This window comes from Saprospira grandis str. Lewin, assembly GCF_000250635.1.
Lineage (GTDB): Bacteria > Bacteroidota > Bacteroidia > Chitinophagales > Saprospiraceae > Saprospira > Saprospira grandis.
In genome coordinates, this window is the sequence record NC_016940.1 from 865,070 (window position 1) to 980,412 (window position 115,343).

Sequence of the window (115,343 nt, forward strand, 5' to 3'; positions counted from 1 at the left end):
GCAGCATAGGGGCGGCCGCCCCAAATAGAAGGGCGGCCGCAGGCCCCAGAAAAATAGTTATTTAATGGATTTGGATCTTTTTAGTTTGGTAAAAGTCTTCTCCAATAATTTGGAGGAAATAAAGACCTTGAGGGAGGTTTGTCCAGTTAATTTTATAGCGACTGCCCTCTTTTTGGTATTGGATAAGTTGCTTACGGCCTTGGAGGTCCAGCAACTCTAGTTGAGTAATTTCGTCTACTTGTTCGCTAGCGAGATAGAGTTCATTTTTGGCGGGATTGGGCCAAAGTTGGATATGATTAGACAGTTGTTCGAGATAAACAGTTTGGATAATAGAGTACTGCTGCTCTTCATTTTGGCCAATTTGCAGCAGGCGATAATAAGACTGTCCTTTGAGGGCTTGAGCATCTAGGAAGCTATACTCAGTTTGATTAAATTGGGCTGGAATTTGGGCGATAGCTTCGAAGGCTAGTCCATCTGCGGCCCGTTGAAGTTCAAACAAAGTAGTTTGGTCATTTTGGCTAACTTCCCAGCTGAGCAGCACTTTTCCGTCTTGTTTTTGAGCTTTAAAGTAGCTCAGTTCTAGCGGGAGGAGCGCCTCATCAAAGATGCCGTTGTCATTGGTTCCGGAAGGGCTGCCCGCAAAGTTATTGCAGGGAGAGCTATTGTTATTGCAGCCAGCTTGTCCGTTAGCAGTTCGGCTAAGGACATTACTATTAGGTTCGGTATTAGAATAAAAAAGAACGCCTTGGCCGCCACCGCCGCCGCCGCCATGTGGGCTACTGCTGCTAGTACCTCCTGTTCCGCCGTTAGCCTCGACCAAAAGTGGGCAAGCTGCATTCATATTAAAGGTATTTACGTCTAGCAGAACACTTCCGCCAGCGCCACCGCCGCCAGCGCCATCATTGGTCCAAGAAGCGGCATCATTTCCGTTGGCAGAAATAGAGACACCACTACAGCTAGCGGGGCTAATAATTTCTTGGGCTTTGATATAAATCAGGCCGCCGCCATTGGCCCCAGAAGTTCCACGGCTATTATTTTGTTGGCCACCGCCGCCGCCACCGCCGAGAAAAACTCGGTTGGGGGCAATCTCGCTAGCTAGGGCGATACCTGCCTGGCCACCAACAGCCGTAGCTGCAGGGCAGACATTACTTCCGCCATTATAGCCACGGCCCCCTTCGCCTCCTTCGGTATAATTTCCGCCACCGCCACCGCCACCATTATGGTGAGCACCACCACCGCCGCCATTCAGCATTTTGGCTCGGGCATAGGTATGGTTAACATTTGTATTGGGGTAGATGCCTTCTCCTTTTGCGCCATATTCATCGGAGCTACTGATATAAACGCCATTAGAGCTACAACTGGCTCCTCCATGATCTCTAGAAACGGCTCCTCCTCGAAAGCCTAGGCCATCTACAGAAATATTGTGGGCTAGGGTAAGTTGATTTGGCACCTCAAAGGCCAAAACGCCTCCTGTTTGGCCATCCCAAGCCTTGGCCGTAATGTCTGAAGTTGTGGTATAATTGGGACTCCCCAATTGCGGAAAAGAAACAATTTGCAGGCGGCTATTCGGCCCTGTGCTATAGGGTCTGATCAATGGATTTTGAAGCGTAATACTAATAGGCGTGCCAGCAGACTCTGTATGAGATGAAATCTGAGCGATTTCAAAATTGCCTGCATTCAGAATTTGGTCCAGCTCTCCAAAACTGCTCGTATTAGCGGTATTGGCGCCGATGACATCATCTTGAACTTGAATAATTAGGACTTTTTCGCCATCTTCAAAACTATCAAAAGCTTCATCTACTTGGCTCAGTTGTAGGCTATTACCACTAATACTAGTCACTCGGGCATAAGCATTCACTTGAATTTGGGCCGATGCAAAATGGGCAAAACAAAATAGGGACAGAAAGAGATAAATGTTCTTCAAAATTTTACCTTTAAATGCTTTTCAAAAATTAAAAGTCGTTTAGGGATAGTGTTAGCTTTGCTTGTTGTCACAAATATACAATATTTGTAGTTTTTATTCTAAGGAAGACTAATTATAAAAAGTTAAATTTAAAGGACTTGGGGCCCGCGGCCGGCTAGGCTTCGCCTAGGTCGGCCGCCGCTATGCTGCGCGGCTCGCAGGTCTGCTCGGCCCTGCGTCGCTTCGCTCCTGGGTCTGACGCTGCGCGCCACCGCTGCGCAGCGCTGGGCCAAGAGTAGCCCTTGCAGGGAAATAAAAAAAGAGCGAACAGAAAATTCTGTTCGCTCTTTATGGGCTAAAGAGACCAAGGCTATTTTGTTTTTTTGGTCGTTGTCTTCTTTTTAGTAGTCGTTTTCTTTTTGGCCGTTGTTTTCTTGGCTTTAGGTTTTTTGACCTTACCGCCTTGTTCTTCCACCAATTCGATAGCACGTTCTAGGCTAACCTCCTTGGCTTCTTCTGGGGTTAATTTTTTGCCTTCGGCATTGAGTAGTTTGTAAGATTTTTTGCCTGAGCGGATAAAGGGTCCCCAGCGGCCATTTTCGATATTGAGGGCATAATCGGGCCATTTTTGGATATAGCGGTTGGCTTCTTTTTCCAGTTTGGCTTCAATCAGTTCAATAGCTTGGGCCTCCGTGATTGTCTCTAATTGAAAGCCAGAGCCTTTCGTGATAGAAACAAACATCTTATTCCATTTGACAAAAGGGCCAAAGCGGCCAGCGCCCTTAGTAATGGGTAAATCTTTGAAGTGGCCAATTGGCGCATCTTCTTTGATTCGGGCCTCTACTAATGGGATAGCCTCTTCATAAGTAAAGCTAATGGGGTCTGCGCCTTTTGGCAGAGAAATAAACTTGCCATCAAACTTGACATAGGGGCCATAGCGGCCAGAATTTACTTCTAGCTCTTGGCCTTTATAGCTTCCGATATTTCTGGGCAACTTAAAGAGCTCTAGGGCCTCTTCAAAAGTGATCGTTTCAATAGACTGTTCTCTTTTGAGGTTGGCATATTGAGGTTTTTCCTCTTCGCCAAGCTCATCGGGGGCACCAATTTGGGCCAAGGGGCCATAGCGGCCAATACGGACGAGGAGAGTATGTCCCGTTTTGGGATCTTTACCTAAAATTCGTTCTCCGGTGACGCGGTCGGCATCTTCGGCGGTTTGTTCTACTAATTTATGGAAGGGCTTATAGATGAGGTCCAGCATTTTTTGCCATTGTTCTTGGCCCTCGGCCACCTTATCGAGGCGGTCTTCTACATCGGCGGTAAAATTATAGTCCATGATATCGCCAAAATGCTCCATCAAGAAATCGGTCACCTGTTTACCCAAATCAGAAGCGAAGAGTTTATTTTTCTCGGTACCGTATTTTTCGGTCAGCTCCTCCGCTTTAATTTCTGCGGCTTCTTGGACCAAAGAGAGCTTACGATAATTACGTTCTTGGCCCTCTCTAGTTTCCTTAGTCACATAACCGCGGCTAGGGTCCATAATTTTGGTAATAGTTGGGGCATAAGTAGAGGGTCGGCCGATCCCTCTTTTCTCTAATTCCTTAACCAAAGAAGCTTCTGCATAGCGAGAAGGACCTCGGCTAAAGCGTTCGGTAGCATCGATATTTTCGTTTTTGAGTTTTTGGCCCAGCTTCATGGGAGGGAGCAGATCGCTATTGCTATCGTCCTCTTCTTCCTCCTCTTCTTTATGGACCAGATAGAGGGCCAAAAAGCCTTCAAACTTAATCACTTCTCCTTTGGCCAAGAAAATTTCATCTGGGCGGCTAGAGATATTGATAGTTACCGTAGTTTTCTCGAGCAGGGCATCGGCCATTTGGCTTGCCAAGGTTCTTTTGCGGATGAGGTCATAGAGGCGTTGTTCGTCTCGGTTATTGCTGACCACTTTTTTCTCTACATTGGTGGGGCGGATGGCTTCGTGAGCTTCTTGGGCGCCTTTTTTATTATTAAAGCTACGGGCTTGATAATACTTGGGGCCGAAAGAACTTTTAATCTCGGCTTCTAGCGCTTGCATAGCGGTTTGGCTAAGGTTGGTCGAGTCGGTACGCATATAAGTAATATGACCGGCCTCATATAGCCTTTGGGCCACCTGCATTGTTTTGGCCACACTAAAATACAGCTTATGCGAAGCATCTTGTTGGAGCGTAGAAGTAGTAAAGGGGGCAGGTGGGCGGCGTTTACTATCTTTAACCTCAATATCTTCAATGGTAAATTCGGCGCCAATGCAATCTTTCAAGAAAGCCTGGGCCTCTTCTACGGTATCAATATGTAGTTCTTTACTTTTGCTCTCTCGGCTATAGAGTTTGGCCTGTAGTTTAGAGGTCCCCCCTCTTTCGTTGGGGACCAAAAAGCTGGCCGTGCCAGCAAAGAAAGCTTTGGGCTTAAACTCCTCAATAGCGCGTTCTTTTTCTACCACTAGGCGGACGGCCACTGATTGGACACGGCCGGCGGAGAGTTTTCCACGGATTTTCTTCCAGAGTAACTCAGAGAGCTCAAAGCCGACCAATCTGTCGAGGACGCGGCGAGCTTGCTGGGCATTTACTAGGTCCAAATCAATCAGGCGGGGAGCTGTAATTGCTTTTTGGAGAGCGGGTTTAGTAATTTCGCGAAAGACGATGCGCTTTGTTTTATGCACATCTAGATTAAGTACCTTAGCGAGGTGCCAAGAGATGGCTTCCCCTTCGCGGTCTTCATCCGTTGCGAGCCAAACTTCATCAACTTTTTTGACCCAGCTTTTGAGTTCGCTGACCACCTTTCTTTTGGCGGGAGAGATTTCGTAGTGGACCTTATAATTATTGTCCACTTCGATAGCTTTTTTATCTTTAGAATTTTTGATGAGGTCTCGGATATGTCCGAAACTCGACTTCACGGTAAAGTCTTTACCGAGATATTTTTCAATAGTTTTGGCCTTAGCAGGCGACTCGACGATTAATAGATTTTTGGCCATAGTAAGTTTAAATAGGTGTGCCTTAAAGAGGGTGGCTTTAGGGCAAAAATTGGGTGGGGGGAGATAATCCTTGCCCTAATACTAAGTTTTTTCTGTATTTGTGAAAAGATGAACGCTTATTTTTTTGTAAAAATCAAGAAAAAGACAGCTTTTTGCCAGAAAAATTGTTTTATCGCCCTACTGTGCGGCTTAAAACTGGGCTATTTTTGGCCTAGCGATGTGTAGCAGTGGCGCAAAGCGCCAGACCGAAGCCCGCAGGGCTGAAGGGCCGAGCGACCCGACCAACGGGAGCCGACGCAGCGAAGCAAGTAACAGCGAGCTGCGGAACGACAACAAGCCCTTTAGGGCGCAGTTCGACGACCAAAGGGAGTAACCGCCGCAAGGCAAAGCCGCAGCGACAACAAGGACTTTAGTCCGCAGTTCGACGACTGAAAGGAGTAACGCCCCAAAAAATTAACTAAATATATAACAAATGAAATTAAATTTTAAGCAGTACGGAGCGGGCAAGCCCATAGTGATTATGCATGGGATGTTTGGGATGTTGGATAATTGGCAATATGTGGCCAAGGAATTGGCTGAAGAATATATGGTATTTTTGGTAGACTTGCGCAACCATGGCAAGTCGCCGCATTCCGAAGACTTTAGTTATGCCCTAATGGCCGATGATATTCGGCGGTTTATGGAAGACAATTGGCTATACGAGGCCAAAATTCTGGGGCATTCTATGGGGGGCAAAGTGGCCATGCAGCTGGCCTTGGAAGAGCCCGATATGGTAGAGCAACTGGTGGTTGTAGATATTGCGCCCAAAAGTTATTCGGGCAATCATGAAACGATTATTGCGGCCATGCAAGCCTTGCCCTTGCGGGAATTGGCGAGTCGGTCGGAGGCAGAAAGCCATTTGCGAAAAAGTATTCCGGAGGAGGGCGTTGTTCAGTTTTTGCTCAAAAATCTGAGTCGAGAGCGAGCTGGGGGCTATCGTTGGAAAATGAACCTGCCTGTCATTGCGGCGCACTATCAAGACATTTTGGCCAACAGTTTGCCTGAAGAGCAATATGAAGGCCCTACCTTATTTGTGCAGGGCGTTAACTCTAAGTACATCAATCCGGCCGAGCTGGCCGACTACCAACAGTATTTTCCTGCTGCCCAAATTGCCCCAATAGCAAATGCGGGACATTGGGTACATGCCGAGCAACCTCAAGAATTTTTGGCAACTTTGCGTAAGTTTTTTGCTCAGGATTAAGGTTTGGTAAGTCTTTTGATTTGCAAAAACTAACCATTAAGTTCACTTAAAAATAAATATAAATGAGGATGCATGTTCCCCTGAGATTACTCTCTATTTTTCTTTTTCTAGCTTGTTGGCTAAGCTCCCCCCTCTTGGCCCAAAAGGAGTATACCGACCACAAGCCCGTTTATCGGAAATGGCAGGACAACTACATTTTGGATAAAATTGAGTATACAAAGAACGAAACCATTTTTTATTTCCGTTTTGTTTGTCGCTCTGGTCAAGGTATTAGTGCCATTTTTTATCCTCCTGGCGGAGAAGCGCCTTGGTATTTGCGGGCCAAAGATGGGCGTTCTTTTAATCTCAAAGCCATTAAAAACATTCGGAGAAATAGCCAGATGATGGCTCGCCACCTCAGAAGCAAGGGCGAATATATGTCTTTGGATGGTTTTGGCTATACGGTTTTTAGCTGTGAGGTGCATTTTGAGCGCCTGCCCAATGATGTTAAAACCGCCGATTTCATTGAAGGCCGTGGCCATGAATTTGACCAAAATCACTTTAATTGCTTTGATGTTAAGCTAAAAACTTGGAATGATGAAAGCTTGGGTAAAATTGCGGACTCTGAAGAAAATGTCCGAAAATTTGAACGCAAATTTGGCGTAAACACCAACAAAAAACCCAAGCCCAAACCCAAGGTAGAGCCTAAGGTAGAACCCAAAGATCCTATTGCTAAGGTGGAGCCCAAGCCTAAACCCACACCTAAACCCACACCCAAGCCTAAACCCACACCTAAGCCTATTCCTAAACCCAAGCCTATCCCCAAAACGCCTAAAATTCCTGCTTCAGAAGAGCCAGGTGGCGTGGCTCGGGTTCGCTATGCAGAAGATGTCGTTTGTGGCCAACCGTTGGTCCTTGATGGCTTGCAGTTTCAGGATGGTACCACCGACTTTAAGGGGATGGTCAAATGTAAGCAGGTCTTGCATTATGTCTTTGACTTTATGGAAAAACACCCCAACTCTAAGCTGACCGTTATCGGACATACCGATATTTTTGGCGATAAGGAACGCATGAAGGAGCTCTCTAAAAAACGAGCCTATAAGGTGCAGCGCTGGCTCTCTATGATGGGCATCTCGCCCTGGCGCATCGAGATTAAATACTATGGTCTCGAAAAGCCGCTTTTGCCCGAGGGAGGCGCCCTCAACCGCCGCGTAGAGGTACAACTCAGCTGCGAATAGCTATTCAAAAAGCCTAATTATGGCCCATTCTTGTTTTGCAAGGATGGGCTTTTTTTTATTTTGGGGCCCGCGGCCGGCTAGGCTTCGCCTAGCTCGGCCGCCGCTATGCTGCGGGGCTTGGGTTGACCCACTTTTAAAAATAAGCTTAACTTAGCTCTAAATCAAGATTTATATGGACAGTACAAAGGTATCTTCATTTATGCTAAATAAGCAATCAGTGAGAGTATGTTATAGATTAGCAGAGAGTCTAAAAAATAATCCTAACCCACATTTAACAAATGTAGCAAAAACTGATGCAGACCGTAAGGCTTTCATGAGGTTGTTATCAAACAAAAATCTTACTGAGGAATACATTCAATTTGAGTTTATTGGCAAAAGTAGGGAGTCTATGAAGGTGGTTGAAGAAAAGCTTCTGGCCTTTCACGACACCTCTGAAGTTGTACTGAATAAGCAAAGAAATAGACTAACGGACAAAGAGGGTTTAGGCCCTGGAGGTCGGGAAACAAATTTGTCTGTATTTCTTCACATGGCTCTACTATATGGTCGAGAAAGCTTTCATTATCATGGCTTAGGAGGTATTCAGCTTTATAATCGATATAAAAATAGAGTAACTTGTAAGGAGGCTGAAAATAGAAATACGGGTCATTTTAGAGGTGAAATTACGAGGTGGAAAATAAATGTAGAAGAGACAGAATCTGCGTTAAAAATAATTAACGACCTAATTGATATTTTACATGTTTGTGATCGAGAAGGAGATGTTTATCCTATGATGGAAAGTTTTTTCAGACAGCATATTAAGTTCTTGATTCGGTCTCGAACAGATAGACGAGCAACGATTTGGGAGGATGGCAAAAAGATTCCATTATGTGATGTCTTTGAACATTATCCAGCAGACTTTGAGACGACAGAAACGGTCAAGAGTAGCCGTAAAAAACTTAACGGGAAGAAGCTAGTTATTCGATCTAAAAAAGTGACTTTTGCCGTTCCCAAATCTTGTAAGTATGTTCTTGGCGAACCAAGGCCTAAACCAATGACAATCAATGTTATTGAGGTCTTTGAAAAGGGCAAAGGTTTTTCAAAATCTGCCGCTAGAAAAAGAAGCCGAACAAAAAAAGATCATGATGATGAAACCATCAGTTGGCGCTTACTCACAAATGAAGAAATCAACAGCGAAGAAGAGCTCTTAGAGCTTGTTCTTTGCTACCGCAAGAGGTGGTTAATTGAAACATACTTTAAATATTTAAAATCAGATGGCTTTGATATTGAAAACATATGTTTAAAAACAGGTAAAGCTATCCGCAAAATGATACTTATGGCAATCAGTGCATCTGACAAGGTCCTTAAGCTTAAAGAAGCTGGACTTAACCAAGATAATGAGACTCCAGCAACCTCTATTTTCACAGAAGATGAAGTAGAAGTCTTAGATCTTATATTTAAACAATATCTAAAAGGCGAAAGCCAAAGCCCTTCTTTGCGTAACCCATTTACCTCTAAATCAATAGCTTGGGCCTATTGGATCATAGCAAGGTTGGGCGGATTTAATGGCGCAGTGAAGAAAACTAGGCATGCCGTATCCGTCAAGAAAATAGGACTAGGGTTAGAGAGATTCATATTTATGTATGATGGATATCGATCCCTAAATTGACACCGCTATAAAAAGTGGGTCAACCCAAGGCTGCGGGGCTCGCTGTTCGCTCGGCCCTTCGCTTTTTTCGCTTTGCTCAAAAAGCTCGGTCTGGCCTTCGGCCACCCGCTCCGCAGCGCTGGGCCTGCGGCGGCTTCGCCGCCTGCAAAACGCAAAAAGCCGCTCTCCCTTTTGGGAGAGCGGCTTTTCTTTATCTGGACCAAGAAAGCTTAGTTGCTTCCTCGGCGATTCATTTCATCTCGGATCTTTGCCGCCTGCTCATAGTTTTCGGCCTGCAAAACCTCATCGAGCTTGCGCTCTAGTTCTTCTAGGCTCAAGTCTTCTAATGAACGGCTTTTTTGTTGTTCCTGACGGCGGTTTTTGGCCTCTTCCATCTCTCTTTCGGTTTCTTCCTCTAGCACAATGCCCGCCTGCTCCAAAATAAACTCATAGGTATATACTGGGCAATCAAAGCGGACCGCCAGGGCCAAAGCATCCGAACTTCTAGAGTCGATTTCTATGGTTTTGCCATTCTGGATAAACACCAAATTGGCATAAAAAATACCATCTACCAAATTACTAATAATGACCTCCTGAAGTTCTACATTGAGGGTCTCAATGGTATTGCGGAACAGGTCATGGGTCATAGGACGGCTGGCTTGCATGCCCTCCATGGCCACAGCAATAGCCTGGGCCTCAAATCCTCCGATAACAATGGGCAAACGACGGCTGCCCCCCATTTCGCCTAAAACCACGGCATAATTCTGCGATTGGGCCAAACTATGCGAAAGGGCGACAATTTCTAACTCTACTTTTTTCATTTGGTGATGCGTTGTGTTTGAACAGCAAAGGCCACAAAGATAAAAAATTATAGGAAAGCAAAAAAGCCCTTTTGCTTTATCGGCAGGGCTTTTTTGCGGTGTACAGGCGGCGAAGCCGCCGCAGGCTGAGGGATGGATAGCAGGGCCGCCAAAGGCGGCAGACCCAAGGCCTTGGCCGCAGAGCGGCCAAGGCCTGCAGGGCCGAGCAGACCTGCGAGCTGCGACACAGCCCGACCCGCCCGAAGGGCGGGGCAGCCCCAAATCCTAAGACTTCTTCTTATCTAGAATAGTATGGCCCATTTTGTCTCTTTTGGTAAAGAGGTAAAACTCATTGTGCTCATTGGGCTCAATTTCTAGCTCTACATTTTCTACGATTTCTAGACCGTAACCAATTAGGCCAATGCGCTTGGTGGGGTTGTTAGTCATTAGGCGCATCTTGCTGATTTTTAGCTCTCTAAGAATTTGCGCCCCAATGCCATAATCTCTTTCGTCGGCCTTAAAACCGAGCATGAGGTTAGCTTCTACGGTATCATAGCCCTGCTCTTGTAGCTTATAGGCCTTGAGCTTATTGAGCAGGCCAATGCCGCGGCCTTCTTGCATAATATAGAGCAAAAGTCCCTTGCCTTCTGCCTCAATTTGCTTCATGGCCGCATGCAGTTGGGGGCCACAATCGCAGCGGAGAGAGCCTAGGATATCGCCAGTTTGGCAAGAAGAGTGCACCCGAACCAAAACGGGTTCATCGGCCTTCCAGTCGCCTTTTTTGAGGGCCAAATGCGTTTCATTTCTGGTCTTATCTTCAAAAGCGATCAACTGAAAATCGCCGTATTCGGTAGGCATTTGCACATCAATGAGGCGCTCTACCAACTTTTCGTTTTCTACTCGGTACTTGATCAAGTCGGCAATAGAAATAATTTTAAGGTCGAAGCGTTCGGCCACCTTGACCAAATCGGGTAGGCGGGCCATGGTCCCATCTTCATTGAGGATTTCGACCAAAACGCCAGCGGGAGCCAAGCCAGCCAAGCGAGCGAGATCTACGGCCGCCTCGGTATGGCCAGCACGGCGCAAAACGCCTCCATCTTTAGCGATAAGTGGGAAGATATGGCCTGGACGGGCATAATCGGTCCAGCTCGTGTTGGGGTCGGTAAGCAGGCGAATTCCGGTAGAGCGGTCGTAGGCTGAAATTCCTGTGCTGCAACCATGGCCAATCAGGTCGACAGAAATGGTAAAGGCCGTTTCATGATGCGAGGTATTGGTTTGGACCATAGGTTTGAGATTGAGTTCTCTACAGCGGTCCTCGGTGAGGGGCGTACAGATGAGGCCACGGCCATGAGTGGCCATAAAGTTGACCAGTTCTGGAGTAATTTTTTCTGCAGCGCAGATAAAATCCCCTTCATTTTCACGGTCCTCATCATCGACTACAATAATGATTTTTCCGTCGCGAATATCCTGAATGGCAGCTTCAATACTATCCAGTTTTCTATCCAAGCTTTCGTTTTGTTGGTTGCCAGACATTGGTTTTGACTCCTTTTATATAGTTGATAAATCCCTTAACTAGGGCAATATTCATGGCTAAAAAATATCGGATGTACCGCAGGTACTTCTGATGTATGCCCATTTGCTCTAATAGCCAATCGAGCAATGGAACGATAAAAAATAAGAGGTTTTGTGCTGTAAACAAGAGGGGCCAGATTAAGTTGTTGTCTAGGAGGTTGAGCAGGGCCAAACTGCTCCAACTTAACAGAATAAAAACAGGACCGAGCCATCTGAGGACCTTATGCGACCAAAATACAAAGGCCAGGCTCCCCCATTTGGGCAAAAGCAGATGCTTAAAGGTGGCCAAGTTTTTATAGTTGCCGCTGGCAATGCGCACCTTTCGGCGGAACTCTCCGGCTAGGTTGCCCGATACATCTTCTAGGCAAAGGGCTTTGAGTTCGCTAATGGCTCGGCCGCCCTGCTCAAAGGCTCGCATGGCCCAATAAAAATCATCGACCAGATAACCTTTGGGAATAGCTGAAAAATGGCTGGCCCGCAGGGCAAAAAAGCCGCCTAATGGGCCTAGGGTACGGCCCCAAATTAGGCCTTCTTGGTATTTGGCCTGTACTTCCTGAGAGATATAGCCCTGTTCGTTGCGGCCAATGCCTGCCGCCTCACTATCATAATGCTGAATATTGCTATCGACCAGGACAATATCCCTTTGCTTAAAGTGCTTGAGTAGCTCGTAAATACTGGCCGGTTTGGGCATTACATTAGCATCGGTGATCAGGAGGACCTCAGCCGATATGGCCTTGGCCGCCTCGGCCAATTGGTTAATGATAGCGGGTTTGCCTTGTCGTTCTTGGAAAGGGAAAAAGTGAATGCGGCTAGGATATTGGGCCGCATAAGCCTGCATAATGTCATTGGTAGCATCTGTAGAGCAATCGGAGCCCACATAAATATGCAGCTTTTGGGCAGGATATTCAGCCGCTAGTAGATGCTGCATCTTTTGCTCCAAGACCAGCTCTTCATTATGGGCGGCCATGAGCACGGCCAAAACGGGCAAATCGGGATCTTCTTGGGCATAAGTGCTGCCTTGCAGGGCTTTTCCTTGGCTCAGAAGGCGCAGCAAAAGGGGGTAGAGTACATAAGTGTACACCACGGCAAAAGAGGAAAGCAAAAAAATCGTAAGCCCTATTCCAAATATCATTTAGCTGCTTTTAGGCCGCAAAACTACGCATATTTTTCGCCTTAGTGGAAGAAGTGATTGAAAAACTGACTGCTGGGCCCTAGGCGGCATAAAAAAAGAGTCAAACCTGAAAAGGCTGACTCTTTTTTCTTGGCATTTTGGCCAATTAGGTCGAGATGAAGACAAAGTACATCAAGAACATCAGGGCAAAAAGACTGACGACCGCAATGATGGTAAGCATTCGCAACTGCTTGCGATCTTCCTCATCGGGAGCGGTGATCATCATGTTTTCCTCTTCCACCACTTCTGTAGTTTGCTCTAATGGCTGTAAGGGATTCTCTTTGCGCATTTTTTTCTTCTCACGGCGGGTCATTTTCTTTTCATGAGAGCCACCGGGGGGAGCATATTGTTTTCTAGACATATTCTAAAGGAATTATAGTAGGGCCCAAAGGCCTAGTGTGCTAATGAAATCTTAATAGATTAGCGGTAAAAATATAGTTTATCTCTTAAAAAACCAATTGGCCCCTTCCTTTTTTAGTCGACCAAAACAAAAGGCAGTTGCTTATTTTCTCCTTGCATTTGCAAATTGAGCCAGTAGTGTCCGGCTGGCAAATCTTGGGTACCGATGCGCAAAAGCTGTTCGCCAGCCGCTAAAGAAAGGCTTTGGCTAGAGACCCGCTGGCCCAAATTGTTATAAATATCAAGGCTGGCTTTTTGGCTTTGGGCGGTTTCTAAAGACAAAATCAGCTCTTGGCCTGCTGCCTGTGGATTGGGCCAAAGTTTGGCGCTGGCCAATTGTTCTGTAGCCGCTACTGCGGTGGTCCAGGCCTCTGTACGGAAGCAAGCCCAAGGGCTTGCATTATAGTTACAGGGATTTTCGGCTCCCATGGCCCGAACGCTCCAGCGGTAATACTGTCCAGGTTCTAGGTCCAACCAAAGGTAGGTTCCTTGCACCATAAACTCCTGAGTTTGTCCGGTGGGAATACAAGTATTTGGCGTCACTTTTTCTACCACAACCCAATAGGCATGAGCGGCATTAGCGGCCTGCCAGCGCAACTCTACCCCTTGGTCTACATTAGGGATAAGTCCCCCATCTTCTGGAAAGCTAAGGCTGGGCGTACCGTCGGCAGTGAGGACGGCCGGGGCAGCATTATAATGCTGTCCTCTAGAAATCATATCGAGCATAATGGCCTCTTTTTGCTGGTCCGTAAAGCTGGTCCGGCAAGAGAAGTAGCTCATATGGTTGTTAATTAGCGGCGTATTGCTGCTAGGCGTAATCAAGACGCTATCGGGATCTCTCCAAGTTTCGGTAAAGCTACATCCTCCGCCTCCAGAAGCATAATCTGGGGGAGTATCACAAAAGCCATCAGCGGCCCATTGGCAGTTTTCGCCAGTTTGGCCACGGATCACCTTCTCTACAGGGCGGCCATTGCTCCCCATTTCTGGGGCCTTATTTCCTACCGATGCACTGCTGTACTCCATGCCTTCCCAGCCATAAAATGTATGGGCCAAAGTAAAATAATGCCCTAATTCATGGGCCAGGGTAGTTCCCCCAGAAATTTGGTTGTTCCAGGCAAAAATCCAGTCAAAATTGGGTGCATAATAGGCCCCATAGCTCGTCCCTTGCTGATATGGCCCTCCTACATAAATATTGACGTAGCCATTGCGCTTGTGCAAAGAACGCACATAATCGGCCGTATTGTCTTGATTGACATATAGCTGTGTGCTGGCAATTTCGTTAATTTCATGAATGTAAAAGACCACATTCATATCGGCATAAAAGGCATTAATAGCACAGAGGTTATCATGCAATTGCTGATAAGTTGCGGCTCCTGTTCCATCGCCTCTAGATACTCGATGAAAGACAATCGGGACATAAACCGTACTGTCAAAACTATTGCGGCTTTGTAGCTGCTGCTGCCAATCGGCCAAGAGTTGGGGGGCCATACGGCGGTTTTCTGCTAGGCGCTCTAAACCAATGGCTTGGGCCTCATGGCTGGTCCCACAATTTAAATGACTGGCTTGCTGGGCCCAAAGCAATGCAGGCGCCAACAAAATGAAGGCAGTAAAAAACTGGTATAATCGAAACATAATATTGTAATTTAAGATGCGCCCTAATATACAATTTTGAGCAGACTTTAAATGTCTCTATTTATGTTTTTTTTTGGGGGCCTGCCGCCTTCGGCGGCCGGGCTGTTTCGCAGCTCGCTGTTCGCTCGGCCCTTCGGCGCTTTCAGCGCCTTGGTCTGGCCTAACGGCCACTGCTGTCCATCCCTAGGCCTGCGGCCCTTCGGGCCTGGCTAGCTGTGGCTGCAGGTTAAAACCAGCAGCCATTTTAGGTACAGCAGAGCCCGCTCCTCAGCAACAATTGGCCTGCAGCTTAAAAGCCGCAGGACCTGAAAACCAAATATTCCCTTTCCATAAACAAAGCAGGGGCTTTTAAGCTCCTGCGGCGAGAAAAACCAAAGCCCAACAAAAATGGCTGCGGCCTTTAGGCTGCAGATAGCGGCAAAGCCGCCATGGCCGAAGGCCAAACGGACACAACAAGCCCTTTAGGGCGCAGTTCGACGACCAAAGGGAGTAACCGATGTGCAGGGGTGGCCGTAGGCCAGACCCAGCGGGCACAGCCTGCGCAGGGCCGAGCGAGCAGCGAGCTGCGAAACGACAACAAGGATTTTAGTCCGCAGTTCGACGACCAACGGGAGTAACCGCCCGCCGAAGGCGGGAGGCCCTTAAGAAAATTGATGCGCTAGTAGCTCCTGAAAGTTTTTATTTTCTGCAAGTCCTGGATAAAGCAAAAGCAAGTCTTGTATGCTGTTTTCATAGAACTTTTTCAGCGCCTCTTTAAAAGCATAAAAGTCAGTTTTGACCTCTATTCCTTGATTATTTCGAATAAAGAAATCGCCCCCTAGCTTAAAACTATATTTCAACGCTCCAGTACTATAGTCTGAAGAATCCAAAAAGTTGTCAGCCTCCCCTGCTTCAACAGCATTTATAATAGATCTAAGCTGAAGCAGACAATCAATTAGGCCCAGCTTTTTAAGGACTAAATAGGTCCTTTTAGGTTCAAAAAATATATACAACTTTCCTTTTGCTATATGATGCAAGCTCAAAAAATCTATACATTCAAAATTAAGGTATTTGTCTCTCTCTATAGCCTTAAATGAAAATCGGAAATCGAAACTTACCGTATGAATTTTTCTCATTGACTTTGTTGCTTTTTGGCCCAGTTTAGAATGCAATCAGCTGCATGCTAAAGGCAGGAGCCCCTAAGAAAATTGATGCGCTAGTAGCTCCTGAAAGTTTTTATTTTCTGCAAGCTCTGGATAAATCAAAAGTAACTCCTGCATGCTGTCTTTATCAAATTTTTTTACTGCCTTTTTAAAGGCATAATAATTTGTTTTTATTTTCACGCCCCAATCATCTCGAATAAAAAAGTCTCCTCCTGCTTTAAGGCTATAGGTCAACGAGCCATTGTAATAATCCGAAGAAACTGAAAAAGTCTCATGGATACCAGAGTCTATACTACTGATAACAGAGCGAAATTGAATCAAATAATCTATTATTCCTATCTCATCAAGGATCAAATAGGTCCTTTTAGGCTCAAAAAATATAAATATTTTCCCTTCTGCAAGCTCCTTTAGCCCCCAAAGATCCAACTCTTTTAGCTTGAGCTTTTTGTCTTCTTCAAGAGCACTCAATGACAGACTAAAGTCAAAAATCACTTCCTGCATCACTCTTTGCGTTTATTCTTTAGGTATACCTTCTTATACTTTAACAACTCCTTTTCATTCTTTACCCTATCATCACAGTAGCACCAATTTTCGTCTAATACGATACATTTTTCTTTGTTGTAAGGGCCACCTTCTTTAAGTAGAAAGAACCGAATTGGATATTCTATATACAGCTTCATATTTCCATCTTTTTGGTCTCGCCAAAAGCTAGACAGCCCTACTAAAGCCGCATTTTGAATAATTGTTTCTCCTAATTCTTGAACAGCCTCGTATAAAGAGTCATTTAAAATCAAAGTACTTGCTGCTGGATACTCTTTAACTAAATACAACCGACTCTGCTCTTTTTCAAAATAGTATTGTCCAGAAAGACTGTCCCTAACATAATCTAGCTGTAACCCTCCTTCTATATTTTCATTTGCTAGTTTCGTTAGTTTATCGCTAAAAAATACGACTACAATAAGATTAGAGTCTCTTGGCATATACAACATACTCTCCTGAAGAGTACTCAACAAACTGTCTTCAAGCTGTAAATTCTGACAAAAAACCGACTGCGCTCTAAAGTCCTCCTTCAAAGGACTACAGCTGCATACAAGAGAAAGTAAAAGCAGTACTAAGTATGGTACTAGTTTCTTTTTCATAATTTATTTTATCAAATGAGCAGGCAGTTCTCTTTTTTCTATTGCGCCTTTAGAGTTAATCACCCACAACTCCTTAGCGATCAAATCATTTTTAGACTCGTCGGGATGCCCCCTATAAATACCTATTGAAATTGAATCCTCTCTATAATAAGATAAATACTTAAGCCGAGTATATCGTCGGTTCTTTGTTTTTGAAACTTTGACCACTAAACGCCCTTTAATTTCACCTAGAGTATCTGTTACCAATACAGCTTTATATGTATAATGTACACTACTATCTTGAGCTCCAAATATGAACTCCCCGACCAACAATCCTGGGTACTTCTTTAGCGCTCTGAAGTATTTGCATGCAGGGCTACTATCTGGATCAAGATTCATCCATTTCCTTAGCCATAAATCATTTTTGAAGTGAGTATAACGCTCTTCATTGCTATTACAAATCTGCTGAAGTAACTCAAACTTTTCTGTAGAAAAGGAGCTGTCTACTGCAACTAAGTTAGTGTCGGCTGGCATTTCTTGATGATCCAGCTGAGTGGATTCCTTTTCTGCTAGATTGCTGGCACAGCCAAAGCAAGACAATAGGAAAAGGCTAAAGAATAGATAATTTACTTTATTCATGGCATTATTTGGTTCTAGAATAATTTGCGATACCGTTTTTTGGGGCCTGCCGCCTGCGGCGGCCGGGCTGTTTCGCAGCTCGCTGTTCGCTCGGCCCTTCGGCGCTTTCAGCGCCTTGGTCTGGCCTAACGGCCACTGCTGTCCATCCCTAGGCCTGCGGCGGCTTCGCCGCCTGCTAGCTGTGGCTGCAGGTTAAAACCAGCAGCCATACAACAACCCCATTCTACATCTATAGTGCGGAGAGGATTAAAATCCTCTACCGCTTTGAACAAGGATTATTTTTTCTTCGGTTGTTTGATTTTGCTTTTGTCTCCCACATAAATTTCAGAGGAACCCTAGGGCCAAGGCCCTAGGCTATCGAAAAAAACGCCATCCCCTCATTCGAGGGGATTTTCTGCTCCAATAGGCTCCATCAGCAAACAAGGGCTTTAGTTTGCTCTTTGCATAGACCCGCAAGCATGGGCTTCAGCCCATGGCCCCAAAACTGCCCATCCGCCAAAAAACGCTCTCTTTATCTCTTCTTTTTCAAAAGAGCCAAGAAAAAGTTGAGGGACTAATATTAAAGTCTTGTCTGCGCCCCTTTTTACTGCCTAGGGACAAGCCCCTAGGCTAGCTTTTTCAGACAGCCCTCTGCGAGGGCCTTTGGATATCATTCTTCTCTGCAAAAACAGATAAGCAAAGCCATGATATCAACAATTGAGGCCCTTTAGGGCTGACTCCATTGGATTAGCCTAGGGGCTTGTCCCTAGGCGATGAATAGCAGGCGACAAAACCTAGAGGTTGCACAAGCCCCCAATAGGGGTCCTCTAAGGTATAGCTTAGGTCCAAGAACCCCAAAATAGTTCTTCTCTACTGTATTTTTTAGCTTAAAAAGTAGAAGAGGCCGCTTGTTTAGCTCAAGCTATCGGTCTAGTACCCCAAATTAGGGCGCTCCTACTGCTTTATAGACGTCTGAAACTGCATTGTATAGGTCCAAAAACCCCAGAGGGGACGTTCCGAACTCCATGAGGTACGTTCACAAACCCCATAAGGTACGTCTAGGGACCTATAATGAACAGTTTAGTAACTGTATTCAATGACTTTGACAAGCTATATCATGGAGTTCAGGATGTCTCTTATGCAGTAGAGGGACCTATAACGAACAGTTTAGTAACTGTATTTAATGACTTTGACAACCTATACTGTACACTTTACAACGTATGCTATACACTTCTGCAACCTATATCATGGAGTTCAGGATGTCTCTTATGCAGTAAAGGAACCTATAACGAGCAGTTAGTTAGTATATTCAACGACTTTGACAAGCTATACTGTACACTTTACAACGTATACTATACACTTCTGCAACCTATAGCATGGAGTTCAGGACGACTCTTATGCAGTAGAGGAACCTATAATGAACAGTTTAGTAACTGTATTCAATGACTTTGACAAGCTATATCATAGATTTCAGAACGACTAAGAAGGAGTTTGCTGGGCATCGGCCCATATCATTTATAGCAAACAAGGGCTTTAGCCCGCCAGTTTGCATAGCCCCACAACCATGGGCTTCAGCCCATGGCAGAAAAGGCGAGCTATTAGAATATTTAAGCTTAGTCAACAGGCGGCTATTCTTAGCGCCCTGGGCTGAAGCCCAGGGTTGCTGACTTGAGCGAACTGACGGAGAAAGTCCTTGTTCGCTTTTATTGATTCTAAGGACCCAGGCCAGCCAACCGCCGAAGAAGAAAGCCAAAAGAAAAAAGACCGTTGAGCGGCCTAGCGATGTGCAGCAGTGGCCGAAGGCCAGACCAAGGCCGTCAGGCCGCAGGGCCGAGCGAATAGCGAGCTGCGAAACGTAGCGCCGAGGAGCGAAGCGAGGCGGAGGCCCCAAAACAGTCCGCCCCTTCTCCCCTTAAAAAGCAGGCTTAACTGATTGAAAAACAAGAAAGCTATTCGCAAAAAAATGATGATTGTTAAAAGGGAGAAGCCTAGGGAAAAATGGAGGTTAAAAGTGGGAAAAAGTGGGAAAAAATAATATTTTGGGCCAAGTCTGATTGGCTAGAGGGGGCAAAAAGAACAAATGCTTATTTATAATATGCTTAAGCTATTTGTAGCTAAGCCATTACTAAAGCTCCTTTAAACTTAGATTTATGCAATTTTTGGGAGAATACAGCTGCAAAATAGATGCAAAGGGGAGGTTCCGTTTGCCTGCAGCCTTATTGGCCCAATATCCAGCGGCGGCAGTTGAGGGATTTGTATTAAATCGGGGATTTGAGTCTTGTTTGACCCTTTATCCGCAGGCGGCTTGGCAAAGCATAACCGAAGAGATGCAGCAATTGAACTTATACCAGCGGCAAAACCGTCAGTTTGTGCGTTACTTTTTTCGGGGGGCAACGCCCTTGCAGCTAGACAAGCAGCAGCGCTTGCTTTTGCCCAAAAACTTATTGGATTATGCTCAGATAGCGAAAGAATTGGTGCTTTTTGCCTACTTCAATCGCATAGAGATTTGGGCCAAATCCATCTACGACAACCTTTTAGAAGAAGAACCTGGCGACTTTGCCGATTTGGCGGAGTCTGTCATGGGAAAAATAGAGCAGAACTCAGATGTCTGATTACGATTATCATGAGGCGGTTTTGCGCCTGCCTTGTGTAGAAGCCCTAAATTTAGTGGCTGAAGGAACTTATGTAGATGTAACTTTTGGTGGTGGTGGACACAGCCGGGAGATTTTGCGGCAGCTAGAGGGCGGTCGCCTTTTTGGTTTTGACCAAGACCCCGACGCTCAGGCTAATGTGCCTGAGGATCCTCGTTTTGAGTTGCTTCCCTTTAACTTTCGTTACTTTAAGCGCTCTTTGCGTTTGGAGGCCGTGCGAGAAGTAGATGGGGTGCTGGCTGATTTGGGGATTTCTTCTCATCAGATTGATACGGCCGACCGTGGATTTTCCTTTCGTTTTGAGGCGGAATTGGACATGCGCATGAGCCAAGATGGAGAGAAGGATGCTCGTTATATATTGAATACCTACAGAGAGGAGGAATTGCAGCATATTTTCTCGCTTTATGGGGAGTTGCGCAATTCTAAGACCCTGGCCCAGACCATTGTCAAGGGGCGAAAGCGGCAAAAGATTGAGCGGGTGGAGCAATTGCTTCAGCTCATTCAGCCCATTATTCGGGGCAAGCAAAACCGTTATTTATCGCAGCTTTTTCAGGCCCTGCGCATGGAAGTCAATGAAGAGATTGAGGCCCTTAAGGAGATGTTGCAAGAAGCTAGCGAGATGCTCAAGCCGGGCGGGCGTTTGGTGGTATTGACCTATCATTCTTTGGAGGACCGTTTGGTCAAGCAATGGATCAAGAACGGTTGTTTTGACAAAGAGCCCGAAAAAGATATTTATGGCCATTTTTATAAGCCTTTAAAGGCGGTCAATAGAAAACCCATATTACCTTCTGCCGAGGAGATTGCCCAGAACCCTAGGGCGCGTTCGGCTAAATTGAGAATTGCAGAAAAAATTGCCGACTAATTATGGCGAATGCTAAAAAGAAACAGCGAAGAGAGTTTAAGCTTCCCCCTTTGATGAGCCAATTACAGGCCCTTGCTTTTATGCTCTTTCAGAATATCAACTTTATTTTTTTCTTGGCCCTTTTGGGGATCATCTACATTGCCAACTCGCATTATGCGGTAGAAACGGTAAAAGAGATTCGGCAGCTGCAAGGAGAACTAAAGAAGGTCAGTTGGGAGAGTAATGCCCGCAAATCGGACCTCATGTATGAGAGTATGTTGTCTAGAGTTTCTCAGCGTTCTGAGCATTTGGGCCTGAAGCCACTCAAGGGCAAGCCCAAGAAAATTGAAGTTAAAAAAGAATAATCCTAGGTCATGAAAATCACTAAACTGACGCCCAAACAGGATGTGCTATGGCGGATCTACCTGACCTTTGCCCTAATGGGCTTTATTGGTATTCTCATCATGGGGCGCATTGCCAGTATTCAGTACTTTGAGGGCAGCCAACTCCGAGAGAAGGCCGAGCAAGAGCATATTGCCTTGAAGGATGTTAAGGCCCCCAGAGGAAATATCTTAGCCGATGACGGCAGCCTTTTGGCCACCTCCCTCCCCTATTTTAAGGTGCATTGGGATACTAAAGTAGTGCCTAGAGATACCTTTGATAAATATGTGGATACCCTAGCCACTTGTTTAGCCACCTATGTTTATACGGATAAAACGCCGGGGCTTTGTCGCCAAGAGCTTATCAATGCCAGAGATAGTAGCCGTCGCTACCACCCTATTTTGCCCAATGTGAGCTACATTTTGCTGCAGAAGATCAAGGAGTTTCCCATTTTCTCTATGGGCGATCGCCTGAAGAGCGGTCTGATTGTCGAGCAGATGGCCAAGCGGCAATATCCTTTTAAGATGTTGGCCCACCGAACCATTGGCTACAGCCGAGTGGTCCAAACAGCTAATGGTCCAGATACCCTTTCGGTCGGACTAGAGCGTTCTTTTGATAATGTTTTGGCCGGAGAACAAGGCAAACAATATATGCAGCGCCTAAGTAAAGACCTTTGGGTGCCTGTAGATGATATTTCTAAAATTGAGCCTCGGGCAGGACAGGATATTGTTACCACCATTGATGTCAATATTCAAGATGTAACCGAGCGGGCCCTACTCGAAAGCCTTCAGCAATATGAGGGAGAGCATGGCTGTGCTATTGTGATGGATGTAAAAACTGGGGCCATTAAAGCCATTGCCAATATTGGATTTAATAAGGAGCGGACCGAGTTTTGGGAAAACTACAACTATGCGGTTGGAGAACGGACCGAGCCCGGCTCTACCTTTAAACTGGCCTCTATTATGGCTCTAATGGAAGACGGCTATGTCAAACCCACAGATACGGTCAACCTTGAGGAAGGAAGACATACTTTTTATAATGAAACCATGGAAGATGCCTCTTATCATGGGCTGCGTTTGACTACCGTAGGCAAGGCCTTTGAAATCTCTTCTAATGTGGGTATTGCCAAATTGACGCATAAGTATTATAACAAAAGTAAGGAAGGCCAAAGCCAGTTTATTCAGCGGCTATCGGATATGGTCTTGACCCAATCTACCAATGTAGATATTGATGGAGAGCGCGAGCCTTATATTAAAGACCCCAACAATAGCGACTGGAGTGGTATTACCATTCCTTGGATGTCTATTGGTTATGAGTCGGAGCTCACGCCCCTACAAATGCTGACCTTCTACTCGGCGGTGGCCAATGGCGGCCAGATGATGAAGCCACAAATTGTTACAGAGATTCGCTCTTATGGCTCGGTGGTCAAAAAGATTCCGCCCAAGGTGGTCAAGCGCCGAATTGCCTCAGAGGCGACTATCCAAGCCGCTACCGATATGCTTAAACGAGTAGTGGCCTCGCCCAAGGGAACGGCACACAGTATCTATACCCCTCGCTACGCTATTGCGGGCAAAACAGGTACGGCCATTATGAACTATAAGGCCCATAAACAAAAGGGCGAAGCCAAGCGCTATCGGGGATCATTTGCGGGCTTTTTCCCTGCCGATAATCCTGCCTATGCTTGTGTGGTGGTCATTACCAATCCCCGCACTGGTTTTTATGGAGGTCGTGTAGCCGCTCCGGTCTTTAGAAAGATTGCCGACTATTGCTATTCCCTTTCTCTGGGTTCTCATAAGGCCCTCAATGCCGATGAGGCCGTTTATACCGATGCTACTTTACCTCGTCTGCCCGTGGGCCAAAAGGAAGACCTCAACTACATCATGAAAGAGCTGAATCTACCCTTTGCCGATAGCTCGGCTACCCCTTGGGCGGTGGGTATGATTCGCAATGATTCGATTAACCTACGTAGCCGAAATGTACAAAAGGATGTGGTCCCCAATGTAGTGGGCATGGGCCTTAAAGATGCCCTATTCTTACTAGAAAACAACCGACTTCGGGTTCGGGTGTTGGGGGTAGGAAAAGTCAAATCGCAATCGGTGCCTGCTGGCCGCAGCATTCAATCTGTTCAAACTATTACTCTCGTTCTCGGATAAGTTTTTTATATGTCTACCCTCAAGGACCTTTTAGCCAATATCAATTATAACATCAAAGGGCGCTCTCCTGCCGATCTAGAATTAGCTGGACTTTGCCTCGATTCTCGACAAGCTAAGCAGGGCTGGCTCTTTGCCGCCCTGCCTGGCAGCCAGGTCGATGGTCACGATTATATTGAGCAAGCCTTGGCCAATGGTTGCTCGGCGGTGCTTTGCGAAAGATGGCCCCAAAAAATAGCCGCTAAGGTCTGTTATATTAAGGTAGAAAAAGTAGCCGATGCTTTAGGTCCACTAGCGGCCAACTTTTATGAGCAGCCCAGCCAACAACTAGCCTTGGTAGGCGTAACGGGCACCAATGGAAAAACGAGCACGGTAAGTTTGCTGTATCGGCTGTTTAAAAAGCTGGGCCATAAGGTGGGCCTGATTTCCACTATTGAGAATCGCATTGATGATGAGGTGCTAAAATCTACGCATACTACGCCCAATGCCATTGAGCTGCAAGCCCTTTTGGCCCAAATGCGAGATGCAGCCTGCGACTATGTGTTTATGGAAGTGAGCTCGCATGCTGCCGAGCAAGGCCGCATTGCTGGCGCTCATTTTACAGGCGGCGTTTTTAGCAATATCTCTCACGATCATCTCGATTATCACAAGACCTTTAAGAATTATATTTTTGCCAAAAAGCGCTTTTTTGACCAGCTACCGAGCTCGGCTTTTGCCCTAGTCAATGCCGACGATAAACGGGCCGAGGTCATGCTCCAAAATTGCTCGGCCAAAGCCTACCGCTATGCGCAAAAGCAATTGGCCGATTTTCGCTTTCGCTTGCTAGAAAACAGCCTTTCGGGCTTGCAACTGGAACTCGATGGCCAAGAATTCCACTGCAGTTTGGTGGGCGATTTTAATGCCTACAACCTACTGGCGGTCTATGCTACCGCTATTTTGCTCGAAGAGCCCAAGACGGAGGTCCTACGCATTCTCTCTAGCCTGAAACCACCAGCGGGCCGCTTTGAATATGTGCGCATTCCCAACAATCCTGTGCAAGCCATTGTGGATTATGCCCATACGCCCGATGCCCTAGAAAAGGTTTTACAAACCCTAAAAGCGACCACATCTACAGGCCGAATTATTACGGTGGTGGGCTGTGGGGGCAACCGAGATAATAGTAAAAGGCCCATTATGGCCCAAAAAGCAGCCGCTTATTCCGATCTACTCATCTTGAGCTCTGATAATCCCCGCTTTGAAGAGCCCGAAGCCATTCTAGACGAAATGTGGGCGGGCCTAAGCAAGGCCCAACAGGCCCAAACTTACCGCCAAGTCAATCGCCGTGAAGCCATCCGCTGGGCTTGCCAACTGGCCCAAGCCGAGGACGTAATTTTGGTGGCGGGTAAGGGACATGAAACCTACCAAGAAATTAAGGGGGAACGCCTTCCCTTTGATGATCGAGAAGAGTTGCGCCAAGCCTTGGAAGAGCAGTTGGCAAAGTTTGTTTAGCACTGCTTAGCCTCCCTTTGGCCCTAATCACTGGCTGCAGGGAATATATCGGGACTGTTCTGTTTTTTTCTGTATCTAATTAAAAATTGGGCGTTTAGCTTAAGTCAAGCCCAAACAAGCAGGAAAGGGAAAAGACAAGATTTGAAACCGTCCTTATTTCAACTAGTCCTCAGTATTTACTGATATTTTGGGGCCTGCCGCCTTCGGCGGCCGGGCCCTTTCAGGGCTCGCAGGTCTGCTCGGCCCTGCGGGCTCATTTCATTTCGCCCTAGGTCTGCCGCTGCGCGGCCCCCTTTCAGGCCCCTAGGCCAAGTCGCTTCGCTCCTTTGCGGCGGCTTCGCCGCCTGCTAGCCGTGGCTGCAGGTTAAAACCTACAGCCATACAACAGCGGTATTGCTTCGCAATGATTGATGAATGAGGGTTGAAACCCTTATGAAGTTACCCAGCTGCCCTTAACTCCAAAATTAACCAAGATGCCCAAAACTACCCTCTTTTTAGCCCTTTACCTACTGCTATTTGCCCAACTAAAAGCACAAAGCTACAACAGTCTATCCGAGGCCTTTGCACATAAAGAAGAGGCCAAAATTCTAGATTTATCTAAGCAGAATTTAGGTAAGCTAGATCCCCGTTTTTCAGAGCTCCATCAATTAACCCATCTAAATTTAAGCGAAAACAACTTACGGGACTTTCCCTTCGGCTCTTTTCTAGAGACGAAACAGCTAGAATGGGTTGATGCTTCTCATAATCAATTTGAAATAGCTGATATTACGCGATTCCTTTATTCTCCTAAGATTCGCTATTTGGACCTAAGCTACAACCCCATAAAAAACTTAAAAAGATTTTATCTAACAGAAGAGCTTCCTATCGATAGAACAAAGCCGGTTCCAACACCCAAAATATTAGCCAGCCCTAGTCTAGAAAAGCTCATCATTAAGCATACAGAGCTAAGCATGCTCTATGAAGAATTTGCTGTTTTCCCAAATCTAAAATATCTCGACCTCAGTCATAACAAGATTGTTGCTGCAGGTGATGCGCTTTTTAACTTAAAGGAACTAGACAGCTTAATTCTTTCTCATAATGACTTTATTTTCTTGCCTAGTCGAGACAGCATAAGGGCCCATAAGCTAAGCTATATAGATGTTAGTCATAACCCTAGGTTAGTAGATATTGACCAACTATTCAATCAGTTCCCCAACTTAAGGCATATCAATGCAAGTTATTTGGGGGATGGCAGTCACTACAATATGCGCTTTGGCTTAGTTTCGTCTAAAAAATTCTATAAAAATAGTCCTGTAAAAACGCTTTTATTGGCCCATTCGCACTTAAAGTCGGTCCCAAAAGCTATGGGATATATGGAAAACCTAGAATATCTTGACCTTAGCCATAATGAGCTGCAATCCCTGCCCAAATCCTTTAAGCGCTTAAAAAAGCTCAAGAAATTGGACCTCAGAGGCAACCCTTTTCTAGAAAAGGAGAAAGAAAACTGCCGAAAATATCTGCCAGATTGTGAAATACTCTTTTAACTGCTGTAATTTACGGGCCCAAAAAGGCGCGTAGCGCCTCGGCTGAGGGATGGACAGCAGTGGCCGCAGGCCAGACCGAGCTTTTTTGAGCAAAGCGAAAAAAAGCGAAGGGCCGAGCGATCAGCGAGCTGCGAAACAGCCCGACCCGAGCGAAGCGAGGGGCAGCCCCAAAAAAGAACCATTATTCATAGCCCTTGAGGCAGAAAAGAGCTTATGTTATTTCATTTATTTGACTACCTAGAACAACAGTACGATTTTCCTGGCGCCAGCCTTTTTCAGTTTATTAGCTTTCGGGCAGCGCTGGCCATTATTATTTCCCTGATTATTTCGCTTTTGATGGGGGGCCGCATTATTGGCTGGATCAAGCGGCGGCAGATGCTAGAAAAACAGCGGGCTTTGGGCCTTCCTGGAGAGGAACTCAAGGCCAAAACGCCGACCATGGGGGGAATTCTGATTCATATGGCCATTATTCTCCCTTGCCTATTATTGGCCGATCTGAGCAATGTCTACATTCAGTTGATGTTGCTTTCTACCGTTTGGATGGGGACCATTGGCTTTATTGATGATTACTTTAAGCTGACTCGATCTAAGGCCGGTTTGAGTGGAAAATACAAGATTTTGGGACAGGTCGTTTTGGGCGGTATTGTGGGCGCTACCATGCTTTTTCATTCTGATGTTGTGGTTCGGGTAAATGCGGAGCAACTGGCCCAAGGCCACTATGAAGTGATTGATACGGTTCAGGTTCAACTGGAGCGTTTGGGCGATAAAGAAGAGCTTTATTATGTGAAATCGACTATGACCAATGTGCCTTTTTTTAAGGGCAATGAGCTAGATTATACCGATTTCCTTTGGTTTTTGGGCGATAATGCGCCTCAGTGGGTTTGGTTGCTCTTTATTCCCTTTGTCATTTTGATTGTTACGGCCGTATCTAATGCGGCCAACTTAACGGATGGAATAGATGGTTTGGCAGCGGGAACCTCCGCCATTATTGGGGCCACTTTGGGGATTCTTGCCTATGTATCGGGCAACAACATTTTGGCCGATTATCTGGGGGTCCTCTATTTGCCCTATGTGGGAGAAATGACCATTTTTATTGCCTGTTTTCTGGGGGCTTGTATTGGCTTTTTGTGGTACAATGCTTATCCCGCCCAAGTTTTTATGGGCGATACGGGCAGTTTGGCTTTGGGAGGTATTATTGCCGCCATTGCGATTATCTTGCGCAAAGAGCTCTTGATTCCCTTGCTTTGTGGAATCTTTTTGGCCGAAAACCTATCGGTCATTATCCAGGTGAGCTATTTTAAATATACCAAAAAGAAATATGGAGAAGGGCGCCGCATCTTCTTGATGTCGCCTTTGCACCACCACTTTCAGAAGCAGGGCATGCATGAATCGAAAATTGTTAGCCGCTTTTGGATTGTGGGTATTTTGTTGGCCGTTTTGACCATCATCACTTTGAAAATACGCTAAGATGTTGGAACAAGTTGTTGTTTTAGGCGCCGGGGAAAGCGGTTTGGGCGCTGCCCTTTTGGCTCAAAAAAAAGGCGGAAACGTCTTTGTTTCGGATGCGGGAAGCATTCGGGCAGACCGAGCAGATATTTTACGGGCTGCAGGTATTCCCTTTGAGCAGGGCGGACATAGCGAAGAGCGCATTTTGGCCGCTCAGCTGATTATTAAAAGTCCAGGGATTCCCGATACCGCCCCTTTGATTCAAAAAGCCAGTGCTGCGGGTATTCCCATTTGGGATGAGATTGAGCTAGCGGCTCGTTATAGCTCGGCCAAAGTCATCGGCATTACGGGCAGCAATGGAAAAACGACGACCACCGCCCTCCTTTACCATTTGCTCAAAACGGCGGGATATGCTGTGGGCTTAGGGGGAAATATTGGTCAGAGTTGGGCCATGCAATTGGCCCAAGGTCAAGATGATGAATATATGGTGCTAGAGCTGAGCAGTTTTCAGCTCGATCGCTGTTATGAGTTGGCCCCAGAACTGATGATTTTGACCAATGTCAGTCCCGATCATTTGGATCGTTATGGCTATGAGATGGATAATTATCTGGCTTCCAAGTTGCGCCTCATTCAAAATAAAACAGCTGAGCAGCCTTTTATCTATCCCAAAGAAGATCCGTATATTCCCGCTGGTTTAAAGCGCTATTATCAGGGACCTACGGCCAATTGCTTGGCCCAAGATTGGCCTGAGCTAAATGCCAAAGAGCTATGGGTAGAAGATTGGGCCTTTGTCCAAGATCAACTTCCTTTGGTGGGCCGCCACAACCTGATGAACATGAAAATGGCTTTGCAAGCTGTCAAATGTTTGGGTGTTTCTCAGGAAATGGCCCAAAAAGGCCTCGATAGCTTTGAAAACCACCCCCACCGCTTGGAAAAAGTGATGGTTTTGGGTGGCGTTCAATATATCAATGATAGTAAGGCCACCAATGTGGAAGCGGTCTACTATGCCCTAGAAGCTATGCAAGCACCTACGGTTTGGATTGTCGGCGGAGTGGATAAGGGCAATGATTATAGTAGCCTTTTCCCTTTTATTGGGCAGCCCGTAAAAGCTATTGTTTGTTTGGGGGTAGATAATCGCCCAATTAGGGCCGCCTTTGCTGCCAAAACTGACTATATTGTGGAGGCTGCCTCTATGGCAGAGGCCATAAAACTGGCCAGCCTCTATGCCCAAGCTGGAGACAATATTCTATTGTCGCCCGCCTGCGCTAGCTTCGACCTATTCAAAAACTATATCGATCGTGGCGATCAATTTAAGGCCATTTTGGAAGAGCAACGCCAACTCTTGGAAAAAGGTCATAGTATGGAAATGAATCTAACCCTCAATCGAAATAAAAAATAGTAGCCCATGAGCTCTAGCATGAGTGTTTTTCAAAAGCGAATTGCCGCCCTTTTGCAAGGGGATCAAGTCATTTGGTTGGTCCTTGGCCTTTTGGGCATTATTTCTATCCTTACCGTTTATAGCTCGGCAGAAGTGCTGGCCAACCGAAATGGCGTGGGCACCGAGTCTTTTCTCGTCAAGCATATTATGCTGCTCATCGCCTCGGTGGTGGTGATGTATATTGCCCATTTGATTCACTATAAACGCTACGCCCGCTGGTCCACAATTATGCTGGTCCTCTCGGTCCTGATGCTTCTCTTTACCATGTTTTTCGGGACAGAGCTGAACGGGGCCTCCCGCTGGATTAAGATTCCTTTTGTCGGCATTACCTTCCAAACCTCCGATTTTGCCAAGATTTCACTCATTTTATATGTGGCCCGAACCATTTCGCTCTTACAGGAGAAGAAAGGCTCGCTCTTAGAGCTGGTTTTGCCCGTTTTGCTGGTTTGTGTGCTCATTGCCCCCTCCGATTTATCTAGTGCGCTGGTCCTGTTCTTTACCTGCATTTTACTGATGTTTATCGGTCGGGTAGAAATTCGCAGCCTGATTTCTTTGGTCATGCTGGGCGTGGGCCTTTTTGCCATGCTCGTTATTCTCTCCGATTTTGTCGATTGGATCCGTGTAGATACTTGGGTGAGCCGTTTGCGCAGCTTTATGGATGGCTCGGGCTCTGGCGATGTCTTTCAGGTAGAACAAGCCAAAATGGCTATTGCTCGTGGAGGATTTTTTGGAGTTGGTCCAGGCAATGGGGTGCAAGCGCACTTTTTGCCCCACTCCTACTCCGATTATATTTATTGTATTATCATTGAGGAATACGGCATCATTGGGGGCATCTTTGTGGTTGCGCTCTATTTGGCCCTCCTCTATCGTACGATCAGAATGGTGCACCGTAGCCCCAAAACCTTTGGCGCGATGCTGGCCTTTGGCCTCTGCGCCAGTATGGTCATTCAGGCCTTTGCCCATATGGCCGTAAATGTGAACTTGATGCCCGTAACCGGACTCACGCTCCCCTTTGTGAGTATGGGAGGAACTTCCCTGATGTTTACGGGTCTCTCTTTTGGCGTAATGCTGAGCGTGAGCCGAAATATTGAAAAAAATCAACCGAAGAAAGAAGCAAAAGAAGAAGCAGCTTAATGAAATATCTAATTAGTGGCGGGGGAACTGGCGGCCATATTTTTCCCGCTATTGCTATCGCCCAAGCCTTAGAACAGGCCGACCCCCAAGCCGAATTCCTTTTTGTAGGGGCCGAGGGAAAAATGGAAATGCAAAAGGTGCCCGAAGCAGGTTACCGCATCGAAGGCCTCCCTATCGCAGGCTTCAACCGCAAAAGTTTACTCAAAAACTGGAAGCTGCCCTTTAAGATTTGGGCCTCGATGTCTAAAGCCCGAAAAATTATCCGTGACTTTCAACCCGATGCCGCTATTGGCGTGGGGGGCTATGCTAGCGGGGTGGCCGTCAAAATGGCCAATATGATGAAGATCCCCGCTTTGGTCCATGAACAAAACTCTTATGCCGGAAAAACAAACCAGATTTTGGGCAAAAGCGTAGATAAGGTCTGCGTGGCTTACCCCAATATGCAACGCTTTTTTCCCGCCAATAAAATTGTGCTTACGGGCAATCCCATTCGTAAGGATTTACTGCAAAAATCTGATAAACGGGCCGAGGCTTTTGACTTTTATGGCTTCGATCCCAATAAAAAAACCATTTTCTTGACGGGCGGCAGCCTAGGCGCTCGTAGCCTCAACGAAAGTGTTTTGCCCTTTGTCGAAGAATTGCAAAAACAAGAGGTCCAAGTCCTTTGGCAGGCGGGCAAACTCTATATTAAGGAGTTTGAACCCCTGGCCCAAAAATATCCCAATCTAAAGATTCAGGCCTTTATTCAACGGATGGACCTGGCCTATGCCATGGCCGATATGGTCATCGCTAGAGCCGGCGCCCTCACTCTTTCTGAGCTTTGCGAAAACGGAAAAGCCGCTATTTTGGTCCCCTCGCCCAATGTGGCCGAAGATCATCAAACGGCCAATGCCAAGGCCCTCACAGAACAAAAGGCCGCCCTTTGGCTAGCCGATGCCGAAGCCCGAGAAAAACTGATTCCCCAAGCTTTGGAGCTCTTGCAAAATGAAACCGATATCCAAAAGTTGGGAGAGGCCGCAAAAGGTCTAGCCAAACCTCAGGCCGCCCAAGAAATTGCTCAGGAGGTCCTCAAGCTGATCAAGTAGTCTATTTTGGGGCCTCCGCTGAATATCATGTTGCGGCGGTTACTCCCTTCGGTCGTCGAACTGCGGTCTAAAGACCTTGTTGTCGTTTACTTCGTCGAACTGGCGCCTCTTCGAGGCTGGTTGTCGCAGCTCGCTGCTGTTTTGGGGCCTCCCGCCTTCGGCGGGCGCTACGTTTCGCAGCTCGCAGGTCTGCTCGGCCCTGCGGCCTGACGGCCTTGGTCTGCGGCTGCGCCGCACTGCTGCACATCGCTAGGCCGTTTACGGCCTTTGGCCGTAGCGGCGGCTTCGCCGCCGCCATTTGGACCAACTTCTTACACCTCATAAAAACTGAATCATGGCATTAGCCTTAGCCTCTATTAAGAAGATCTATTTTGTTGGAATTGGTGGAATTGGGATGAGTGCCCTGGCCCGCTATTTTAATTATTTGGGTGCCCAAGTTTTGGGCTATGATAAAACCGAAACGGCCCTAACCAAAAAGTTGGTTGAAGAAGGCATGCATATTCATTATACAGAGCAAGCCGATCAAATTCCAGCCGATGTAGATTTGGCGGTATATACCCCCGCTATTCCCGCCAAAAATAGCGAACTACAATATTTTCAGGCGGCAGCTACGCCTTTGCTCAAGCGCTCTGAGCTTTTGGGCCTAATTTCTAGAGAGCGGCGGAGCATTGCCGTGGCGGGCACCCATGGCAAAACCAGCACTTCTTCTATTTTGACTCATTTGCTCAGAGCGGGAGGAATTGACTGTACGGCCTTTTTGGGCGGTATCGCCAATAATTTAGGAAGTAACTTTGTGGCGGGCAGTTCGGATTGGGTAGTTTTAGAGGCCGATGAATTTGATCGCTCCTTTTTGCATCTGCGTCCAGAAATTGGTATTATCACCTCTACGGATGCGGACCATCTGGATATTTATGGAGAGCATACTCAACTGCTCGATAGCTTTAATGAGTTTGCGGGACTTTGCAGCAAGCAGCTCTTTTTGGCCCAGGGCACAGAAGTAAAGCAGCAGGACCTAAGCGCTAAAGTGGCCCATTATAGCGCCAGCCAATCGGCCGATTATCAGGCGAGTCGGATTCGGGCGCAGGCCCCCAACTTTGTTTTTGATGCACAACTGGCGGAGCATTTTTGGGAGGACCTCAATTTCTCTTTGCCAGGTCGACATAATGTAGAAAATGCCTTGGCGGCTATAGCCGTAGCATTAGAATTGGGCCTTAGTGAAGAGCAAATTCGCCAAGGTTTGCGCAGTTTTAGAGGCATTTGGCGGCGCTTTGAGTGGGTGGTCAAGCAGCCTAACAAAGTATTTATAGATGATTATGCGCATCATCCCACCGAATTAAAAGCGGCCATACGGACCGCCCGCAGTCTTTTTCCCAAGCGGAAATTGGTGGGGATATTCCAGCCACATTTATTTAGCCGCACTCGTGACTTTATGGATGGCTTTGCTGCGGCTTTGGATGGTTTGGACCAGCTCTACCTCTTAGATATTTATCCCGCCCGAGAAGAGCCCATTAAAGGCGTTGATTCTGCGGCTATTTTGGCCCGTATGCAGCTAAGCGAAAAAGAATTAGTGAGTCAGGCGGAACTACTTGCCAAACTTGCCCAAGAGCCTCCTGCTCTTTTATTGAGTTTGGGTGCAGGCGACATAGGCGCCTTAGTGCCAAAAATAGCAGAAGAAATTTACCATAAAACCGAATAAAATTTTTTGCGTCAAAGAAAACGGAATTTTTTGTCGAAAGCCGTTGTTTAGGCCAAAGTTTTACGCTATCTTTTAGCGTTTAAATAGGCGAAAAAGTTTTTTTATTTTGGAGTCTAAGCGGCGGTTAATGCTAAATTGGTCCAAAAGATGTAGCAGGGCGCGCAGCGCCCGCAAAGGAGCGAAGCGACTGGCCTAGCGATGTGGAGGGGTGGCCGAAGGCCAGACCGAAGCGCGCAGCGCTGAAGGGCCGAGCGAATAGCGAGCCCTGCAACGTAGCGCCGCAGCTTTGCTGCGGAGGCCCCAAAACAGCAGCGAGCCCTGACAACCAGCCTCGAAGAGGCGCCAGTTCGACGAAGTAAACGACAACAAGGTCTTTAGACCGCAGTTCGACGACCGAAGGGAGTAACCGCCGCAACATGATATTCAGCGGAGGCCCCAAAAGAAAAAAGGTCTATTTAGCAACAGATTAAAAAGGTATGAAAGTACATCCTGCAAGATTGAAGTGGATAGCGGCTCGGATGGGCTGGATCATTGGGGCCTTAGTATTGGTTCTCTTGATATGGGGCGGTGTACGATATCGGCAGCAGAGTCGGGTGCCTAGGGTATATATTCAGATAGAAGAAGATGCTCAGGGCAATGCCTTTGTGGACAGTAATGATGTGCGGGATATATTGGTCAAGACCTTTGGACATTTTGTAGAGGGGCAGACTTTGGAAAAGATTGATGTGGCGGCGATAGAGTCCGCATTGGAGCAAGATCTTTTTATAGAGGAGGCCGACGTCTATGTAGATGCCATGGCGAATGTCAATATTAGTATTCAGCAGCGTTTGCCTATTTTGCGGGTGATGGATGTAGAGGATGAGACCTATTATTTGGATGCGCAGGGTCGGCAGATTCCGTTTTCGACTAAATACACGGCTCGGGTATTGGTGGTGACGGGAGACATTGGTTTGTACAACTCTAGTTTTATGGAATTGGAGGACCATCGTTTGCGGCACAGTTTTATTTTGGCGCAGGCAATTTTGGACGACCCCTTATTGTCTAAGCAGATCGAGCAAATACACATCAATCGCTTGGGCGATGCTTTATTGGTTCCGAAAGTGGGCAACCACAAAATATATTTCGGGGCGCCCTTGGAGCGTACGGCGGAGAAGTTGGATGAGTTAAAGATATTTTACAAAGAGGCCATGCCTTATGAGGGTTGGGAGAAGTACAAGTTGCTAAACCTAGCGTTTGAGGGGCAGATAGTGGCCAAAAAGAGATAGCAATTCCCCAGGGCTAGCTGGCTAGCCTTCACCTAAAATTAGATCACTAATATAAAATGAAACAGACGAACGAAATTGTAGTAGCGCTAGATATTGGGACCACTAAGATTGTGGCCATGGCGGGTCGGAAGAACGAGCATGGTCAGTTGGAAGTATTGGGTACAGGGCGAGTAGAATCACTGGGTGTTTCTAGAGGAGTCGTATCGAATATTGAGAAGACAGTAACGGCCATTTGCGAAGCGATTGAGGAGGCCGAGCGTAGCTCTGGCGTTGAGGTGGAAGTTGTGCAGGTGGGAATTGCGGGCCAGCATATTAAGAGCTTGCAGCATCGGGGAATGTTGACCAGAAATAGCCTACAGGATGAAATTTCTCAGGGAGATATAGATGATCTAATTGCGGATATGCACAAATTGGCCTTGCCTCCTGGCGACAAGATTATCCATGTGATTCCGCAAGAATATACAGTAGATAATGAGCGAGGCATTGCTGATCCTATTGGGATGGCGGGTGTTCGTTTGGAGGCTAATTTTCATATTATTACGGGACAGGTTTCTGCCATTAAGAACTTGAAAAAGTGTGTGGAGAAATCGGCTTTAGAGATGGAAAACTTGACCTTGGAGCCTATTGCTTCTGCTGCTGCGGTATTGACTGAAGAGGAGATGGAAGCTGGGGTGGTCTTGATTGATATTGGAGGCGGAACTACTGATTTGGCTATTTTCCATGAGGGGATTATCCGTCATACTGCGGTTATTCCTTTTGGGGGTAATATTGTGACTCAGGACATCAAGGAAGGATGTGGTGTAATGAGTGATCAGGCTGAAAAGCTCAAGCGTCGTTTTGGTTGCGCTATGGCAGAGAAGATCACGGATAGTCGGGTGATTACGATTCCGGGCCTAAAGGGTCGTCCTGAAAAGGAGATTATGGAGCGTAATTTGGCCCATATCATTCAGGCGCGTATGGAAGAGATTTTGGACAGCATTGTTTGGGAGATTGACCGTTCGGGTTTGGCCAGAAAAGTGGCTACAGCGGGTATTGTTTTGACTGGCGGGGGTTCTTTGCTCAAGCATTTGAAAGAATTGGTGGAATACCATACGGGCTATACTGTTCGTTTGGGAGATCCTTCTGAGCATTTGGCCCATGGCTATGAAGAGCAAATGATGAACCCCATCTATGCGACGGCTATTGGTTTGATCATCAATGGCATTGACAACCGCAAGCTAGATACTAGTCGAGAGCTGGAGAGCAGCTATGAAAATACAGCTACAGAAGAGACTGCCGACTCACCATCTCATTTGGAGGTAGAGCAGCCTCGGGAGAAAAAAAGCAGTGGTTGGAGTTTTTCTGGTTTGGTCAAAAAGGCAAAAAATTGGCTAGAAGCTGATCCAGATGCTGATTTGTAGTAAAAAATGCCTATTTTAGGCCATTATTTTAAAAGTGAAATAAGATTGCTATGCAATTCAATATACCTGAAGATAAGGAGTCTATTATCAAGGTAATAGGCGTAGGGGGTGGCGGTAGTAATGCCGTTGCCTACATGTTTGAGCAAGGCATTGTAGGAGTGGATTTTGCGATTTCCAACACCGACAACCAAGCGATGAACCAAAGTAAGATCCCGGTAAAAATTCAGTTGGGTCCAAATCTTACAGAAGGGCGTGGTGCTGGCTCTAAGCCAGCGGTAGGCCGTGAATCTTGTATTGAATCTTTGGAGGAAGTCAAGTATTTTTTCCAGCATAATACAAAGATGCTATTTGTCACTGCTGGAATGGGCGGGGGCACCGGTACAGGAGCTGCTCCTGTTATTGCCAAAGCGGCTCGTGAGCTAGATATTTTGACCGTAGCGATTGTGACTATGCCTTTTGGCTTTGAGGGACGTCGTCGGGCAAAGCAAGCTCAGGAAGGTTTGGAAGAATTGAAGAAGAATGTGGATACGCTTATCGTCATTTCTAATGATAAATTGCGTAAAATCTATGGCAACCTCTCGCTTTCTGATGCTTTTGCTCAGGCGGATAATATCTTGACCACTGCGGCTAAGGGTATTGCGGAAATCATTACTGTTCCTGGTTATGTGAACGTGGATTTTGAAGATGTAAATACCGTAATGCGGGATTCTGGTGTAGCCGTAATGGGTACTGCTGTAAAGGATGGAGAGAACCGTGCTTTGGAGGCTGTAGAAAGTGCATTGGAGTCTCCCCTATTGGAAGATAGCGATATCAAAGGGGCCAAGCACATTTTGTTGAATATCACTTCTGGTGCCCGTCAGGTAACTATGGATGAGGTATTTGAAATTACGGAATACGTACAAAATGAGGCTGGAGAAGGCACCGACTTGATTTGGGGTAACTGCCATGATGAGAGTTTGGGCGATAGCTTAGCCGTTACGGTTATTGCTACAGGTTTTCAGTCTTCTTTGAAGGAGAATGAGCTTCGTTTTAAGGCCGAGCAAGTGCGTAAGCAGGAAGAGCCTGTTAAGCAGCCTCGCAAAACGATTGAGCGCGTTTCTTTGGATGATGCAGAGGATGATGGCTACAGCTTTTTGAGTAAAAAAAAAGGGATTCAAGAACTAGGTTCTAGAAAAGAGCCCTATTCTGAGCATAAAAAGGAAGAACCCTTCGTAAAAAACGAGCAAAAACAGCAGCGCCGCAATATGGAGCCGCCTTATCAGCTTGGAGATAGCGAAGAGCTTCGCCGTCTGGAGAACCAACCTGCCTATATGCGTAAGGGAGTTCGTTTGGAGGGAAAAGAAAAAAAAGAGAATAAAGAGTCTTCTAATTGGTCGGTAGATGAACATGGCCGCCCAGAGATTAACGAGCGAAATTCTTATTTGCACGATAATGTCGATTAGCGATGACCTTTTTGTCTTGGCAAAAGCAGAAACTTCTAGTTTAGAAGTTTCTGCTTTTTTTTGGGGCCGAAGGCCTTTTCTTGGCCCAGCGCTGCGCAGCCGTGGCCCGCAGGGCCAGACCAAAGCCCACAGGGCTGCAGGGCCGAGCAGACCTGCGAGCGGCGTAGCATAGCGGCGGCCAGCTAAGCTGGCCGCGGGCCCCAAATCATTGATATAATACTTCTGAGAATTTATAACATATCCAAAGTGGAGGCTAGAATTGTTAAGACTGCTCGTTTCTTATCCATTTTTTGTTAAAAATGATAAGTTATGGCCTATCTTTGAAAGCTGTCCCCCAATTGTCTTAGAAAATCCATAGATTTGGACTGTTTTCCATTTTAACTAACAAAACAAAATTAAATGACTAGAATTCAGACTTTTGCATTCTTGCTGTTTAGCCTTTTTTTCTGGCAGCAATCTAATGCACAAATCTTCTTTACGGAAGACTTTGAGGGCCTTACGGGCGCCAACGGTTTGCCTACGGGTTGGACCGAAACAGGGCTTTCTACAGATGGTATCTATGATGTGGGTACTAATGCGGATGCCAATGCGGCAGGTCTTTGGCCTGCTCCTGCTCACACCTTTTTTGCACAGACCAATGATGATGTTTGCAACTGTGATAAGTCTGCAGACCGTCTTATTTTACCTGTGCAGAACTTTGCATCTCGCTCGGGTGGTGTAGAATTGATTGTTGATCTCTATATGGATGGACTGTATGGAAGTGCTGGACAGATTGAGGTGAGTACAGATGGTGGTACTACTTGGACCCCCATTTATGTAATGCCTGCCGTTGATGGAAGCTGGCAGGACAATACGACCATTTCGCTAAATGCTTATGTAAATGATGCCAATGTATTGATTTCGTTCTTGTATAATGACAGTGGTAGTTGGGCTACTGGTTTGGGCGTAGATAACGTTCGTTTGAACCAGACTCCGGCCTCTAATGAAGTCTTGATTTCGGCTATTTCGCCTTCAGAGTACACCTTGGTGCCTCAGTCTCAAGCAGGAACAATTCCCGTTAGCACGACAATCTCTAATGCAGGTACAGGAACAGCCGCTTCTGTGAGCATTACTACCAATATCTATGATTTTGCAGCTCCTGGTACACCTATCCAGACCTACAACAACACGGCCACTAACTTGGCTGCTGGAGCGAGCACAACGGTAAGCATGGGTACTTTTGCCCCTCCTGCACAATCAGGTTATATCTTTGAGCACATCATTACGGGTCCTACAGGTAGCACGGCTAATGATACCGCCCGCTACGGTCTTACGATTACAGACAATGAGTATGCTCGTGATGCGGGTAGCCCGACGAACATCGTTGGTGCTGGTGCTGGTGCTCTAGCTATTATGGGTAATCTTTTCGACATTACGGCGAATACTCAGCTAGACTCTGCTTTGTTCTTTTTGGCCCCCGATGCCACTAACCTAGGGGATACGGTGCGTCTTGTTGTTGTTCAAACCACTGCTGGTGTACCCAATGGTACAATCATCGGACAATCGGCCAACTACATTCTTACACCTGCAGATACTACGGCTAATGGTACTATCCTGACCTTGCCTATTACGAATACTACAGGCGGTGTACTTAACCTTACTCCGGGCCAATACCTAGTTGCTGTAGAAGAGTCAATTACTATGGATGGACTTAACATCCTTTGTGATCCTGATATCTATACGCCCAATACGGTGTATGCCAATATTAATGGTGGTGCTTACCAAACACTAGATGGTTTGGTTACTGGTGGGTTCCCTTACACTCCCGTTATCCGTCCTTACCTCAATGTAAGCTGTAACATTACGGCTGCAGCTACAGCTACAGACGCTACTTGTACGGCTAGCAACGGTTCGGTAACGGCTAACCCCGCTAACGGATCTGCTCCTTATACTTACCTTTGGTCTACTACCGCTACTACACAAACAGTCAACGGTTTGGCTGCAGGTACTTATGATGTAACAATTACTGATGCTACTGGCTGTGTCGCTACAGCTTCTGCTACTGTTAATGCTGCAACTGTTGCGCTAAACGGTACCGCTACCGCTACCAACGCCACTTGTGGCAATGCCAACGGTTCTGCTACAGTAAGCGTAAGCAACGGTACAACTCCTTATACCTATGTTTGGTCTAATGGCCAAACTACCGCTACCGCTACCGCTCTTATGGCTGGTACTTATACCGTGACTTTCACCGACGCTAACGGTTGTGAAGGTACGGCTAGCGCTACTGTAAGTAGCCCCGCTGGCCCCACCGCAAGCACCACAGCTACAGATGCTACTTGTACCGCTGCCAACGGCTCGGCTACAGTAACTGCTTCTGCTGGAACTGCTCCTTATACTTACCTTTGGTCTAATGGCCAAACTACCGCTACCGCTACCGCTCTTATGGCCGGTACTTACAATGTAACCGTAACTGATAATAACGGCTGTGCTGTAACTAGCAGCGCTACAGTAGGTAGCACCGCAGGTACAGTAAGCGGAACTACTTCTAGCGTAAACTCTAGCTGTGGCGCCGCCAACGGTTCTGCTACAGTAACTCCTGCTGGTGGAACTACACCTTATAGCTTCAACTGGAGCAATGGCGAAACTACCGCTACCGCTTCTAACCTTTCTGCTGGTACTTATACTGTAACTATTACTGATGCCAACGGTTGCCAAGCTACCGCTACTGCTACCGTAAGCAACCCCAACGCACCTACCGCTACGGCTACCGTAACTTCTAACTACAACGGTTCTGAGCTTAGCTGTAACACGGCTAGTGACGGAGAAGCTACTGTAACCGCTGCTGGTGGAACAGCTCCCTACACTTACATCTGGTCTAATGGCCAAACTACAGCGGCTGCTAGCGGACTTTCTGCTGGTAACCAAACTGTAACTGTTACTGATGATAATGGTTGTGCCGTAAGCACCGTGGTTACTCTTACTGCTCCCGCTCCCGTTGATGCCAGTGTAGACATGACTGGAACTATGGACGCTTCTTGCTTCTCTAGCAATGATGGTATGGCTACAATCACTGCCTCTGGTGGAACTCCTGGCTATACTTATATGTGGTCTAACAATGCCAATACTGCCGCTATCAACAATATCGGCGCAGGTACTTATAGCGTAACTGTTACCGATGCTAACGGCTGTACTAAAGATGCTACTGTAACGATCGCTCAACCTACTGCTATCGTCAATAACATGACGGTTACTGACCTAAGCTGTAGCGGTAGCGCAGATGGTGCAATCAGCACAACTACTTCTGGTGGTTCTGCTCCTTATAGCTATAACTGGAGTAATGGCGAAACTACTGCCGACCTCACAGCTCTTGCCGCTGGTACTTATACCGTAACTATTACTGACCTTAACGGCTGCGAATTGGTAGCCAACAGTACTGTAAATGCTACTGTAGCTATCGTTCTCGATACTACCGTAACTGGAACTTCTGTTGTTGGTGCCAACGATGGTAGCATCGATGTTACGGTTACTGCTGGTGCTGCTCCTTATACCTACGCTTGGTCTAATGGTGCCACTACGGCCAATGTGAGCAACTTGACTGCTGGTCTTTATACTGTAACTGTTACCGACGCTAACGGCTGTAATACTAGCCTCACCGTTAATGTTCCCGATGGCCCCGTTGCTGTTCTAGCCACTAATGCCAATATCAATATTAGCGTATTCCCCAACCCTGTGGAATCTGTAGCTAAATTGACTATCGAACTTAACAAAGCTAGCGATGTGAAAATCGAATTGAGCAATGCCGCTGGTCAAGTCATCCGCAGCTTCCAAGCTAGCCAAGTACTTAACCAACAGTTTGATATCGATATGAGTGAATTGCCCGCCGGCGTTTACTTCCTACGTGTTGCCGATCAAGAAGCTAGCAATAGCTACCGCATCAGCAAAAAGTAATTTAGCCCCTTTCTTAGGTGCTTAACCGCTGACGCCTCTCCTTTTTGGAGGGGCGTCTTTTTTTGGGGCTGCCCCTCCCGCCGGGTTGAAACCCAGCGCAAAGCGGTATCGCTTTGCGAAGCGATTCAAAGGGGCTGTTGAAAAAGACATTAGCTAATTACTTTTACCGAAAAACTATATAGGTATATAGTTGTATAAGTTGTCTATTTTTTGTAAATTTAAGGATGAAAAGAAAAGCTGTATTTCGCAATAGCCAACAAAATCAGATGAGCATGTTTCCTGAGGATTTAGGAGCATGGATTCCAGCAGATCACCCTGTTCGAGTTGTCAATCAAGTGATTGAACAAGTCAACTTGAAACGCCTATATGATAGTTATAAAGGTGGAGGAAGCTCATCTTACGACCCGAAAATGATGATTAAAGTGTTGATTTATGCGTATTTAGACAACACTTACTCTTCTCGAAAAATAGAAAAAGCCTTAAAAGAGAGTATTCCTTTTATTTGGTTGAGTGGCCGTTCTACTCCAGATCATTCTACGATTAGTATATTTCGCTCAAAGCGCCTACAAGGATTTGAGGGAGAGATGTTTAAAGATATTTTTACAGATATCGTTTTGCTACTTGCAGAAGCAGGTCTAGTTGATTTGCAAGATGTTTATACAGATGGGACAAAATTAGAGGCTAATGCAAATCGCTATACTTATGTTTGGGCGAATCGTTTATCTAGTAGTAAAGAAAAAATCAGAGAGCGCCTGGAAGGTTTCTGGGCTTATTTAGAAGGCCTTTATAAGTCTGAGGAACAAGAGATTGAGCCCTTAAATTTAGGAAAAAAGGCTAGCTCAGAAAAGATACAAGAGACTGTTGATAGAATCAATCAGTTAGTGTCAGATAAGGAAATAAAAGCAAAGATCGCCAAGGAAGAAAAAAAAAACTTAAGGGCGATAAATAAATTTGCAGATCGCTATAAACGTTATGAAGATCAGGAAGCTATTATAGATGGCCGTGGAAGTTATAGTAAAACGGATCATGATGCCACCTTTATGCAAACTAAGGATGATCATTTAAAAAATGGCCAGCTTAAAGCAAATTACAATATTCAATTTTCGACATCCAATAGAGTAATTACTCATTATTCAGTAGAGCGAACATCTTCTGATATGGCCACCTATATCCGTCATTTAGAGGGATTTAAAGAGCGTTATAATTTTTATCCCAAGCAAGTCACCGCAGATGCTGGCTATGGAAGCGAAGAAAATTATCTTTTTTTAGAAGAAAAAGGAATAGAGGGTTTTGTAAAGTATGGCTCTTTTTACAGAGAGCATCGAAGAAATTTTAAAACAAAAGAGTTTGCGAATGCTAGAAACCTTCACTATGATGAAAAAGGTGACTTTTATATTTGTCCTGTTGGGAAAAAAATAAACCGAATAGGAGAGACTAAAAAGACACTTCGGTCAGGCTACATTAAAGAAACAAATATATATGAAGCAGCAGACTGTAAGGGCTGTGCGCTGATGGAGCCCTGCTTAAAACAGAACTCAAATAAAAAAACCTCTACAAATCGAAGAATCCATAGAACGCCTAATCTAGAGCGATTAAGAGCCAAAGCAAGAAAATTACTTTTAAGTGAAGAGGGGATTAGAAAACGAAAACAAAGATCAGTAGATGTTGAAGGCTGTTTTGGAGAGCTAAAACAAAACAAAGGCTTTCGGCGACTGATGCTTCGAGGATTAAAGAAGGTGAATATAGAGGTCGGCTTGCTTGCTATGAGTATGAATATTGCCAAACTAGCAAAGCATAAAGCTCGAACTATGGACGAAGTCTGTCCAAAAACATCAAAAACGACTCTTTTTAACAGAAATAACAAAAGTATTGCCGCAAAAAGAGGGTAATTAAGGGGCAAGTATTGCCTTTTTGTAAAAAATGGACACTTATTAACATTTTTTATTTTTTTAGTCCTAAAAATGACTTTTGACTTCCTCAACAGCCCCGAGTTCTCGGGCGGGTCGGGCTGTGTCGCAGCTCGCAGGTCTGCTCGGCCCTGCACAAAAAAGCGCTTCGCGCTTTTTTGTTGGGTCTGGCCCTTCGGGCCACTGCTTTCCATCCCTCAGCCTGCGGCGGCTTCGCCGCCTGTCCCATCCAATTGGTCCAAAAAAAAGGCCCCAAAAGCAATTGCTTTTGGGGCCTTCTCGCTAAACATAAATAGCGGCTAATTTGCCTTTTCTTTCAGGTTCCAGTCAATCTGAAAATCTTCTACATTATTGCTTTTCTCGGCCAAAGCCTCAAACTCCTCAAAAAAGGCCACATTCCGCTTAAAAACAAGCTCAAAATTGCGATAGGCCACAAAGGAAAAGGTCCCTAAAGCAATCATGAATGCCGCACAAATGAGCCAAATGGCCCCAAAACTCCCCCAATGGCCCAAGAAAAACGCATAGGCAGATCCCACCATACTAATGGCAATCACCGCCCCCATAAAGAAATAACGTCCTCGCTGCCCTTTCTGGTACTCCTTACGAGCCTTAGAGCCCATCAAACGCTTCTTTATCTTGTCGTAATTCTCCGGACGACGCTTGTAGGTCAAGTACAAACGCGCCACCTCTTCTTTACTAAAGTCAATATCGAAAATCATAGCACAAATTTGATTTATTGGGCCTGCTAAGGTAGGGATTTTTCTATTTTTTGAAGGTGATCTCAACTACTTAATTATATTTGCAGACTTGTACAACAGCTAACATTAAATTAACATGCGTACCTCTTTTTCTCCTGCCTTTTTCTGCCTTTTCTCTCTCCTTTTTTTTAGTCTCTCCCTCTTTGGCCAAGAACAACTCCTAGATTATAAAGTGATTAGTGGGCCTATGCCTGGCCACTATACCGATTCTACCGCTAGCTTCTGGATATTGGTCCAGAAAAAACCCGTTTTACAAAAGAAAAACCGCCTAGCTCATGTCCTCAAAGAATTAGAACAAGAATTTAGTAGCATTAGTTATCAGGATGAGCCCCTTTGGAAAAATAAGCGGATAGTGCGGGTTTTGGCCCAAAAAAAACCAGCCATTACTCCCCAAAAAGATAGCTTTAGCTTTCTAACGGGCTCTTGTGCCTTCCAATATCCCTTAGTCCTCAATATGTTTGGCAAACGCCGAAGATATAACAAGATATTTAATAAAATGGCCCAAACAGATGCCGACTTTATGGTCTGGACCGGCGATAATGTCTATTATGTTCTTGGCCAATGGAACTCCTATAAGGGGATGGTCAAAAAAAATCTGCGATCTAGAGAACGCAAGCCCATTAATAAGTTTTTGCAATCTTGTCCCCAATACGCTACTTGGGACGACCACGATTATGGCCCCAATAATAGCGATGCCAATTTCCCGCTAAAAGATACCGCCTTAAATGTCTTTAAAAAGATGTGGGCCAATCCCTACTATGGCGAAGAAGACAACCCAGGCGTTTATAGCCACTTTAGCCAAGAAAACTGCGACTTTTTCTTGCTCGATTCTCGCTACTATTGTATTGGCGATGGCCCCGAAGAGAAACGAACGCTTTTTGGTAAAAAACAAATGGATTGGCTCAAAAGACAACTCAAAAAAGCCAAAGGCGATTTTAAATTTATCTTTTCAGGAACGCAACTTTGGCCCAAATTAGATAAAGGAGATCATTGGGACGAATTTCCAGCAGAACGACAAGACTTTCTAGACTTTCTCCAAAAAGAGGACATCAAGGGCGTAGTGGTTATTAGTGGAGACCGACACTATAGCGAGCTCAACTGCCTAAAAAGAGAAGCTGACTATCCGCTTTATGAGTATACTTGCTCTCCCCTGACTAGTTTTACCGACCCCTATTATTCTAAGGAAAATGATTGTAGAGAAGAGGGTACCTTTGTCCGCAAACAAAACTATGGCCTGCTGACTATTCTGGGCCAGGGTTTGCAGCGCATTTGCCGCATCCAAACCTTTAATCGGAAAGGGAAGCTGCTCTGGCAAAGAGAAATTGCCCTTAAAGATTTGCAATAAGGCATAAAAAGCGGCCAGCGCAACTCATTGCGCTGGCCGTTCATTTTGGTCCAATACTTAAACGGTTTTGCAGGGCTGCGCAGCAGCCCGCAGGCCTAGCGATGTGCAGCAGTGGCCCGAAGGGCCAGACCAAGCCGCTGAAAGCGGCGAAGGGCCGAGCGAACAGCGAGCTGCGAAACGTAGCGCCGCAGCTTTGCTGCGGAGGCCCCCAAAACAGCCTTTGTTTCTAGTTATTCAATTTACTTTTTTTTCTTTTTGCTAAAGATGCTGCCCATAGCCACACCGCCTACAGAAAAGAGGGTGCGATCGGTTAGGCCTTCTAGCTCGGCCCCCTCGCCTAGCTTATAATAGCGGCGGACATCAAAAGTGAGCATAAAATCATTGAGGGGCACTTCAATTTTGAGGCCTGCAGCGGCAAAAGCTCTGGCGCTAGCCTGCATATTGGCGAGTTGGTTGGCCGTAGGATCTTTGAGAAAAGCCTCTTCAAAAGCCATATCTTGGTCCAAAATAAAGAGTAAATCTAGCTGTGGATTGGCCGTAATGCCAAAAGTACCGCCCATAATTTTGCGCAGGATACCAAACTTACCGCCCATATTTAGGCTTAGGCTGGTAAAGCCCGTTTGGTTGCTGACCGACTCTTCAATTTGGTAAGGGACCACAATCACATCAATAAAAGCTTGGGCAAAACGCTTAGAATTGCCCTCTAAGAGGCCCTTTTTTTCCTTCTCGCTGAGCATAGTATAGCGGGCGCCAAACTGCAGGCGAAAATCATTATCCTGAAAGGCCAACTTTCTAAAATCCAGAGAATCTCGGCCCTCCAAAAGGGTATTGATAAAGGGGTGCACCTTAAAATTGAGGGCAACCGTATTGATCTTTTTGCGGCCATTGGCCACTTTTTCCTTTAGGTTATAATTGGCATCTAGGGCCAAGACTCCAGAAGCGGCACCAGAAGCCTTAAAAAGGCCATAGAGGTTACCTCCGCCGGCGCCGGAGAACTGGAAAATATTTTCGGTGGGATTAAACAACATATCTACAGGCGTAGGATGTTGGGCAAACAATTGGCCTGAAAGCAGCAGGCTTAGAGCAAAGAGTAGATTTTTCATAGGTATAGGTGAGTTAGATAATGACAAAGTTAAAGCAGCGGGCTATCCAGAATCAAATTGGGGTTGGGGCAATTGGCCTTCATTTCTGCTAATTCTCGAGGCGAGCAAACGCCAGGATAATCGCCCTGATGTCCTTGCAGGTCCATAATAATTTGAAAATGCAAATGAGGGCGCCAGCCGCCATTTTCCTCCGTACTACCCAAGGTTCCAATAATAGTCGAGCGGTCGATCATTTGGCCCACTTCTAGGGCTTCTACAGAGGCCTTAGACAAATGGCCATACAAAGTATAAAATTTAGGGCAATTAAAGGGGCGGTGTTCCAAAATAATGACTCCCCCATAATTTCCTTCCTCCTCATGATAACCTAAGCTGTGCACCTTGGCTCTGAGGGGAGTGCGAACGCTCCGTCCTTCTCTGGTCCAAATATCTATTCCCAAATGGATACAGCGTTCATCTAGGGGGTCTTTTTGTGGATTAAACAAGGGTTTATCTCGGTACAAATTGCGGCGTTCTAGGTAGCCTCCAATTCCCACAAAAGTCGAACTGAGGTCCATACACTCCTGAATATAATAATATAGCCCCTTGGGGGTCTTGAACTCCTCGGATCTGGGGTTTGTCTCTGATAAATCTAGGGCCACCACATATTCTCTGCCCCCCACAAAATTCATCACATTGCCAAAGGTTCCTTTCTTGGGCCCGACCCAAGCCAAAAAATCATCTATTTTTCTTGCCATCTTCTTTTATTCAATTGGTTATTAGATATATATTTACGTTTAAGTCAAAGTTACTACTTTTAGGTAAACAAACAAATTTTATTTTTCATTTTGGGCATTTCCCTACTAAGGAGCTGGTACGGCCGGCTGGCCTTTGGGAGTAGAATTTAAAAGAAGGGCAACAAAAGTTTGCAACTAAAAACAAAAAGTTGTAAAATAGCCCTAAGGATGGGCTAAAGCTTCGCAAAAACCAAACATTAAGCGTATATTTGGCCCCTATTGGAAAATAAAACAATATGTCAGAAGAAATAGAACAGGAGGTACAGGAGAAAAAGCCTCAGCGCAACCAATTGGGCGAGATGTACAAAGATTATTTTTTGGACTACGCCTCTTATGTCATTTTAGAGCGGGCGGTGCCTGCGGTAGAAGATGGGTTTAAGCCTGTACAAAGACGAATTTTGCATGCTATGCACAGCATGGATGATGGCCGCTTTCATAAGGTGGCTAATATCATTGGTCAGACGATGCAGTACCACCCTCATGGAGATGCTGCTATTGGCGATGCCTTGGTCAATTTGGGCCAAAAAGACCTTTTGATTGACTGTCAGGGAAACTGGGGTGATGTTCGCACTGGAGACCGGGCTGCGGCCCCTCGTTATATTGAGGCCCGTTTGTCTAAGTTTGCCAAAACAGTGGTCTTTAACCCCAAAACCACCAATTACCAATTGGCTTATGATGGGCGAAAAAAAGAGCCTATTCATCTGCCCGTTAAGTTTCCTCTTTTGTTGGCCCAAGGAGTAGAGGGGATTGCCGTGGGTTTATCGACTAAGATTCTGCCGCATAACTTTGTAGAGTTGATTAAGGGCTCTATTGCTATTTTGCGTGGAAAAAAGACCCAAATCCTACCCGATTTTCCCACTGGCGGCATGATGGATGCCTCTAATTATAATGGCGGGAAAAGAGGGGGGAAAATTCGCCTGCGTGCTGAAATAGAAATTGTGGACCGCAAGACTTTGGCGATTCGCCAGATTCCTTATGGTTGTACTACTTCTAGCTTGATCGATAGTATTATTAAGGCCAATAACAAGCACAAAATTAAGATTAAAAAGGTGGTAGATAATACCGCCAAGGATGTAGAGATCTTGGTAGAGCTGCCTACTAATAGCTCGCCCGAAATTACCATGGATGCGCTCTATGCCTTTACGGATTGTGAGCTCTCTATTTCGCCAAATGCCTGCGTGATTCAAGGGGATAAGCCCATTTTTGTTACCGTTGATGAACTCTTAGAAATTGCCACTGGCCAAACCAAGGATTTGCTGGAGTGGGAGTTGAAAATTCGGGAGCAAGAACTACTTGACAAATGGCATCTGGCCTCTTTGGAGAAGATCTTTATTGAAAATCGCATCTATCAATTGATTGAGGATTGTGAAAGCTGGGAAGAAGTGCTCGAGACGATTGATAAGGCCATGCAGCCCTTTGCCAAACAGCTCTGGCGCCCAATCACTCAAGAAGATATTATCCGCCTGACCGAAATTAAGATCAAGCGAATTTCTAAGTACAATAAGTTTCAGGCCGATGAATACCTCAAAAAACTAGAGGACGAACTGGCCGATGTTCGACATGATTTGGCCAATTTGGTGGATTATGCCATTGCCTATTTCAAGCGCTTGCTAAAAGACTTTGGCAAAGAGAAAGAGCGCAAGACCAAAATCATGACCTTTGATACGATTGATGCCGTTGAGGTGGTGGTGAATAATGCCAAATTATATGTCAATCGCAAGGAAGGATTTATGGGTTATGGCCTCAAGAAAGATGAGTTTGTTGAGGAATGCTCTGACTTAGACGATGTGATTGTCTTTCATAAAGATGGGACCTATAGCGTAGTAAAGATTGCCGAAAAGGTCTTTATTGGGAAAAACCCCTTGCATTTGGCCATTTGGCGCAAAGGCGATGAACGCATGATTTATAATGTGGTTTATGCCGACCTTGATAAAGGGGCCAATTATGTGAAGCGCTTTGCCGTAACGGCCATTACTCGAGATAGAAAATACCCTATTGCCAATAAGGTAGAAAAAGCCAAAGTCTTGCATTTTTCAGCCAATCCCAACGGAGAAGCCGAACTTTTGCATGTTCAGCTTAGTCAGGCTTGTAAGGCCAAAAAGAAAGATTTTGAGTATGATTTTGCCGAACTAGCCGTTAAGGGCCGCTCGGCCAGAGGAAATCTCTTGAGCAAATACCCTATTCGCAAAATTCAGGTAAAACGACAGGGAGAATCTACTTTGGGGGCACTGCAAATTTGGTTTGAGCCAGAAACTGGCCGCCTCAATAGCTCTGGTTATGGCCAATTATTGGGCGACTTTGAAGAAGAGGACCGCATTTTGGCCCTCTACCAAGATGGAAGCTATGAAATGACTAACTATGAGCTGAGCAACCGCTTTGAAGCCGAAGAGCTCTTGATGGTCCAAAAATGGAATGCCGAACAGCCCATTACGGCCGTTTACTTTGATGGCGAACGCAAAACGACCTATGTCAAACGCTTCCTGATTGAAACCAGTACGCTCAATAGCCGCTTTGAGTATTTGCCCAATAATCACCGCTCGACCAAGTTGCTTTGGGCGGGCACACAGTCTACACCAAAAATTGCTTTTGAACAAAGAGAAGGCCGTAGCTATACCGCCAATGAGGCCCAACTAGCCGAAATTGCAGATGTAACTGGCTGGAAAGCCCTAGGAAGCAAACTGCATGATGATAAAATCAGAAATGTAAAGGAGATTGGCCCAAAGGAAAATGAAGAGAACCAAAAGGCCCTCTTCTAGTTTTGGCCCATAAACAAAAAGCCCCAAGGCAATGCCTTGGGGCTTTTTTCTGCCCTTTGCAGGCGGCAAAGCCGCCGCATAGGCGCGAAGCGCCTGGCTGAGGGATGGATAGCAGTGGCCGAAGGCCAGACCGAGCTTTTGAGCGTAGCGAAAAAGCGATGGGCCGAGCAGACCTGCGAGCTGCGACACAGCCCGACCCGACCGCAGGGAGGGGCAGCCCCCAAAAAAGGACTAATTCAAAGGACTAGCCTGGCTAATTTCCAAATCTCTCAAACGCTCTAGCAAAAGGGTCCAAAGATGGCTATAGTTAATGACCTCAAACTCATCAATCATACCGCGATAACGGAAGGGCTCCTCCGCCAAACGATCGAGATATTTTTGATAAATACCAATCTGGGCAAAGTCAAAATTGGCCTTAGATAGCTGATAAAGCAAGCGAATAAACTGAATAGTTCGATAATGCTCCTCTCTGCGCAAACGGCGGTTGGCAATCTCTTTCAGGTACTCGGCCTTGGCCTGAGCCGCCCCTACATCCAACATTTCCAGATGGAAAAGCAATTGGGCAATTAGGTGGCTCACCTTGAGCATGCGCTCCGATTTGCTAAACTCTAGGGGGTCGCTCAAAAACTTGTGCAAGCGGAAGCGCTTGCGGCGCTTGGCCCGGCTGCTCTTGGGCTCAATATTTTTTAGCACGGGATAAAACTGATGCAAATAACTGAGGTAAATCTCAAAGGCATTCCATTTCTCCTGATCTTCTCGCTCCAAACGCTCAAAACGAGCATCGCCAATTACCTCATAAAACACCTGCTGGGCCTGCTCATAATGCTCGCCATGCAGCGCCAGCAAAAAGAAAAACTCCATCAGCTGAAACCAACTATCGGTGTCTTGCAAGCTCATAGCCTGCTTATACAAAGCCGGCGCAATGCTGGGCGTATATTGGCCCATATGCAAAATAGCCGACAACTTTTTGATCATGATCTCGGCAAATTTATCGTCTCGATAAAACTCCGGATGCTCCGCAACATATTGCTCGCTATCTTGGCAAACGCCCATCATCTGCTCATAATCTTGCAACATCTCATAGCGATAAGCCCAAACCATATAGCGATGATAATGCACAATTGGCGATTGATACAGATCGGCCAAGCCCTCTAGCGCCTGACAATATACATTGATCCTCCCCGCCAAATCCTGATTCTTAGAATGCGGCTTGTAGTAGTTAATAACTACCCGCTGATACAACTCCTCCGAGCGAATCTCCGCATCCAATACATTCTGATACTGCTTGCACAACTGATCATACTCCTCATACAAACGCTCATTTTCATCGCGCAAAGCATAATGCTCTCGCAAAATGCGCGCACAGTTTACAATCACATCGGCAAACTGAAACTTTTGGGCCGTGGTCATCAACTGACGAGCCAAATAAGCCGCCGTGCCATAGGCTTTATTCGATAAGAGAATCTTGATTAAGGTCCAGTCTTTATTAGAAGAAAAATAGGCCCGATTGTAATCCGATGCAGAGGGAAGATTGACATCCAAAAAGAAGAGCGTATTGAGCAATCGCTTCTTGAATCTAGACTTTAGCTGTCGGTATTTATCATCCGTTGAAGGACTGCCATACAAATATTCTGCAGCCTGCTCATCTGTCTCAAATTTATCATTAACTACAGCCTCATAAAAGTCATTAAATTTACTACTCTTCTGGCTCAAAGAATAGTCGTCAAAAATCTCTATCTTCTTGACCTTCTTCTTCGTAACAATTTTCGCTATTTCTAATATATGTTTCATTTCTTAAGGAGTTGGTTATTGGCTAGTGTAATTGCTTATTTTGATGTCACATTTTGCAATTACAAAATAACAAAAAAAGGAGGCTTTACCAACCCCCTTTTTCTCTAGCAAATCCTTAATTTCTTATTTATTTAGATAAGTTCTACATTAAATACAAACTAAACAACTGGCAGTCAGTTATTTATAATTTAACTAATTGTTTAGTCAAATCATCTAAGAGCGTAGAATTGATTTGACATTAACAAATTCTTTTATGCCATTTGCAGCTAATTCACGTCCCAAACCCGATTGTTTCACTCCCCCAAAAGGGGTATGTGGGGCCGATCTCATTAGTTGATTTATGGCCAAGGTCCCTACTTCTAGTGACGGAGCAAGCTGCAAAGCCCGCTCTTCATCGGTCCAAATGGCCCCGCCCAAACCATAAATGCTGTCGTTGGCCAACTGAATGGCTTCTTCTGCATCGGCCACCTCAAAGAAGCTGAGTACCGGCCCAAATAGCTCTTCCGAATAAGCCGGCGAGCCCTTGGGCGCCTGCCCCAAAATGACCGGAGAAAACAAGCTGCCCGCGCCCTTTCCTCCATCCAATAATAACTGCGCTCCAGCCGCCAAACTATCCGCTTTCTGCTGGGCCAACTCCAATGCCAAGTCCTCTCGCGCCATGCAACTGAGGTCCAAATTATCCGAAATGGGGTCGCCCTGACGCAATTGGGCAATCTCCGCCTTCACCGCATCTAAAAAGTCTGCCGCCAAGGAACGCTCCACAATAAAGCGCTTGGCCGCTATGCAGGTTTGCCCGTTGTTGCCAAATCTAGACTGTACGCCCGCCTTGGCCGCCGCCTCCAAATCAGCCCCTTCCAAGACAATAAAAGGATCAGAACCGCCCAATTCTAATACCATTTTCTTCATGCTGCCCCCAGCCAAGGCACCTACCGCCAAGCCCGCTCTTCGACTACCCGTTAAGGATACTCCAGCCACTTCCGGCCCCTTGATTAAGGCCGCCGTTTGCTCCAAATTGGCAAAACTGTTCTGAAATACCCCCTCCGGAAAACCCGCCTGCTCAAATAATCGAGCAATCGCCATGGCCGAACGAGGCACATTGGGCGCATGCTTGAGCAAACTGACGTTGCCCGCCAATAAGGTCGGTACCGAAAAACGCAAGACCTGCCAAAATGGAAAGTTCCAAGGCATGATCTGCAAGATGATGCCCAATGGCTCATAATAGACCATATTGCGGCTCTCCGGCGCATAATCTACCGCATGCGGCGCCAACATCCTCGGCCCAAATTCTACATAGTACCGAATCAACCACGCACATTTTTCGATCTCTGCCAAGGCCTGACGCAATGGCTTGCCCATTTCCTGACTGACCACTAAGGCCAATTCCTCTTTTTGCGCCAATAACTGCTGCTCTAAAGCCAAAAATAAGGCCTGCCGATCGGCCATAGCTAGCCGCCGCCAATGCCGAAAAGCAAGTTCCGCTTTCTTCAATTGCCGCGCTAACTCCGAGGCGGTCACAAAATCATATTCTCCATACAACTCTCCTGTATATGGATTTTTAGATCTAAACTGATTCATCTTTTCTGTTTTTTTGGGGCCTCCGCAGCAAAGCTGCGGCGCTACGTTTCGGGGCTCGCAGGCCTGCTCGGCCCTTCAGCGCTGCGCGCTTCGGTCTGGCCTTCGGCCACCCCTGCACATCGCTAGGCCGGTCGCTGCGCTCCCCTGCGGCGGCTTCGCCGCCTGCCCCCTCCCAAAGCAAAGGCCTTCCAATTCGGAAGGCCTTTGCGCTATTTAATCAAATTTTTGTTCTTCTATTTTCTTTCCTGCTACGGCCTTGGCTATACTTTGGTCCATGGCCCGCTCGGCCATCGGCCGAGCATATTGGTTGAGCTCTTCCATCCGCTGCTGAATGAGGTCTTTATCCTCTCCCCCGCAGGCTTGGGCCAAACTAGCCGCCCGATTCTGCATCCCCACAATCTCTTCCTCCGATAAAATGGCCTCGTTCTGCCCTATGAATTTATCTGTCGCCAATAATACCGATTCGGCCTCGGTTCTCGCCTCTATCAATGCCTTGATGGCCATATCTTCCTTGGCGTTCTTGATCGAATCTAAGAGCATTCTTCCCATTTCTTCCTCAGAAATACCATAAGGCGAACGCATTTCTACTAGTTGCTCTACCCCCGAACGCAATTCCTTGGCCCGCACCTTCAATATGCCATCCGCATTCAATAAAAAGTGGATTTCTATCTTGGGCATGCCCGCCGCCATGGGCGGTATTCCCTTCAATACAAATTCCCCTAACTTGCGGTTGTTGACCACCAATTCCCGCTCTCCTTGATAAACCGCTACTTTTAGCTTGATCTGCCCATCTACAGAAGTGGTGTACTGACGACCAGCTTTCATGGGTACTTTAGAGTTTCTGGGAATAATGACGTCCATCAGTCCCCCTACGGTTTCTATTCCTAAGGATAAAGGGGTTACGTCTAATAATAAGATGTCCTTTTGGTTACCCGCCAATACATCGGCCTGTATAGCCGCCCCTAAAGCCACCACCTCATCGGGATTTAGCTCGTCTTTGGGCGCTTGACCAAAGAATTTGGCCACCGCCTCTTTAACGATGGGCATACGAGTAGATCCACCCACTAAGACTACTTCGTCAATATCGCTCAGACTCAGCTCCGCATCTTTTAGGGCCTGCTCACAAGCCTTAATAGTCCGCTGAATCAATTCTGCTGTCAGTTGGACCAATTCCGCTTTGTTTAAACGCAAAACTTGGCCCGCTAACTCTCCACTAAATTCATCAGCCTGAGAAAGGGTTTTCTTGGCCTCTTCGGCCAAAAGGCGCAGTTCCTGCGCAAAAGCCCGATCCTCCTGCAAGCGCTGCTCGCTCCAGTTGGCTCCCTTGGCCCAATGCTTCAGAATGGCCCGGTCTACATCATCGCCCCCCAAAAAGGTGTCGCCATGCGTAGCCAATACCTCAAAGATTCCATTATCAATACTCAAGATAGAGACATCAAAGGTGCCGCCCCCCAAATCATAAACCGCAATGGTCTTTTGCTCATCGGGGTCCAAACCTATTCCATAGGCCAAACTAGCCGCCGTGGGCTCATTGACAATTCGCAAAACATCTAAGCCAGCCAGTTTCCCCGCATCGCGAGTGGCTTGCCGCTGCGAATCATTGAAATAAGCCGGAACGGTAATCACCGCCTTTTGTACGGGTTGCTTTAATAGCTTTTCGGCCCGCTCTTTCAAGCTGTTGAGAATAACTGCCGATAGCTCAATGGGATTGTAAAACTTATTGCCCAAACGAACCTTCAATAGGCCGTCTTCTTGCTCATTGGGAATAATCTCATAGCTAAAAAAGCCCTGATAATCTTTGAGCTCCCCATAAGATTTACCCAAAAGCCGCTTGACCGAGAAAATGGTGTTCTCTGGATCTCTGATCAACATTTCTTTGGCCGATTGCCCCACTACGGGCTGCCCCTCCTGCCAATGAATGACAGAAGGGACCAAGCTATGCTTGGCCGATTCCTCTTTTAAACATTCGGCTTCGCCCTCAGCATTGATGTAGGCCAACAAGCTGTTGGTGGTCCCCAAATCAATCCCAATAATAAGCTCGCCTTTTTTGGTTTTATCTTTTTCTACCTGCCCAGATTGCAGGTTGATTCCTATTTTTGCCATAGTTGTATTTCTTCCTTTTTTAAAGGGTACGTTCTCCCTCTATAATAGAACTGCCCTCCTTTTGTTTAATACCGCAGCGTTTTTAGCATGCGGGCCAAGCTCTCTCGCCAATGGGGAATGGCTAGGGCAAAATCATTTTTGATTTTCCCTTTATGCAAGAGCGAAAAGGCGGGACGTTTTGCGGGGGTGGGATAATCTTTAGTATCTATGGGCTGCAACGCACAATCTATTTGAGCCAACTCAAAAATGGCATGCGCAAAGTCGTACCAACTGGCTACGCCCTCATTACTATAATGGTAGAGCCCAGAAGGCGACTCCTCTTGGCCCAAAATCCGTAGAATGGCCTCAGCCAGATCTCCCGCAAAGGTGGGGCTACCAATTTGATCGGCTACTACAGATAGACTTGGGCGCTCTTGGCCCAATCGCAACATGGTTTTTACGAAGTTATGTCCAAAAGAAGAATAAACCCAAGCCGTGCGAATGATCAAGGCATCGGGCAGCTCGGCCAAAACGGCCTGCTCTCCCGCTAGTTTTGTGCGACCATATACGCCCTGCGGATCCGTAGCGGCAGTTTCTCGAATAGGGCCAGAAGCTATACCCGCATAAACATAATCGGTAGAAATATGGACCAATTTGGCCCCAAGAGCGGCTGCTGCCTTGGCCAAATTGCGGGGACCTTCTACATTGACCAACTGGGCCAATTCTTCCTGCTCCTCGGCCTTGTCTACCGCAGTATAGGCTGCGCAATTGATGCAATAATCTATCTTATATTGCTGCATATAAGTATATACCGCCTCCGCATCTGTGATATCCAGTGTAGATTGATCGGTAAAATGGTATTGGCCGCCCGCCAAAAGACGCAAGGCCTTTTGATTCATGACCAAGGCCTGTATTTCGCTGCCCAATTGGCCCTCGGCCCCCGTAATCAGTATATTCTTAATCATAGTCGTTTAGGCTTTTCTATGTTGGCCAAAATGAGGTAATTCTAGGTCCTTTTCAGAAAGGATGGCCTGCGCCAAATCAATCTGCCAATCAATATTCAATTGAGGGTCATCGTAGCGGATGCCGCCCTCACTAGCCTTATGATAAAAGTTGTCGCATTTGTAGAAGAACTCTGCCGTTTCGCTCAAAACCACATAGCCATGCGCAAAACCACGAGGAACATACAACTGCCGTTTGTTTTCCGCCGAAAGCTCTACCCCATAATGTTCGCCATAAGTGGGCGAATCGGGCCGAAGGTCTACCACTACATCTAGGACCTTACCTTCTAGCACACGGACCAATTTGGCTTGCGCCTGCTCCCCGACTTGATAATGCAAGCCCCGAAGCACCCCATAGGTCGAACGGGCCTGATTGTCTTGCACAAAGGGGCGTTCTATTCCCGCCTCGGCAAAGGTTTGGGCATTAAAGGCCTCAAAAAAGTAGCCGCGATCATCCTCAAAAACCCGAGGTTCAAAAAGGAGGAGGTCGGCAATAGGAGTTTTAACAAAAGGCATATGCTTATTTTTTATGTTGCTCGAGGCAATCTAATTGGTCCTTAAAAAAATCGAGATAATAGATGGGGTAATTTTGTGTGCCCGCCGACCACTGCAAACTCAAGGACTCAATTTCATGCTTGCGCAACCATTTTTGGTCTTTCTTCTTGAGCGGAAAGCGGCAGAGATAGACACTTTCTTTGCCCTCAGCTTGTCGTTTGGCCCCCAAAGGCGAATACAATTTGTGTTTGCGGCCATCCATGGCGGTCAGTTCTAGTTTTGCCTCGGGCGGCAAAAAACCAAAACTTTTATCAGCTTCTTGGTCCAATAAGCGGATCTCTAGCTCTAGCAGGAGTTGGCCCTCGCTTTCTCGCAGAAAGCCCGAAGCCGATAGATAATCTTCATTGAGAAAAAACCGACGGTACGCTGTAGGGGTGTAGCTAAAGAACCAGCGACTAGGCAAACGCTTTTCTACTCGGCCTGTAAAATCATCTTGGCCCAGGCTTTCCCATTCGCAACTGCCCAATAAGGGCTGGGCAGAAAGCCAACTACTGCCCAATAGGGCCAAAGAAAATAAGAAGTACTTAAGCAGCATAGACGATATATATTTGGTCCAATAGATCTTGTATGGCCTTGCAGCAGACAGGCGGCGCAGCCGCCGCAAAGGCGCGAAGCGCCGCGGCTGAGGGATGGATAAGGGTGGCCGAAGGCCAGAGCCAGCGGCTGCAAGCCGCGCAGGGCCGAGCAGAACTGCGAGCCCTGACACAGCCCGACCCGAGCGAGAACTCATGAGGGTTTTAACCCTCATTTTGTATCGCTTCGCAAAGCGATACCGCTTTGCGCTGGGTTTCAACCCGGCGGAAGGGGCAGCCCCAAATTCTTCTAAGACTTAATCTTGCTCCAGCTGCTGCCCTCTTTGCCGTCCTTGATTTGTAATCCAAGTGCTTGAAGGGCATCCCGAATCTGATCGCTTTTGGCCCAGTCCTTATTGGCTCTGGCCTCTTGGCGCTGTTCGATAATCATTTGCATCAGGCCATCTAGCAAGGCCTTATCTTCATCTGATTGGCCGATGAGGGCTTCTTTTTGCAGACCGAAAATATCAAAAACGATGGCGCTAAAGTCCTTTTTGAGGCGGGCCAAGGTTTCGGGCGCAATGCTGCCCAAATCTTGTTGGCCATTCGTAAACTTCTGAATATCACTGACCAAGCCAAAGATTTTAGCGAGGGCCTTGGGCGTATTGAGGTCCTCATCGAGCTCCGCAAAGGCGCCATCCAAAAGCTTATTGATTTTGATATCTAGACCTTTGGCCAAGTCCGAAAGCTGTGTTTGCTCCAAAGCCATCAGGGCCTCATGGGCTTCCATCAAACGCTGATAGCCTTTTTCGGCGGCCAAAAGGGCATCCTCCGTAATGTTGAGGGTAGAGTGATAGTGCGCCTGCAACATAAAGAAGCGGATGACCATGGGGCTGTAAGGCTTGCTCATCAGGGGATTGCTGCCCGCAAAAAGCTCCTTGGGCAAGATCGAATTGCCCTTACTCTTGCTCATTTTCTTGCCATTGAGCAGTAGCATATTGGCGTGCATCCAGTAATTGACGGGCTGGCAATTGCAGGCCCCTAAATTCTGGGCGATTTCGTTTTCGTGATGCGGAAATTGCAGGTCCATCCCACCCCCATGAATGTCAAAGGTTTTGCCCAAATACTTGGTACTCATGGCCGAGCATTCTAGGTGCCAGCCCGGAAAACCTTCGCCCCAGGGCGAGGGCCAGCGCATAATATGCGTAGGCGAGGCCTTTACCCAGATGGCAAAATCAGAAGGCGAGCGCTTTTCCTCTTGGTTTTTGAGGTCATCGCGGCTTTCCGACATTAGGTCCTCTACCAATTTACCCGATAGTTTGCCATAGTCTTTATTCTCGGCAATGAGCTTTTGGGTATCAAAATAAACCGAGCCATTGACCTCATAGCCATAGCCATTATCAATAATATCTTGGACCATCTGGATTTGCTCCACAATATGGCCCGTCGCCGTAGGCTCAATGCTAGGCGGCAAAATATTGAGTTGGTCCATCACCTCATGAAAGAGGTAAGTATACTTTTGCACAATCTCCATAGGCTCTAGCTCCTCTAGGCGAGCCCTTTGCTCAATCTTGCTATCGGCGGCGGTATCTACATCCCCTTCTAGGTGGCCCACATCCGTAATATTGCGCACATAACGGACCTTATAGCCCTTATGCAACAAATAGCGATAGAGCAAATCAAAGCTAAAAAAGGTCCGACAATTCCCCAAGTGCACCTCATTATAAACAGTTGGTCCACAGACATATAGGCCAACTTTCTTTCCATTGGGGTCTATGGGTGTAAATTCCTCTAGGGTCCGACTTAGCGAATTGTAAATTTTTAATGCGTTCATACTAGCTTTGATTCGAATGTTAAGGCGGCAAGATACAGACTTCAAATTGCTTTTACAAACCTTCTGTTTTTGATTTTTTGGGGCCTGCCGCCTTCGGCGGCCGGGCCCTTTCAGGGCTCGCAGGTCTGCTCGGCCCTGCGGGCTCATTTCATTTCGCCCTGGGTCTGCCGCTGCGCGGCCCCCTTTCAGGCCCCTAGGCCGATTTGGCCTTTGGCCAACCCTAGGGCCAAGGCCCTAGGCGATGAATAGCAGGCGGCAAAGCCTAGAGGTTGCACAAGCCCAAAATAGGGGTTCTTTAAGGTATAAATTAGGTCCAAGAACCCCATAACAGTCCTTATCTACCACATTTTTTAGCTTAGAAAGCAGAAGAGGCCGCTTGTTTAGCTCAAGCTATAGGTTGAGTAACCAAAATTAGGGCTCTTCTACTGCTTTATAGACGTCTGGAACTGCATTCTATAGGTACAAAACTGCAAGGAGCAGGTCCACAACTGCTTGCTTGAGGTCGAGTAGCCCTAACTGGGGCTAGAGTAAGTCCTTAGCTGCAGTTCTTTTATCTAAAATAGACCTTATGATACTGCTTAGGTGAGGTCGCTTTACTTACGCTTGAGGTTTATTATAGAAAAGCTGAGGTTATATAACTCCGCTAATCTAGTCCACCAACTGCAAGTCTAGCCTTTGGTCACCTTAATTTACAGTTGGCTAAGGACTAGCTTGCAGTAAAAAAGCACAAACAAGGAGTTCCATAACCTATATTCTAGAGTTTTATAGGCTATACCATGGAGTTCAGGACGACTATTATACAGTAGAGGGACCTATACCGAACAGTTTAGTGACTGTATTCAATGACTTTAACAAGCTATATCATAGAGTTCAGGACGACTAAGAAGGAGTTTTGTCAATCATCGGCTATGGGCTGCAGCCCATGGGCCCAAATCCGCCGAAGAAGACCGCCAAAAGAAAAAATAAAAGATGAGCGGCCCAGCGCTGCGGAGGGGTGGCCGAAGGCCAGACCGAAGGCGAAACGAAGTGGAGCCTGAAGGGCCGAACAGAGCTGTGAGCCCCGCAGCATAGCGGCGGCCAGCTTTGCTGGCCGCGGGCCCCAAAAAAAACTTATCTTGAGCAGCCAAACAGAACGAATTGGCATCTATCTTAATAGAAAATCATAAGAATCATAAAAAACTAGCGTCTATGAAATCCCCCTTCTTTTTTATGCTAGCCTTGCTGCTGGCTTTATTTTCGGCTTGTAGCGAGCAGTCTCCTACTGATATTCAGGGAGTTTGGTATTTGGAGCATGTTCTGAAAGACGGCCAAAAAATAGCGGTGCAACGGGCGAATAGCCTGCGTATTTATGAAGAAGGCATGAGTCTTTCTTGGTCTCGGAACAGTAGCCATACGGAAGTAAGTTGGTCGGGCAATAGGGCCGAGCCTAAAGATCTTGGTTGGGTAACCACAATGGCTTGTTGTGATTCGGACTTGGATAATGAGTTGCAAGAACTACTAGGCAACGATTTTGAGATCCTTCGGCAGTCAAAAGATAGTTTGATTGTGAAAACGGGGCAAAGCGAATGGCATTTTAGTCGCAACCGTTTGCCTTTGGAGCTCAGTGCGAGCAGTTGGTTGATTGAGGAGGTCCGGGAAAAGGCCACAGGCGATAGTTGGCAGCCGCCTCTCCCCTACCGTTTAGACTTTCAGGCCGAGGGCTATCGCTTCTTTTTGGAGGCCAATAGTTGTTGGCAGACTTGTGAGTATGCTGAGGGTCGTATTTACCCTAAAGAAACAGGCAGTTGCACCGAAGCTTGCTGCGATGCCCCTAGGACAGAGTGGTTAAAAGCCATGCGTTTGGATAGCTTGACTTACAGCTTGGCCGACAACCAATTAGTATTGAGTTCGGCCAATTATGAACTCATTGCCCAACCATTGAGAGGCTTGCAAGCAGAGGCCAAACCCTTGCCTGCCGAAAAGCTCAGGGGCTTGCGTTGGGAGCTAGAAAGTTATAGCAACGGCATGATGACGAGCGTTCATGCCATGCAGCATATTTTCTCTTTTGAAGAAGGCCAGGGGGCCATTAGTTGGGAAAACGAGCGTTGTCAGAGAGACTGTAATTTTAAGGGGCAGACCCTCAGCCTTAAACCCTGTGCAGAGGGATGTTGCCCCCAAACGGCAGGCGATATTAGCGAGCAATTTGAGGGCGACTTCCTAGTATTCAGCGAAGGCGATCAGATTGTTTTGCGGAAAGGAGATATTGAGTACAGCCTTCGGCCTATTCGGGGTGATAAATTTTAAGGGCCGACTTCATGACCTTAATTTTATCCATTTCTACTGTTTTGAGGCTTCGTTTTTCTAGGGCCTCCACCTGATTCTTATACGCTTGAATCTGGGGACTTTGGAAATAGGGCAAAAGGGTTTGGATTTGGGCGGGGCCATTCTCATTGAAGCGGACAAAATGGATATAAGTATCGCCAAAAGTGGGGACCAACTGCCCTTCTTCATTGGGCATCTCATAATAAGTGGGGCTAAGCATATCGGGAAAGCCAGAAGTGGGCTGCCATTGCTCTCCTCTTTGGTAGCGGGCCAGCTCGGAGATAGGGACCAAAAGCTTATTATGGTGTTTATAGAGGTATCGGCTAGCTTTTTCTAGGCCAGCTAGTAGTTCGGCGGTGTTAATTTTTGGGCCAGAGATAAAGACCTCATCGCCATAGCCTTTTTCCTTAAAGATATATTGGAAAGTGAGCAAGACCAAGCCCGCTCTGGGGTCCTTTGCATCGGCAGAGAGGGACCAATTTTGCAATTCTCTGAGGGGTTTGCGCAGATGGGGATAATCTTCGGGCTTTAAGTCATAGATAAACTGAATAGACTGATAGAAAGGAGAAGCCTTGGAAAGTTGTTGATCAAACTTAATGGCCTTGAAATCTTCCCAATTGAGCAGGCCCATTTCGGATTCGATCAGTTCCAGAAAGCGATGTGCTCGATTATTCAGGCCGGGGCGAAGGTCGGTATAAGGGACCTTCATCTCTTCTCGGACCGAATCGCAGCTAGCGATTGTGGGCGTATTATTGGTATTAAACAGATAGCCACAGTCGGGATTTTCTAATAAGGGTTTCTCTTCTAGAGAGAGGTAATTGTTCCAGCAATTTTCTTTTTTGCCCAAAAGGGTCCCGCTATAATCAAAGCTATCGGGCCGTTGAGGAATCATGCCATTACAGAGATAAAGCAGATTATCTTCCTTATCGGCATAGACAATATTAAAGAGCGGCAGGGCATTTTGGTCTAGGGCCGCTTTAAACTCTTGGAGATTTTTGGCCTTGCCCATTTCATAAAACTGTTGGCCAGCGGCGAGGGCATCTAGAGCCGGGCTGCGCAGGGCATAAAACTTTCCGTTAGGCGCTTTAAAGGTAGGGCCAAACTCCGACCAATAGGTTTTTCTTCTAACCGGCAGAACAAATGCGCCGACCTTCACCTTGAGCCAAAAGCGGCGCGTTTGCAGTTTCTTATAACCTTCTCCCCAGCGATACTGTTTTTTCTTTTTGGGGTGCATATCTAGCTCAAAGACATCGAGTAGGTCCAGATAATTAAAGGTATGTCCCCAGCCCAGATGCTCATTATTGCCCATAAAGACGCTAGTTCCGCCCTGGAAGAGCGCCCCCGTAATATTCCAGCCTTCTTCAGAGCAAAGATGGGCCTCATAAAAAGAGAGCGGACCTTGGAGCATAAAATGCGGATTGATCGCCAGGTAGGTTTGGCCGCTAGCCGTTCGGCTTTTGCTCATGGCATAGGCATTAGAGCCCAGGGGAGCCTCTTGGCTAAAAGCGCCAGGTTCTCGGCCCTCCATAATATCGCCTAGGGCATCGGGCAGGCCCGATAGGGCCGCAAAAGATAAAAGATAGACCTTCAGAATATCTTTTTCTGTGACAGGGAATGCTCGCTTAAAGAGTACTCTTTCGGGCTGTTTTTTGGCAAAATCATTTAGTGCAGTGACATAGGCGGAAAGCAGCTGCATAAACTCATCGTTCAATTGGTCCTTTTGGGCCTCGTAGCGTCCTTCTAGGTCAAGAGCCTTCACAAAATAGTCAAATGCGGCGCCTTCCTTGCCCTTATAGCGCCCCATTAAACCTTTGGCAATCAAAACGGTCTCTTGCATAGCCTCAAAATTATCCTCGGCATTGGCCCAAGCCAAACCATAGACCACCTCTGGGTTTGTTGGGGCAAAAATATGCGGCATACCAAAGCTATCTCGAACAATATCAATGGATTTGGGTTCTATTTTTTGCTGTGCAAATAGTGGACAAACAGAAAAAACTAAAAAGAAAAATAACATCGTTTTTCTAAGCAACATAGGCGAATAACTGGTATATAGATTTTATAATACAATCTTATTATGCTATTTTGCGCTCCGCCCCTTATCTAAGAACTCATTAAATAATAAATCTTGCTCTTTTGGCGAACTATTTCGCCTAGGCAAGTTCATGATTTTGGCCTTGGTCAAATATAGCGTATTACAAAATATGGGAAGAAAAAGTAAGGCAGAAGAAAGAAAGCAGGAAATTCTCGAGCATTTCTATAAAGTAATGCTAACGGAGGGCTTTGAAAACAGCTCGATTGCTAAGATTGCCAAGAGCATGGATGTAAACCCTAGTTTGCTCATCCACTACTTCAAAACAAAGGAAGATATGGTGGTGGGCTTGGTTGATTTTCTGCTAGAGCGCTATGAGGATGCTTTTCTCAATATGGTGATTTCTAAAGAGAACCCTCAAGAACAGTTTGATACGGTCATTGATATTTTGTTTGGCCATGCCTGGATGCAGATGTCGGACCAGCATTCGGTCTTTTATGCTTGCTATTACCTTAGCTCTCGGCACGACCTAATTCGGGAGCGTTTTCAGCAGATGTACAACCGCTTTAGAGAGGTGGTAGAGGAACTAGCCGACCGTTGGATAGAAGCCAAAATTGTTCGGGATTTTACGCCTTCTCAGGTGGCCGAATACCTGATTATGCTCAATGAGGGCCTCACTTATTATGAGGGGGTTTATCGCGATCCCGAAGCCTTTATGCACCGTTGTCAGTACTTGCAAAAGATGGTGCGCAAAACGCTAACCGCTTAAGTATTATCCTTTTTAGAACTGCGGCCGAGCTAGGAGAGTCCTAGCTCGGCCGCTTTGCATTCTAAAAGAACCCTAAAGTTGTTTTTCTAAGTTTTTGAGTTCTTGGGCGCTTAGTTCTCGCCATTGGCCTTTAGGCAATTGGTCCAATTCAATATTCATAATCCGTACTCTTTTGAGGGTACGCACCTCATAGCCGAGGTACTCGCACATCCGCCGAATTTGCCGATTGAGTCCTTGCTTCAAGATAATGCGAAAGCGTTTTGGCCCGAGTTGTTCTACTTGGGCCTTTTTTGTGATTTGCCCCAAGATAGGCAGCCCCCCAGCCATACGCTGCAGAAATCGGCGATTGATTGGCTTGTCTACCGTAACGATATATTCTTTTTCATGCCCATTTTCTACCCGCAAAATAGGGTTGACCATATCGCCATCATTGGTCAGTAAAATCAGGCCCGTAGAGGGCTTGTCTAGGCGGCCAATAGGAAATATACGCTCCTTATGCCCAATAAAATCGACAATATTACTGCGATCTCTACGGTCGGTGGTACAGGTTACGCCTGCCGGCTTATGAAAGGCGATATATAGTTTTTTGGGGGCTTTGGGCAGGGCTTTGCCATCTAGCAGCACCTCATCTCCGGGCGACACTCGGTTTCCTTTTTTGGCCAATTGCCCGTTAATTTTCAAGCGGCCCTCTTCGATCCAACGATCGGCCTCTCGTCTAGAGCAAATCCCTTTGCTGCTAATATATTTATTGAGGCTAATGCTATTATCTTGACTCATATCTGTTGCTAATTTTCGGCCCTAAGATACGGCAGAAAATGAAAAGGAGGAGGAAAAGCCGCCAACTTCCGTTTTGAAGTTTTTTTCTTTTGGGGCCTCCGCCTCCCTTCGGTCGTCGGCGCTACGTTGCGCAGCTCGCAGGTCTGCTCGGCCCTGCGGCCTGACGGCCTGGGTCTGCGGCTGCGCCGCACTGCTCCACATCGCTAGGCCGAATGGCCTTCGGCCAACCTTTGATAAAAATTTCAAACTAACTTTGCGTTTATAATTAAAAGTTACTACCTTTACGTAAACACAAAAACAAAACGATGAAAGCATTAGCCATTTTTCTCTTATCCAGTTTATTTTTTGGCCACCTAAATCTATTACAGATGAACCAGCGAGAACTTTTTTTGGCAAAACAGCAGCAGTATCAAGAAGACACAGCCCTTTATGAAGAAACCTTGGCCCAATATCAAGAACTATATTCACTTTATCAGGAACTTCCGGCAGAGGATCCCGATCGCCCAAGCTTGAAGGCGGCTTTGCTCAAGACCAAAGAGGGCTTAAAAGCCTTTAAGCCGCAGCTCAAAATGGATAAGGCCAATTTGAAGCAGCTATTTTTAGCCCTTAAGGAAGAGGAGATTCCGAAGGAGCAGTACAGAAAATTATTAGCAGACTTCTTTAAGGGGACATCTAAAGTACTTAAATCAAGAATTGGTAAATCGCCTAAACTAAAGGAGAGTACGCCTCTGAGTATTTTTCAATCGCAATTAGCTCAATTCTTCAAACAGATTCCAGGTCCACTCAGTAAACAACTCAATAAGGAGGTTAAAGCAATTCCTATTGATACCGATGTTGAAGACTTTCTAGCGGCCTTTTTGGCCATTTTAGACAAATACAACCAAGAAGATCAAATCAAGGCGAACTGGTTCAATACCTTTAGTATCAAAGAAAAGAATTTACTAAAGAAAATTAGCTATCAGCAACTAGAAAGCATTTTGGACCAAGCCCTGGCCAAAGATGACTTTTTGACGGAGGAGGAGGAGAAAGAGGCAAAAGAAAAAGCGGACTCCACTTACCGAGAAGAACTGGCTAAGTTCCGTGAAACCTTAAAGGAAGGTAAATCTGAGCTTGTATTTGAACTCTTTAATCTGGGGGTAAAGCCTTTAGAAAAGGAAAGTGGATTAGAATATTGTATTTCTGCCAAAGAATTGGTAGAACGTTTAGGAAAGTTAAATACAGGACATCCTCTTGTTCGGGCAGAACTCATTAAACAATTGGCTGCTCAACTAGATAGTAGTAAGCACTACTCGATAGAGGAGTTAAGCACTAAAATTCTTAGTAGCCTGACACTTTCTCCAATTTTTAGTGAAAATCTATTTTGTCAAGAATTTTATGACGTAAAGAAACATCAGTTAATTAAAAAAGATCCTGTTAGCTCAGAACTCTACCCCAATAATTGGGTCCGTAGTTGTTTTGATAAAGGATTACTACGGACCCAAGTAGGCCGAGAAGTTGCCATTATACAGCTAAAAGAAAAAATCGAAGCTTGGTTTGAAAAACTACAGCCCAGTATAAAAGATCCTAATATTAGCAATTACTGCCTAAACAAAAAGCGATGGAAGGCTAGTCTAAGCTACCTTTTTTCAGCATCGACAGCAACTGGGCTAAAAATGCCGCTTTTAGAAGACTATTTTTTAGCTAAAATGGATCAAATCGACCCCAAGGAAGATCATCTTTACATGAAAGATTTTGCCACAGAAGCTTGGGATGATTTTCTGGGCGATAAAGATTTTCAACGAGTAGATCCTTTCCATAACTTATTAGCCGAAGAGATTAAGCAATTGGCAGATAGTGCAGTAGTGCTCTTATCGCCAGCCAAAGAATGGGAAAAAGCAATTCGAGCAAGTCGTTGTCAGGGGCCCAAGCCACTGCTTTTAGAGCCTATAGATGCTGTTTACAACTTAGCCCAAATCCCAATAACATTTTCACTCCAAGGAGAAAAAAGACTTGCTCACTTTGATAAAGTGACTATTGGTTTTCCGCTAAAATATGAATATGGGATAGCCCCCGGAGTAGATAACAGCCTTCGGCAAGTTGCATTTCTCAGTTTTGATGAGAGCAAAAGCCCTATCATTGTAGGAGGGGCCAATATAGCCAACATGAAAATTCATAGCCTAACATCAGATGCTGTTCGATGCCAAAGGAATGGAAACAGCATGGATAGCTATTGGGTATTTAGCGTTCGTGCCGAGATTAACCTATTCTCTATATTAGGGATAGATACCACTGCTTTATCAACGCTTGATGAGGATGAGATTCCTTTTTATCTACTAGAAGAAATACGCAAGTACTTTGGCTCTTCAGTAAGTATAGGGCCAATATCCTTTGACATTAATAATCCAGAAATAAAAATAGATTACTTGGCAAAAATGGAATTCAAGTTAAGTTCTTATCCCAAAGGAATCGAAAGCCTGCTCCTCCAAAACCACTTAACAGGTCCTACTAAGTTCAATCCTATACCCAACTATGGGTTGAAGATAGATGATAAACATAAAGCCAGCCTTTTTTGGGAACAACTGCCCAAAGTAAAAAAATAAAAATCAGCTATTCCAAGCCCCAAACTCCCGTTTGGGGCTTGGCTCTTTTAATAAAAGATTGCGAAGCAATACCGCTTCTAAACGGTTTTGCAGGCGGCGAAGCCGCCGCAGGCTGAGGGGCTGTAGCAGGGCCGCCGAAGGCGGCAGACCAAGGCGCTTCGCGCCGAAGGGCCGAGCGAACAGCGAGCTGCGCAATGGCCCGACCCGACCGATAATTCATGAGGGTTTCAACCCTCATTTTGTATAGCTTCGCAAAGCGATACCGCTTTGCGCTGGGTTTTAACCTAGCGGAAGGGGCAGCCCCAAAAAAAGGCCCTCCACAAAAAAGTGAAGGGCCAGTTAGCTTTTATTGGCTTTATTTAGCCTTCAAAATGGACCGAGAAGGTAATTCCTTGGGCAAACAGCTTGTCGATAGTTCGAGAGTAAATCAACTGATCGTTTCGGCTATGGATATTATTGATGCCATGCGAAAACTTGATTTCGGGCGAGAGGATGAAGTAGGGAAAGAAAAACTGCAGGCCTACGCCATACTCCACAAGGATGTCGCTACTTTGGATGCGGACCAAATCCTCGGCTTTGCGGGCTCTAGAATTGGAGGCGAGGTCGAGGCTATACTTGGCCCCCACAATAAAGAAAGCGCGGACATCTTGGTAGGGTTTCGATTTGTAGCGAAACTGAATGGGAAAATCGAGGAAAACCGATTCGATATTTCGGCTAATGACCTCTTGCGTGGGCAGAGTGTACTCTAGGCGGCGCTCGGCAAAAGAGAGGGTGGGCAAATTGAAGCGCAGGTCCATATTTTCGCCAAACTTAATGTTGGTCACGATTCCGAGGTTGAAACCGGGGCCATTAGAAGATTGGATCAGGCGAATGCTATCGTTTTGGATTAGCGTTTCGGAGCGTTGAATTTGGTAGCGCGAGCTATTGTAGCCCAGGGTAATTCCAAAGTAATAGGTCTTTTTGGAAAAAGCGTAATAGTTAAAAGTTCCTCTTTGGGCAGACAAGCTAGGCCCCAAAAGGAGGAGGGCCATTATGCAGGTTTGCAAGCCGAGTAGAGCGAACAAATTCCGGTGGTGAGTGGCTGGCATTTCGTATCGGTTAGTCCAAGTTTAAGCAATAAGTTTTCAAAGTCTTTTCCTTCGGGAAAAGCCTGCACTGACTCATAGAGATAGGCATAGGCTTTCTGATCCTTGGAGGTCAGGCGGCCGATACCGGGCAGAATGCTACTGAAGTAAAAGTTGTAAACTTGCTTAATAGGAAAGACTTTAGGTTTGGAGAATTCGAGAACCACGCATTTTCCGCCAGGGCGCAAGACTCGTACCATTTCTTTGAGGCCGGCTTCTACATTGGCAAAGTTGCGTACTCCAAAAGCAACGATGACGGCATCAAAACTATTGTCTTCAAAGGGCAGATGTTCAGAATCGCCTTCTTCGAGGACAATAATTTTATCGAGGCCTTTTTTAGTAATTTTTTTGCGGCCCACTTCGAGCATGCCTACAGAAATGTCTACACCAATAATTTCTTCGGGCGAAAGTTGTTTGTAGGCCTCTAGGGCGAGGTCGGCGGTTCCTGTAGCCACATCGAGGATGCGTTTAGGCTGAATATCTTGGAGTTCGGCAATGGCTTTTCGGCGCCAGCTCTTATCTATGTTGAGTGAAAGGAAGTGATTGAGGAAGTCGTAGGTCTTAGAAATGTTGTTAAACATTTTAGAAACCTGGGCCTTTTTTTCGGCTTCTACTTCATAGGGCTTAACCTCTTCCGATTTTATCTTTTGAACACTCATATCAATTTTACTATTTTGTGAACGGAAAACAATTGAGTTGCCTCATTTGCCCTGGCAAATGCGCTACAAAGGTAACAGGAATAGCCCAATAAAGGTTGATATGATTATAAAAACTGCAGAATACCTCATTAGTGTGCCCAAAGTAGAGATGGCACCGCATTCCGATCGCCCCGAATACGCCTTTATTGGCCGTTCTAATGTGGGGAAATCTTCGCTCATCAATATGCTCACGGACCATAGTAAGTTGGCCCTGACCTCTGGCCGGCCCGGAAAAACCCGAATGATCAACTACTTTAATATCAATAAGGACTGGTATCTGGTCGATTTACCCGGCTATGGCTATGCCCAAACGGGCAAGCAAAGGCGGCAAAATTGGCGCAAAATGATTGAGGAGTATTTCCTGCTTCGGATTTCTATGCAGTGCGCTTTTTTACTCATTGATAGTGGGGTGCCTCCGCAGGATATTGATATTGAGTTTGCCAATTGGTTGGGCGAAAACCAAATCCCTTTTGTTATTGTCTTTACCAAAACCGATAAGAAAAAAGCCCGACAAGGCGATAATCATATTCGGGCCTTTAAGCAAAAACTAGGCGAATACTGGGAGCAACTGCCGCCCTGCTACCTCAGTTCTGCCGAGACCAAAAGAGGCCGAGAGGAATTGCTAGAGTTTATCGAATCGGTCAATGCCAATTTCGAACCTCTGCATTAAGCCATCTCCTTCTCTCAGCTAGCCTTTTTTTATGATCACTTACAAGAGAATTTTTCAAATTTCTATGCCCATTATGGTGGGCTCCGCCGTACAAAACCTAATTACCCTCACCGATACCATTTTTTTGGGTCGGGTGGGCAAGGTAGAGCTGGGCGCCATTGGCCTAGTGGGCGTCTTTTATTTGCTCATTACTTCTATTGGCTATAGTTTTACCAAGGCGGGCCAAATTATGATCGCCCGAAGAATCGGGGCCGATCAGGAAAAAGAAGTGGGGCCACAAGTGCACGCTATGGGCATTTTTGCCTTTTTGCTGGCCCTGCTTATGTTTTTTCTCCTGGCCTTTGGTAGCCGAACCTTCTTTGGCTGGTTTGTCACCGATCCCGATATTTATGAGGCCTGTATTGCCTATCTCGATTATCGATGTTATGGGGTCTTTTTCTCCTATCTAGGGGTCGCTTTTGTGGCTATGTATACCGGCCTGGCCCGCACCACCGTCATTATTTACAATGCCGTTGTAATGGGGATCGCCAATACAATTCTCAATTATGGGCTCATTTTTGGCCATTTTGGCCTGCCCGAAATGGGAATTTCTGGGGCCGCCCTAGCCTCTACCCTAGCCGAGGTTTTGGCCTTTGGCGTTTTTATCATTTATGTGCTATTTGATAAAAAATGCCATGATTATCAACTCTTTAAATGGCCCGAACTCAATATTGAGCTCATTAAGGCCCAACTCCGCCTTTCTGGCCCCATCGTCCTGCAATCTATTGCTAGTGTGGGCAGTTGGTTTGTCTTTTTTGCCCTGATCGAACAGCTTGGCCAAAAAGAACTAGCAGTTTCCAATATCATCCGAGCCGCCTACATGATTTATATGATCCCCGCCTGGGGCTTCTCCTCTGGCATCAATACGATCGTTAGCCAACTCATTGGCCAAGAACAAAGCCGCTCCGTCATGACGGCCATCTACAAAACGGCCATCCTCTGTTTTGTCGTGACCATGCTGGTCACTAGCTCGGTGGTCATCGCCCCCGACTATATTCTGCGCATCGGCACCGACGACCCCGTCCTCATCCGAGAAGCCAGCAAATTAGTCTGGGTGTTGGTTACCCTAATCACACTTTATAGCTTCAGCACAATCTATTTTAACGGCTTAGTAGGCACCGGCGCCACCAAACAATCCCTGCTCATCCAAGTTTCTTCCGTCCTCCTCTATATGCTCTATGCCTATATCGTGGTGGGCGTTTTCCGCGCTAGCCTAGAATGGGCCTGGATGACCGAAACCGTCTACTGGATCGCCTGTTTGGCCGCCTCTGCTTGGTATCTCCGTAGCAAAAAATGGGTAAAAATTAAGATTTAGTGGTTTTGGGGCCTCCGCTGCAGCTTCGCCTTGCGGCGCTACGCTTTGGGGCTCGCAGGTCTGCTCGGCCCTGCGCAAAAAAACAAGTTTTTTGCTTGGTCTGGCCTTCGGCCACCCCGCCGCATCGCTAGGCCATTTGGCCTTCGGCCAGGGCGGCTTCGCCGCCCCTTCTTCCCTAAATAAAAGTACTATTGCTTATGACCAAATTTAGCCTTTTTTTGCTTAGCTGCCTTAGCCTTTGGGCCTGCCAAAGTACAGCATCAGAAAATGAAATCCCTGAGGCAGAAGCCGAACTGCTCCGCAGCTTCCAAAATTTTAACCTAGAAAGCCAACAGTTTTTTAATGGGGCCGCCAAATTACAATGCGCCTGCCTGCTCGAACAAGAAGGAGCACTCAGCGCCCTGCCCACAAATGCTCCTCTAGATAGTAGCCAACAACTCATTATGGAGCAATACCAAAACTGCAATGCCGATAGCCCGCCCCCTTCGGCAGAAGTCTTCGCCAAAATTTCAGAAGACCTCCAAAAGTTTTCTGGCGCTTCGGCTCCCGGAGGCAGTAGTGACCAAAAAATGCAGGCCCTCTCTACGGCTCTGCTCCGCCTGCATTGCCCAGAAAAACAAGCGCTAGCCAAAAAACTAAATGCGCTCTTAGGCCAAAAGGAAGAAGAGTAAATTTTAAGTCCAAAAAATAGTAAAAGGCGAGTTGGAGCATGCTCCAACTCGCCCTTTGTTTTAAACCCAAGCCTACAACAAGTAGTTTTTAAAGCCAAGGAACTAAACAATAAAATAAAATTTGGTAGTTTAGCAGGCAAGCAAAACACCCCCTAAAATTTGATCCTCAAATTTTTGGTATGGACATACACTACTACTTTTCCTTTTTGATCCTCTTGCTAAGCTGTGCCTGCAATTCGCCAAAACCAGCGCCTATCTCTATCCAACAGATTGGACCAGCAAGTAGACAACTACAGTTTTCCCCTATTGCCCTGAGCAAAGCCGAACTAACAGACAGTAGCCTAATCGCGCTAGAGCAGTTAGGCCAAAAGAGCTGTGCCTGCCTGGCCCATTTTAAAGACAGCCTAAGCCTCTTTCTTCAAGATGCAAAACTATCTCTCGACAAAATGAATGGCCAAGGAACAGAACATCCCGCCGACCTGCTGCAGCAAATTGTTCAACACCCCAAACTGCCAGCTGTTCTCGGCTTTGGCCGCTGCCTTAGCATTGCCCAAAGCCAAAGTCCCCAAATTTTAAACTGTATTCAGGCCAAACAAAAACAACAACTCCCCCTAAAAAAGTTATTAGCCCTAGAGCTGCCCCTCATTGAGGAACAAATGGGCCAAAGTTGCCCAGAACAACAAGCGCTCTTTCAGGCCTTTAATGAATTTGGCCAAGCCATGAACCGCTTCCAATATGGAGAATAAAAAACGCCAAATAGTAGCTACTATTTGGCGTTCATCTTCTGTATCAATAAATGGCCCTAAAAGCCTAATTCTCGGGGCACTTCTTACAACGCTTGCCCTTCTTTTTCTTGTATTTTTTGCAACACTTCTTTTTGAGCTGATACTCAATAACAGGAAGTTCAAAAAAGCCCTGTTTGGGCAATTCAATCGGTTGAGGAATCTGTAATTTTTGCATGTCTCAGTAGTCAGTATGCGAATAGAATCAACTATCAAGAGCAAATATAAATCTTTATTTAGATTTAGTACAGATAAAAACGATTTTTTAGGGTTTTTTTTGGGCCAAATAGCCGTATTTTGGGCCAAAATCAAGAAAATATGCTCTATTTGGTCCCTACGCCTATTGGCAATTTAGAAGATATGACCTACCGCTCGGTCCGCATCTTAAAAGAAGTCGATTATATTTTGGCCGAAGATACCCGCAGTTCTCGGCCACTTTTACAGCATTATGCTATAGATCAACCCCTTTATGCGCATCATGCGCACAATGAGCAAGAAAGTAGCTTGCAGGTAGTCACGGACCTCAAGGCGGGCAAAAGCGTGGCCCTTATTTCTGATGCAGGCACCCCCGGCATTTCAGATCCTGGCTTTTATTTGTTGCGGGCCTGTGTGGCCGAGGGCTTAGCCGTTAGTTGTTTGCCTGGCGCCTCGGCGGTTATTCCGGCCCTGGTTGGCGCGGGCCTCGCCTGCGACCGCTTTCATTTTGAGGGTTTTTTGCCCCATAAAAAAGGGAGACAAACTCGACTAAATTATTTGGCCGATTTGCCCAATACCTTTGCCCTTTATGAATCGCCCCACCGCCTAGAAAAATGCCTACAGCAATTGGCCCAGGTTTGTGGCCAAGAGCGGCAAGCCGTAGTTTGCCGAGAGCTCTCTAAAAAGTTTGAGAGTTTTCATCGGGGAAGTTTAAGCGAGCTACAAGCCTTTTTTAAGGCCCATCCCGATAAGGTCCGAGGCGAAATTGTCATTGTGGTAGAAGGACAAACTGAAAAGAAAAAGAAGAAAGACAAATACGCCAAGTTCAAGAAAGCGCCCAAACGGCCAGAGCTCGACTAGGCATCTGCGCTCTCAAAAATGAGGGCCAAGGGATCTTCTAGCATAAAGCGCAATAGGACCTGAGCGGTAGCAAAAACATCTTTTTTGCAATAGACCTCAATTCGGTCCAAATCGCCATCTTCCCAATAACTTCGGCCCACTTGGCTGCCATCAATATCATCTTTGGGGGTGGGAATACCAAAAAGGCCACAAAGCAACTTGAGGGAAGTATAGGCCTTATAATCGCCAAATTTCCAGAGCGTCATGGTATCCAAAAAATGATGCAGCTCCCAAGGCTTTTTGCCATAAATTTGAAGGGGCGCAGGCAAGGGCAAGCCCTGCACAATCATGCGGCGGCAGATATAAGGCATATCAAATTCCTTAATATTATGGCCACAAACATATTGCTGTCCCCGCCGCTGAAAATATTTGCTCAGCATAGCGGAGAAATCTTGGAGTAGTGCTTTTTCATCATCTCCATAAAAGGATTTGAGGCGGAGCTTATACTGGCCCTCCTCATTTTTAGTAAATACGCCCACCGTAATGCAGACAATTTTGCCAAATTCTGCATAAATACCTGCTTTTCTGGATAATAATCCTCGGCAGTCATTTTTTCTTCTTCGGCCAAGCGACGCTGTAAAGCCTCTGCTTTAAGCGCCCAAAGCTTTTGCATAGTTGGCGAAAGCTCGGCATAGCTAGCTGCGGCAGAAACTGTTTCAATATCAAGCACTAAGGTATGCTCTAATATACTTTTAGGTAACATATATTTTTTATTTTAGGAATAAATTGCCCAAAGGGCTAGGGATTGGGCCAGACCAAGGCCTTCAGGCCGCAATGGCCTAGCGATGTGCAGCAGTGCGGCAAAGCCGCAGACCAAGGCCGTCAGGCCGCAGGGCCGAGCAGACTTGCGAGCTGCGAAACGTAGCGCCCGCCGCAGGCGGGAGGCCCCAAAATAACATAAGTCTATTTTTTTGTATTTGCTTTAGTTTTATAAAGTTAAGGAAAAATCCTGACTCCCCTATTATTTTGTTTACTTTTGTGTTGTGAAATCTATTTCCCTTTATTTTGCCCCCCCTTATGAAAAATTTTCTTCTTTTTTGTACTCTCTTTTTTGCCCTTCATTTGGGGGCGCAAGTTCCTAATCAGCGGCCCGATGCGCAGCAATACGTTTATGATTATGCTGATTTATTGGCCCAAAAGGAGCGCAATGCCCTGCAGCATTATTTGGAGCGGGTTGCGGCTGCACAGGAAGTAGATCCATTGATTGTGGTGGTCAAGCATTTGGGAAGTTCTACGGTAGAAGCCTATGCCTATACTTTGGCGAGTAATTGGGGGTTGGGCAAAGAAAAGGCCAATGCCCTACTTATTTTGGTGAGTCGGGCCGAGCATCAATTGCGGATTGAGGTGGGGGCAAATTTAGCCGAGCCCTTATCTTATGAAGTTTGCAAAAAAGTGATTGCGGACAAATTGAGCCCTGCCTTTAAGAAAGAAGAATACTACTTTGGTCTGCTAGAAAGTATGCAAGAGCTGCTAAAAAAAGGCGGTTTTCAGGCGCCCGATCCAGAAAAAATGGGCCTGTCGACTAGAAAATCGAGAGAGGCAAATCTGATTTGGCGAATACTTTTTTATCTTTTGCTCATTGTTGCGGCTCTCTTTGCCTTTTTTACCTTATACGGCTGGGGAGCGGGCAAAGCCTCTGCAGTTAATCATCATGATTATAGCCGCAAAGGCAAACAGGATAACTACCGATATAGAAGGCGAAGAAGATGGTATAAAGACCATAGCGATTACTCGGACTATTCGGATAGCGATCGTTTTGATTATTCCGACAGTGATTCTTCTTCTGATAACTCCTTTTCTGGCGGCGGCGCCTCTGGCAGCTGGTAAAACTCTCTTAATTCTATTCCCATGAAAAATTTTTCTCTTCTCTTTCTCTTTTTGCTGCTGGCTCTCTCGCCAGCCTTGGCCCAATATCCCGCAGCCCCCGATCCCGTCCGATATGTGACGGATCTGGGTGGCTTTTTAAATGAGGAGGAAGAGCTGCTGCTCGAACGCTACCTCCTAGAGGTCTACAAACAAAATGAAGAGCAACTCCAAATTATTGTCGTTACGGTCCCCAATCTCCAAGGCCAAAGTATTAAGGAATACGCCAACGGCCTAGCCCGAAGCTGGGGCATTGGCCAAAAGGGCAAGGACAATGGCCTGCTCATTCTGGCCACTAAAGCCGAAAGAAAAACCCGCATAGAAGTAGGCTACGGCCTAGAGGGCAGCTTTCCAGATATCTTCTGCCAAAAGGTGGTCGATGAACAATTAGTCGCCAATTTCAAAAAAAGAAAGTTCTTCGATGGCTTTGCCTCCGCTGCCGATGCCCTGCTCGAAAAAGGCTTGTACAAAAGGCCTAATATGCAAGCTATCCTAGCTGCAGAGCAACAAATCCAAGAGCAAGAAAATGTAAAAAGAGGCGATGATAATCCCGGCCCAAACACCTATGACTATACGCCCAGCTCGCCCTCTAGACCGAAAAAAAACTCTTCTGGAGATAAAGCGGGTGCCACGTTTATCCTTATTGCCTTCTTTATCTTTATCATTTTTTTGATCATCAAACACGGATTCACTACAACCAATAGCAGCCGAGATTATAGCCGAAAAGGCCGAAACCGATACCGCAGCAAAAGCAGCAGCTATAAAGACTATTCTGACAGTAGCAATAATACCACAATCGTGAGCAGCTATTCCGATTATTCTGACTACTCAGATTATAGCGATTATTCCGATTATAGCGACTACTCTGACTATTCCGATTACTCCGATAGTAGCTTCGGCGGTGGCGATTTTGGCGGCGGTGGTGCCGATGGAGATTGGTAAGTTTTTTATTCTTTTTTTGGGGCTGCCCCTGCGGCCTTCGGCCTTGGGTCGGGCTGTATCGCAGCTCGCTGTTCGCTCGGCCCTGCGTTTTTTTTCGCTACGCTCAAAAAACTAGGTCTGGCCTGCGGCCACTGCTGCCCATCCCTCAGCCTGCGGCGCTGCGCGCCTGCTAGACCCAAGAAAGGGGCAAAACTTAGGTTTTGCCCCTTTTTTTATCAAAAAAATATAAGTTTCCATATAGGCTGGACAAAACCGCTTTTTCTTTGCTCTTGCCAGCTTTTGAAAGATTTAGTTTTTTTGCGTAGCTTTTAGAAAAATTTAACCATGAATACTGTAGTCTTACTTTTATCTAAACAGGCTTTGCCTAATCTTTCTTTTGTCAAATTACTCAAGGCCCAAAATAGCCCCATCCAACGCTATATCTTAATTGGGAGCGATTTTACAGAAAAAAACAAGTTTCATCTCCACCTCATTGAGGCCCTAGGCCTAAAAGAAGGAGAATACGAACTCTGGAAAATAGATGCTGAGTCTTATGTACAAGCCAAAAAAGACCTGGCTCAGCAACTGGCCCAAGCACAACATCAAGCCGCACAAAAGTTTTGGCTCCACCTTACCGGCGGCACCAAAATGATGGCCATGGCCGCCCAAGACAGCTTTAAAAAGCATAGCAAAACAACTAAATCAGTACAATTAGGAAGCTACTATATGCCTTTTGGCGGAAAAGTGCTGCATAAAATTTACCCTCAGGCAAAAAGCAAGAAAATCAGCCTTCATTATACACTAGAAGAATACTTTACGAGCTACGGCTTTGATATCCAAGCAGAACAAGCGGTCTGCAAAGCAGACGAAATGGAGGCTTACTGGACACTATTAAAAGAAAACAATTTTGACCTCAAATCTGCTGCGCTCAATAAATATAGACTCCATAAGAAAGAGAATGCTACTCTCTGGGAAGAGCTTATCTATCATAAGGTAAAAACATCACTAAATTTAGCCGATGACCAAATTGCAATCAGCCTAAAAATTAGCTCTAAATACAGAAACCTCAAGCACCTAAAAGATAGTACAAACGACAATGAACTAGATGTCGTTTTTGTCCTCAAAGATAAACTCTACATCATTGAGTGTAAAAGCTCTAAGTCTACCGCCAATAGAACTATTAAGAAAACAGCCCAAGAAGCAATCTATAAATTGACTGCTATTAAAGATGGGCTTGGTCTACACGCTACAGGAGTAGTGGCTATTCTGGCTGGCGATAAACTAGATGGCGCCTCTTTAGAACGCATCGAGCTCCAAGGCAAAGCCATGAATAATAAGTTTGTTGAAGCTCAAGACTTAGTCAGCAGCACAATTAAAGACTGCTTAGAAATTAAATAAAACAAAAAAAACTTTATTATGTTCCTCAATTTATCTAACCACCCAAGCAGCCGCTGGAGCGGCAAACAACTGACAACGGCCCAATCTTACGGAGATCTGCAAGATCTCCCTTTTCCTAATATCCCTCCTGCTGCAACAACAGCAGAAGTAGAAGCAATGGCCGAAAACTATAAGAACAAAGTCATCGAACTCGCCCCAAAGATTGTCCATCTTATGGGAGAAATGACCTTTACGGCCTGCTTGCTTCGCAAGCTGCAAGCCGAAGGCTTGCATTGTGTGGCCAGCACAACAGAACGCATTGTTTTAGAGGAAGAAGACGGTTCAAAAACCGTAAAATTCAACTTTGTTCAATTTAGAACCTATCCGAATCTACTAGAGTAAATGCCTATTATCTTAGAGCGAAAACTAGGGGTTTCCCAACTTTGGGTTTGGGAGCAAACAGAGCCTTTGGACCAACTAAAAGCGGCTTTGCCCCAATGCCTATTGGCCCGAACGCCCCAACAAGCGCAAGCCGCCCTAGCCTACTGTAGCAGCCGATTGCTGTTGCAGGAGGTGTTTGGACGGCCTGCGCTTTTGTCATTGACAAAAGATGCCCAAGGCCGCCCTTTCATAAATGATAAAGCTATTTCAATTAGTCATTGTCAGGGCTTTTCGGCCCTGACGATGGCTGGCCCAAGACCCGGCCTAGATGTAGAAGGTCCAAGAGGGGCCCAACTAGCCCGCATTGCCCACAAATTTATTCTGCCCGATAAATTGCAGGCCCTGCAAGAACGGCCCAAAGAGGAATATCTAGAAGCCCTGGCCAATATCTGGTCGGCCAAAGAGGCTTTGTTTAAAGCGATGGGCGGAGGCGGCATCGATTTTAGGGAACATCTCTCTGTTGATTACCCCCCAGAAATGCTCCAACTGCCGGGCCGCTTTAGCGCCCGTTATCATGGTCCAAAAGGCCAAGTAGAATTTGCCCTAGAAGCCCTGCCCCTCCCCCAACAACATCGCCTGATTTGGTGCATCTAGAGGAGCGAAGCGACTGGCCTAGCGATGTGAAGCAGTGCGGCAAAGCCGCAGACCAAAGCCGCCAGAGGCGGCTGCAGGGCCGAGCGAACAGCGAGCTGCGAAACGTAGCGCCGACGACCGAAGGGAGGCGGAGGCCCCAAAATAGCAGCGAGCCCCAAAGCGACAACAAGAACTTTAGTTCGCAGTTCGACGACCAAAGGGAGTAACCGCCCGCCGAAGGCGGGAGGCCCCAAAAAATCCCCCAAAAACAGCAGAATTTTATTTTTGTTGCGCATTAAGCCCAGACAGATTTGAAAAAAGACCAAAAAAAACGCATTTTGCGGCCGTTTTTCTACACTTTGAAAAGAATGTCAAGAGATGTCTAAATATAGATCACATCATTGTAATGAATTGAATGCTAGCCACCTAGAACAAGAGGTACGCCTAGCGGGTTGGGTGGCCGATATCCGCCACCTCAGTAAATCGCTGTCTTTTATTACGATTCGCGACCATTACGGCAAGACCCAATTGGTATTTTCTGAGGAACAAGGCCAGGCTTTTGAGCTCGCCCGCAGCCTCAAGCCCGAAAGCGTGATCCTTGTGAAAGGAATTGTGCGCTCTCGCGGAAAAGATGTGAACCCCGATATGGCCACCGGAGAAATTGAGGTGGAAGTGCAAGAATTGACCATCGATTCTTTGGTGGAACAACTCCCTTTTCAGTTGCATGAACAACCCAATGAAGACCTTCGCCTGAAGTATCGCTTTATCGATTTGCGCCGCAATGAGCTGCAAGAAGCCCTCAAGTTGCGCTTTAAGTTGATGATGGAGATCCGTACTTTTTTGGCCCAAAAAGGCTTCTTGGAAATCCAAACGCCTATTCTCACGGCTTCTTCGCCCGAAGGTGCCCGCGATTATGTGGTGCCCTCTCGCCTTTATCCTGGGCAGTTTTATGCCCTCCCTCAGGCCCCTCAGCAGTATAAGCAGCTGTTGATGTGCTCGGGTATTGATAAATATTTCCAGATTGCGCCCTGCTTCCGCGATGAAAACGCCCGTGCAGACCGCTCTCCCGGCGAGTTCTATCAGCTGGATATGGAAATGGCCTTTATTGAGCAAGATGAACTTTTTGCCCTCTTGGAAGAGATGTACGAATACCTCTTGCCCAAGGTGACCAAAAAGAAAATGCAGGAGTTTCCCTTCCCTCGTATCAAGTTCAATGACTCGATGGAATGGTACGGCTCTGATAAGCCCGATATTCGCTTCGAGATGAAGATGAAGGAGCTCACGCCTTTGTTTGAGCATTCTGGTTTTAAGGTCTATCAAGAGATGTTTAAGACAGGCCAAGTGGTCAAGGCTATTTTGGTAGAAGGTGGTGCCAGCCAATCTCGTAAGTTCTTTGATAAGGCCCAAAAAGAGGCCAAGGAAAAAGGCGCTTTTGGTATCGGTTACCTACAATATAAGGATGGGGAAGTGAAAGGCTCTGTGGCCAAACCCCTCAGCGAAGAAGAAATTGCCGCTATTGCCGAGCAGATGGGCGCCAAAACTGGCGATGCCGTTATTTTGATGGCTGGCGGTCGCAATTTGGTCAATAAAGCCCTCGGACATGTCCGCGTTTGGGTGGCCCAACAAATGGGCTTGGCCGATGAAGACACCCTAGCCTTCTGCTGGATCGTGGATTTCCCCATGTACGAGTATGATGAGGAAGCCGAAAAATGGGACTTCTCGCATAACCCCTTCTCTATGCCTCAGGGCGAGATGGAGGCCCTAGATCAAGCCGCAGCTTCTGGCAATTATGGCGATGTCCTTGCCTACCAATACGATATTGTTTGTAATGGTATCGAGCTCTCTTCTGGCGCTATCCGTAACCACCGTCCCGACATTATGTACAAGGCTTTTGATATCGTTGGCTATAGCCGCGAGGTGGTCGATGAGCGCTTTGGCCACATGATCTCCGCCTTCAAATATGGTGCTCCGCCCCATGGAGGTATCGCTCCCGGCCTCGACCGTATGGTGATGATTTTTGCCGATAAGGAGAATATCCGCGAGGTGATTGCTTTTCCGCTCAACCAACAGGCCAAAGACCCCATGATGGGTTCTCCCGCGCCTATCATGCCCGAACAATGGGAGGAGCTACAACTTCAAGTGGTTCCCAAAAAAGAAGAAGCCAAATAAGCTGATTCAAGCATAAATATAAACGCCCGCTACCCTATAGTAGTGGGCGTTTTTGTTTCCCCTCCCCTACTACAGTTTTTAGCGCTTAACTTCATTTTGCCTAACATTTTTTGCCTTTAACTGTTGTTTGCTTATTAGTAGGATGTTTTGGGGCTGCCCCTCCCTTCGGTCGGGTCGGGCTGTTTCGCAGCTCGCTATTCGCTCGGCCCTTCGGCGCTTTCAGCGCCTCGGTCTGGCCCTGCGGGCCACTGCTGTCCATCCCTCAGCCTGCGGCCCTATCGGGCCTGTAGAAGCCCTACACAAGCAAAAAATTAGTTAAAAGATACAGCTTATGATCAAAACCTTTCAGGCTCAAGAGATTGCCAATTTGCCCAAGCGGCAGCGCACCACCTTTGTCAACCATCTATCGGGGTTTAAGTCGGCCAATTTGGTGGGCAGTATTTCGGCTGAGGGCCAGGAGAACCTGGCCATTTTTAGTTCTGCGGTACATTTGGGGGCCCATCCTGCCCTCATTGGCCTTATTTCTCGGCCCTTCACGGCCGAAGTGGTTCGCCATAGTCTGCGCAATATTCGACAGCAGAAATACTTTAGCCTCAATCAGGTGCATCAGGGCATCTATGAGCAGGCGCATCATAGCTCGGCCCGTTATCCCGATGGAGTTTCAGAATTTGAGGCCACGGGCTTGCACCCTCAATATATTGCTGATTTTCCGGCCCCTTTTGTCCAAGAGGCCCAGTTAAAAATAGGCTTGCGGCTAGAAGAGGAAATCCCCATCATAAAAAATGGGACCTACCTCATTGTTGCGGCCATAGAATACGTAGAGCTGCCCCAAGCCACTTTTGATGAAGCAACTGGGCAAATTGATTTGGAGAAAATGCAGGTCGTTTGTATTTCGGGTTTAGATAGCTACCATAAAACGGAGCAGTTGCAGCGCCTGCCTTATGCTAAGCCTAGGCAATAGGCGGCCAAAGACCGCCTTGGCCGAAGGCCAAATGGCCTAGCGATGTGCAGCAGTGGCCCGAAGGGCCAGACCCAGGCAGCTTTGCTGCCGCAGGGCCGAGCAGACTTGCGAGCTGCGCAACCTTGGGTTGACCCACTTTTTATAGCGGTGTCAATTTAGGGATCGATATCCATCATACATAAATATGAATCTCTCTAACCCTAGTCCTATTTTCTTGACGGATACGGCATGCCTAGTTTTCTTCACTGCGCCATTAAATCCGCCCAACCTTGCTATGATCCAATAGGCCCAAGCTATTGATTTAGAGGTAAATGGGTTACGCAAAGAAGGGCTTTGGCTTTCGCCTTTTAGATATTGTTTAAATATAAGATCTAAGACTTCTACTTCATCTTCTGTGAAAATAGAGGTTGCTGGAGTCTCATTATCTTGGTTAAGTCCAGCTTCTTTAAGCTTAAGGACCTTGTCAGATGCACTGATTGCCATAAGTATCATTTTGCGGATAGCTTTACCTGTTTTTAAACATATGTTTTCAATATCAAAGCCATCTGATTTTAAATATTTAAAGTATGTTTCAATTAACCACCTCTTGCGGTAGCAAAGAACAAGCTCTAAGAGCTCTTCTTCGCTGTTGATTTCTTCATTTGTGAGTAAGCGCCAACTGATGGTTTCATCATCATGATCTTTTTTTGTTCGGCTTCTTTTTCTAGCGGCAGATTTTGAAAAACCTTTGCCCTTTTCAAAGACCTCAATAACATTGATTGTCATTGGTTTAGGCCTTGGTTCGCCAAGAACATACTTACAAGATTTGGGAACGGCAAAAGTCACTTTTTTAGATCGAACAACTAGCTTCTTCCCGTTAAGTTTTTTACGGCTACTCTTGACCGTTTCTGTCGTCTCAAAGTCTGCTGGATAATGTTCAAAGACATCACATAATGGAATCTTTTTGCCATCCTCCCAAATCGTTGCTCGTCTATCTGTTCGAGACCGAATCAAGAACTTAATATGCTGTCTGAAAAAACTTTCCATCATGGGATAAACATCTCCTTCTCGATCACAAACATGTAAAATATCAATTAGGTCGTTAATTACTTTTAACGCAGATTCTGTCTCTTCTACATTTACTTTCCATCTCGTAATTTCACCTCTAAAATGACCCGTATTTCTATTTTCAGCCTCCTTACAAGTTACTCTATTTTTATATCGATTATAAAGCTGAACACCTCCTAAGCCATGATAATGAAAGCTTTCTCGACCATATAGTAGAGCCATGTGAAGAAATACAGACAAATTTGTTTCCCGACCTCCAGGGCCTAAACCCTCTTTGTCCGTTAGTCTATTTCTTTGCTTATTCAGTACAACTTCAGAGGTGTCGTGAAAGGCCAGAAGCTTTTCTTCAACCACCTTCATAGACTCCCTACTTTTGCCAATAAACTCAAATTGAATGTATTCCTCAGTAAGATTTTTGTTTGATAACAACCTCATGAAAGCCTTACGGTCTGCATCAGTTTTTGCTACATTTGTTAAATGTGGGTTAGGATTATTTTTTAGACTCTCTGCTAATCTATAACATACTCTCACTGATTGCTTATTTAGCATAAATGAAGATACCTTTGTACTGTCCATATAAATCTTGATTTAGAGCTAAGTTAAGCTTATTTTTAAAAGTGGGTCAACCCAAGCTGCGCAACGTAGCGCCGCAAGGCAAAGCCGCAGCGGAGGCCCCTAATAATTCCGAGAATCGGTCCCCCAATGCAGCTTTTTACGGATCATGTACAAAAAGTTGCGATCATCGGGGCGGAGCAAAGTCGTTTGGAAATCGCATTTGCGGATAGCCAGTTGGCAGCTGGCCTGAATGGCCCGATAGCGAGAATCTAGGGTGCAGAGAAAATGCTCGGCTCGGCCCTCCACCTCAAAAGAGATGACCACATCATCGGAAAGGACGATGGGACGGACATTGAGGTTGTGTGGGGCTACGGGCGTGATGATAAAATTGCCAGAGCGGGGAAAAATAATGGGTCCCCCACAGCTCAGGGAGTAGCCCGTAGAGCCCGTGGGGCTGGCCACAATAATCCCATCGGCCCAGTAAGAATTGAGAAATTCGCCATTCACATAGGTGTGAATAATGACCATAGAAGAGGTATCTCGTTTGAGAATAGCGAAATCATTGAGGGCAAAATTGGCGCTGCCAAAGAGCGGGCTAGAAGACTCTAGCTGCAAAAGTACCCGCTTATCTTCCACCAAAGCGCCCTGCTCAAAGGCCTGCAAACTCTCTTCTATTCGGTGCTTTTCGATCATGGCCAAAAAGCCGAGGCGGCCCATATTGAGGCCCAAAATAGGGACTCCAGTATCACGGACATAAGTCACCGCTTCTAGAATGGTCCCATCTCCTCCCAAGGTAATACAGCAATCGAGTTCGGCAGCACGGAAATCCTCATGCGTTTGGAAACAATGAAAGGGATTATTGATTTTGATACGGCCCATAAAGGAGTCGTAGTACTCTTGATAAATATAGAGTTCCCATTCGGGGCGGCGGGCGAGGGCATCAAAGACCTCTTGGACCAACTGCTGTTGTTCCTTTTTTAGAAAGCGGCTAAACAGAGCGATACGCATAAGGCTAGAGATTCATTTTGAGGCGGAAAAAGAAGGCAGTTTCTCGAGATTGGTTGAGGCTATACTCAAATTGGAGCACAAAGCGGTACTGCATCAGGCCGAGGTCAATCGCTGGGCCAGTGCCCCAAAGCGAGCGATTGACCAAACCGCCCTGCTGCTGATAAAAGCGGTCCCAAACATAGCCATAATCTAAATGATAACGCAGATGCAGGGCCATGAAAGGGGCATCCCTCTCGCCCAATTCCATCAATTTGACATTGAGGTCGCTGCGCCAGAGCAAATAATCTTGTCCATAAATTACATAATATTGATTGCCCCGCACCAATTCTTCCTCAAAACCTAGGGCTTCTTGTTCAAAAAAGGCTTGCTTTTGTCGGAGCAAGCTCAGTTTGCCACTCAATTGGCCGCCCACACTCCAATAGCCACGGCCAAATTTGTGATAATAGCCCAGATGTCCGCCCAAGGTCCATTGATTGAGCTCATTGAAGATGCCTAGGCCTTTTTTCTCGGTTTCGGCTTGTAGGTAATAGCCCTGAAAGGGGTAGTTTCGGAAATCTCTGCGGTCCTTGGACCAGCTATAGCGCAGGCGAAAATCTCTTTGGCGGGCTTTGCCCAAGAGAAAGTCGGCATTTTGGGCAAAAATAGAATCGCTCACCCCATAATTATGAAAGCCTAGGGTCAGTTGCTGTTGGCTCCATACATCTTGGCGAAAATAGAGGCCCAATCGAAAGCGCAGGCGGTCAAACTGTGGGCTTTTGCTGTTGAGGTCTCTATAAAAAAGGCGTTTGTTATCGGCTATTCCATAGGCGAGCTCTTTATTATTGGACCAAAGGCCCTCTATGCTGTAGCCCCAAGCGTTTTTGTTGCCTAATGGGGGCATAACATAGACCAACTCAACCTTGGGGCTATAGCCAATTTGTCCAATCAGTTTGAGCAGATCGTTATAGCCTCTGGGGTTGCGCCAAAGGCCCCAAAGGCCCAGATTTATTCTTCGGAGATCAAAGTTGAAGCTTTTCCACCAAACATTAAAGTTGCGGTCGGCTAGTTCAACCATAGGGATGGGATAAAGGCCTAGGTTTTCATCTAGCTCGATGCCTAGAACAATGCTCTTGCCCTCCCATTCTTTTACTCGAACCACCACCGTTTTAAACAGGCGGCTATTGAGTAAAGTTTGTTGGGCCAAATCAAGCTGCTCTTGCAACTCATTAAGCCGAACGCTATCGCCTACACTAAAGGGCAGATAGGCGGCCACCGTTTTGGCTTTGGTCCGCAACTTCCCCCCCTCTATATCAGAGAGGATAAGGCTATCGATACGGACATAAGGAAGCTGCGCCTGGGCCAACTGGACAAAGCTCAGCAAGAAAAAGATAAAAAGAAGAAAACGCATTTAGCTGCTGGGAATTTGAAGATAATTAGAACTGCCATGGGCCAAGACTTTGCCCTCTTGGTCTAGAAGTAGGCAGCGCATATTGGCCGAGCGCTTCCCAATGCGGATGAGCTCGGGCTGAGCAATAACTTTTTGGCCCTCAAAAGCAGCTCGCACAAAATCTAGCTGTAAGCTAGTGGCATAATAGGCCCGATCTTCTGAAAGCACAAAGAGCTGCATGCCCATGCTTTCATCCAAAATGGCCGAGATGGCCCCGCCATGTAGGCTGCCCATAGGGTTGAGCATATCGGGGCGGACCTCAAACTCTAGTTGGAGCATGCCCGTTTTTTCATTGACAGACAGAATTCTGGCATTGAGCCAAGCCCCCAAACCACTGATATTTCCCTCAATATGTTGGCCTTCATGGGCCTTGACAAAGGCAATCTTTTCTTTAGACATTTGTTTTTGATTTTACATTATAGGATCTGCAAAAGTAATTTTTTTTTGCTGGCCAAGGGAATGTTTTTGCTCCCTTGCGTCCTACAGGCGGCAAAGCCGCCGCAGGCAATAGCCAAATTTAACCGCACTCACTTTTATAGTTTGCAGCAATTTCCCGCTAGTCGGCCCTATTTTTCTCCACCATAGCGAAGGCTATGCCCTTAAAAAATAGCTGGCCTAGCCAAAAATTCATAGCAAAGATGGCCAAAGCAGCGCGATTAAATCTGGCTGAGGGGCTGTAGCAGGGCCGCCGAAGGCGGCAGACCAAAGCGGCTTTGCCGCTGCAGGGCCGAGCAGACCTGCGAGCTGCGCAATGGCCCGACCCAAGGCCGAAGGCCGCAGGGGCAGCCCCAAAAAAAGAGCAGTTCCTCCCGAAAGAGCAACTGCTACAAACAAACTACTTAAAATTAAGTCTTAAGAGCCGCACATCAAGCAATCATCGGGATTGTCGATGCTACAGGCTACGCCTTCTTGGCTGTTGGCCTCCTCGATTTGGGCGGCGGTACGGCCAGCCAAAGCTTGATTGCTGCCGCCATTTTGGCCCACAAATTTTTGTTGGTACTTGGCGCTGAGCGTAAACTTAATGGGGTCTACCGCAGCTTTGGAACGGAGGTAGTACATGCCCGTTTTCAGCCCACGTTTCCAAGCATGGAAGTGCATGGAGGTCAGTTTGGCAAAGTTGGGACTCTCGACGAAGAGGTTGAGGCTTTGCGACTGGCAAATGAAGGCGCCACGATCGGCGGACATATCAATAATGGCCCGTTGTTTAATTTCATAGGCCGTTTTGTAAAGCTCCTTGATTTCTTGGGGCAGTCCCTCGATATTTTGGACCGAGCCATTGGCGGCGATCAACATCTCTTTGAGTTCTTGGGTCCAATATCCACGTTCAATCAGGTCTTTGAGTAGGTGTTTATTGACCACCACATACTCGCCAGAAAGGGTGCGGCGGCTATAAATATTAGAAGTGTAGGGCTCAAAACACTCGTTATTTCCAAGAATTTGAGAGGTGGAAGCGGTAGGCATAGGCGCTACGAGCAGGCTATTGCGCACCCCATGTGCCAAAATTTCTTGGCGGAGGGCTTCCCAATCCCAGCGGTCCGAGGGAGTGACATCCCAAAGGTCAAATTGGAATTTTCCTTGGCTAATCGGCGAGCCTTCATAAGTTGAATAAGGGCCCTCTTCCTTGGCCATTTGGCAAGATTCGCTCATGGCCGCAAAATAAATCGTCTCGAAAATATCGCGGTTGAGTTGGCGGGCTGCTTCGCTTTCAAAAGGCAGACGCATCATGAGAAAGGCATCGGCTAGGCCCTGCACGCCAATTCCGACGGGGCGGTGGCGCATATTGCTATTTTTGGCCTCTTGAATGGGGTAATAATTGATGTCGATGACCTTATTGAGGTTGCGGGTAACAATTCGAGTTACCTCATAAAGACGTTGGAAATCATATTGACCATCTTCGGTTACAAATTTAGAAAGTGCGATAGAAGCTAGGTTACAAACGGCCACCTCATCGGGGCTACTATACTCCATAATCTCGGTACAGAGGTTACTCGAGCGAATTACGCCTAAGTTTTTCTGATTCGATTTGCGGTTTGCATGGTCCTTATACAACATATAAGGGGTACCCGTTTCGATTTGAGATTCTAATATTTTCATCCAAAGTTCGCGGGCTTTTATCGTTTGGCGGCCCTTACCTTCTGCCTCAAAGGCGAGGTAGCGTTTTTCAAACTCTTCGCCATAGCTATCATAGAGGCCGGGGCATTCATTGGGGCACATCAAGGTCCATTCGGCATCCTGTTCTACTCTTTGCATAAAGAGGTCGGGAATCCAAAGGGCATAAAAGAGGTCGCGGGCACGTTGTTCTTCTTTACCGTGGTTCTTTTTGAGGTCCAAAAACTCAAAAACATCGGCATGCCAGGGTTCTAAATAAATAGCAAAAGCGCCTTTGCGTTTTCCGCCCCCTTGGTCCACATAACGAGCCGTATCATTATAGACGCGAAGCATGGGCACAATGCCGTTCGAGTTGCCGCCGGTGCCTTTGATATAACTGCCTTTGGCGCGGATATTATGGATGCTCAGGCCAATTCCCCCCGCCGATTGCGAGATTTTGGCGCAGCGGCTAAGGGTTTCAAAAATGCCGGGAATAGAATCGTCGGTCATGCTGAGCAAAAAGCAAGAAGAGAGCTGCGGGCGGGGCGTTCCAGAGTTGAATAAGGTAGGCGTAGCATGGGTAAACCAGCGCTCAGACATCAGTTTATAGGTTTGCAAGGCGGCCTCGATATTTTCGCCATGAATGCCCAGAGCTGTGCGCATAATCATATACTGCGGGCGCTCGATAATCTTTCCATTGACCTTCATGAGGTAAGAGCGCTCAAGGGTCTTAAAGCCAAAGAAATCATAGTCGTAATCGCGTTCGTGCACGATAGCCGCATCCAGTTGTTCGCTGTGTTTTTCCACCAAAGCCATAAAATCATCGGCGATCATTTGGGCATTTTCGCCTGTTTTGGGGTCAATATATTGGTGGAGTCGGCGCATGGTTTCGGTAAAAGAATTGGAGCTCCCCTTATGTAGGTCCGAAACCGAAATTCTAGCGGCCAAGATCGCATAATCGGGATGTTCGGTGGCCATAGAGGCGGCGGTTTCTGCCGCTAGCTTGTCGAGCACCTCGGTAGAGACCCCATCATAAAGGCCCAAAATGACCTTTTTAGAAATCTCAATCACATCGATATAACGATTGTCCAATCCGTCGCAGAGGTAATAAATCCGCCGCATAATTTTATCAAAACTAACGTCCTCTTTGCGGCCGTTTCGCTTGGTCACTTGCATCAATTGCATCATAATATATCTTGGCTTTGGCTAAAAAAGCGCTTAGTCGGTTCTGCCTAAGCGCTGATTAGTCTGTTTTTTAATATTTGTTGTTTTGGGGCCTCCCGCCTTCGGCGGGCGCTACGCTTTGGGGCTCGCAGGTCTGCTCGGCCCTTCGTTTTTTTCGCTACGCTCAAAAAACTCGGTCTGGCCTTCGGCCACCCCGTCGCATCGCTAGGCCAGCGGCTGCGCCGCTTGTTTTAGCGCTTGGCTAAAAATCCTCATCCAAAGAGAAGGTTTGTTTTTCTCTTTCGGCCATTACGCCAGCTTTTTGGTAATCGCCCACTCTTTTTTCAAAGAAGTTGGTTTTTCCTTGCAGCGAGATGAGTTCCATCCAGGGGAAGGGGTTGCTACTGCCATAGACCTTAGGTTGGCCCAAAGAAACGAGCAGGCGGTCGGCCACAAACTCAATATATTGCGACATCAGCTTAGCGTTCATTCCGATTAGGGAAACGGGCAGAGCATCGGTAACAAACTCTTGTTCTAGGCTAACGGCCTCGGTAATAATGCTGCGAAGCTCTTCTGAAGGGATGGGATTTTCTAGCATAGAATAGAGCAGGCAGGCAAAATCGCAATGCATGCCTTCATCTCGGCTGATGAGCTCATTGGAAAAGGTAAGGCCGGGCATAATGCCTCTTTTCTTTAGCCAGTAAATCGAGCAAAAGCTGCCTGAAAAGAAAATGCCTTCTACGGCGGCAAAAGCGACTAGGCGGTGGGCAAAAGAGGGGGCCTCTTCAATCCATTTGATGGCCCATTTGGCTTTGCGCTGAACGCAAGGCAGGGTTTGCATAGCATTAAAAAGGGCGTTTTTCTCGGCGCTATCTTGAATGTAGGTATCTATGAGGAGGCTGTAGGTTTCGGCGTGGATATCTTCGATTTGGATTTGCGTAGCATAAAAAGAGCGAGCTTCGGCAAGTTGGACATCTCGGTAGAAGTTGAGGACCAAATTTTCGTTCACGATGCCATCGCTGGCAGCAAAAAAGGCCAAAACGTGTTTGATAAAGTGTTGTTCATTGGCCGAAAGCTTTTTCCAGTCGTGCAGGTCGGCTGCTAGGTCAATTTCGTCGGTGGTCCAAAAACAGGCAAGGGCCTGTTTGCGCATTTCCCAAATGGCATCATGTTGAATGGGAAAAAGGACAAAACGCTGGTCATTTTCTTGGAGAATAGGCTCTATTACAGACATTTATTGGGCAATTTACTGAAGCTTAGAAAACATTTTGGTGTAAGGCAAAAAACAGCAGAGGCTGCTTCATTTGCGCGCTATGCAAAGGTCTGAAAAAAGCCCTAAAACTGCAAGTGAACAAATTAGTGGACAGGCTGTAAAGCCCATAAACATTGAGTTATTTTATAAAAATAAGTTATTCCCATTTTGGGAACGGCATGTGAATATCTTTGTGTATAAGTCGCTCTAAGTTCGATAGCGGGCGGCTTTGAGCAAGCTCAAAAGCTGCGGTTGTACAGCAGGATTGGAAACAAAAAAATTTAGTTAAACCAATTTGGTTTTAATCGTTAGCAACTATTAGGAAGCACAAAAAAAGCGGCCCACTGCTGCAGTTTTTAGGGGCCAAAAGCGGGGAGTTGGGCCAAAATTCTGCTGCGCTATTCTTAAGCGGAGCGGGGGCATTTGGCTGAGGGATGGAAAGTGGTGGCCGCAGGCCAGACCCAAGTTTTTTGAAGCGAAGCGAAAAAAACTGCAGGGCCGAGCAGACCTGCGAGCCACGACACAGCCCGACCCGCCCGCAGGGCGGGGCAGCCCCAAAAAATAGGTTTTTAAAACAGTTCCCTGTACCTTTGTACAAAATGAAAAACCATGATACAAAAAAGCAGTCTTAGCCTTTTGTTCTTCATCTGCCTACTGGCTGGAGCAAAAGCCCAGAGTTTTAACCACGACCTTTATGCGGTCTTTTTTACTGACAAAGAAGAGAATCCCTACAGTGTTTTGCGGCCTTGGGAGTACCTTAGTCCCGCTGCATTGGAGCGCCGAGCGATTGGAGGAGTAGAGATTGACGAGCGAGATTTGCCCCTAAATCCGCAATATGTGCAGGCGGTCTGCGCAGAAGGAGTAGACTATTGGCTGGCCTCGAAATGGCTAAATTCCTTGGCTATTTATGTAGAAGATACGAGCAAATTGGCCGCCATTAGAGAGCTGACCTTTGTGCGAGAAATCATGCCCTTGGGCAAAAAGCGTCGTTTAGAAGAAGCAAAATGGCATAAGCATTTTAAGCCAGAAGAGTATAATAAAACGGAGCATCCCTTGGGTTATTCGCTCAATCAGATTGCCATGTTGGGCGGGCATTTGCTACATGGGCTAAACATTAAGGGGCAGGGACGAAAAGTCGCTATTTTTGATGGAGGCTTTTTGAATGTCTACCGCATGCCCGCCTTTGACAGCTTATTTGCCAACAACCAAATTTGGGGAACCCATGACTTTGTTCAGGGCGATGAATTTGTGTATGAGCAGAGCACGCATGGCACCAATGTACTGTCTTGTATGGCGGCCAATCTGCCCTATTTGATTCAGGGCACGGGGCCCAAAGCCAACTACTACCTCTTTAAGACCGAAGATGTGGGGGGGGAATTTAGGATTGAGGAGTTTAACTGGGCGGCGGCGGCTGAGCGGGCCGACAGTTTAGGGATTGAGATCATCAATTCTTCTTTGGGCTATACCTCCTTTAATGACAAAAGCATGAGCTATGAGTACAAAGATATGGATGGCAAAACAGCCCTTTGCTCTCAGGCGGCAGATGTGGCCGTAGAAAAGGGCATTTTGGTCATCAATAGTGCAGGAAATGAGGGAAATGGTCCATGGAAATACATTGGCGCCCCAGCCGACGCCCAGAATGTGCTTTCTATTGGGGCCGTTCGGCCCAATGGCAAAAAAGCGGGATTTAGTTCTTTTGGACCTACTGCCGACGGTCGCATCAAGCCCAATGTAGTGGCCCAAGGCCGCAGCACCAAAGTGGCAGGCCTCAATGGCTATTCGGTCAGCTCAACCGATGGCACCTCTTTTTCTTCTCCTGTTTTGGCGGGGATGGCGGCCAGCCTTTGGTCTGCTTTTCCAGAAAAAAACAACTGGGAAATTCGGCATGCGATTGAGTGGGCTGGACAGCAAGCCGAGGCCGATACCGCTATAGGTTTTGGCATCCCCAACCTTTTTACGGCCTACCTCTCTCTTTCTGAAACGGCTTTATTGCTGACTGAAGAGGGAATTTTACAGCTTCGGGAGCGGCCTTTGCAGGCAAAAAACGGTCTGCGTTTGGCCATAGGGCAGCCAGGAACTGTTTTTGAGCTGCGCTACTACAATAGTTTGGGCCAACTACTGGCCGAACAAACGCTAGAAGTTGGCGAAGAGCAGCTTCTTCGCTTTGAGCTGCCCGAGCAATTGCCCGCCAATGGGCTCTATCATTTAGAGGTAGATATTGCCGATTATCGGTTTTATGAAACCTTAGGTTGCTTGCAAGATAAGCCCTAAAGACAAAAGGCCCAGAACGTTTGTTCTGGGCCTTTTGTACTAAATGACTCTACCTTTGAGTATTATTTTTTTGGTCCTTAATTTAAGCAGGCCATCAAAGAGTGGATCAATAGACAAGAGATTATTTTCTGAGGTCTTTCGAGCCGTATAAATATTGATTTCTAATTGCATATCGAGGTTTTTGCAAGCCTCTAAAGCGGCTCTAGGCAGCTCCAAATCATCGACCAAAAAGGCGGTACTTTTTTGCTGCATTTCTTTTTGGAGCAAGAGCAAATACTCCATATCCTCATCCCAATATTTTTGCATATCGGCAGCTAGGGGCAGGCTGGCCTCATTATGTAGCAAAATACTGAGGACCAATTCTTCTGGACTTTCGTCTAAGATTTTCTGGGCCCCAGCAGTTAATTTTAGCTTAAAGGAAAAAGCGGGCAGGCGGACCATATCGCCATTGCAGACAAAGCGTTTTTCTAGGGGCAAGCTTTTATCGGGCGCATTAGTTTGGTCCAAAATGGCCTCTTGATATTCTTCTAGGCCTTCTTCATTGACAAAGCGAAAGAGAAAGCGGTCTTTTCCTTTGGCCCAAACAAAAGGGCGGTCCTCCTTAATTTGATCCTCTCGAATTTCAAAGCGGAAAGGCATTTTCCAGCCTTTTTTCCAAGAAACAATCTGAACATGGTTGATGGAGGAATTATCTTCATAATTGGGTACATAGGCCAACTCTTCTCCGCCATCGCCATCCAAATCGCCTAGATTTTTCCAGAGCAGCAGGCTTTCGGCAGGGCCCTCTAGGGGCAAGTCAAAACGCTGTCCGCTCAGAGTTTCCCAATACAGCCCTTCTTGATTGGCATAGAGGGCCAACTTTTCTTTTTGGCCATCTCCATTAAGGTCGATTTCTAGTACCCTCTCGGGCATTTCTATACTTCGGAGATGATGGGCCAAATTTTGGTCTAGCTGAGGTTGGGGCGGAGCGCTTTGGCAGGCATAAGCAAGACAAAGGATAAACAGTAGACTAAGTTTTTGCATGATAAGGGGAGGTTTGTTCAAAAATTTCTTCTATTTTTTGGCTAGCGCCTTGGGGGGCTAAAGCCAGGAGGCCCTGATTTTCCAAAAGCAAAATATGGTCGGCAAAGGCTTCGGCTAGAGCGAGCTCATGGCTCACGAGGATAATCAGTTTCTTTTGGGCCAAGGTCTTCAATCGTTGAAAGCTTTGTTTTTTATTGATAAAATCGAGATGGGCCGATATTTCATCTAATAATAAGATGGGAGTATCTTGGACCAAAACACGGGCCAAGCCGAGCAGTTGCTTTTCGCCATCGCTACATTGCCCTACTTTTGCCTGGGCCAATTCTTCAATTTGGAGGGTTTGCATGACCTCCCTAATTCGCTGTCGGTCTTTTTGGCCCAGCAGGCCATGCCAAGCCAAATAAGGGTGTCGGCCAAGGCTCACATACTCCTCCCCTCGCATAAAAGCGGTAGTGCTTTGCTTACTTTGCAAAAGGGCCAATTCTTGGGCAAAATCGCTGCGTTTCCAAGCCGAATAGGGCTTATTTTGCAAAAAAAGTTGCCCCGCTTGAGGCTGTTCCAATCCCGCCAAAAGGCGTAAAAAGCTGCTTTTCCCGCTACCATTACGGCCCAAAATGACATAAAAGCCCTTTTCTTCAAACTGAAAATTGGGCAAACTCAACAGCCTGCGCTCACCATACTGTAACAACAGCCCCTCACAACTAATCATCTAAAAATACAATTGAGGTTAATACCTTAGATAGCTTTTTTTGAGCAAAAGCATTCATCTTTTCTTCTCGGCCCCAAAGGTACAACAAATAATACTGCTCCCCTTTTTTCCAGGCCCAAGAACGAACCAATTCTAGGTTATCTTCTCGCCAATGTCCTCTTTTTTCCCAAAGGCCAAAATCCCCCTGCAAACTATCCGCAGGCAGGCTATCTAGGCCCACAAAATGATAATTCCAAACCGCTTTTTGGCCCAATTCCTCCGCCTTAAGCTCCTCGCTATACAGCAACAACATGTTAATATGCCCCTTGGGCGCCGTGTTCAAACTCCGCCAATAATCTGCCTGTTTTTCCAAACCACCCACAAACCAATTGTACGGAATTTTGTATGCTATCTGAATGGGCTCTTGCCGCAACTGCATCCAAGATTGCCCATAAAGGCCCCAAGCCATAAAAAAAAGTAACCCAACAAGTATAGTTTTTTGCATCCTCTTTATAATTTTGTTAGCAAACAAATTAAGCATTTTTAAAATATATTTGAGGCGATCACAAAAAGGAGAACGTTAGAGCGATTCCTTTTTCCTCAAAAAACTGCGAGCTATATTTTTTTCCTCTTATTTTGGGGCTTCCCCGCCTGCGGGCGGGTCGGGCTGTGCCGCAGCTCGCAGGTCTGCTCGGCCCTTCGCCGCTTTCAGCGGCTCGGTCTGGCCTGACGGCCACTGCTATCCATCCCTAAGCCGTTTGGGGCCAAGGCCCCAGGGCCATTCGGCCCAAAGCAGCCGCCTTATCTACTAAATATCAATAGAATATGGACCAACAAGCCACTCCCGCCTCCTATGAAGCCGCCCTACTAGAGCTTCAGCAAATCTTAGAAGCCATTGAGGGCCAGCTTCCTCTAGAAGAGCTCAATGCGCAAAGCCGACGCGCGCAATTCTTACTCCAATATTGCCAGCAACGACTCCGCCATATTGAAGAAGAGCAAAATAATATTTATGAAGAGGACTAAAAGCAGCTTTTTGCTCTTCTCTTCGTTCTTTATTTAATTAACTAAACTTATAGTTGTAACTTTGGAAAAGCCAAGCACCCTCCAACAATACGCCCATGAATTGGCCCAATGTAAGGCCCTATTTATTAAGAAGCAGCGAGATTATGGCTCGGCTTGGCGGATTTTGCGGCCAAGTTCTTTAACCGACCAATTATATATTAAGGCCAAGCGCATTCGCTCTATAGAGGAAAAGCAAAGCCAAAAGGTGGGAGAATCTATTGCGGGCGAGTATTTGGCCCTAGTCAATTATAGTTTTATGGCCCTGATTCAGTTGGAGTTGCCTTTGGCCGCTGGGCTTTATCTGCCTAGCGAGCAAGTGGAGGCCCTTTATCAGGAGCAGGCCGAGATTTGCCAAGAGCTGATGCTGCGCAAAAACCATGACTATGGCGAAGCCTGGCGAGATATGCGCCTCAGTTCTTTGACGGACCTCATTTTGATGAAGCTTTTGCGGACCAAAGAAATTGAGGACCATAAAGAGCAGCTTTTGGTTTCGGAGGGTTTGGCCGCCAATTATCAGGATATTGCCAATTATGCGCTCTTTGCTTTGATTCGTTTGCGCGAAAAAGAGGCAAAGTAGTTGGCCCAAAAAGCAAGGCCTTTAGGCCGCCGCTTTACGGCCTAGCGATGTGCAGGGGTGGCCGAAGGCCAGACCGAGTTTTTTTGAGCAAAGCGAAAAAAAACGAAGGGCCGAGCAGACCTGCGAGCCCCGAAACGTAGCGCCGCAAGGCCGCAGGCCGCAGCGGAGGCCCCAAAACAGCAGAAGAACAATCATTTTATATCAATCTGTTTATCATTATGACCGTATATACACTTTTTCTTTACATTGGCATTGTGGCCTTGGTACTGACCTTTAGTTTGGGCTTGGGACTATCTAAAAAGCGGGAATTTGTGCGGACGCATCTGCCGCTTTGGTTTGTACAATATTTTGTGGGAGCCCTGCTTGTTTTTTCGGGGGCGGTCAAGGTCGTTGACCCCTTGGGGACGGCTTATAAAATGGCCGATTACTTTACGCTTTTGCTGCCGGTATTGTCCTTTATGAAGCCTTTTGTGGTTCCTTTTGGCCTACTGATGATTGTTTTGGAGGTCGTGCTTGGGATCAACTTAATTTTGGGCCATGGAAAAAAATGGACCACGAGTTTGAGCTTTTTGATGATGCTCTTTTTCACCTTTCTAACGGGCTACAACTACCTCACGGGCTACATTCCGCAGGATGTTTCGCCTTTTGCGACGGGGCAGTGGGTGGCCTTTAATGAAAATAACATTCGGGTGAGTGATTGTGGTTGTTTTGGCGACTTCATGAAGCTTTTGCCAATTGAAACCTTTGGGAAGGACATCATTTTGACCTTCATGACCATTTTTCTTTATATCCGAACGGAAAGCCTGCAATATGTGATTCCGGAGCGAGGCAAAGGGCGTTTGATTAGCACTTCTTTTTGGACCGTAGCGATAACGGTGGCTAGTTTGTTCAACTTTTACTTTGGATTGCCTTGGGTAGATTTTCGCCCCTTTGCAGAAGGGCGCAACATAGTGATTGAGCGAGAAATTTGTGCTTTGGACCAGCCCGAAGTATTGCTTACTTATACTTATAAGAACAAAAACACGGGAGAAGAGGTCAAGGTCAATAACAAACAGATGTCTGAAGAGACCGAGAAATACAGCTACCTTTGGAAGACCAAAGATGCCGATGGCAACAAAATTTGGGAGACCCAAAATGACAAAACGAAAGAAGAAGTATTGAAAAAAGGCTGCGACTCTAAAGTGGCTGAAATGGATGCTTCTAAGCAGCATAGTTTTGCGAGTCAGGGCTATAGTTTTTTGGTTGTTGCCGATGATTTGAGCAAATCTTCAAAGGAAGGCTTCAAAAAAATTGCGGCCTTGAGTTTGGCGGCAGAAAAGCAGAAAGGCATCCCCACGCATGCGCTTTATTACTACATCAAAGATGCGGATGCCGATGGCGATTATAGTGATGATTTGGAGGCTTTTCGGCAGGAATTAGGCACCGCCTTTGATTTTACGCAGGGCGATGAAAAGTTGGTCAAGACGATCATTCGTTCTAGTCCGGGCCTTTTGCTTTTGCATAATGGAACAATTGTTAAGAAATGGCATCATCGTCAGTTGCCTGGCAGCTTTGAAGAATTGGCCGAGGCTTATATTCAGGAGCCTACTGTAGATCTAGAATTGGAATTAGCGATTCAGGACTACATGCCTGAGGGGACAAAACATGGCTTTTTCTGTTCTGTGGACAAAGTAAATCAGGGAGATTTTGGGCAACAAGAGCTTGATCTTGTTATTTTGGATGGCAATGATGCCCTATTGCGGCCCTTAATGGATGAGAATACAGATTTGGGCGTTACGGAGCGTAAATTGAACGTCAAGTTGAGCAAAAACCCGCAACTAGTTCCTAGCAACCCCAACTTAAAATGGGTTCCCAATGGCATTTTGGACCAAAAGGGGCAAGCTTGGGAAATTGTTAGTATTGAATTGAAGTAGAGCATCTCTATTTATAAAACAGATCCCTCTAGGCCTTAGGCTTAGGGGGATTTTTTTTGCTTAACTACCTTTTAGGTCTGCGGCTTGCTTTTTAACTGCGGCCGCATGCACCCAGCCCAAATAGCCTAACTCTGTTTTTACTCGATAAAAAGGAGCATAATATTTTTTCCCTCTCAACTGAACTGTCACACTATCGCTAGAAATCTCGCCCATAAAATAGAGCTCGCTCCCTTCTGGCAAATGGCGCAAAACCTTGGCCTCTAGCTGCTCATGTTCTCGGAGTCGGAGGTTTTGCACCTCTACGCGGAGCAGGTCACCTCGCTTCAACCCATTGGTTATCTTTTGCTTATTATCTACAACAGACAAAGAAGCATTTTCTTCTGGGGGGCTAATTAAGGCTGTTTTTTCTGTATCTTGCTGGCAAGCGGTACAGCTAAAGAGAGTAAACAGCAGGATATAAATTAAAGCATTTGGCATATATTCAGTCTTAATTCAAATCACATAATCGACTTAAATATAGAAAAAGCGCTTTATTTCTTAAAAGTTTTAAGCACTTCTTTGGGGGGTATCCCTTTTTTGTACATCCATAAACAAAGGCGCAAGCTAGCGCCCCTTATCCTTTTGAACTGGCACCGAAAAGGGCCAAAAGAAACAGATTTATGCCAAAAACCATTCGTTTTAGCCTAGCTGATCAGGCTAAATTTTTTCCTACCCTACGCAAAAGGGTCAATCAGCACTTTCGTAGCCAAGATATTGACCGTAATGCAGATAGCCGCATGTACCTCAAGTCAGCGGTTATGTTAGGGCTCTATTTAATTCCTTTTGTGGTTATTCTGCTCAATATTTTGCCCCTTTGGGCTGTCATGATCGCCTATATCGTTATGGGTATTGGCCTTGTTGGCATTGGGATGAACATTATGCATGATGCCAATCATGGCGCCTACTCCAAAAACCCTACAGTCAATGCTATTTTTGGCTATACCATCAATTTAGTTGGTGGAAATGCCTTTACCTGGAAGGTGCAGCACAATATGATGCACCACACCTATACCAATATCTACGGCTTCGATGAAGATATTGAAGATAAACCCTTTTTGCGCCTTTCTCCCAATGGAAAGCTCAAGGGCTACCACCGTTTTCAGCACCTTTATGCGCCTATTCTCTATGGTTTAGCTACCGTTTCTTGGATTTTATGGAAGGATTTTGTGGCCCTAAAGGGCTATAGCCAAGACGGTAAAACAGCCGCCATGGGCAGTACCCACAGCAGAGAGTTCTGGATCCTACTTAGCACTAAAATTGGCTACTGGGCCATCTTTTTTATCCTTCCTATTGTCCTCACTAGCTATGCTTGGGGCTATTTGCTACTCGGCTTTTTCATGATGCACATGACGGCAAGTATGATTATGACTTTGGTCTTTCAAGTAGCTCATGTTGTAGAGCTTACCGACCATTTTCAGCCCGATGAGCAAAATGAGGTAGAAAATGTTTGGGCCATGCACCAGCTGGCCACCACCTCTAATTTTGCCCGCCAAAACAAAGCGCTTTCTTGGTTCTTGGGCGGACTAAATTTTCAGGTAGAACACCACCTTTTTCCCAATATTTGCCATGTGCACTACCCCGAGGTCGCCAAAATTGTCAAGGCAACCGCCGAGGAGTTTGGCGTGCCCTATTATGAGTTCAAAACCTTTGGTGGCGCAATCAGCTCTCATTTTAAGAGCCTAAAAGCCTTGGGCAATAATGAGCTACAAGCGGTAGAATTGCCAAAAAATACTGGAGCCGCAGTGATGAAGTAAAAACTATTGTTCTATATCCATACAAAAGGCCTTCTCGCTAAGCAGAGAAGGCCTTTTTTGGTCCTCTAAAAGCTTTTAGCTATATTCTGAACTCAAAAAACAATACAATTTATGCAAAAGAAAATGGGGCATACGCCCAAATTGATTTTAAAGCTAGAAGGACAGTATTGGCAACTCGCTCAAAACAAAACCGAAACCGCTCAGGAGTTTCAGGCCCTAGCCCCTCCCCTACAGCGGATGATGTTGGGCGCATTTTCGGCCCTCCTACTCAAAATTGATCGGGCGGCTATCTATTTCTTTGCCGCCGAAAAAGAAGGACCTTCGGCTAGCTACCACTGCCTAGAAGAACAAGATGAGCTCCTCCGATTGAAGATCCAGCCCCTAGACGAAAAACAAAAAGCCAGAGAAATTGAACTCTCTTGCACAAATGACTATTTGAAGATCGTTGGTTTATTGCCTGCCCAAGCGGCCCTTTTCTATGAAAAAGCCGACTGGAAAAGCTACAGCCAAGAGGAACAAGCCGCCTATGAGGCCCAAATGCAAAAAATTGTCGATCAATTTGGCCAAGATATGCGACAACAAATCCAACAACAACATCAAACTAAAGAAAAACTTTAAGCGCCTATTCAATTGTTTATAAATTAAAAGCTGCTTTTACAAACTTCTTTTAATTTTGTGCTCGCTTAATCCATCTTTTTTATGCAAGCCTCTGGAATCATTACCCTAACGACCGACTTTGGCGTCCGCGATCATTATGCGGCCCTACTCAAAGGACATATTTTGTCGGAAGGGCAGGCTGTGCAATTTATCGATATCTCTCATCAGGTGCAGGCCTACAATATTGGCCAAGCGGCTTATTTGTTGGGCGCTAGCTTTTGGGCCTTTCCCAAAGGGAGCATTCATATTGTGAGTGTGCACAATTTCTATCAAGAGCATCCCCGTTTTTTGGTCATTGCCCATAAGGGCCACTATTTTATTGGGCCCGATAATGGCGTTTTCTCTCTTTTGTTTAAAGAAAAACCCCAAGAAATTTATCAGCTCATTAGTGAGGAGCCTCCTTCTTTGCTCAGCATGCAGCGCCTATTTGCCAAGGCCTCGGCCCATTTGTTGGCCCAACAACCCCTAGAGGAAATTGGCCAAAAAAGCGATGAGCTGCTCGAGCGCATTAGCCTCAATGCCGTGGTGAGCAAGGATTATATCCGCGCCGCGGTCCTCTACATCGATGTCTATGAAAATGTGGTCCTCAATGTAGACCGAGAACTCTTTGAGGAAATTGCCCAGGGCCGCTCTTTCGAGCTTTATTTCAAACGCTTCGATCCCATTAGCGACCTCAGTTTGCATTATGCCGAACAGGCCGTGGGCGAGGTCCTTTGTCTGTTCAATTCTTCGGGCTTGCTAGAAATTGCTGTCAATGCAGGCAAGGCCGCCTCGCTATTTGGCCTAAAAGTAGACGATAGCGTCCAGCTCGAGTTTCTCAATGATTAGTAGAAGAGTCCATTTTTTTGTGCTCTTCTCTTTTTTTGGGGCCCGCGGCCAGCAAAGCTGGCCGCCGCTATGCTGCGCGGCTCGCAAGTCTGCTCGGCCCTGCGCGGGCTGCGCCCGCTGGGTCTGGCCTGCGGCCACCGCTGCGCAGCGCTGGGCCGCTCATCTCTCTTTTTCACTTTTTGGCCCTCTTCTTCGGCCTCCAAAAGGATCAAAACCCTAGGGTTTTGATCCTTTTTTTATGCCCAATTGTTAATGATAAGTTAAGTTGCTGACTTAATGAACTTATCACTCCATAGCAATGAGCTAGCTTTTTGTTAGCTCGACCTAGCTTTTTACCAGCTCGACCTAGTTCTGCTCTAGCTCGACCTAGTTCTGCTCTAGCTCAACCTAGCTTTTTACTAGCTCGACCTAGCTCTGCTTTAGCTCAACCTAGCTTTTTGTTAGCTCGACCTAGTTCTGCTCTAGCTCAACCTAGCTTTTTACTAGCTCGACCTAGTTCTGCTCTAGCTCAACCTAGCTTTTTACTAGCTCGACCTAGCTCTGCTCTAGCTCAACCTAGCTTTTTACTAGCTCGACCTAGCTCTGCTCTAGCTCAACCTAGCTTTTTACTAGCTCGACCTAGCTCTGCTCTAGCTCAACCTAGCTTTTTACTACAATTTTCTTGCTCTAGGTTTCCAGCTAGAGGTCCAGATCCCCACGCTACAGGGCCGAAGGCCCGCAGGCTGAGGGATGGGCAGCAGGGCGGCGAAGCCGCAGACCCAGCAAAATGAGCAAAGCGAAATTTTGCGCAGGGCCGAGCGAACAGCGAGCTGCGAGACAGCCCGACCCGAGCGAAGCGAGTGGGCAGCCCCAAAAAAAGATAAAAAAAATCCTGTCCAACCGAAGTTAGACAGGACTGCACTGTATTCACTACTTACTAAACTACTACTTATCCATCCAGCTGAGGGCTTGTTGCACAAAGTTGGTTAAGTCTGCCCCTTTGAGCATACCTTGCTGTAATTGGGCCAATTGATACAATTGCTTGGCCTTATCGGCATCTTTGCTTTCCAAAATGCTGCTGATTAGGGGGTGGTTGCTATTGACCACCAGATTGAAAAACTCGGGCATATTGTTATTGCCGCCTTGGAGCATAGACATCTCCTGCATACGGCGCATAAACTCTGGGCGAGTAATCATCAGCGGGAAGCTATCGGGAGAAAGGGCCTCGAGTTGGATATTCACTTGGCTATTGCTGACAGCCGTGCGGAAAATCTCTTCGACCTCCTCGCTTCGCTCCTCATTGAGGACCGACTCCTGCTCTTCGTCTTTTTGGATCAATTTGTCGATGCTATCGCTATCTACACGCACAAAGCGGGTATTTTCTAGCTCTTGCTCCAACTTTTGGATAAAATGCGTGTCAATAACGCTATCAAATTGGAGGACATCGTAGCCGGCTTGTTTGGCCGTTTGGATGTAAGCATCTTGGGCCTCTACCTGGTTGGCATAAAGATAAATGAGCTGGCCGTTTTTGTCGGTTTGTTGCTCCTTAATCTGCTCCTTATACTCCTCTAGAGTGGCCAACTTGCCTTCGGTATTTTGCAAGAGCATAAACTTGCTGGCCTTTTTGGCAAACTTATCTTCAGAGATGTAGCCATACTTGATGAAGATGTTCATATTCTCCCATTTTTCCTCAAAGGTTTGGCGTTCTTTACGGAAAATCTCGTGGAGTTTATCGGCCACCTTCTTCGTGATATAGTCCGTAATTTTCTTTACGTTGCGATCACTTTGTAGGTAAGAGCGAGAAACGTTTAGGGGAATATCGGGCGAGTCGATCACCCCATGCAAGAGCGTGAGAAACTCGGGAACAATCTCTTTGACCTCATCGGTCACATAGACCTGATTGGCATAAAGTTGAATTTTATTGCGCTGTACCTCCATTTGGTTGCCCAATTTGGGGAAGTACAAAATACCAGTTAGATCAAAGGGATAATCGATATTGAGGTGGACCCAGAACAAAGGGGGCTCGCTAGTGGGGTAAAGCTCGTTGTAAAAGGCTTTATAATCCTCTTCGCTAAGCTCATTGGGTTGTTTTTTCCAGGCTGGACGAGGATTATTGATGATATTGGGAACCGTCTTCGTTTCATAAGTAGGTTCGTCCTCTTCATTTTCCTTGGGCAGTTCGATTTGCTCTTCACGACTTCCGAATTGGATTTCGATGGGCAAGAACTTACAATATTTATCGAGTAGGCCTTGGATGCGGGCATCTTGGGCAAACTCATCATCCTCATCATTGAGGTAAAGGATGACTTCGGTACCGCGATCTGTTTTTTCGATATCCTCTAGGGTATATTCGGGATCGCCTTCACAGCTCCATTGCACAGCTTTGGCGCCTTCTTTATAAGAGAGGGTGCGCACTTCTACCTTTTTGGCCACCATAAAAGCCGAGTAAAAGCCCAGACCAAAATGGCCGATAATGCTGGCTTCGTCTTGGTATTGCTCCAAAAACTCTTTGGCAGAAGAAAAGGCGACCTGATTGAGGTACTTCATCACTTCTTCTTCCGTCATACCGATCCCTTGGTCCTTAATGGTTAGGGTTTTGGCCTCTGGGTTGGCGATAATTTGGATGCGGGGGTTATCTACCTTGCCGGGGACTTCGCCACGGTTGGCCAAGGTAAGTAACTTAGAGCTGGCATCTACAGCATTGGCGACAAGCTCGCGCAAAAAGATTTCATGATCAGAGTAGAGAAATTTCTTAATAATCGGGAAGATATTCTCGGTTTGTACCGAAATGTTACCTTTCTGCATGTTGTGTTATTTTTTAGTCGATCTAAACAAGTTTATTGATCCAGTATGGATCTCGGCAGCCTTTTTTCAAAGCTTGTTCCAAGGCCGTATTTACTGACAGTTTGTCAGTTTTTGTCTTTTTCTGTCAGAGGATACTGGGCCAAAAGGGCCAAAATTTTGGGATCGCCTTGGAGCTCGGCATGTTGGCGGATGCTCATTCCGCGTTGGTCCTTATGTTCTGGATTGGCTCCGGCATCGAGCAGGGCCTTGGCGAGTTCTTCATGGCCAAAGGTAACGGCAAAAGTAAGGGCGGTAGCTCCATTATAATTTTCTTGATCGACTGTTGCGCCGGCCTCAATCAGTTGCTGCAGGGCTTGGGCGTAGCCTTTGAAACAAACGCCCATCAAGGCGGTATTGCCAGAGGCATCTTGATGGTCCAAATTGGCCCCGGCTTTAATGAGCTGGGCCAAAATGTCGGCTTGCTCGTAATAAGCGGCTAAAATGAGTAGATTATGGCCCCTCGCATTTTGGGCCTGCAACAAAGTCGGATCCTCTTTAAGCAAAGTTTGGAGTTTGGCCAAATCGCCTTGGCGGACCGCCTCAAAGGCGGCTTCTTTTTGGGCCGAAAGAAATTGAGTGCTCAACAAAAACAAGAAGAGATATAGGTAGTTTTTCATGGCTAATGGGCTTAATTTTTTTTTGAAAAAGCAGCCCCAAAAGGGGCTGCTAGCGGTAGAATAGAATTACTTCATGAAATCCTTTTGGCTAAAGCCTAGGGCTTTGGCTAGGCGCATGCCGTATTCTGCATCGGCCTTATAGAAATAGCCGATCATCGTTTTTTGGATATTTTTGTCTTTCACTTGGCCAAGATCGCCGGCTAGGTTGCTAATCAAGTTCTTTTGGTCCTGTTTAGAGAGGCTGCGGTAGAACTCGCCAGCTTGGGCAAAATCATTGGTTTTAGAGATTTTTTTCTGTCCAATTTTAGCCTGCTTAATCATTTGTTGATTGGCTCGGTACTGATTATCATCAGTGAGTTGGGCGCGGCTACTGGGTTGGTAATTCACATCTGCATTTTCAAAGTTTTGGTTGCGGCTGCTGGCGTAGCTATCTGAATTATAGTTATCGACCTGCATTTTGGGACGGTTCACTTCTGACTGCAGATAGTTGGGGCCTAAGCGGTGGCGGTGCGTATCGAAATAAGAGAACAGGCGGCCTTGCAAAAGCTTATCTTCAGAGGGTTCTACGCCGGGGATGAGGCTGCCCGGAGAAAAGGCGATAGACTCTACCTCTTGAAAATAATTGCGTGGATTTTTATTCAAATACATGGTCCCGATTTTAATCATTTCGATTTTATCTTCGGGCCAGTGTTTAGTGGCATCTAGGGGCCAAAAATCAAAGCTATGGATATCCTCTGCTTTGATAATTTGTACATAGAGGTCCCAAGCTGGGTAGCGGCCTTCTTTGATATCGGTAAACAAAGAAACCGTAGCATGTTGCCAGTCCTTGGCTTGTTGTTCGGCGGCTTCTTTTACCGTTAGGTTCTTTTCGCCTTGTTTAGAGACCCAAGTATACTTCACATAGACCATTTCGCCCTTTTTGTTGATCCATTTGAAGCCATGCACACTACTTCCATTCATATACTGATAGCCCTTGGGGATACCATAATCAGAATAGAGGCGAGTGAGCATATGAGTAGACTCTGGAATATGCGAGAAGAAGTCGAAAAAGCGGTTGGGGTCTTGTTTATTGGTCACTGGAGAAGGCTTTAGCGAGTGGACCATATCGGGAAACTTGATGGCATCTCGGATAAAGAAGACTGGCAGGTTATTGCCCACAATATCATAATTGCCCATTTCGGTATAAAACTTCACGGCAAAACCGCGGGGATCACGGGCTGTTTCGGGAGACCCTTTACCGTGAATTACAGTAGAGAAGCGAACGGCCACCTCTGTTTTTTGTCCTACTTTTTGAAAAGGGGCCGCCAGGGTATATTCCGACATATCCTTACTGGCCTCAAAATAGCCAAAGGCGCCAGCGCCACGGGCGTGGACCACTCTTTCGGGGATGCGTTCACGGTCAAAAGCGGCTAGCTTTTCAATCAGGTAAATATCTTCTAAAAGCACAGGGCCATACTCCCCTACTGTTTTAGAATTTTGGTTGTCGCCAACAGGGGCGCCAGTGTTGGAGCGCAATACTTCTTGAGCTTGCAGGCCAAAGCCAAGCAGCAAGAAAAGCGCAATGCATAGTGGTTTACTCATCTTAAAATAGATTTTGATTAAAAACTAGGGCTAAGGTAAAAGATGAGTAGTATTGTTGCAATTGATGTTATTCGGCGTTATATCGATATAATCAATATTAGATTTTAGAGGACCGAAGGCGATGCCTTAAAAAAATAGCTGGCCGAGCCAAAAAACCAGAGCAAAGAGGGTCAAAGCAGGGCGATTACATCTGGCTGAGGGATGGACAGCAGGGCGGCGAAGCCGCAGACCCAGCAAAATGAGCGCAGCGAAATTTTGCGCAGGGCCGAGCGAACAGCGAGCTGCGAAACAGCCCGACCCGAGCGAAGCGAGTGGGCAGCCCCAAAAAAAACTCCCCTCAATAAAGATTGAGAGGAGTTTAGAAAATAGGAACCAGCTTAAAGGGTTGCTCTATTATTTAGGGCTTAGGGTTGCACCACCACTTTGTGGCTAATGCGTTCTTGAGCCGTTTCGATTTGCACGAAATAAACGCCGGGGGCAAGATCGTTGGTGTAGAGTGTTTCTACTTGTTTGCCGGGGGCGATTTGGATGCTTTGGCTAGGCAACATTTGCTGGCCGAGCTGGTTCGTCAACTTGATGTTCACCTCAGTCAACTGGCTCACTTCGATTTCGATATTGAGCTCATCGTTATTCCCGATAGGATTGGGAAAAACGCGAGAAGACTGCAAAGGAAGAGCGGTTGTTTCAATGCCTGTGGCCCAGTTGGCCGTGCTAAAGTCTGCGGGAGCAGAAACGAAGTTGCTACAAACATCGTAGGCGGTCATTCCTTGAACAGACCAGCGGTACTGCGAGTTAGGTTGTAGGCTCACCCAGTAGAACTCATCGCTAGTGATATAGCTAGCTACGGGTATGGCTGCGCCACCTACGATGCGTTCCAACTTAACGAGATAATAGCTATTAGAAGCGTCGCCGGTCCAGCGCAACTCTACTTGATTAGGGCTACCGACTAGGGCGCCAGCGTTGGGCCAGTCAATAGAAGGAGCGGCTGAGCTATAAAGCGGGCTAGGGGTATCGAAGAGGTGGTATCCTCTAGACACAAAATCGAGGAGGATAGCATCTTTTTGCTCATCAGAGAACTGCGAGAGGCAGTTATCATTGAAATAGCTCATGAAGTTTGTTTCATCGGGATCGATCATTACGCTATCGGGATCGTAGAAAATGGCCGTTTGGGGACAGTTTGCACGATCAGAAGAGTAATCGGGGCGGGTATCGCAGAAACCATCGGCAGCGATTTGGCAGTTTTCGCCAGCAGCGCCACGGACTACTTTTTCTACTTGCATACCGCCCACTTGGCCGGGAGCTTTACCGTTTAGTTCCTCATTGGCGTAGTTGGTTCCTTCCCAACCGAAGAAAGTATGCGGGAGGGTAAAGAAGTGGCCCAACTCATGCGTAAGCGTGGGGTCGCCGGGGCCTACACCTGTTTTGAAAGAGAAAACTACATCCAAAAAGCTAGTATAATAAGCCAAGAACTGATCATTGGCTGTTACATTTCGGCCCACAAAGATATTGAGTACTCCGGGCACCTTATATAGCGACATGAAGTAGATGGCCGTGGGGTTTCCTGAGCCATTACCGTGGTTATAGAGTAGGCTATTGGGAATGTAATTGATATTATAGATATAGAACTGGATATTTTGGCCACGGTAGTCATCATTCAAGCGACAAACTGAGCCCAAAACACGCTCTACATCTACATAACCAGAACCGTCATTTTCTCCACAGACATGAAACTGCAAAGGCACATAAGAGATGCTATCATTGGCGGCCCGGCTTGCTTTGAAGGCCGTAAACTCTTGCATGAGCTCGGCCCGATTGCGGCGGTGTTCCATCAAGCTATTTTTACGTTCTAGCTGTGTTTCCACTGTAGTTCCGCAACCAATATGGTTGTGGCCTGTTTGCTGAGCCTGTAGGCCCGAAAATGCGCTACCCCCCAACAGGCAGAAGAGGAAAAGTAGGCGGAATAAAGATGTTTGCATAAATATAAGCACTTTAGGATTTTATTAAAGCAGGCCTGCAAAAGCCCAAAAGTTAGTTCGCTTTGGTAGCGTCTATTATAATAACGTAGCAAAGTGTAGAGAGGTTTTTCGATTTTTTTTGGCCTACTGCTAAGCTTTTGTAAAAAAGTAAGGGCGGGCTTTAGAATCATCGAAAAAACTGTATATTAGCTGCTGTTCTTGGGCCTAAATTAAGGAATTCTTAATTATACCTTGAGCAAAAGCCTAGCAAAATTACATTATATAGATGTATTGACAAAATGCCTTGGCGCATTTAGTCCAGACTTAGGCTTGGCAAATGCCAAAGAATTTCATCCGCAGCAAAGAACGACAAGCGCTCTTTGCCTATTCAAAATATCCTATAAAACTTATATTCAATACAGTATGAAAAAAGTAACTGTAGTTGGAGCCGGAAATGTAGGTGCTACTTGCGCTAATGTTTTGGCTCACGAAAACATCGTGAACGAAGTAGTATTGCTAGACCTTAAAGGCGATATGGCCGCAGGTAAAGCCCTTGATAGCTTCCAACAAGCCCCCATCGATGGCTATAGCACTCGTATCATCGGTACTTCTGACTATAAATATACCGAGAACTCTGATATCGTAGTCATTACTGCGGGTATCCCTCGCCGCCCTGGCATGAGCCGCGATGACTTGATCGCTACTAACGCCAAAATTGTTACTTCTGTAACTAAATCTATCCTTGAGTATAGCGAAAATCCCATCATCATTGTGGTCTCTAACCCTCTTGATGTAATGACTTACGCTGCTTTCAAAGCTTCTGGTTTGCCCTCAAACCGCGTAATGGGTATGGCTGGTATCCTCGATACTGCCCGCTACCGCGCTTTCTTGTCTATGGAGCTCAATGTTTCTCCCCGCGATATCCAGGCGGTGCTTATGGGTGGACATGGCGACACGATGGTGCCTTTGCCCCGCTACACCACTGTAGCCGGTATCCCTGTTACTGAACTTATCGAGGAAGATAAACTCAATGCGATCATTGAGCGCACTAAAAAAGGTGGTGGAGAACTCGTTAAACTAATGGGTACTTCTGCTTGGTATGCTCCCGGTGCTGCTGCTGCCCAAATGGTAGGCGCTATCGTGCGCAACGAACAACGCATTTTCCCTTGCTGCGCTTGGCTAAAAGGCCAGTATGGCGTAGAAGATCTTTACCTTGGTGTTCCCGTGAAATTGGGTAGCAACGGTATCGAACAGGTAATCGAATTGAAACTCAATGAGGAAGAAAAGCAGTTGCTCGATACTTCTGAAAAGGCGGTACGCTCTGTCGTAAAAACCTTTGAAGGGATGGGCTTGCTAGAAGAGAAAGAAGAGGCTTAGTCCTTTCTTTATAGCTATCCAAAAGGCTTAAAAGTGGTGTTTACTGCTTTTAAGCCTTTTTTTTTGGGGCCTCCTGCCTGCGGCAGGCGCTACGCTTTGGGGCTCGCTGTTCGCTCGGCCCTTCGGCGCTTTCAGCGCCTTGGTCTGGCCTGACGGCCACCCCGCCGCATCGCTAGGCCTGCGGCGGCTTCGCCGCCTGCTAGCTGTGGCTGCAGGTTGAAACCAGCAGCCAATTTAGGTGCAGCAGAGCCCGCTCCTGACCAACAATTGGCCTGCAGCTTAAAAGCCGCAGGACCTGAAAACCAAATATATCCTTCCCACAAACAAAGCAGGGGCTTTTAAGCCGCTGCGGCGAGAAAGACCAAAGCCCAACAAGAATGGCTGCGGCCTTTAGGCTGCAGATAGCGGCAAAGCCGCCATGGCCGAAGGCCAAACGGCCTAGCGATGGTAGGCAGTGCGGCGAAGCCGCAGACCAAGGCCGTCAGGCCACAGGGCCGAGCGACCCGACCAACGGGAGCCGACGCAGCGAAGCAAGTAACAGCGAGCCCCGAAACGACAACAAGGACTTTAGTCCGCAGTTCGACGACCAACGGGAGTAACCGCCCGCCGAAGGCGGGAGGCCCCATGATTTTGAAATCTAAATTAGATGTATAGTATTTTTGATTACAAGCTATAAATAACTTAGGTTACTTTCCCCACTCATCAACATTTAAGTCCTCATAAATATCAGCCTCTAAATAGAATTCTTTAAAGAAATCATAACGATTTTTACCAATACCCGGTATCATTATTTTTTTATCTTCAAAGGTATATACCCTAATAATTTGCCCTAAACTGCCATCAGGACCTCCAACAGGACTAATATTAATATTGATAAACGAAGAGTTGTCAAAATACAAATAATAATTATCATCATCTATTGAATCTCGTATATCAATTAGGGTGGCTCTTTTCCTGTCCCCATCAAAAGATATATCTATTTCTTCAAACAAAGAAAGATCAATTTCTTTTCTATCCTTAAGATAGAAGGAGATACCGCTGAAAAATATTACAGTCTGACAGCCACTTCTTAAGATGATTATTTCTTTTAGTCCTAGACTACTTCCTTCAATATTTCTAAAAAAAACTTTATCCATAATTATTACATTTTATACGGCTATAAAGCCCATATTTTATTATTGAATTTTACACACAATCTCTAATAATCCTCGAAAGTCATTATTTTTTATTTTCCACCAATCTGAACCCCTGATCTAGTCACATAATCATATGTTATTTCTGTAGTTTCTCGACCGAGAAAGTAACCAGTAAAACCTCCAACAGCAGAGCCAATAACTGCTCCGATTCCAGCTCCAGGTATAGCGCAAACACCAGCACCTACAGAACCGGCCGCTCCTCCAATTGCAGCTCCTCCAGCTGCACCTAATTTAGCGCCTATATAAGCTCCAGCCATGCCCCCTACAACACTAGTTATTGTTCTTGGTTCGTAGCCAGAAGTATGTATTTCATATAAATCTAATCCAATTGAAACTATCCCTAAGATTCTACCACCAACTTTTAACCCTTTTAGAGCTTTCACACTAGCTGCACTTCCTCGTATTGCGGTAATAGTACCTTTATTTGCGAAAGCATCCGAAACAGCATAGGTCCCATCTCTAGCAACAAAATAAACATCTTTTCCCATAGCATCTATGTACTTACCGACTTTAGCCCAAGTACGCCCCCGCCTTACAAATTCTAGCTCCTTCTTAATAGCTTCCGACTCTTTAATAGCCTCTTTCCATGAGGCCTTAGTAGTATAGCCCATTTCTATCCTAGATTCAGCACTCCAAGCTTTCCATTGTGCGTCTGTTATTACTTCTGGATTACTAACATCTATCCCCTCTACAATAAGTGTTGTAGAAGCATTAGCCCGTCCTGTTTTTTTAGATGGGACCTCAGTTGCAAACCAGTTATATCTAGAGTATCTACCATATTTTGTAGAATTGAACCCATTTTTTATTATGCCTTCTGCAGCATCAGTATTATGGTATAGTTTTTCTGGGGGAGGATCACCTCCACCATTAGCCACTTCTGCCACATAACTCCTCGCAAAGGAGGTAGAGCTAATTTCCGTTGATACAGTAGCTTTATAAGACTCTTCTTTTTCTGGATAGCCCACACTTGCCCCAGAAGCATCCGTATAATAAATCGGATTTCCATCAAAGGTATTATAGGGCGATTGATGCGGGAAGGTAATGGGATCCGCAGACCACCAACGGCCCATGCGCCCATCTAGCTCTCTAAAGTATGTAGTATGATGCCCTGAGCCAATTTCTGGACTTTTGCGCATTCCATTATGGCCATATTCGGGAGGAATAGCCCCAGGAAAGTTCCGGCCAGGCATTTCCCAACCGTAGGCATAAGCATCTGTAGCCGATAATACATCTGCAAGATAGTAAGTTGCTACCGTTAAGTCTGTTCCCATTGGGAGCTTAATATCGCTAATTTCCATCCGCAAATCTCCTCGGAAATTGCTTAGCGCATAACGATGATAGCCTCTTTCGTTTTGATATTGTACTGGAGCTGCGCTATCTATATCACTATAAAACGCTATGCCTTCTCTTCTCAATGTCGCCACGCCCAGTTCTTGCGTACGCAAATAAACTGCTGTAGAGATTTCTGTCGTCACTGTTGAGTAGGGTGTCCAAGCGGGTTTGGCTTCATACTCATAAGTAGCTTCCAATGCCCATTTTATTTCAAAGAACGAGAGCTAAAGATACTATTTTTTGGGGCCTGCCGCCTAAGGCGGCCGGGCCCTTGCAGGGCTCGCAAGGCTGCTCGGCCCTGCGGGCTTCGCCCTTGGTCTGCCGCTGCGCGGCACCCTTACAGGCCCCTAGGCCTGCGGCGGCTTCGCCGCCTGCTAGCTGTGGCTGCAGGTTGAAACCAGCAGCCAATTTAGGTACAGCATAGTCCCCTCAGAACCAACAACTGGCCTGCAGCTTAAAAGCCGCAGGACCTGAAAACATAATACCTCCTTTCCATAAACAAAGCAGGGGCTTTTAAGCCGCTGCGGCGAGAAAGACCAAAGCCCAACAAGAATGGCTGCGGCCTTTAGGCTGCAGATAGCGGCAAAGCCGCCATGGCCGAAGGCCAAACGGCCACAACAAGCCCTTTAGGGCGCAGTTCGACGACCAAAGGGAGTAACCGATGTGCAGGGGTGGCCGAAGGCCAGACCCAGCGGGCGCAGCCCGCGCAGGGCCGAGCGAGCAGCGAGCCCCGAAACGTAGCGCCCGCCGAAGGCGGGAGGCCCCTACTACAAATCAATATAGATAGAATAACTGGCCGAGTATGGACGTGAACTAGTACGGATGAACGCCTATCCCAAATATCACCAAATACTATCCAAAATCTTTTCCCACCATTTTTTTTTGTACTTAGGAGTCCCTAGAATTTTTTCATGTTGTTTCTCTGATAGGCTATTTAAAGGTCTTTTTGTCCAGTATGGTAATTTCACATTTGGCTCAACTTGCCCCCCAAAATCCTTTAAGACCTTTAGTAAATGTCCCTCTAGATAATATAACCTAAAAGTAGTAGTATAAAGTTTTAACTCATTATTATTGGTGTCTACTTCAACTTCCACTGAAGAAGAACCTTCAAGATAGATATCAACATAATAATTCTTTTCTTCTAAATCTAGAGAACTGAAATCAAAGTCAGTACCTGAATTTTTTAACAGAGCACTTCGGATTTCTTTTATTTTGGGTAGATTATTGAATGAAACAATATATTTTAAATGCATTGGCATTGGAAGACTATTTAACAGTTTTATCAAAAAAATCTCTTAATCCATAAGGTGATCTAGTTCCATGGGGAGGTTTTATATAAAAAGTTTTTGGAATATTCATGCCTCCCTTATTCATTAAATCTATACAATATGTCGTGCAGTTTTTCCCACCAAGCAATCCAAACATATTATAGTATGGTGGTCGTAAAACACTTTTTCTAGCTGCACTCTGTATGAGACTAAACTGTTTGGGATGTATAGATATTTCTTGCCAAGTATAATGTTTAAATTTTTCTGAAGTAATTGGTCGATTTCGTGCCAACCCTGGCCTGAGCGTAGCAGTAAGAATCGGATTATCACGACCTTTATAAATTAAATCAAAAACTTCATCATCTAATTGTAAAGCGCTATGCGCCTGTCGAGGAGACGCCCCCGTTTTTGTTCCTAGTTTAATTATTTTTTTAGTTCCTGATTGAGCTAGATCCGTAAAAGAAGTAGGAGGCAAACTATAACCTGTCGCATATTCAACAGCTTGATCTGCCACTTCATCAGCAATCTCACGTGCAACATTTGCAGACATTCCACTTGCAGCTATGGCCAGCCCTGGTCCTACTACTACGGCAACGGTCCCCATAGTGCCTACAACACTGCTTACCCCTCTTCCATAATCACTCGAATAGATGCCACTATTCCAACTCGCCCTCCACTTGTCAGCATAAGGTGAATTCGGATCATAAATTGGTTCGTACCGTCCTTCTGCAATACGCGATTCTATATTGTTGACAATTGGGTTATTTCCCTTTTTTTTCAGCTTTAGGTAAGTATTGACATCCGCTTGGGTATAGCCTATACTTCTCATATACTTGATAAACGCAGCACGCTTTTTAGCATGTTTACCTGCTTTGCCTTTTTTAATAGCTGCTCTCTCGGTCCAACCACCATATTCCTCATCCCAAACTTGCCCATTGGCTTCTCTATGTTCAATTTCTTCCTCTGAACAGTCAGGACATCCAGAATCTGCCCCTAAGGGATCTACATAGTAAATTGGGTTGCCATCAAAAGCCGAATAAGGAGACATTCCTGCATGAATCACAGGATCCGCAGACCACCAGCGCCCCATCCGCCCATCTAGCTCTCTAAAGTATGTAGTATGATGCCCTGAGCCAATTTCTGGGCTTTTGCGCATTTCAAAAAACGAGAGCTAAAGATACTATTTTTTTGGGGCCTGCCGCCTTCGGCGGCCGGGCCCTTGCAGGGCTCGCAAGCCTGCTCGGCCCTGCGCCAGCAAGCTGGCTAGGTCTGCCGCTACGCGGCCCCCTTTCAGGCCCCTAGGCCAAGTCGCTTCGGGCCTTTGCGGCGGCTTCGCCGCCTGCTAGCCGTGGCTGCAGGTTGAAACCAGCAGCCATACAACAACCCCAT

At 46.3% G+C, this 115,343-nt stretch carries 89 protein-coding genes and 1 pseudogene; 44 read left to right on the forward strand and 46 right to left on the reverse strand.

The annotated features are described in order from the left end of the window. Nucleotides 1–61: 61 nt before the first annotated feature. Together SGRA_RS03735 and topA are read right to left on the reverse strand one after the other, a co-directional pair. Entirely contained in the window at nt 62–1,924 is a 1,863-nt protein-coding gene (locus SGRA_RS03735) for a T9SS type A sorting domain-containing protein (RefSeq protein WP_015691239.1), read from the reverse strand. Nucleotides 1,925–2,273: 349 nt separating this feature from the next. Beyond that, nucleotides 2,274–4,904, reverse strand: a complete 2,631-nt coding sequence (gene topA, locus SGRA_RS03745; RefSeq protein ID WP_015691241.1) for a type I DNA topoisomerase — start codon at nt 4,902–4,904, stop codon at nt 2,274–2,276. Nucleotides 4,905–5,376: 472 nt separating this feature from the next. Here topA and SGRA_RS03750 point away from each other — a divergent pair, with 472 nt between their 5' ends. From SGRA_RS03750 to SGRA_RS03760, 3 genes are all read left to right on the forward strand, one after another. Next, a complete protein-coding gene (locus SGRA_RS03750; RefSeq protein WP_015691244.1) occupies nt 5,377–6,144 on the forward strand; it encodes an alpha/beta fold hydrolase in 768 nt (255 codons plus the stop codon). A 62-nt stretch (nt 6,145–6,206) separates the two neighbouring features. Further along, the gene (locus SGRA_RS03755) at nt 6,207–7,361 is read left to right on the forward strand and encodes an OmpA family protein (RefSeq protein WP_041329481.1); all 1,155 of its coding nucleotides are present in this window, start codon (nt 6,207–6,209) and stop codon (nt 7,359–7,361) included. Between the two features lie 199 nt (nt 7,362–7,560). Beyond that, the gene (locus tag SGRA_RS03760; RefSeq protein WP_015691246.1) at nt 7,561–9,006 is read left to right on the forward strand and encodes an IS4 family transposase; all 1,446 of its coding nucleotides are present in this window, start codon (nt 7,561–7,563) and stop codon (nt 9,004–9,006) included. 209 nt (nt 9,007–9,215) lie between these two features. On the opposite strand, the gene SGRA_RS03765 is transcribed toward SGRA_RS03760, so the two are convergent. The 10 genes from SGRA_RS03765 to SGRA_RS23750 all read right to left on the reverse strand — a co-directional run bounded on the left by SGRA_RS03765 (nt 9,216) and on the right by SGRA_RS23750 (nt 17,730). Beyond that, on the reverse strand, nt 9,216–9,806 hold the full coding sequence (locus SGRA_RS03765) for a bifunctional nuclease family protein (RefSeq protein ID WP_015691247.1): 591 nt from the start codon (nt 9,804–9,806) through the stop codon (nt 9,216–9,218). Nucleotides 9,807–10,070: 264 nt separating this feature from the next. Continuing rightward, nucleotides 10,071–11,318, reverse strand: coding sequence for a bifunctional 3,4-dihydroxy-2-butanone-4-phosphate synthase/GTP cyclohydrolase II (locus SGRA_RS03770; RefSeq protein WP_015691249.1), 1,248 nt, complete (start codon nt 11,316–11,318; stop codon nt 10,071–10,073). Continuing rightward, nucleotides 11,284–12,489, reverse strand: a complete 1,206-nt coding sequence (locus tag SGRA_RS03775; RefSeq protein ID WP_015691250.1) for a glycosyltransferase — start codon at nt 12,487–12,489, stop codon at nt 11,284–11,286. The genes SGRA_RS03770 and SGRA_RS03775 overlap by 35 nt, the downstream gene beginning before the upstream one ends. 145 nt (nt 12,490–12,634) lie before the next feature. Next, nucleotides 12,635–12,889, reverse strand: coding sequence for a hypothetical protein (locus SGRA_RS03780; protein WP_015691251.1), 255 nt, complete (start codon nt 12,887–12,889; stop codon nt 12,635–12,637). 113 nt (nt 12,890–13,002) lie between these two features. Continuing rightward, entirely contained in the window at nt 13,003–14,559 is a 1,557-nt protein-coding gene (locus SGRA_RS03785; RefSeq protein WP_015691252.1) for a T9SS type A sorting domain-containing protein, read from the reverse strand. A 641-nt stretch (nt 14,560–15,200) separates the two neighbouring features. Continuing rightward, on the reverse strand, nt 15,201–15,674 hold the full coding sequence (locus tag SGRA_RS03795; RefSeq protein ID WP_015691254.1) for a hypothetical protein: 474 nt from the start codon (nt 15,672–15,674) through the stop codon (nt 15,201–15,203). 63 nt (nt 15,675–15,737) lie between these two features. After that, nucleotides 15,738–16,202, reverse strand: coding sequence for a hypothetical protein (locus SGRA_RS03800; RefSeq protein ID WP_015691255.1), 465 nt, complete (start codon nt 16,200–16,202; stop codon nt 15,738–15,740). Next, nucleotides 16,202–16,840, reverse strand: a complete 639-nt coding sequence (locus tag SGRA_RS03805; RefSeq protein ID WP_015691256.1) for a hypothetical protein — start codon at nt 16,838–16,840, stop codon at nt 16,202–16,204. Before SGRA_RS03805 ends, SGRA_RS03800 begins: the two co-directional genes overlap by 1 nt. A gap of 3 nt (nt 16,841–16,843) precedes the next feature. Further along, the gene (locus SGRA_RS03810; RefSeq protein ID WP_015691257.1) at nt 16,844–17,458 is read right to left on the reverse strand and encodes a hypothetical protein; all 615 of its coding nucleotides are present in this window, start codon (nt 17,456–17,458) and stop codon (nt 16,844–16,846) included. A 125-nt stretch (nt 17,459–17,583) separates the two neighbouring features. Beyond that, nucleotides 17,584–17,730 (reverse strand): hypothetical protein, encoded by a 147-nt coding sequence (locus SGRA_RS23750; protein WP_015691258.1) that lies wholly within the window; start codon nt 17,728–17,730, stop codon nt 17,584–17,586. 1,857 nt (nt 17,731–19,587) lie between these two features. On the opposite strand from SGRA_RS23750, the gene mraZ reads away from it, so the two are divergent. The 16 genes from mraZ to SGRA_RS03910 all read left to right on the forward strand — a co-directional run bounded on the left by mraZ (nt 19,588) and on the right by SGRA_RS03910 (nt 43,196). Continuing rightward, nucleotides 19,588–20,049, forward strand: a complete 462-nt coding sequence (mraZ, locus tag SGRA_RS03820) for a division/cell wall cluster transcriptional repressor MraZ (protein WP_015691261.1) — start codon at nt 19,588–19,590, stop codon at nt 20,047–20,049. Further along, nucleotides 20,042–20,950, forward strand: coding sequence for a 16S rRNA (cytosine(1402)-N(4))-methyltransferase RsmH (gene rsmH / locus SGRA_RS03825; protein WP_015691262.1), 909 nt, complete (start codon nt 20,042–20,044; stop codon nt 20,948–20,950). Before mraZ ends, rsmH begins: the two co-directional genes overlap by 8 nt. 2 nt (nt 20,951–20,952) lie before the next feature. After that, complete coding sequence (locus SGRA_RS03830) at nt 20,953–21,294, forward strand: FtsL-like putative cell division protein (RefSeq protein WP_015691263.1); 342 nt, start codon at nt 20,953–20,955, stop codon at nt 21,292–21,294. 9 nt (nt 21,295–21,303) lie between these two features. Beyond that, nucleotides 21,304–23,463: a penicillin-binding protein gene (locus SGRA_RS03835; RefSeq protein WP_015691264.1), complete on the forward strand. Its 2,160-nt coding sequence runs from the start codon at nt 21,304–21,306 to the stop codon at nt 23,461–23,463. A gap of 9 nt (nt 23,464–23,472) precedes the next feature. Then, nucleotides 23,473–24,948 carry a UDP-N-acetylmuramoyl-L-alanyl-D-glutamate--2,6-diaminopimelate ligase gene (locus tag SGRA_RS03840; protein ID WP_015691265.1) on the forward strand — a complete coding sequence of 492 codons (1,476 nt, stop codon included), beginning with the start codon at nt 23,473–23,475 and terminating at the stop codon, nt 24,946–24,948. A 473-nt stretch (nt 24,949–25,421) separates the two neighbouring features. After that, entirely contained in the window at nt 25,422–26,471 is a 1,050-nt protein-coding gene (locus SGRA_RS03845) for a leucine-rich repeat domain-containing protein (RefSeq protein WP_015691266.1), read from the forward strand. 213 nt (nt 26,472–26,684) lie between these two features. Next, nucleotides 26,685–27,938, forward strand: coding sequence for a phospho-N-acetylmuramoyl-pentapeptide-transferase (mraY, locus tag SGRA_RS03855; RefSeq protein ID WP_015691267.1), 1,254 nt, complete (start codon nt 26,685–26,687; stop codon nt 27,936–27,938). A gap of 1 nt (nt 27,939) precedes the next feature. Further along, entirely contained in the window at nt 27,940–29,316 is a 1,377-nt protein-coding gene (murD, locus tag SGRA_RS03860) for a UDP-N-acetylmuramoyl-L-alanine--D-glutamate ligase (RefSeq protein ID WP_015691268.1), read from the forward strand. A gap of 6 nt (nt 29,317–29,322) precedes the next feature. Then, nucleotides 29,323–30,489 (forward strand): FtsW/RodA/SpoVE family cell cycle protein, encoded by a 1,167-nt coding sequence (locus SGRA_RS03865; RefSeq protein ID WP_015691269.1) that lies wholly within the window; start codon nt 29,323–29,325, stop codon nt 30,487–30,489. Next, nucleotides 30,489–31,574, forward strand: coding sequence for an undecaprenyldiphospho-muramoylpentapeptide beta-N-acetylglucosaminyltransferase (gene murG / locus SGRA_RS03870; RefSeq protein WP_015691270.1), 1,086 nt, complete (start codon nt 30,489–30,491; stop codon nt 31,572–31,574). The genes SGRA_RS03865 and murG overlap by 1 nt, the downstream gene beginning before the upstream one ends. 334 nt (nt 31,575–31,908) lie before the next feature. After that, on the forward strand, nt 31,909–33,270 hold the full coding sequence (gene murC, locus SGRA_RS03880) for a UDP-N-acetylmuramate--L-alanine ligase (protein ID WP_015691272.1): 1,362 nt from the start codon (nt 31,909–31,911) through the stop codon (nt 33,268–33,270). A 476-nt stretch (nt 33,271–33,746) separates the two neighbouring features. Continuing rightward, complete coding sequence (locus SGRA_RS03885; protein ID WP_015691273.1) at nt 33,747–34,535, forward strand: cell division protein FtsQ/DivIB; 789 nt, start codon at nt 33,747–33,749, stop codon at nt 34,533–34,535. Nucleotides 34,536–34,591: 56 nt separating this feature from the next. Beyond that, nucleotides 34,592–35,935, forward strand: coding sequence for a cell division protein FtsA (gene ftsA / locus SGRA_RS03890; RefSeq protein ID WP_015691274.1), 1,344 nt, complete (start codon nt 34,592–34,594; stop codon nt 35,933–35,935). Between the two features lie 50 nt (nt 35,936–35,985). Beyond that, nucleotides 35,986–37,377: a cell division protein FtsZ gene (gene ftsZ / locus SGRA_RS03895; RefSeq protein ID WP_015691275.1), complete on the forward strand. Its 1,392-nt coding sequence runs from the start codon at nt 35,986–35,988 to the stop codon at nt 37,375–37,377. Between the two features lie 399 nt (nt 37,378–37,776). Next, nucleotides 37,777–41,307, forward strand: a complete 3,531-nt coding sequence (locus tag SGRA_RS03905; RefSeq protein WP_015691277.1) for a beta strand repeat-containing protein — start codon at nt 37,777–37,779, stop codon at nt 41,305–41,307. A 224-nt stretch (nt 41,308–41,531) separates the two neighbouring features. Next, nucleotides 41,532–43,196, forward strand: coding sequence for an IS1182 family transposase (locus SGRA_RS03910; RefSeq protein ID WP_015691278.1), 1,665 nt, complete (start codon nt 41,532–41,534; stop codon nt 43,194–43,196). 317 nt (nt 43,197–43,513) lie between these two features. Here SGRA_RS03910 and SGRA_RS03915 read toward each other — a convergent pair whose 3' ends face one another. After that, entirely contained in the window at nt 43,514–43,933 is a 420-nt protein-coding gene (locus SGRA_RS03915; RefSeq protein WP_015691280.1) for a hypothetical protein, read from the reverse strand. Between the two features lie 115 nt (nt 43,934–44,048). Here SGRA_RS03915 and SGRA_RS03920 point away from each other — a divergent pair, with 115 nt between their 5' ends. Beyond that, on the forward strand, nt 44,049–45,317 hold the full coding sequence (locus SGRA_RS03920) for an alkaline phosphatase D family protein (protein WP_015691281.1): 1,269 nt from the start codon (nt 44,049–44,051) through the stop codon (nt 45,315–45,317). Nucleotides 45,318–45,556: 239 nt separating this feature from the next. Here SGRA_RS03920 and SGRA_RS03930 read toward each other — a convergent pair whose 3' ends face one another. Continuing rightward, on the reverse strand, nt 45,557–46,420 hold the full coding sequence (locus tag SGRA_RS03930) for a hypothetical protein (protein WP_015691282.1): 864 nt from the start codon (nt 46,418–46,420) through the stop codon (nt 45,557–45,559). A gap of 29 nt (nt 46,421–46,449) precedes the next feature. Then, complete coding sequence (locus SGRA_RS03935) at nt 46,450–47,154, reverse strand: peptidoglycan DD-metalloendopeptidase family protein (RefSeq protein ID WP_015691283.1); 705 nt, start codon at nt 47,152–47,154, stop codon at nt 46,450–46,452. 275 nt (nt 47,155–47,429) lie between these two features. Here SGRA_RS03935 and SGRA_RS03940 point away from each other — a divergent pair, with 275 nt between their 5' ends. Further along, nucleotides 47,430–49,949, forward strand: a complete 2,520-nt coding sequence (locus SGRA_RS03940) for a DNA gyrase/topoisomerase IV subunit A (protein ID WP_015691284.1) — start codon at nt 47,430–47,432, stop codon at nt 49,947–49,949. Nucleotides 49,950–50,180: 231 nt separating this feature from the next. Here SGRA_RS03940 and SGRA_RS03950 read toward each other — a convergent pair whose 3' ends face one another. The 7 genes from SGRA_RS03950 to cysS all read right to left on the reverse strand — a co-directional run bounded on the left by SGRA_RS03950 (nt 50,181) and on the right by cysS (nt 59,299). After that, nucleotides 50,181–51,740, reverse strand: coding sequence for a hypothetical protein (locus SGRA_RS03950; RefSeq protein ID WP_015691285.1), 1,560 nt, complete (start codon nt 51,738–51,740; stop codon nt 50,181–50,183). Nucleotides 51,741–51,953: 213 nt separating this feature from the next. Next, nucleotides 51,954–53,315 carry an aldehyde dehydrogenase family protein gene (locus SGRA_RS03955; protein ID WP_015691286.1) on the reverse strand — a complete coding sequence of 454 codons (1,362 nt, stop codon included), beginning with the start codon at nt 53,313–53,315 and terminating at the stop codon, nt 51,954–51,956. Between the two features lie 213 nt (nt 53,316–53,528). Continuing rightward, nucleotides 53,529–55,418, reverse strand: coding sequence for a Fe-S protein assembly chaperone HscA (hscA, locus tag SGRA_RS03965; protein ID WP_015691288.1), 1,890 nt, complete (start codon nt 55,416–55,418; stop codon nt 53,529–53,531). 65 nt (nt 55,419–55,483) lie between these two features. Then, complete coding sequence (gene rfbD, locus SGRA_RS03970; RefSeq protein ID WP_015691289.1) at nt 55,484–56,362, reverse strand: dTDP-4-dehydrorhamnose reductase; 879 nt, start codon at nt 56,360–56,362, stop codon at nt 55,484–55,486. Nucleotides 56,363–56,368: 6 nt separating this feature from the next. Beyond that, nucleotides 56,369–56,914, reverse strand: a complete 546-nt coding sequence (gene rfbC, locus SGRA_RS03975) for a dTDP-4-dehydrorhamnose 3,5-epimerase (RefSeq protein ID WP_015691290.1) — start codon at nt 56,912–56,914, stop codon at nt 56,369–56,371. Between the two features lie 4 nt (nt 56,915–56,918). Next, nucleotides 56,919–57,488 (reverse strand): hypothetical protein, encoded by a 570-nt coding sequence (locus SGRA_RS03980; RefSeq protein WP_015691291.1) that lies wholly within the window; start codon nt 57,486–57,488, stop codon nt 56,919–56,921. Nucleotides 57,489–57,775: 287 nt separating this feature from the next. Beyond that, nucleotides 57,776–59,299, reverse strand: a complete 1,524-nt coding sequence (gene cysS / locus SGRA_RS03985; RefSeq protein WP_041329836.1) for a cysteine--tRNA ligase — start codon at nt 59,297–59,299, stop codon at nt 57,776–57,778. Between the two features lie 1,188 nt (nt 59,300–60,487). On the opposite strand from cysS, the gene SGRA_RS03995 reads away from it, so the two are divergent. Further along, nucleotides 60,488–61,582, forward strand: a complete 1,095-nt coding sequence (locus tag SGRA_RS03995; protein WP_015691296.1) for a hypothetical protein — start codon at nt 60,488–60,490, stop codon at nt 61,580–61,582. Here SGRA_RS03995 and SGRA_RS04000 read toward each other — a convergent pair. Continuing rightward, nucleotides 61,560–63,614 (reverse strand): penicillin acylase family protein, encoded by a 2,055-nt coding sequence (locus SGRA_RS04000; RefSeq protein WP_015691297.1) that lies wholly within the window; start codon nt 63,612–63,614, stop codon nt 61,560–61,562. The two genes, SGRA_RS03995 and SGRA_RS04000, sit on opposite strands and share 23 nt — an antisense overlap. Nucleotides 63,615–63,801: 187 nt before the next feature. Between SGRA_RS04000 and SGRA_RS04005 the strand changes: the two genes are divergently transcribed. Next, nucleotides 63,802–64,398, forward strand: coding sequence for a TetR/AcrR family transcriptional regulator (locus SGRA_RS04005; protein ID WP_041329837.1), 597 nt, complete (start codon nt 63,802–63,804; stop codon nt 64,396–64,398). A 72-nt stretch (nt 64,399–64,470) separates the two neighbouring features. On the opposite strand, the gene rluF is transcribed toward SGRA_RS04005, so the two are convergent. Beyond that, nucleotides 64,471–65,175, reverse strand: a complete 705-nt coding sequence (gene rluF, locus SGRA_RS04010) for a 23S rRNA pseudouridine(2604) synthase RluF (protein ID WP_015691299.1) — start codon at nt 65,173–65,175, stop codon at nt 64,471–64,473. 305 nt (nt 65,176–65,480) lie between these two features. On the opposite strand from rluF, the gene SGRA_RS04020 reads away from it, so the two are divergent. Further along, entirely contained in the window at nt 65,481–67,754 is a 2,274-nt protein-coding gene (locus SGRA_RS04020) for a hypothetical protein (protein ID WP_015691301.1), read from the forward strand. Nucleotides 67,755–68,113: 359 nt separating this feature from the next. Here the strand turns inward: SGRA_RS04020 and porT are convergent, their stop codons facing one another. Then, the gene (porT, locus tag SGRA_RS04030) at nt 68,114–68,785 is read right to left on the reverse strand and encodes a type IX secretion/gliding motility protein PorT/SprT (RefSeq protein ID WP_015691303.1); all 672 of its coding nucleotides are present in this window, start codon (nt 68,783–68,785) and stop codon (nt 68,114–68,116) included. Continuing rightward, nucleotides 68,785–69,537, reverse strand: a complete 753-nt coding sequence (gene ubiE / locus SGRA_RS04035; RefSeq protein WP_015691304.1) for a bifunctional demethylmenaquinone methyltransferase/2-methoxy-6-polyprenyl-1,4-benzoquinol methylase UbiE — start codon at nt 69,535–69,537, stop codon at nt 68,785–68,787. The genes porT and ubiE overlap by 1 nt, the downstream gene beginning before the upstream one ends. A gap of 100 nt (nt 69,538–69,637) precedes the next feature. Between ubiE and yihA the strand changes: the two genes are divergently transcribed. From yihA to SGRA_RS04055, 4 genes are all read left to right on the forward strand, one after another. Next, entirely contained in the window at nt 69,638–70,246 is a 609-nt protein-coding gene (yihA, locus tag SGRA_RS04040; protein ID WP_015691305.1) for a ribosome biogenesis GTP-binding protein YihA/YsxC, read from the forward strand. Nucleotides 70,247–70,277: 31 nt separating this feature from the next. Next, a complete protein-coding gene (locus tag SGRA_RS04045; RefSeq protein WP_050981159.1) occupies nt 70,278–71,600 on the forward strand; it encodes an MATE family efflux transporter in 1,323 nt (440 codons plus the stop codon). Nucleotides 71,601–71,797: 197 nt separating this feature from the next. Further along, a complete protein-coding gene (locus SGRA_RS04050; protein WP_015691308.1) occupies nt 71,798–72,271 on the forward strand; it encodes a hypothetical protein in 474 nt (157 codons plus the stop codon). 179 nt (nt 72,272–72,450) lie between these two features. Continuing rightward, nucleotides 72,451–73,017 carry a hypothetical protein gene (locus SGRA_RS04055; RefSeq protein WP_015691309.1) on the forward strand — a complete coding sequence of 189 codons (567 nt, stop codon included), beginning with the start codon at nt 72,451–72,453 and terminating at the stop codon, nt 73,015–73,017. A gap of 64 nt (nt 73,018–73,081) precedes the next feature. On the opposite strand, the gene SGRA_RS23755 is transcribed toward SGRA_RS04055, so the two are convergent. Further along, nucleotides 73,082–73,231 (reverse strand): hypothetical protein, encoded by a 150-nt coding sequence (locus tag SGRA_RS23755; protein WP_015691310.1) that lies wholly within the window; start codon nt 73,229–73,231, stop codon nt 73,082–73,084. A gap of 140 nt (nt 73,232–73,371) precedes the next feature. Here SGRA_RS23755 and rsmI point away from each other — a divergent pair, with 140 nt between their 5' ends. After that, the gene (gene rsmI / locus SGRA_RS04065) at nt 73,372–74,109 is read left to right on the forward strand and encodes a 16S rRNA (cytidine(1402)-2'-O)-methyltransferase (RefSeq protein WP_041329838.1); all 738 of its coding nucleotides are present in this window, start codon (nt 73,372–73,374) and stop codon (nt 74,107–74,109) included. On the opposite strand, the pseudogene SGRA_RS04070 reads toward rsmI, so the two are convergent. Next, nucleotides 74,106–74,851: pseudogene (locus SGRA_RS04070) on the reverse strand (3'-5' exonuclease). The gene rsmI and the pseudogene SGRA_RS04070 sit on opposite strands and share 4 nt — an antisense overlap. 314 nt (nt 74,852–75,165) lie before the next feature. Between SGRA_RS04070 and SGRA_RS04075 the strand changes: the two are divergent. The 7 genes from SGRA_RS04075 (at nt 75,166) to SGRA_RS04110 (ending at nt 82,453) form a co-directional block, all read left to right on the forward strand. Next, nucleotides 75,166–75,975, forward strand: coding sequence for a TPM domain-containing protein (locus tag SGRA_RS04075; RefSeq protein ID WP_015691314.1), 810 nt, complete (start codon nt 75,166–75,168; stop codon nt 75,973–75,975). Nucleotides 75,976–75,996: 21 nt separating this feature from the next. Further along, nucleotides 75,997–76,953 (forward strand): TPM domain-containing protein, encoded by a 957-nt coding sequence (locus SGRA_RS04080; protein ID WP_015691315.1) that lies wholly within the window; start codon nt 75,997–75,999, stop codon nt 76,951–76,953. 324 nt (nt 76,954–77,277) lie between these two features. Next, nucleotides 77,278–78,330 carry a Card1-like endonuclease domain-containing protein gene (locus SGRA_RS04085; RefSeq protein WP_015691318.1) on the forward strand — a complete coding sequence of 351 codons (1,053 nt, stop codon included), beginning with the start codon at nt 77,278–77,280 and terminating at the stop codon, nt 78,328–78,330. Nucleotides 78,331–78,348: 18 nt separating this feature from the next. After that, a complete protein-coding gene (locus tag SGRA_RS04090; RefSeq protein WP_015691319.1) occupies nt 78,349–78,711 on the forward strand; it encodes a hypothetical protein in 363 nt (120 codons plus the stop codon). Continuing rightward, the gene (locus SGRA_RS04095; RefSeq protein ID WP_015691320.1) at nt 78,712–79,344 is read left to right on the forward strand and encodes a 4'-phosphopantetheinyl transferase family protein; all 633 of its coding nucleotides are present in this window, start codon (nt 78,712–78,714) and stop codon (nt 79,342–79,344) included. Nucleotides 79,345–79,701: 357 nt separating this feature from the next. Continuing rightward, a complete protein-coding gene (gene aspS / locus SGRA_RS04105) occupies nt 79,702–81,492 on the forward strand; it encodes an aspartate--tRNA ligase (RefSeq protein WP_015691322.1) in 1,791 nt (596 codons plus the stop codon). A gap of 331 nt (nt 81,493–81,823) precedes the next feature. Next, the gene (locus SGRA_RS04110; protein ID WP_015691323.1) at nt 81,824–82,453 is read left to right on the forward strand and encodes a flavin reductase family protein; all 630 of its coding nucleotides are present in this window, start codon (nt 81,824–81,826) and stop codon (nt 82,451–82,453) included. A 150-nt stretch (nt 82,454–82,603) separates the two neighbouring features. Here SGRA_RS04110 and SGRA_RS04115 read toward each other — a convergent pair whose 3' ends face one another. The 6 genes from SGRA_RS04115 to SGRA_RS04145 all read right to left on the reverse strand — a co-directional run bounded on the left by SGRA_RS04115 (nt 82,604) and on the right by SGRA_RS04145 (nt 90,975). Then, nucleotides 82,604–84,049, reverse strand: a complete 1,446-nt coding sequence (locus SGRA_RS04115; RefSeq protein ID WP_014373165.1) for an IS4 family transposase — start codon at nt 84,047–84,049, stop codon at nt 82,604–82,606. A gap of 126 nt (nt 84,050–84,175) precedes the next feature. Continuing rightward, nucleotides 84,176–85,063 carry an NAD kinase gene (locus SGRA_RS04120; RefSeq protein WP_015691324.1) on the reverse strand — a complete coding sequence of 296 codons (888 nt, stop codon included), beginning with the start codon at nt 85,061–85,063 and terminating at the stop codon, nt 84,176–84,178. Nucleotides 85,064–85,067: 4 nt separating this feature from the next. Next, nucleotides 85,068–86,450, reverse strand: a complete 1,383-nt coding sequence (locus SGRA_RS04125) for a BamA/TamA family outer membrane protein (RefSeq protein ID WP_015691325.1) — start codon at nt 86,448–86,450, stop codon at nt 85,068–85,070. Then, the gene (locus SGRA_RS04130; RefSeq protein WP_015691326.1) at nt 86,451–86,888 is read right to left on the reverse strand and encodes a PaaI family thioesterase; all 438 of its coding nucleotides are present in this window, start codon (nt 86,886–86,888) and stop codon (nt 86,451–86,453) included. A 453-nt stretch (nt 86,889–87,341) separates the two neighbouring features. After that, nucleotides 87,342–89,753, reverse strand: a complete 2,412-nt coding sequence (locus SGRA_RS04140) for a ribonucleoside-diphosphate reductase subunit alpha (RefSeq protein ID WP_015691329.1) — start codon at nt 89,751–89,753, stop codon at nt 87,342–87,344. Nucleotides 89,754–90,003: 250 nt separating this feature from the next. Beyond that, on the reverse strand, nt 90,004–90,975 hold the full coding sequence (locus tag SGRA_RS04145) for a ribonucleotide-diphosphate reductase subunit beta (RefSeq protein ID WP_015691330.1): 972 nt from the start codon (nt 90,973–90,975) through the stop codon (nt 90,004–90,006). A 627-nt stretch (nt 90,976–91,602) separates the two neighbouring features. Here SGRA_RS04145 and SGRA_RS04150 point away from each other — a divergent pair. Next, nucleotides 91,603–93,264, forward strand: a complete 1,662-nt coding sequence (locus SGRA_RS04150) for a S8 family peptidase (RefSeq protein ID WP_015691331.1) — start codon at nt 91,603–91,605, stop codon at nt 93,262–93,264. A 39-nt stretch (nt 93,265–93,303) separates the two neighbouring features. On the opposite strand, the gene SGRA_RS04155 is transcribed toward SGRA_RS04150, so the two are convergent. The 3 genes from SGRA_RS04155 to SGRA_RS04165 are packed head-to-tail and all read right to left on the reverse strand — an operon-like array spanning nt 93,304 to nt 95,480. Beyond that, entirely contained in the window at nt 93,304–94,287 is a 984-nt protein-coding gene (locus SGRA_RS04155; protein ID WP_015691332.1) for a hypothetical protein, read from the reverse strand. Continuing rightward, on the reverse strand, nt 94,274–94,996 hold the full coding sequence (locus SGRA_RS04160; protein WP_015691333.1) for an ABC transporter ATP-binding protein: 723 nt from the start codon (nt 94,994–94,996) through the stop codon (nt 94,274–94,276). Before SGRA_RS04160 ends, SGRA_RS04155 begins: the two co-directional genes overlap by 14 nt. Further along, entirely contained in the window at nt 94,989–95,480 is a 492-nt protein-coding gene (locus tag SGRA_RS04165) for a hypothetical protein (protein ID WP_015691334.1), read from the reverse strand. The genes SGRA_RS04160 and SGRA_RS04165 overlap by 8 nt, the downstream gene beginning before the upstream one ends. A 320-nt stretch (nt 95,481–95,800) precedes the next feature. On the opposite strand from SGRA_RS04165, the gene SGRA_RS04170 reads away from it, so the two are divergent. From SGRA_RS04170 to SGRA_RS04180, 3 genes are all read left to right on the forward strand, one after another. Then, complete coding sequence (locus tag SGRA_RS04170; protein WP_015691335.1) at nt 95,801–95,998, forward strand: exodeoxyribonuclease VII small subunit; 198 nt, start codon at nt 95,801–95,803, stop codon at nt 95,996–95,998. Between the two features lie 61 nt (nt 95,999–96,059). Then, nucleotides 96,060–96,614 carry a DUF1599 domain-containing protein gene (locus tag SGRA_RS04175; protein ID WP_015691336.1) on the forward strand — a complete coding sequence of 185 codons (555 nt, stop codon included), beginning with the start codon at nt 96,060–96,062 and terminating at the stop codon, nt 96,612–96,614. 218 nt (nt 96,615–96,832) lie between these two features. After that, nucleotides 96,833–98,527: a MauE/DoxX family redox-associated membrane protein gene (locus SGRA_RS04180; RefSeq protein WP_015691337.1), complete on the forward strand. Its 1,695-nt coding sequence runs from the start codon at nt 96,833–96,835 to the stop codon at nt 98,525–98,527. A 60-nt stretch (nt 98,528–98,587) separates the two neighbouring features. On the opposite strand, the gene SGRA_RS04185 is transcribed toward SGRA_RS04180, so the two are convergent. Further along, the gene (locus SGRA_RS04185) at nt 98,588–99,004 is read right to left on the reverse strand and encodes a hypothetical protein (protein ID WP_015691338.1); all 417 of its coding nucleotides are present in this window, start codon (nt 99,002–99,004) and stop codon (nt 98,588–98,590) included. A gap of 182 nt (nt 99,005–99,186) precedes the next feature. Here SGRA_RS04185 and SGRA_RS04190 point away from each other — a divergent pair, with 182 nt between their 5' ends. The 3 genes from SGRA_RS04190 (at nt 99,187) to SGRA_RS04200 (ending at nt 101,805) form a co-directional block, all read left to right on the forward strand. After that, on the forward strand, nt 99,187–100,320 hold the full coding sequence (locus tag SGRA_RS04190; RefSeq protein ID WP_015691339.1) for a fatty acid desaturase family protein: 1,134 nt from the start codon (nt 99,187–99,189) through the stop codon (nt 100,318–100,320). A gap of 111 nt (nt 100,321–100,431) precedes the next feature. Continuing rightward, complete coding sequence (locus tag SGRA_RS04195; protein ID WP_015691340.1) at nt 100,432–100,938, forward strand: hypothetical protein; 507 nt, start codon at nt 100,432–100,434, stop codon at nt 100,936–100,938. A gap of 81 nt (nt 100,939–101,019) precedes the next feature. Continuing rightward, on the forward strand, nt 101,020–101,805 hold the full coding sequence (locus SGRA_RS04200; protein ID WP_015691341.1) for an SAM hydrolase/SAM-dependent halogenase family protein: 786 nt from the start codon (nt 101,020–101,022) through the stop codon (nt 101,803–101,805). A gap of 924 nt (nt 101,806–102,729) precedes the next feature. Here SGRA_RS04200 and htpG read toward each other — a convergent pair. From htpG to SGRA_RS04225, 4 genes are all read right to left on the reverse strand, one after another. Beyond that, nucleotides 102,730–104,589, reverse strand: coding sequence for a molecular chaperone HtpG (gene htpG, locus SGRA_RS04210; protein ID WP_015691343.1), 1,860 nt, complete (start codon nt 104,587–104,589; stop codon nt 102,730–102,732). Nucleotides 104,590–104,693: 104 nt separating this feature from the next. Further along, on the reverse strand, nt 104,694–105,245 hold the full coding sequence (locus SGRA_RS04215) for an ankyrin repeat domain-containing protein (RefSeq protein ID WP_015691344.1): 552 nt from the start codon (nt 105,243–105,245) through the stop codon (nt 104,694–104,696). A 66-nt stretch (nt 105,246–105,311) separates the two neighbouring features. Further along, nucleotides 105,312–106,826, reverse strand: coding sequence for a catalase (locus SGRA_RS04220; RefSeq protein ID WP_015691345.1), 1,515 nt, complete (start codon nt 106,824–106,826; stop codon nt 105,312–105,314). 404 nt (nt 106,827–107,230) lie between these two features. Continuing rightward, nucleotides 107,231–108,802 carry a zinc-dependent metalloprotease gene (locus SGRA_RS04225; protein ID WP_041329490.1) on the reverse strand — a complete coding sequence of 524 codons (1,572 nt, stop codon included), beginning with the start codon at nt 108,800–108,802 and terminating at the stop codon, nt 107,231–107,233. A gap of 402 nt (nt 108,803–109,204) precedes the next feature. Here SGRA_RS04225 and mdh point away from each other — a divergent pair, with 402 nt between their 5' ends. Further along, the gene (gene mdh, locus SGRA_RS04230; RefSeq protein WP_041329840.1) at nt 109,205–110,158 is read left to right on the forward strand and encodes a malate dehydrogenase; all 954 of its coding nucleotides are present in this window, start codon (nt 109,205–109,207) and stop codon (nt 110,156–110,158) included. Between the two features lie 686 nt (nt 110,159–110,844). Here the strand turns inward: mdh and SGRA_RS04240 are convergent. The 4 genes from SGRA_RS04240 to SGRA_RS04265 all read right to left on the reverse strand — a co-directional run bounded on the left by SGRA_RS04240 (nt 110,845) and on the right by SGRA_RS04265 (nt 115,110). Beyond that, on the reverse strand, nt 110,845–111,294 hold the full coding sequence (locus SGRA_RS04240; RefSeq protein ID WP_015691352.1) for a hypothetical protein: 450 nt from the start codon (nt 111,292–111,294) through the stop codon (nt 110,845–110,847). An 89-nt stretch (nt 111,295–111,383) separates the two neighbouring features. Further along, on the reverse strand, nt 111,384–112,883 hold the full coding sequence (locus SGRA_RS19520) for an RHS repeat-associated core domain-containing protein (protein WP_015691353.1): 1,500 nt from the start codon (nt 112,881–112,883) through the stop codon (nt 111,384–111,386). 645 nt (nt 112,884–113,528) lie between these two features. After that, nucleotides 113,529–113,945 carry a hypothetical protein gene (locus SGRA_RS04260; RefSeq protein WP_015691356.1) on the reverse strand — a complete coding sequence of 139 codons (417 nt, stop codon included), beginning with the start codon at nt 113,943–113,945 and terminating at the stop codon, nt 113,529–113,531. Nucleotides 113,946–113,952: 7 nt separating this feature from the next. Next, nucleotides 113,953–115,110 carry an RHS repeat-associated core domain-containing protein gene (locus SGRA_RS04265; RefSeq protein ID WP_041329492.1) on the reverse strand — a complete coding sequence of 386 codons (1,158 nt, stop codon included), beginning with the start codon at nt 115,108–115,110 and terminating at the stop codon, nt 113,953–113,955. Between the last annotated feature and the right edge of the window lie 233 nt (nt 115,111–115,343).

What these genes read in the sequence shown, in the direction of transcription:
- SGRA_RS04075 (WP_015691314.1), top strand. Translation starts at nt 75,166, where the DNA reads ATGAAAAATTTTCTTCTTTTTTGTACTCTCTTTTTTGCCCTTCATTTG.
- SGRA_RS04130 (WP_015691326.1), bottom strand. Translation starts at nt 86,888, where the DNA reads ATGTCTAAAGAAAAGATTGCCTTTGTCAAGGCCCATGAAGGCCAACAT.
- SGRA_RS04000 (WP_015691297.1), bottom strand. Translation starts at nt 63,614, where the DNA reads ATGTTATTTTTCTTTTTAGTTTTTTCTGTTTGTCCACTATTTGCACAG.
- SGRA_RS04085 (WP_015691318.1), top strand. Translation starts at nt 77,278, where the DNA reads ATGAATACTGTAGTCTTACTTTTATCTAAACAGGCTTTGCCTAATCTT.
- ubiE (WP_015691304.1), bottom strand. Translation starts at nt 69,537, where the DNA reads ATGAGTGTTCAAAAGATAAAATCGGAAGAGGTTAAGCCCTATGAAGTA.
- SGRA_RS03940 (WP_015691284.1), top strand. Translation starts at nt 47,430, where the DNA reads ATGTCAGAAGAAATAGAACAGGAGGTACAGGAGAAAAAGCCTCAGCGC.
- SGRA_RS04020 (WP_015691301.1), top strand. Translation starts at nt 65,481, where the DNA reads ATGAAAGCATTAGCCATTTTTCTCTTATCCAGTTTATTTTTTGGCCAC.
- SGRA_RS03910 (WP_015691278.1), top strand. Translation starts at nt 41,532, where the DNA reads ATGAAAAGAAAAGCTGTATTTCGCAATAGCCAACAAAATCAGATGAGC.
- rsmI (WP_041329838.1), top strand. Translation starts at nt 73,372, where the DNA reads ATGCTCTATTTGGTCCCTACGCCTATTGGCAATTTAGAAGATATGACC.
- SGRA_RS04200 (WP_015691341.1), top strand. Translation starts at nt 101,020, where the DNA reads ATGCAAGCCTCTGGAATCATTACCCTAACGACCGACTTTGGCGTCCGC.
- SGRA_RS23755 (WP_015691310.1), bottom strand. Translation starts at nt 73,231, where the DNA reads ATGCAAAAATTACAGATTCCTCAACCGATTGAATTGCCCAAACAGGGC.
- SGRA_RS04115 (WP_014373165.1), bottom strand. Translation starts at nt 84,049, where the DNA reads ATGCTAAATAAGCAATCAGTGAGAGTATGTTATAGATTAGCAGAGAGT.
- SGRA_RS04150 (WP_015691331.1), top strand. Translation starts at nt 91,603, where the DNA reads ATGATACAAAAAAGCAGTCTTAGCCTTTTGTTCTTCATCTGCCTACTG.
- SGRA_RS04145 (WP_015691330.1), bottom strand. Translation starts at nt 90,975, where the DNA reads ATGTCTGTAATAGAGCCTATTCTCCAAGAAAATGACCAGCGTTTTGTC.
- SGRA_RS04260 (WP_015691356.1), bottom strand. Translation starts at nt 113,945, where the DNA reads ATGCCAATGCATTTAAAATATATTGTTTCATTCAATAATCTACCCAAA.
- SGRA_RS04265 (WP_041329492.1), bottom strand. Translation starts at nt 115,110, where the DNA reads ATGCGCAAAAGCCCAGAAATTGGCTCAGGGCATCATACTACATACTTT.
- SGRA_RS03830 (WP_015691263.1), top strand. Translation starts at nt 20,953, where the DNA reads ATGGCGAATGCTAAAAAGAAACAGCGAAGAGAGTTTAAGCTTCCCCCT.
- SGRA_RS04160 (WP_015691333.1), bottom strand. Translation starts at nt 94,996, where the DNA reads ATGATTAGTTGTGAGGGGCTGTTGTTACAGTATGGTGAGCGCAGGCTG.
- SGRA_RS04225 (WP_041329490.1), bottom strand. Translation starts at nt 108,802, where the DNA reads ATGCAAACATCTTTATTCCGCCTACTTTTCCTCTTCTGCCTGTTGGGG.
- SGRA_RS04215 (WP_015691344.1), bottom strand. Translation starts at nt 105,245, where the DNA reads ATGAAAAACTACCTATATCTCTTCTTGTTTTTGTTGAGCACTCAATTT.
- SGRA_RS03770 (WP_015691249.1), bottom strand. Translation starts at nt 11,318, where the DNA reads ATGTCTGGCAACCAACAAAACGAAAGCTTGGATAGAAAACTGGATAGT.
- SGRA_RS03995 (WP_015691296.1), top strand. Translation starts at nt 60,488, where the DNA reads ATGAAATCCCCCTTCTTTTTTATGCTAGCCTTGCTGCTGGCTTTATTT.
- SGRA_RS03785 (WP_015691252.1), bottom strand. Translation starts at nt 14,559, where the DNA reads ATGTTTCGATTATACCAGTTTTTTACTGCCTTCATTTTGTTGGCGCCT.
- SGRA_RS03780 (WP_015691251.1), bottom strand. Translation starts at nt 12,889, where the DNA reads ATGTCTAGAAAACAATATGCTCCCCCCGGTGGCTCTCATGAAAAGAAA.
- SGRA_RS04045 (WP_050981159.1), top strand. Translation starts at nt 70,278, where the DNA reads ATGATCACTTACAAGAGAATTTTTCAAATTTCTATGCCCATTATGGTG.
- ftsZ (WP_015691275.1), top strand. Translation starts at nt 35,986, where the DNA reads ATGCAATTCAATATACCTGAAGATAAGGAGTCTATTATCAAGGTAATA.
- murD (WP_015691268.1), top strand. Translation starts at nt 27,940, where the DNA reads ATGTTGGAACAAGTTGTTGTTTTAGGCGCCGGGGAAAGCGGTTTGGGC.
- SGRA_RS04095 (WP_015691320.1), top strand. Translation starts at nt 78,712, where the DNA reads ATGCCTATTATCTTAGAGCGAAAACTAGGGGTTTCCCAACTTTGGGTT.
- murG (WP_015691270.1), top strand. Translation starts at nt 30,489, where the DNA reads ATGAAATATCTAATTAGTGGCGGGGGAACTGGCGGCCATATTTTTCCC.
- SGRA_RS03765 (WP_015691247.1), bottom strand. Translation starts at nt 9,806, where the DNA reads ATGAAAAAAGTAGAGTTAGAAATTGTCGCCCTTTCGCATAGTTTGGCC.
- SGRA_RS03755 (WP_041329481.1), top strand. Translation starts at nt 6,207, where the DNA reads ATGAGGATGCATGTTCCCCTGAGATTACTCTCTATTTTTCTTTTTCTA.
- SGRA_RS04120 (WP_015691324.1), bottom strand. Translation starts at nt 85,063, where the DNA reads ATGCGTATCGCTCTGTTTAGCCGCTTTCTAAAAAAGGAACAACAGCAG.
- SGRA_RS04080 (WP_015691315.1), top strand. Translation starts at nt 75,997, where the DNA reads ATGAAAAATTTTTCTCTTCTCTTTCTCTTTTTGCTGCTGGCTCTCTCG.
- mraZ (WP_015691261.1), top strand. Translation starts at nt 19,588, where the DNA reads ATGCAATTTTTGGGAGAATACAGCTGCAAAATAGATGCAAAGGGGAGG.
- rfbD (WP_015691289.1), bottom strand. Translation starts at nt 56,362, where the DNA reads ATGATTAAGAATATACTGATTACGGGGGCCGAGGGCCAATTGGGCAGC.
- SGRA_RS04090 (WP_015691319.1), top strand. Translation starts at nt 78,349, where the DNA reads ATGTTCCTCAATTTATCTAACCACCCAAGCAGCCGCTGGAGCGGCAAA.
- murC (WP_015691272.1), top strand. Translation starts at nt 31,909, where the DNA reads ATGGCATTAGCCTTAGCCTCTATTAAGAAGATCTATTTTGTTGGAATT.
- SGRA_RS04110 (WP_015691323.1), top strand. Translation starts at nt 81,824, where the DNA reads ATGATCAAAACCTTTCAGGCTCAAGAGATTGCCAATTTGCCCAAGCGG.
- SGRA_RS03930 (WP_015691282.1), bottom strand. Translation starts at nt 46,420, where the DNA reads ATGAAAAATCTACTCTTTGCTCTAAGCCTGCTGCTTTCAGGCCAATTG.
- rluF (WP_015691299.1), bottom strand. Translation starts at nt 65,175, where the DNA reads ATGAGTCAAGATAATAGCATTAGCCTCAATAAATATATTAGCAGCAAA.
- SGRA_RS03840 (WP_015691265.1), top strand. Translation starts at nt 23,473, where the DNA reads ATGTCTACCCTCAAGGACCTTTTAGCCAATATCAATTATAACATCAAA.
- yihA (WP_015691305.1), top strand. Translation starts at nt 69,638, where the DNA reads ATGATTATAAAAACTGCAGAATACCTCATTAGTGTGCCCAAAGTAGAG.
- SGRA_RS03915 (WP_015691280.1), bottom strand. Translation starts at nt 43,933, where the DNA reads ATGATTTTCGATATTGACTTTAGTAAAGAAGAGGTGGCGCGTTTGTAC.
- topA (WP_015691241.1), bottom strand. Translation starts at nt 4,904, where the DNA reads ATGGCCAAAAATCTATTAATCGTCGAGTCGCCTGCTAAGGCCAAAACT.
- SGRA_RS03775 (WP_015691250.1), bottom strand. Translation starts at nt 12,489, where the DNA reads ATGATATTTGGAATAGGGCTTACGATTTTTTTGCTTTCCTCTTTTGCC.
- rsmH (WP_015691262.1), top strand. Translation starts at nt 20,042, where the DNA reads ATGTCTGATTACGATTATCATGAGGCGGTTTTGCGCCTGCCTTGTGTA.
- SGRA_RS04165 (WP_015691334.1), bottom strand. Translation starts at nt 95,480, where the DNA reads ATGCAAAAAACTATACTTGTTGGGTTACTTTTTTTTATGGCTTGGGGC.
- SGRA_RS03810 (WP_015691257.1), bottom strand. Translation starts at nt 17,458, where the DNA reads ATGAATAAAGTAAATTATCTATTCTTTAGCCTTTTCCTATTGTCTTGC.
- porT (WP_015691303.1), bottom strand. Translation starts at nt 68,785, where the DNA reads ATGGCCCTCCTCCTTTTGGGGCCTAGCTTGTCTGCCCAAAGAGGAACT.
- SGRA_RS04240 (WP_015691352.1), bottom strand. Translation starts at nt 111,294, where the DNA reads ATGGATAAAGTTTTTTTTAGAAATATTGAAGGAAGTAGTCTAGGACTA.
- SGRA_RS03750 (WP_015691244.1), top strand. Translation starts at nt 5,377, where the DNA reads ATGAAATTAAATTTTAAGCAGTACGGAGCGGGCAAGCCCATAGTGATT.
- SGRA_RS04005 (WP_041329837.1), top strand. Translation starts at nt 63,802, where the DNA reads ATGGGAAGAAAAAGTAAGGCAGAAGAAAGAAAGCAGGAAATTCTCGAG.
- SGRA_RS03800 (WP_015691255.1), bottom strand. Translation starts at nt 16,202, where the DNA reads ATGCAGGAAGTGATTTTTGACTTTAGTCTGTCATTGAGTGCTCTTGAA.
- SGRA_RS03845 (WP_015691266.1), top strand. Translation starts at nt 25,422, where the DNA reads ATGCCCAAAACTACCCTCTTTTTAGCCCTTTACCTACTGCTATTTGCC.
- SGRA_RS03865 (WP_015691269.1), top strand. Translation starts at nt 29,323, where the DNA reads ATGAGCTCTAGCATGAGTGTTTTTCAAAAGCGAATTGCCGCCCTTTTG.
- SGRA_RS03980 (WP_015691291.1), bottom strand. Translation starts at nt 57,488, where the DNA reads ATGCTGCTTAAGTACTTCTTATTTTCTTTGGCCCTATTGGGCAGTAGT.
- SGRA_RS04155 (WP_015691332.1), bottom strand. Translation starts at nt 94,287, where the DNA reads ATGCAAAAACTTAGTCTACTGTTTATCCTTTGTCTTGCTTATGCCTGC.
- SGRA_RS04195 (WP_015691340.1), top strand. Translation starts at nt 100,432, where the DNA reads ATGCAAAAGAAAATGGGGCATACGCCCAAATTGATTTTAAAGCTAGAA.
- rfbC (WP_015691290.1), bottom strand. Translation starts at nt 56,914, where the DNA reads ATGCCTTTTGTTAAAACTCCTATTGCCGACCTCCTCCTTTTTGAACCT.
- htpG (WP_015691343.1), bottom strand. Translation starts at nt 104,589, where the DNA reads ATGCAGAAAGGTAACATTTCGGTACAAACCGAGAATATCTTCCCGATT.
- SGRA_RS03935 (WP_015691283.1), bottom strand. Translation starts at nt 47,154, where the DNA reads ATGGCAAGAAAAATAGATGATTTTTTGGCTTGGGTCGGGCCCAAGAAA.
- SGRA_RS03795 (WP_015691254.1), bottom strand. Translation starts at nt 15,674, where the DNA reads ATGAGAAAAATTCATACGGTAAGTTTCGATTTCCGATTTTCATTTAAG.
- SGRA_RS04220 (WP_015691345.1), bottom strand. Translation starts at nt 106,826, where the DNA reads ATGAGTAAACCACTATGCATTGCGCTTTTCTTGCTGCTTGGCTTTGGC.
- mraY (WP_015691267.1), top strand. Translation starts at nt 26,685, where the DNA reads ATGTTATTTCATTTATTTGACTACCTAGAACAACAGTACGATTTTCCT.
- SGRA_RS03805 (WP_015691256.1), bottom strand. Translation starts at nt 16,840, where the DNA reads ATGAAAAAGAAACTAGTACCATACTTAGTACTGCTTTTACTTTCTCTT.
- SGRA_RS04125 (WP_015691325.1), bottom strand. Translation starts at nt 86,450, where the DNA reads ATGCGTTTTCTTCTTTTTATCTTTTTCTTGCTGAGCTTTGTCCAGTTG.
- mdh (WP_041329840.1), top strand. Translation starts at nt 109,205, where the DNA reads ATGAAAAAAGTAACTGTAGTTGGAGCCGGAAATGTAGGTGCTACTTGC.
- hscA (WP_015691288.1), bottom strand. Translation starts at nt 55,418, where the DNA reads ATGGCAAAAATAGGAATCAACCTGCAATCTGGGCAGGTAGAAAAAGAT.
- SGRA_RS04140 (WP_015691329.1), bottom strand. Translation starts at nt 89,753, where the DNA reads ATGCAAGTGACCAAGCGAAACGGCCGCAAAGAGGACGTTAGTTTTGAT.
- SGRA_RS04180 (WP_015691337.1), top strand. Translation starts at nt 96,833, where the DNA reads ATGACCGTATATACACTTTTTCTTTACATTGGCATTGTGGCCTTGGTA.
- cysS (WP_041329836.1), bottom strand. Translation starts at nt 59,299, where the DNA reads ATGAACGCATTAAAAATTTACAATTCGCTAAGTCGGACCCTAGAGGAA.
- SGRA_RS03955 (WP_015691286.1), bottom strand. Translation starts at nt 53,315, where the DNA reads ATGAATCAGTTTAGATCTAAAAATCCATATACAGGAGAGTTGTATGGA.
- SGRA_RS04170 (WP_015691335.1), top strand. Translation starts at nt 95,801, where the DNA reads ATGGACCAACAAGCCACTCCCGCCTCCTATGAAGCCGCCCTACTAGAG.
- aspS (WP_015691322.1), top strand. Translation starts at nt 79,702, where the DNA reads ATGTCTAAATATAGATCACATCATTGTAATGAATTGAATGCTAGCCAC.
- ftsA (WP_015691274.1), top strand. Translation starts at nt 34,592, where the DNA reads ATGAAACAGACGAACGAAATTGTAGTAGCGCTAGATATTGGGACCACT.
- SGRA_RS03760 (WP_015691246.1), top strand. Translation starts at nt 7,561, where the DNA reads ATGCTAAATAAGCAATCAGTGAGAGTATGTTATAGATTAGCAGAGAGT.
- SGRA_RS04185 (WP_015691338.1), bottom strand. Translation starts at nt 99,004, where the DNA reads ATGCCAAATGCTTTAATTTATATCCTGCTGTTTACTCTCTTTAGCTGT.
- SGRA_RS04055 (WP_015691309.1), top strand. Translation starts at nt 72,451, where the DNA reads ATGGACATACACTACTACTTTTCCTTTTTGATCCTCTTGCTAAGCTGT.
- SGRA_RS03905 (WP_015691277.1), top strand. Translation starts at nt 37,777, where the DNA reads ATGACTAGAATTCAGACTTTTGCATTCTTGCTGTTTAGCCTTTTTTTC.
- SGRA_RS03920 (WP_015691281.1), top strand. Translation starts at nt 44,049, where the DNA reads ATGCGTACCTCTTTTTCTCCTGCCTTTTTCTGCCTTTTCTCTCTCCTT.
- SGRA_RS03950 (WP_015691285.1), bottom strand. Translation starts at nt 51,740, where the DNA reads ATGAAACATATATTAGAAATAGCGAAAATTGTTACGAAGAAGAAGGTC.
- SGRA_RS04190 (WP_015691339.1), top strand. Translation starts at nt 99,187, where the DNA reads ATGCCAAAAACCATTCGTTTTAGCCTAGCTGATCAGGCTAAATTTTTT.
- SGRA_RS03885 (WP_015691273.1), top strand. Translation starts at nt 33,747, where the DNA reads ATGAAAGTACATCCTGCAAGATTGAAGTGGATAGCGGCTCGGATGGGC.
- SGRA_RS04050 (WP_015691308.1), top strand. Translation starts at nt 71,798, where the DNA reads ATGACCAAATTTAGCCTTTTTTTGCTTAGCTGCCTTAGCCTTTGGGCC.
- SGRA_RS03835 (WP_015691264.1), top strand. Translation starts at nt 21,304, where the DNA reads ATGAAAATCACTAAACTGACGCCCAAACAGGATGTGCTATGGCGGATC.